At 45.1% G+C, this 115,343-nt stretch carries 95 protein-coding genes and 1 tRNA gene (1 of these 96 running past the window's edge); 52 read left to right on the top strand and 44 right to left on the bottom strand.

Annotation, left to right across the window (positions count from 1 at the left end):
* Positions 1-4,975, top strand: partial view of a gliding motility-associated C-terminal domain-containing protein gene (locus ACHKAR_RS00935; RefSeq protein ID WP_395415788.1) — the 3' portion only. 317 nt of this gene lie to the left of the window's left edge; only the last 4,975 of its 5,292 coding nucleotides appear in the window; its start codon lies off the left edge, out of view; its stop codon occupies positions 4,973-4,975.
* Positions 4,976-4,990: 15 nt separating this feature from the next.
* Positions 4,991-5,917, top strand: a complete 927-nt coding sequence (locus tag ACHKAR_RS00930; RefSeq protein WP_159580367.1) for a PorP/SprF family type IX secretion system membrane protein — start codon at positions 4,991-4,993, stop codon at positions 5,915-5,917.
* Positions 5,918-5,924: 7 nt separating this feature from the next.
* Here the strand turns inward: ACHKAR_RS00930 and ACHKAR_RS00925 are convergent, their stop codons facing one another.
* The 3 genes from ACHKAR_RS00925 to ACHKAR_RS00915 are packed head-to-tail and all read right to left on the bottom strand — an operon-like array spanning position 5,925 to position 7,341.
* Positions 5,925-6,275, bottom strand: coding sequence for a phage holin family protein (locus tag ACHKAR_RS00925; protein WP_395415787.1), 351 nt, complete (start codon positions 6,273-6,275; stop codon positions 5,925-5,927).
* 36 nt (positions 6,276-6,311) lie between these two features.
* On the bottom strand, positions 6,312-6,833 hold the full coding sequence (locus ACHKAR_RS00920; RefSeq protein WP_395415786.1) for a DinB family protein: 522 nt from the start codon (positions 6,831-6,833) through the stop codon (positions 6,312-6,314).
* Positions 6,826-7,341 carry a gamma carbonic anhydrase family protein gene (locus tag ACHKAR_RS00915; RefSeq protein WP_159580373.1) on the bottom strand — a complete coding sequence of 172 codons (516 nt, stop codon included), beginning with the start codon at positions 7,339-7,341 and terminating at the stop codon, positions 6,826-6,828. The genes ACHKAR_RS00920 and ACHKAR_RS00915 overlap by 8 nt, the downstream gene beginning before the upstream one ends.
* Before the next feature lie 92 nt (positions 7,342-7,433).
* Here ACHKAR_RS00915 and ACHKAR_RS00910 point away from each other — a divergent pair, with 92 nt between their 5' ends.
* From ACHKAR_RS00910 to secG, 6 genes are all read left to right on the top strand, one after another.
* Complete coding sequence (locus ACHKAR_RS00910; protein WP_395415785.1) at positions 7,434-8,156, top strand: YceI family protein; 723 nt, start codon at positions 7,434-7,436, stop codon at positions 8,154-8,156.
* 80 nt (positions 8,157-8,236) lie between these two features.
* On the top strand, positions 8,237-9,700 hold the full coding sequence (gene miaB, locus ACHKAR_RS00905; protein WP_395415784.1) for a tRNA (N6-isopentenyl adenosine(37)-C2)-methylthiotransferase MiaB: 1,464 nt from the start codon (positions 8,237-8,239) through the stop codon (positions 9,698-9,700).
* Positions 9,700-10,998: a sigma-54 interaction domain-containing protein gene (locus tag ACHKAR_RS00900; protein ID WP_159580379.1), complete on the top strand. Its 1,299-nt coding sequence runs from the start codon at positions 9,700-9,702 to the stop codon at positions 10,996-10,998. The genes miaB and ACHKAR_RS00900 overlap by 1 nt, the downstream gene beginning before the upstream one ends.
* On the top strand, positions 10,979-11,500 hold the full coding sequence (gene lptE, locus ACHKAR_RS00895) for an LPS assembly lipoprotein LptE (protein ID WP_395415783.1): 522 nt from the start codon (positions 10,979-10,981) through the stop codon (positions 11,498-11,500). Before ACHKAR_RS00900 ends, lptE begins: the two co-directional genes overlap by 20 nt.
* A gap of 39 nt (positions 11,501-11,539) precedes the next feature.
* The gene (locus ACHKAR_RS00890) at positions 11,540-12,901 is read left to right on the top strand and encodes a tetratricopeptide repeat protein (protein ID WP_395415782.1); all 1,362 of its coding nucleotides are present in this window, start codon (positions 11,540-11,542) and stop codon (positions 12,899-12,901) included.
* A gap of 7 nt (positions 12,902-12,908) precedes the next feature.
* The gene (gene secG / locus ACHKAR_RS00885; RefSeq protein ID WP_395415781.1) at positions 12,909-13,262 is read left to right on the top strand and encodes a preprotein translocase subunit SecG; all 354 of its coding nucleotides are present in this window, start codon (positions 12,909-12,911) and stop codon (positions 13,260-13,262) included.
* Here secG and ACHKAR_RS00880 read toward each other — a convergent pair.
* Complete coding sequence (locus ACHKAR_RS00880; RefSeq protein ID WP_395415780.1) at positions 13,255-13,971, bottom strand: hypothetical protein; 717 nt, start codon at positions 13,969-13,971, stop codon at positions 13,255-13,257. The two genes, secG and ACHKAR_RS00880, sit on opposite strands and share 8 nt — an antisense overlap.
* A gap of 219 nt (positions 13,972-14,190) precedes the next feature.
* Between ACHKAR_RS00880 and ACHKAR_RS00875 the strand changes: the two genes are divergently transcribed.
* The 3 genes from ACHKAR_RS00875 to ACHKAR_RS00865 all read left to right on the top strand — a co-directional run bounded on the left by ACHKAR_RS00875 (position 14,191) and on the right by ACHKAR_RS00865 (position 16,941).
* Positions 14,191-14,469: a co-chaperone GroES gene (locus ACHKAR_RS00875; RefSeq protein WP_159580389.1), complete on the top strand. Its 279-nt coding sequence runs from the start codon at positions 14,191-14,193 to the stop codon at positions 14,467-14,469.
* 45 nt (positions 14,470-14,514) lie between these two features.
* On the top strand, positions 14,515-16,161 hold the full coding sequence (groL, locus tag ACHKAR_RS00870) for a chaperonin GroEL (RefSeq protein ID WP_159580391.1): 1,647 nt from the start codon (positions 14,515-14,517) through the stop codon (positions 16,159-16,161).
* Positions 16,162-16,272: 111 nt separating this feature from the next.
* Positions 16,273-16,941: a hypothetical protein gene (locus ACHKAR_RS00865; protein ID WP_395415779.1), complete on the top strand. Its 669-nt coding sequence runs from the start codon at positions 16,273-16,275 to the stop codon at positions 16,939-16,941.
* Positions 16,942-17,000: 59 nt separating this feature from the next.
* On the opposite strand, the gene ACHKAR_RS00860 is transcribed toward ACHKAR_RS00865, so the two are convergent.
* Positions 17,001-18,485, bottom strand: coding sequence for a peptide MFS transporter (locus tag ACHKAR_RS00860; protein WP_395415778.1), 1,485 nt, complete (start codon positions 18,483-18,485; stop codon positions 17,001-17,003).
* Between the two features lie 272 nt (positions 18,486-18,757).
* On the opposite strand from ACHKAR_RS00860, the gene pckA reads away from it, so the two are divergent.
* Both pckA and ACHKAR_RS00850 read left to right on the top strand, forming a co-directional pair.
* The gene (gene pckA, locus ACHKAR_RS00855; protein WP_159580397.1) at positions 18,758-20,392 is read left to right on the top strand and encodes a phosphoenolpyruvate carboxykinase (ATP); all 1,635 of its coding nucleotides are present in this window, start codon (positions 18,758-18,760) and stop codon (positions 20,390-20,392) included.
* A gap of 64 nt (positions 20,393-20,456) precedes the next feature.
* The gene (locus ACHKAR_RS00850; protein WP_159580399.1) at positions 20,457-20,831 is read left to right on the top strand and encodes a methylglyoxal synthase; all 375 of its coding nucleotides are present in this window, start codon (positions 20,457-20,459) and stop codon (positions 20,829-20,831) included.
* On the opposite strand, the gene ACHKAR_RS00845 is transcribed toward ACHKAR_RS00850, so the two are convergent.
* The 4 genes from ACHKAR_RS00845 to ACHKAR_RS00830 are packed head-to-tail and all read right to left on the bottom strand — an operon-like array spanning position 20,828 to position 24,423.
* The gene (locus ACHKAR_RS00845) at positions 20,828-22,114 is read right to left on the bottom strand and encodes a NupC/NupG family nucleoside CNT transporter (protein WP_159580401.1); all 1,287 of its coding nucleotides are present in this window, start codon (positions 22,112-22,114) and stop codon (positions 20,828-20,830) included. The two genes, ACHKAR_RS00850 and ACHKAR_RS00845, sit on opposite strands and share 4 nt — an antisense overlap.
* 17 nt (positions 22,115-22,131) lie before the next feature.
* Positions 22,132-22,728, bottom strand: a complete 597-nt coding sequence (locus tag ACHKAR_RS00840) for a bifunctional nuclease family protein (protein WP_159580403.1) — start codon at positions 22,726-22,728, stop codon at positions 22,132-22,134.
* Positions 22,728-23,684, bottom strand: a complete 957-nt coding sequence (locus ACHKAR_RS00835; protein WP_159580405.1) for an electron transfer flavoprotein subunit alpha/FixB family protein — start codon at positions 23,682-23,684, stop codon at positions 22,728-22,730. Before ACHKAR_RS00835 ends, ACHKAR_RS00840 begins: the two co-directional genes overlap by 1 nt.
* A gap of 1 nt (position 23,685) precedes the next feature.
* Positions 23,686-24,423: an electron transfer flavoprotein subunit beta/FixA family protein gene (locus ACHKAR_RS00830; protein ID WP_159580407.1), complete on the bottom strand. Its 738-nt coding sequence runs from the start codon at positions 24,421-24,423 to the stop codon at positions 23,686-23,688.
* A 67-nt stretch (positions 24,424-24,490) separates the two neighbouring features.
* Here ACHKAR_RS00830 and ACHKAR_RS00825 point away from each other — a divergent pair, with 67 nt between their 5' ends.
* A complete protein-coding gene (locus ACHKAR_RS00825; RefSeq protein ID WP_395415777.1) occupies positions 24,491-24,811 on the top strand; it encodes a tetratricopeptide repeat protein in 321 nt (106 codons plus the stop codon).
* A 249-nt stretch (positions 24,812-25,060) separates the two neighbouring features.
* On the top strand, positions 25,061-27,310 hold the full coding sequence (amt, locus tag ACHKAR_RS00820) for an ammonium transporter (RefSeq protein WP_395415776.1): 2,250 nt from the start codon (positions 25,061-25,063) through the stop codon (positions 27,308-27,310).
* Between the two features lie 53 nt (positions 27,311-27,363).
* On the opposite strand, the gene ACHKAR_RS00815 is transcribed toward amt, so the two are convergent.
* Positions 27,364-28,356 (bottom strand): quinone oxidoreductase family protein, encoded by a 993-nt coding sequence (locus tag ACHKAR_RS00815; protein ID WP_395415775.1) that lies wholly within the window; start codon positions 28,354-28,356, stop codon positions 27,364-27,366.
* On the bottom strand, positions 28,357-29,904 hold the full coding sequence (dnaB, locus tag ACHKAR_RS00810) for a replicative DNA helicase (RefSeq protein WP_159580415.1): 1,548 nt from the start codon (positions 29,902-29,904) through the stop codon (positions 28,357-28,359).
* A 190-nt stretch (positions 29,905-30,094) separates the two neighbouring features.
* On the opposite strand from dnaB, the gene ACHKAR_RS00805 reads away from it, so the two are divergent.
* The 3 genes from ACHKAR_RS00805 to ACHKAR_RS00795 all read left to right on the top strand — a co-directional run bounded on the left by ACHKAR_RS00805 (position 30,095) and on the right by ACHKAR_RS00795 (position 33,759).
* Positions 30,095-30,697 (top strand): hypothetical protein, encoded by a 603-nt coding sequence (locus ACHKAR_RS00805; RefSeq protein ID WP_395415774.1) that lies wholly within the window; start codon positions 30,095-30,097, stop codon positions 30,695-30,697.
* Entirely contained in the window at positions 30,694-31,497 is an 804-nt protein-coding gene (locus tag ACHKAR_RS00800; RefSeq protein WP_395415791.1) for an exonuclease domain-containing protein, read from the top strand. Before ACHKAR_RS00805 ends, ACHKAR_RS00800 begins: the two co-directional genes overlap by 4 nt.
* Positions 31,498-31,587: 90 nt before the next feature.
* The gene (locus ACHKAR_RS00795; RefSeq protein WP_395415773.1) at positions 31,588-33,759 is read left to right on the top strand and encodes a bifunctional alpha,alpha-trehalose-phosphate synthase (UDP-forming)/trehalose-phosphatase; all 2,172 of its coding nucleotides are present in this window, start codon (positions 31,588-31,590) and stop codon (positions 33,757-33,759) included.
* Here ACHKAR_RS00795 and ACHKAR_RS00790 read toward each other — a convergent pair.
* Positions 33,754-35,535 carry a glycoside hydrolase family 15 protein gene (locus ACHKAR_RS00790; RefSeq protein ID WP_395415772.1) on the bottom strand — a complete coding sequence of 594 codons (1,782 nt, stop codon included), beginning with the start codon at positions 35,533-35,535 and terminating at the stop codon, positions 33,754-33,756. The two genes, ACHKAR_RS00795 and ACHKAR_RS00790, sit on opposite strands and share 6 nt — an antisense overlap.
* A gap of 443 nt (positions 35,536-35,978) precedes the next feature.
* Between ACHKAR_RS00790 and ACHKAR_RS00785 the strand changes: the two genes are divergently transcribed.
* Both ACHKAR_RS00785 and ACHKAR_RS00780 read left to right on the top strand, forming a co-directional pair.
* Entirely contained in the window at positions 35,979-37,076 is a 1,098-nt protein-coding gene (locus tag ACHKAR_RS00785) for a potassium channel family protein (RefSeq protein ID WP_395415771.1), read from the top strand.
* Complete coding sequence (locus ACHKAR_RS00780; RefSeq protein WP_159580425.1) at positions 37,073-37,522, top strand: hypothetical protein; 450 nt, start codon at positions 37,073-37,075, stop codon at positions 37,520-37,522. Before ACHKAR_RS00785 ends, ACHKAR_RS00780 begins: the two co-directional genes overlap by 4 nt.
* Positions 37,523-37,541: 19 nt before the next feature.
* Here ACHKAR_RS00780 and ACHKAR_RS00775 read toward each other — a convergent pair whose 3' ends face one another.
* Entirely contained in the window at positions 37,542-38,171 is a 630-nt protein-coding gene (locus ACHKAR_RS00775; protein WP_395415770.1) for a GOLPH3/VPS74 family protein, read from the bottom strand.
* A 20-nt stretch (positions 38,172-38,191) separates the two neighbouring features.
* A complete protein-coding gene (locus ACHKAR_RS00770; protein WP_395415769.1) occupies positions 38,192-39,481 on the bottom strand; it encodes a cation:proton antiporter in 1,290 nt (429 codons plus the stop codon).
* A gap of 207 nt (positions 39,482-39,688) precedes the next feature.
* Here ACHKAR_RS00770 and ACHKAR_RS00765 point away from each other — a divergent pair, with 207 nt between their 5' ends.
* On the top strand, positions 39,689-40,933 hold the full coding sequence (locus tag ACHKAR_RS00765) for a D-alanyl-D-alanine carboxypeptidase/D-alanyl-D-alanine-endopeptidase (RefSeq protein WP_395415790.1): 1,245 nt from the start codon (positions 39,689-39,691) through the stop codon (positions 40,931-40,933).
* Here ACHKAR_RS00765 and ACHKAR_RS00760 read toward each other — a convergent pair.
* From ACHKAR_RS00760 to ACHKAR_RS00750, 3 genes are read right to left on the bottom strand one after another with little or no spacing between them, the layout of a single operon-like run.
* A complete protein-coding gene (locus tag ACHKAR_RS00760; protein ID WP_395415768.1) occupies positions 40,927-42,318 on the bottom strand; it encodes a TolC family protein in 1,392 nt (463 codons plus the stop codon). The genes ACHKAR_RS00765 and ACHKAR_RS00760 overlap by 7 nt on opposite strands.
* 36 nt (positions 42,319-42,354) lie before the next feature.
* On the bottom strand, positions 42,355-45,564 hold the full coding sequence (locus ACHKAR_RS00755) for an efflux RND transporter permease subunit (protein WP_395415767.1): 3,210 nt from the start codon (positions 45,562-45,564) through the stop codon (positions 42,355-42,357).
* A gap of 11 nt (positions 45,565-45,575) precedes the next feature.
* Positions 45,576-46,772: an efflux RND transporter periplasmic adaptor subunit gene (locus tag ACHKAR_RS00750; protein ID WP_159580437.1), complete on the bottom strand. Its 1,197-nt coding sequence runs from the start codon at positions 46,770-46,772 to the stop codon at positions 45,576-45,578.
* 146 nt (positions 46,773-46,918) lie between these two features.
* Here ACHKAR_RS00750 and msrB (ACHKAR_RS00745) point away from each other — a divergent pair, with 146 nt between their 5' ends.
* Positions 46,919-47,323 carry a peptide-methionine (R)-S-oxide reductase MsrB gene (gene msrB, locus ACHKAR_RS00745; protein ID WP_159580439.1) on the top strand — a complete coding sequence of 135 codons (405 nt, stop codon included), beginning with the start codon at positions 46,919-46,921 and terminating at the stop codon, positions 47,321-47,323.
* A gap of 124 nt (positions 47,324-47,447) precedes the next feature.
* Positions 47,448-48,665: an L-2-hydroxyglutarate oxidase gene (gene lhgO, locus ACHKAR_RS00740; RefSeq protein WP_159580441.1), complete on the top strand. Its 1,218-nt coding sequence runs from the start codon at positions 47,448-47,450 to the stop codon at positions 48,663-48,665.
* Between the two features lie 65 nt (positions 48,666-48,730).
* On the opposite strand, the gene ACHKAR_RS00735 is transcribed toward lhgO, so the two are convergent.
* Entirely contained in the window at positions 48,731-50,113 is a 1,383-nt protein-coding gene (locus tag ACHKAR_RS00735) for a M16 family metallopeptidase (RefSeq protein WP_395415766.1), read from the bottom strand.
* A 7-nt stretch (positions 50,114-50,120) separates the two neighbouring features.
* Positions 50,121-51,500 carry a M16 family metallopeptidase gene (locus tag ACHKAR_RS00730; RefSeq protein WP_395415765.1) on the bottom strand — a complete coding sequence of 460 codons (1,380 nt, stop codon included), beginning with the start codon at positions 51,498-51,500 and terminating at the stop codon, positions 50,121-50,123.
* Positions 51,501-51,578: 78 nt separating this feature from the next.
* Here ACHKAR_RS00730 and msrB (ACHKAR_RS00725) point away from each other — a divergent pair, with 78 nt between their 5' ends.
* Complete coding sequence (msrB, locus tag ACHKAR_RS00725; RefSeq protein ID WP_395415764.1) at positions 51,579-52,088, top strand: peptide-methionine (R)-S-oxide reductase MsrB; 510 nt, start codon at positions 51,579-51,581, stop codon at positions 52,086-52,088.
* Here msrB (ACHKAR_RS00725) and ACHKAR_RS00720 read toward each other — a convergent pair.
* From ACHKAR_RS00720 to ACHKAR_RS00705, 4 genes are all read right to left on the bottom strand, one after another.
* Complete coding sequence (locus tag ACHKAR_RS00720) at positions 52,051-53,049, bottom strand: YheT family hydrolase (RefSeq protein ID WP_395415763.1); 999 nt, start codon at positions 53,047-53,049, stop codon at positions 52,051-52,053. The genes msrB (ACHKAR_RS00725) and ACHKAR_RS00720 overlap by 38 nt on opposite strands.
* Positions 53,050-53,078: 29 nt before the next feature.
* Positions 53,079-53,873 (bottom strand): hypothetical protein, encoded by a 795-nt coding sequence (locus ACHKAR_RS00715; protein WP_395415762.1) that lies wholly within the window; start codon positions 53,871-53,873, stop codon positions 53,079-53,081.
* 80 nt (positions 53,874-53,953) lie between these two features.
* On the bottom strand, positions 53,954-54,424 hold the full coding sequence (locus tag ACHKAR_RS00710; RefSeq protein ID WP_395415761.1) for a DUF2452 domain-containing protein: 471 nt from the start codon (positions 54,422-54,424) through the stop codon (positions 53,954-53,956).
* 3 nt (positions 54,425-54,427) lie between these two features.
* Entirely contained in the window at positions 54,428-54,565 is a 138-nt protein-coding gene (locus ACHKAR_RS00705; RefSeq protein ID WP_185155806.1) for a hypothetical protein, read from the bottom strand.
* A gap of 47 nt (positions 54,566-54,612) precedes the next feature.
* Here ACHKAR_RS00705 and ACHKAR_RS00700 point away from each other — a divergent pair, with 47 nt between their 5' ends.
* Positions 54,613-54,978 carry a DUF3127 domain-containing protein gene (locus tag ACHKAR_RS00700; protein WP_395415760.1) on the top strand — a complete coding sequence of 122 codons (366 nt, stop codon included), beginning with the start codon at positions 54,613-54,615 and terminating at the stop codon, positions 54,976-54,978.
* On the opposite strand, the gene ACHKAR_RS00695 is transcribed toward ACHKAR_RS00700, so the two are convergent.
* Complete coding sequence (locus tag ACHKAR_RS00695; protein WP_159580457.1) at positions 54,967-55,236, bottom strand: hypothetical protein; 270 nt, start codon at positions 55,234-55,236, stop codon at positions 54,967-54,969. The genes ACHKAR_RS00700 and ACHKAR_RS00695 overlap by 12 nt on opposite strands.
* Positions 55,237-55,355: 119 nt before the next feature.
* On the opposite strand from ACHKAR_RS00695, the gene ACHKAR_RS00690 reads away from it, so the two are divergent.
* Positions 55,356-55,880, top strand: a complete 525-nt coding sequence (locus tag ACHKAR_RS00690; RefSeq protein ID WP_395415759.1) for a DUF2911 domain-containing protein — start codon at positions 55,356-55,358, stop codon at positions 55,878-55,880.
* A gap of 11 nt (positions 55,881-55,891) precedes the next feature.
* Here ACHKAR_RS00690 and ACHKAR_RS00685 read toward each other — a convergent pair whose 3' ends face one another.
* Entirely contained in the window at positions 55,892-56,344 is a 453-nt protein-coding gene (locus ACHKAR_RS00685) for a DUF302 domain-containing protein (RefSeq protein ID WP_159580461.1), read from the bottom strand.
* Between the two features lie 203 nt (positions 56,345-56,547).
* On the opposite strand from ACHKAR_RS00685, the gene ACHKAR_RS00680 reads away from it, so the two are divergent.
* Positions 56,548-58,479, top strand: a complete 1,932-nt coding sequence (locus ACHKAR_RS00680; protein WP_395415758.1) for a SpoIIE family protein phosphatase — start codon at positions 56,548-56,550, stop codon at positions 58,477-58,479.
* 23 nt (positions 58,480-58,502) lie between these two features.
* On the opposite strand, the gene ACHKAR_RS00675 is transcribed toward ACHKAR_RS00680, so the two are convergent.
* From ACHKAR_RS00675 to ACHKAR_RS00665, 3 genes are read right to left on the bottom strand one after another with little or no spacing between them, the layout of a single operon-like run.
* Positions 58,503-58,742 carry a hypothetical protein gene (locus tag ACHKAR_RS00675; RefSeq protein ID WP_159580465.1) on the bottom strand — a complete coding sequence of 80 codons (240 nt, stop codon included), beginning with the start codon at positions 58,740-58,742 and terminating at the stop codon, positions 58,503-58,505.
* A gap of 11 nt (positions 58,743-58,753) precedes the next feature.
* Positions 58,754-59,998 (bottom strand): response regulator, encoded by a 1,245-nt coding sequence (locus ACHKAR_RS00670; protein WP_159580467.1) that lies wholly within the window; start codon positions 59,996-59,998, stop codon positions 58,754-58,756.
* Between the two features lie 38 nt (positions 59,999-60,036).
* Complete coding sequence (locus tag ACHKAR_RS00665) at positions 60,037-61,938, bottom strand: sensor histidine kinase (RefSeq protein ID WP_159580469.1); 1,902 nt, start codon at positions 61,936-61,938, stop codon at positions 60,037-60,039.
* A gap of 432 nt (positions 61,939-62,370) precedes the next feature.
* Between ACHKAR_RS00665 and ACHKAR_RS00660 the strand changes: the two genes are divergently transcribed.
* From ACHKAR_RS00660 to ACHKAR_RS00640, 5 genes are all read left to right on the top strand, one after another.
* Positions 62,371-62,931, top strand: a complete 561-nt coding sequence (locus tag ACHKAR_RS00660) for a SiaB family protein kinase (protein WP_255465129.1) — start codon at positions 62,371-62,373, stop codon at positions 62,929-62,931.
* Positions 62,932-62,964: 33 nt separating this feature from the next.
* The gene (locus ACHKAR_RS00655) at positions 62,965-63,348 is read left to right on the top strand and encodes a DUF1987 domain-containing protein (RefSeq protein ID WP_159580473.1); all 384 of its coding nucleotides are present in this window, start codon (positions 62,965-62,967) and stop codon (positions 63,346-63,348) included.
* A gap of 12 nt (positions 63,349-63,360) precedes the next feature.
* Positions 63,361-63,870 carry a hypothetical protein gene (locus ACHKAR_RS00650; protein WP_159580475.1) on the top strand — a complete coding sequence of 170 codons (510 nt, stop codon included), beginning with the start codon at positions 63,361-63,363 and terminating at the stop codon, positions 63,868-63,870.
* A 137-nt stretch (positions 63,871-64,007) separates the two neighbouring features.
* Positions 64,008-65,621 (top strand): sodium/sugar symporter, encoded by a 1,614-nt coding sequence (locus ACHKAR_RS00645; protein WP_395415757.1) that lies wholly within the window; start codon positions 64,008-64,010, stop codon positions 65,619-65,621.
* Positions 65,622-65,624: 3 nt separating this feature from the next.
* Positions 65,625-66,119: a thioesterase gene (locus ACHKAR_RS00640; RefSeq protein ID WP_159580479.1), complete on the top strand. Its 495-nt coding sequence runs from the start codon at positions 65,625-65,627 to the stop codon at positions 66,117-66,119.
* On the opposite strand, the gene ACHKAR_RS00635 is transcribed toward ACHKAR_RS00640, so the two are convergent.
* The 6 genes from ACHKAR_RS00635 to ACHKAR_RS00610 form a co-directional block, all read right to left on the bottom strand.
* The gene (locus ACHKAR_RS00635; protein WP_395415756.1) at positions 66,114-67,442 is read right to left on the bottom strand and encodes a YihY/virulence factor BrkB family protein; all 1,329 of its coding nucleotides are present in this window, start codon (positions 67,440-67,442) and stop codon (positions 66,114-66,116) included. The genes ACHKAR_RS00640 and ACHKAR_RS00635 overlap by 6 nt on opposite strands.
* A gap of 207 nt (positions 67,443-67,649) precedes the next feature.
* Positions 67,650-68,885 carry a metallophosphoesterase gene (locus ACHKAR_RS00630; RefSeq protein ID WP_395415755.1) on the bottom strand — a complete coding sequence of 412 codons (1,236 nt, stop codon included), beginning with the start codon at positions 68,883-68,885 and terminating at the stop codon, positions 67,650-67,652.
* A 44-nt stretch (positions 68,886-68,929) separates the two neighbouring features.
* Positions 68,930-72,322: an efflux RND transporter permease subunit gene (locus tag ACHKAR_RS00625; protein ID WP_395415754.1), complete on the bottom strand. Its 3,393-nt coding sequence runs from the start codon at positions 72,320-72,322 to the stop codon at positions 68,930-68,932.
* 35 nt (positions 72,323-72,357) lie between these two features.
* Positions 72,358-73,500 carry an efflux RND transporter periplasmic adaptor subunit gene (locus ACHKAR_RS00620; protein ID WP_395415753.1) on the bottom strand — a complete coding sequence of 381 codons (1,143 nt, stop codon included), beginning with the start codon at positions 73,498-73,500 and terminating at the stop codon, positions 72,358-72,360.
* A 3-nt stretch (positions 73,501-73,503) separates the two neighbouring features.
* Positions 73,504-74,931, bottom strand: coding sequence for a TolC family protein (locus tag ACHKAR_RS00615; protein ID WP_395415752.1), 1,428 nt, complete (start codon positions 74,929-74,931; stop codon positions 73,504-73,506).
* Complete coding sequence (locus ACHKAR_RS00610) at positions 74,928-75,602, bottom strand: TetR/AcrR family transcriptional regulator (RefSeq protein ID WP_395415751.1); 675 nt, start codon at positions 75,600-75,602, stop codon at positions 74,928-74,930. The genes ACHKAR_RS00615 and ACHKAR_RS00610 overlap by 4 nt, the downstream gene beginning before the upstream one ends.
* 57 nt (positions 75,603-75,659) lie before the next feature.
* Between ACHKAR_RS00610 and ACHKAR_RS00605 the strand changes: the two genes are divergently transcribed.
* From ACHKAR_RS00605 to ACHKAR_RS00570, 8 genes are all read left to right on the top strand, one after another.
* Entirely contained in the window at positions 75,660-76,490 is an 831-nt protein-coding gene (locus ACHKAR_RS00605; RefSeq protein ID WP_395415750.1) for an alpha/beta fold hydrolase, read from the top strand.
* Positions 76,491-76,530: 40 nt separating this feature from the next.
* On the top strand, positions 76,531-80,211 hold the full coding sequence (gene purL, locus ACHKAR_RS00600; protein ID WP_395415749.1) for a phosphoribosylformylglycinamidine synthase: 3,681 nt from the start codon (positions 76,531-76,533) through the stop codon (positions 80,209-80,211).
* 57 nt (positions 80,212-80,268) lie between these two features.
* Positions 80,269-80,341, top strand: a tRNA-Gln gene (locus ACHKAR_RS00595).
* A 52-nt stretch (positions 80,342-80,393) separates the two neighbouring features.
* Positions 80,394-81,323, top strand: a complete 930-nt coding sequence (locus ACHKAR_RS00590; RefSeq protein WP_159580497.1) for a ribose-phosphate pyrophosphokinase — start codon at positions 80,394-80,396, stop codon at positions 81,321-81,323.
* A 27-nt stretch (positions 81,324-81,350) separates the two neighbouring features.
* Positions 81,351-81,983 (top strand): 50S ribosomal protein L25/general stress protein Ctc, encoded by a 633-nt coding sequence (locus ACHKAR_RS00585; RefSeq protein WP_159580499.1) that lies wholly within the window; start codon positions 81,351-81,353, stop codon positions 81,981-81,983.
* Between the two features lie 72 nt (positions 81,984-82,055).
* Positions 82,056-82,613, top strand: coding sequence for an aminoacyl-tRNA hydrolase (gene pth / locus ACHKAR_RS00580; protein WP_395415748.1), 558 nt, complete (start codon positions 82,056-82,058; stop codon positions 82,611-82,613).
* 5 nt (positions 82,614-82,618) lie between these two features.
* Complete coding sequence (locus tag ACHKAR_RS00575) at positions 82,619-82,912, top strand: thiamine-binding protein (RefSeq protein WP_159580503.1); 294 nt, start codon at positions 82,619-82,621, stop codon at positions 82,910-82,912.
* A 19-nt stretch (positions 82,913-82,931) separates the two neighbouring features.
* A complete protein-coding gene (locus ACHKAR_RS00570) occupies positions 82,932-84,149 on the top strand; it encodes a BaiN/RdsA family NAD(P)/FAD-dependent oxidoreductase (protein WP_395415747.1) in 1,218 nt (405 codons plus the stop codon).
* Between the two features lie 70 nt (positions 84,150-84,219).
* On the opposite strand, the gene ACHKAR_RS00565 is transcribed toward ACHKAR_RS00570, so the two are convergent.
* Positions 84,220-85,755: an alpha-N-arabinofuranosidase gene (locus ACHKAR_RS00565; RefSeq protein WP_395415789.1), complete on the bottom strand. Its 1,536-nt coding sequence runs from the start codon at positions 85,753-85,755 to the stop codon at positions 84,220-84,222.
* Between the two features lie 141 nt (positions 85,756-85,896).
* On the opposite strand from ACHKAR_RS00565, the gene ACHKAR_RS00560 reads away from it, so the two are divergent.
* From ACHKAR_RS00560 to ACHKAR_RS00520, 9 genes are all read left to right on the top strand, one after another.
* Positions 85,897-86,400: an NADPH-dependent FMN reductase gene (locus ACHKAR_RS00560; protein ID WP_395415746.1), complete on the top strand. Its 504-nt coding sequence runs from the start codon at positions 85,897-85,899 to the stop codon at positions 86,398-86,400.
* A 25-nt stretch (positions 86,401-86,425) separates the two neighbouring features.
* Positions 86,426-86,983: an RNA polymerase sigma factor gene (locus ACHKAR_RS00555; protein ID WP_395415745.1), complete on the top strand. Its 558-nt coding sequence runs from the start codon at positions 86,426-86,428 to the stop codon at positions 86,981-86,983.
* Between the two features lie 5 nt (positions 86,984-86,988).
* Positions 86,989-87,339 carry a hypothetical protein gene (locus ACHKAR_RS00550; protein WP_395415744.1) on the top strand — a complete coding sequence of 117 codons (351 nt, stop codon included), beginning with the start codon at positions 86,989-86,991 and terminating at the stop codon, positions 87,337-87,339.
* 117 nt (positions 87,340-87,456) lie between these two features.
* On the top strand, positions 87,457-90,705 hold the full coding sequence (locus tag ACHKAR_RS00545; RefSeq protein WP_395415743.1) for an amidohydrolase family protein: 3,249 nt from the start codon (positions 87,457-87,459) through the stop codon (positions 90,703-90,705).
* 372 nt (positions 90,706-91,077) lie between these two features.
* A complete protein-coding gene (locus tag ACHKAR_RS00540) occupies positions 91,078-94,437 on the top strand; it encodes a PAS domain S-box protein (protein WP_395415742.1) in 3,360 nt (1,119 codons plus the stop codon).
* Between the two features lie 118 nt (positions 94,438-94,555).
* Positions 94,556-96,067, top strand: a complete 1,512-nt coding sequence (locus ACHKAR_RS00535; protein WP_395415741.1) for an ATP-binding protein — start codon at positions 94,556-94,558, stop codon at positions 96,065-96,067.
* Positions 96,064-96,501, top strand: coding sequence for a response regulator (locus tag ACHKAR_RS00530; RefSeq protein ID WP_395415740.1), 438 nt, complete (start codon positions 96,064-96,066; stop codon positions 96,499-96,501). The genes ACHKAR_RS00535 and ACHKAR_RS00530 overlap by 4 nt, the downstream gene beginning before the upstream one ends.
* The gene (locus ACHKAR_RS00525; protein WP_395415739.1) at positions 96,501-97,910 is read left to right on the top strand and encodes a PAS domain S-box protein; all 1,410 of its coding nucleotides are present in this window, start codon (positions 96,501-96,503) and stop codon (positions 97,908-97,910) included. The genes ACHKAR_RS00530 and ACHKAR_RS00525 overlap by 1 nt, the downstream gene beginning before the upstream one ends.
* 764 nt (positions 97,911-98,674) lie before the next feature.
* A complete protein-coding gene (locus ACHKAR_RS00520; RefSeq protein ID WP_395415738.1) occupies positions 98,675-98,887 on the top strand; it encodes an RNA-binding S4 domain-containing protein in 213 nt (70 codons plus the stop codon).
* Here the strand turns inward: ACHKAR_RS00520 and ACHKAR_RS00515 are convergent.
* Together ACHKAR_RS00515 and ACHKAR_RS00510 are read right to left on the bottom strand one after the other, a co-directional pair.
* On the bottom strand, positions 98,884-102,744 hold the full coding sequence (locus ACHKAR_RS00515) for a two-component regulator propeller domain-containing protein (protein WP_395415737.1): 3,861 nt from the start codon (positions 102,742-102,744) through the stop codon (positions 98,884-98,886). The two genes, ACHKAR_RS00520 and ACHKAR_RS00515, sit on opposite strands and share 4 nt — an antisense overlap.
* Positions 102,745-103,059: 315 nt before the next feature.
* Complete coding sequence (locus ACHKAR_RS00510) at positions 103,060-104,445, bottom strand: TlpA family protein disulfide reductase (RefSeq protein WP_395415736.1); 1,386 nt, start codon at positions 104,443-104,445, stop codon at positions 103,060-103,062.
* A gap of 111 nt (positions 104,446-104,556) precedes the next feature.
* Here ACHKAR_RS00510 and ACHKAR_RS00505 point away from each other — a divergent pair, with 111 nt between their 5' ends.
* Genes ACHKAR_RS00505 through ACHKAR_RS00495 form a run of 3 tightly spaced genes read left to right on the top strand, consistent with a single transcriptional unit; the run spans position 104,557 to position 106,309 of the window.
* The gene (locus ACHKAR_RS00505) at positions 104,557-105,108 is read left to right on the top strand and encodes a YfiT family bacillithiol transferase (protein ID WP_395415735.1); all 552 of its coding nucleotides are present in this window, start codon (positions 104,557-104,559) and stop codon (positions 105,106-105,108) included.
* A gap of 31 nt (positions 105,109-105,139) precedes the next feature.
* Complete coding sequence (locus tag ACHKAR_RS00500) at positions 105,140-105,619, top strand: hypothetical protein (RefSeq protein ID WP_395415734.1); 480 nt, start codon at positions 105,140-105,142, stop codon at positions 105,617-105,619.
* Positions 105,620-106,309: a DNA alkylation repair protein gene (locus ACHKAR_RS00495; protein WP_395415733.1), complete on the top strand. Its 690-nt coding sequence runs from the start codon at positions 105,620-105,622 to the stop codon at positions 106,307-106,309.
* An 18-nt stretch (positions 106,310-106,327) separates the two neighbouring features.
* On the opposite strand, the gene ACHKAR_RS00490 is transcribed toward ACHKAR_RS00495, so the two are convergent.
* The 7 genes from ACHKAR_RS00490 to ACHKAR_RS00460 form a co-directional block, all read right to left on the bottom strand.
* On the bottom strand, positions 106,328-106,816 hold the full coding sequence (locus tag ACHKAR_RS00490; RefSeq protein WP_395415732.1) for a hypothetical protein: 489 nt from the start codon (positions 106,814-106,816) through the stop codon (positions 106,328-106,330).
* A gap of 109 nt (positions 106,817-106,925) precedes the next feature.
* The gene (locus ACHKAR_RS00485; protein WP_395415731.1) at positions 106,926-107,429 is read right to left on the bottom strand and encodes a hypothetical protein; all 504 of its coding nucleotides are present in this window, start codon (positions 107,427-107,429) and stop codon (positions 106,926-106,928) included.
* 148 nt (positions 107,430-107,577) lie between these two features.
* The gene (locus ACHKAR_RS00480) at positions 107,578-108,981 is read right to left on the bottom strand and encodes a hypothetical protein (protein ID WP_395415730.1); all 1,404 of its coding nucleotides are present in this window, start codon (positions 108,979-108,981) and stop codon (positions 107,578-107,580) included.
* Between the two features lie 201 nt (positions 108,982-109,182).
* Positions 109,183-109,707, bottom strand: a complete 525-nt coding sequence (locus ACHKAR_RS00475) for a hypothetical protein (RefSeq protein WP_395415729.1) — start codon at positions 109,705-109,707, stop codon at positions 109,183-109,185.
* On the bottom strand, positions 109,691-110,419 hold the full coding sequence (locus ACHKAR_RS00470; protein ID WP_395415728.1) for an immunoglobulin-like domain-containing protein: 729 nt from the start codon (positions 110,417-110,419) through the stop codon (positions 109,691-109,693). Before ACHKAR_RS00470 ends, ACHKAR_RS00475 begins: the two co-directional genes overlap by 17 nt.
* A gap of 19 nt (positions 110,420-110,438) precedes the next feature.
* Entirely contained in the window at positions 110,439-111,866 is a 1,428-nt protein-coding gene (locus ACHKAR_RS00465) for a SusD/RagB family nutrient-binding outer membrane lipoprotein (protein ID WP_395415727.1), read from the bottom strand.
* Between the two features lie 6 nt (positions 111,867-111,872).
* Positions 111,873-115,073 (bottom strand): SusC/RagA family TonB-linked outer membrane protein, encoded by a 3,201-nt coding sequence (locus ACHKAR_RS00460; protein ID WP_395415726.1) that lies wholly within the window; start codon positions 115,071-115,073, stop codon positions 111,873-111,875.
* Positions 115,074-115,343: the final 270 nt, after the last annotated feature.

Genomic DNA, 115,343 nt, shown 5'->3' with positions numbered 1-115,343 from the left:
CAATGCGAACGGAACCATCAAGATTACCAAAATATTCATGGATGGCATTGCGGTTGACCTGAGTGTAAGTGGAGGAGATTATGCCTTCACCTGGGCCGGGCTGAATGTTGGTGCAATTCAACATCCTGTGAATTCAGTGAATGACAGTGTGTCCAGTGTACTACCTGGCACTTATACGGTATACGTAGAAAACCTGGTGGACAACCTCTGTCGTTCGCAGGTCGTCAATGTAACTGTTGGTCAGGATGGAATAGAGCCTACGTTCGACACTCCTGTGGTTACTGAGGATACGTACTGTACTGGTGGAAATGGGTCTGTCACGCTGGCTATCCTGGCACCTGATACAGACGAAGCAAATTATGACTTTAGCTGGTATGAAGGAACTGGTACTGCTGGTACATTCAGAGGTGATCTGAGTGGAGTGGGCAACTTCTCAGCTACCAACCTAAACGCTGGATTCTATACCATTGTGGTGACTGCTCAGGCTACGGCATCCGAAGGAACCGGATGTACAGATATGATTGTAGTAGAAGTTGAAGATAACCCTGATGTGATCAAAATTGCTGCCAATCAAATTGTAGGAACTCCTATCACTGATTGTAGTCCACACAATGGACAAGTGGTTGTCAACAACGTGACCTTGAATGGAGCATTAGTTGGAACAGCAGGTTACACCTTTACCTTATATGAAAGCGATGGTGTCACTCCAAGTGCTTCCACATTTACCGGAGCTAGCACCTCTGCTGACCTATCTCCTGGCACCTATTTCGTGTCGGCCAATGACGCTGTAACAGGTTGTACTACACCGCTAAGAAGTGTAATCATTGACTATGATACAGAGCAGCCTACTTTGAGTATAGCACTGGATAGGTTGAATTCTTCATGCGATGTGGCCAATGCTGACGGACAGTTGACGCTCTCAATTACCGGAGCTGATATGGATGCCAACTATACCATAGACTGGTATCTGGGTACCGTTTCTAATCCAGGAAGTGCAGAACTATTAGCCGATGGAGTTCCATCAGCAGGTGGATTCACTCCTTCAATTACCATTTCTGGCACCACCCCTCCTACTTCTACTATCAGTGGGTTGGCTACTGCCAGGTATTTTGCGAGAGTGACGGACACTACTAATCCGAATGCCAATTGTAATAATGTAATTGCTAAATCCGTATTACAAGACTCCACATTTGCCATCAACATGACACTGACAGCCAATAGTCAGACCAACTGTACTGCGAACGGAGAGGTAGTGATCAACAGCATTACATTGACTACTCAGGATGGTCCAACATCTGTCTCTGGTGAAGCAGTGGATGGTGGTGTAGCCAACCTGATCGGAACATATGATCTGCAGTTGCTAAACGCAAACCAACAACTGATCACAGCTGTAACTACAGATGCGGATCTGCAAGGTCTAAGTGAGGGTAACTACTTCATCAATGCTACGCATCAGGTGTATGATTGTGAGTCTAATAGCTTCCCATTCCAGATTGTGGAAGACATAGCTTACCCTGAAACATCTGTGACTACTATAGAGCCTAATACAAGCTGTACTACTACAGGCGTTGGTTCTATTGAGATTACGTTACTGACCGACGGGGTGGCCAACGCTTATACTGTGGACTGGAGAAATGGAAGTTTGCCAACTTCCCCTGCTGTAACCCCAGCAGAAGGAACAGCTTCTTCATCAGCCAACACCTTTACCTTAAGCGGCCTTTCTGCAGGGAACTATACGGCGGTAATCTCGGATGTCACTTCCGGATGTTCTGTTAATTTCACTTATGAGGTACTTGAGAATCTAAGCTACCCGACCATCAATATTCCAGATGGACAGGTCACTCACAATACACTATGTGGAGCCGGAAATGGAGCGGTTACGATAGATGATAACGACATCACCTATCAGGGTGCTGCAGGCCTGGTTGCTGATTACGACTGGACGATTACCTCAAGTATTGGACAGGCTGGCTTCCCTCAAGTATTAAATGCTCCCGCGGCTATCAGTCTTTCAAATCTGTTACCAGATACCATCACCTTCCTGGCCACTCATAGGGTGACGGGATGTTCGAATGGGTCTCTTGAGTTGATCATTCTGGATAAGAGCAGACTTCCTGAAATTGATTCACTGGTGATGATCCCTAATGCCAACTGTGATGGTGGAGGAATCGCGCAGGGATTGATTGAGATCAGAGAGATTGATGGAATAGCTCCTTCTGCTGGAAACTATGACTATCAGTGGTATGTGGGTACTTCTGCGAGTGCGGGCAATGAGGTGAGTGTGGTACTTGGAGAGTCCGATAGTACTGAACTTGTGCAGAACCTGCCAGATGATTTCTATACCGTAGAGATCACAAACAACAACACCGGATGTGTGTCTACACAAACGATCGAAGTTCAGAACGATCCCGATTACCCGATTATTATTTCTTACGAAGTGAACAAAAACCTGACTTGTTTCACTGTTGGAAATGGCTCTTTTGTCATTACCCAGATAAGATACCAGGGTACTGACCTGAGTATGGGTAACAGCGCAGATTCATTGACCATAGTAAGTGATTACACCCTGCTGCTATTCGCATCAGATGGAGTCACTCCGATGACCGATGGGGACCCTGCTACCACAATGAAACTTGATAGCTTAAGTGCAGGTACTTACTATGCTGCCATAAGGAAAAATGATTCTAATTGTGATTCTGAAAAAGTACAATTTGTGATAAAGGACAATCCTTTCTACCCTCAGATTCAAATCATCCAGGTAGAAGCGGACTCTACGTGTTCGGAAACAGGTACCACTCCAAACGGAATGCTATTGGCAATCCCGGACAATGCTAACGATCCGATTCATATTGATTCGTCATATACCTTTAACTGGTATGAAGTGGATCCAGGCACCAATGCCAGAATCACAGGAAGCATATCGTCCAACGATACACTCAGCGGACAATATCAGGGTAAGTTTGAAGTGGAAGTTGTGAATGTCAATGTCGGTTGTCTATCCAACGCCTACTTCACGCTGACCAATGAACCTGAAGAACTGAGGATTGTTGCTATTGATTCGGTGAGTATGACTGCTTGTTCGCCTTCCAATGCGTTCTTTGAGGTAACAATGATCAATATTGGCAATCTGACAGACTATACTTACTATTTCTATAATGGTGATCCTACCATTGGAAACCCGAATGACTCATTGATCTACAGTGGCCCTAGCCCGATCCTTTCATTTAATGATACAGGATTTGATGTGGTGCCTGATGAATACTATGTGATTGCTGTGAGTAACATTACCGGATGTAGTACGGATATCTATCAGATTGAGATCACAGATGAGACTACCAGACCAGGAATTACACTTGAAGCTTTCTCTCTTCAAACCAACTGTGACCCTGATAATCCAAATGGCTCACTTACCGTGAGTGCCAATGGCTCTCAGGATAATACATTGTACACTTTTGAGTGGACCAACTCTGCTGGTATCGTTGTAGAAGCTAACAATGCGACAGCTGATAGCCTGGCGGCGGACACTTATACCGTGACCATCACGGAGGTGGCAACCGGCTGTTCGGTTTCGGAAAACTACACGATGATTGATGATTATCCAGATCCGTTGAAACTATCAGTTACTTCTGAGGGTAATTCAAATTGTGTAAATCCTGACGGTAGACTGGCGGCCAAGGTGAATAACATCCCTGATGGCAAGTCAGCATCTGATTATCAGTTCTACTGGTTTATCGGTGATCAAACCGCGGGTACTCCAGATCCTACACAAGCGGATTGGATCGGAACAGTATACTCAGGACTTGAGGCCGGTACCTATACTGTCTATGTAGTAGATGGAACAGACGCCTTCTGTACTTCTGTACCTCGCGCTGTTACGGTCAAAGACCTGCGAGATACTCCTGACTTTAGAGTGGACATCATCAATGATGTGACCATTTGCTATCCTACATTACCAAATGGAAGAGCCACTATTGGTTTCACAGAAGGCGAGCTATTCAGATATACGTTCCTTTGGTATGAAGGTGCCATCTCTGATACAACCGGACTCTCTCCATTTGTTAGCAATAAGCAGAGTGTGGATTCACTGAATATCGGAGTATACACTACGGCGGCTATTGACAAAATCACCGGATGTATAGGATATCAGCAATTCAACATCATGGATGCAACGGAAACCGTTGGGCTCCCTACTTTGGTGAAGGTGTCTGACCGAACCAACTGTATCTACCCTGATGGACGTGCATTAGCCAGAGTAAATGGAAATACCGAAGGCTATACTTTCAACTGGTACGAGCAGGGCAACCTGACAACTCCGGTATTTACGGGCAGCGATGTGTCTACCCTGGATACCACAACCTACCTGGTAGAGGCTATCAAAATCTCAACCGGATGTGTATCTGCGAGAGTTTCGGTGGAAATCCTGAATGGCATTGAAGATCCTGAATTCGAAGTATTCACCACGGGGTCCATTTGTTTGAGAACAGAAGACGGTGCAGCAAATCAGTTCAACGGAACGGCTGATATCTACTTTGAGGTATTCCATGAGATAGATACAATCTCCTGGATTAATCCTGATGGAATTTCAGTCTCTAGTGATGTGAAGTTGATTGGAGCTGAGCCAGGCATCTGGAGCGTTTGGTTTAGATCTGACAATGGATGTGATTATACACGTGAATTTGAGATTACCGCTGCATTGAAAATCTACAATGGTATCTCATCCAATGGTGACGGAAAGAATGACTTTATGATCATTGATTGTATTGACTACTTCCCTAACAACCGGGTGAGTATCTATAACCGCGATGGTTCTCTGGTTTACGAAACCAAAGGTTATAATAACATCGACAGAAGGTTTGACGGTACGAGTAATGTGGGCAGAAACGGATTGAAACTGCCGGTAGGTACTTACTTCTACTTCATTGATAAAGGCGATGGAACTGAAGTAGTGAATGGATATTTAGAGTTAGTTCGTTAATTTACACTGATGAGCATGAAAAAATACATAGCAGGCATTTTGTTCATATTGAGTGGGGTCATAGCATCTGCCCAGATGCGGGCCCTCACCTCTACTTACCCTTTTAATGGTTTATTGATCAACCCTGCTTATGCAGGCAGTCTCAATGTTTTTTCAGTCATAGCTGTACATCGAGAACAGTGGATCAACGTGGAGGGTGCACCGGTCTATCAGGCGCTTACGGCCCACTCTTCTTTCAATTCGAACAGAATTGGTGTGGGATTGCAAGCGACACGTGACCAGGTAGGCATTACGGAAAGTGTATCTGTGTATGGCAGCTATGCTTACAAAATCAAAATGAGTTTCGGGATTTTGGCCATGGGCCTGCAGGGAGGCTTTGACAGCCGGGCCTCTGATTTCAGTAAACTCTCTGTCTTTGATGAAGATGACCAGTTGCTCTCCGGTACTGTAAACCGCTTTACTCCAAATTTCGGGACCGGGCTATACTTCGCTAATCCACATATGTATGTGGGGTTTTCGGTACCCTATATTCTGGAAAACAGAACACTTGTGATTGATGAGAGTGATGCCGTAGCAGCTGATTCCAGAGAAAGCAGATATTATTACGCCACTGGTGGGGTGATTCTCCCCCTGACCGAATCTATCAAGCTATCTCCTTCCATCCTTTTGAGAGGACAGGAACAAAACAGATTTGCCTATGACATAACGGCAATGGTTATTTTTGACAATATCGCCTATGCCGGAATTAGTTACAGAAACTCTAATGACATCACCTTCATCGGTCAGTTAATTCTTAATGAAAACTTCCGTGTAGGGTATGCTTATGACGCTACCACCAGTGAGATCACTACAGAAACCAGCGGGTCACACGAGATTTTGGTCAACTACCGAATCAAACTAAGGAATTATAAGAAAGATCCTCAGTGTCCGGTTTATTTCTAGTGCTCGATTAGTTATTCCTCTTAGCTCCACTGAGATCCGTGAGGAGGGCATTGGTCAAGGAAAGTAACAAGCTAAAAAGCAGTGCCCACCAAAAACCGGCCACCTCAAATCCGGGAATAATAGCATCAGCTATTAAGATAATTAAGGCGTTGATTACCAGGAGAAATAATCCCAAGGTGAAAACCGTCAAAGGAATCGTCAGCAGAATAAGAATTGGCTTAATGGTAAGGTTCAGTAGGGACAGCACCAAGGCCAGTATTACAGCGGCCAAAAATCCCTCCACATAAACACCGGGAAGCAAATACGACACGATAATAACGGCCAATGCTGATAAAAGTAATCGGACAATAAAGTTCATAGCTTTTCTATTTGATTGGTTAATGTACGTTGAGCACTATACCTCGTATCGCTCTTTTAAAATATTCCAATGATGTGCCAGGTGGCCTCCGAGAATATATACCAGAGCTCTTACTGAGAAAATCACTTCGTTGGATTGCCCCGTGTACTTTGTTTGCTCTTCGGTCAGTGATTTGATTAATTCGATGTTTGCTGCCCTGAGTCCCATCAACTCTGCCCTCAGGGAAGTGATACTCCTCGCTTCGAAAAACGAATTTTCCACATATGTATTTTGGTCAAATCCAGGAATGGGGGTCTTATCTTGTCTGGAAAACCGAAGAATCCGATAAGCCATTACCCGCTCCGTATCTATTATATGACCCAATACCTGAGCCACGGTCCACTTCCCTTCATGGTAAGCAAAGCTCATTTTCTCCTTTGGTATCTTTTCGAGATACGTAGAGAATGAGTCTGACTGATCTGACAAATAATCTATTACATCTTGATCTCCCACCAATTCAATATATCCTCGGTAGAAGTTGGCGTACTCTTCAGGTTTGGGTTTACCTATCTTATTCATTTTTGAACCAGTTTGCATATTTGATATAATTACCGGCAATCCTCAGCAGCATTTCCCGATTTTTGCCTTCCACATCCTTTACCTTTCTAGCGGGCACTCCGGCATAAATACTGTTCTCTTCCACAATAGTGCCTTCCAGCACCACCGCTCCGGCTGCCACGATGGCTCCTGTCTTAATCACCGCTCCATCCATTACCATAGCGCCCATCCCAATGAGTACCTGATCCTGAACAGTACACCCATGCACGATGGCATTGTGCCCAATGGACACATCACTCCCAATATTGGTAGGCGCTTTTTCAAAAGTACCATGAATCGTGACATTATCCTGAATATTGGTACGATCTCCTATTTTGATGTAGTTAACATCCCCACGGATGACTGCATTAAACCATACTGTACATTGCGCTCCCATGATCACTTCACCCACGATGGTTGCATTTTCGGCGAGCCAGCATTCCTTCCCTATTTCAGGAGTATAACCACGTACAGATTTTATCAAAGCCATAAATCATCTCTTTTTTAAACTTCCTAACTTGTCGGCTGTTAAGGTAATGTTTTAAAACAAAAAATGAAATCAGGAATATGAATGCCCCCACAATGAAACTTATGATTGGCCTATTCACGCTGACCTTGATCTCCTCATGCTCTACTCCTACCGAAAAAAACCTGGAAGCCGGGGCAGAGCAAGAGGTCGTGTCTGTATCAGAAAAAGCCACATGGATTGATATTGATACAGCTTCGTCTGTGGTTACATGGATCGGAAGTAAGCCTAAAGGTCAACACAATGGAATCATTCCCTTCACTACCGGTCAACTTGCTGTACTCAACAATGAAATTGTTGGTGGAAAATTCGAAATGGCTGTTCGAAGACTACAAGTGATGGATCTTATGAAAGATCCTGCAAGGAGTAAGAAGCTAAAAGACCACTTGATGTCAGAGGATTTCTTTGAGACGGACAGTTTCCCCACTGCTTCCTTTGAGATTGTAGAAGTAACTCCTTTCGATTCAACAGCGCTGCCAAAAGACACCCAGGAATTCGAATCTGAGTACACGCCAGCCACATTGAGTTCATTCATGGTTGCCAACCCTACACATCTGATTACCGGAAACCTGACCCTGAGAGGTGCTACCAGAAGTATTACTTTCCCAGCCGATATAAGCTTCAATCCAGAATCTATCCGTGCAGAAGCCAAATTCAACATCGATCGGACAGATTGGAACCTCTCCTACAGTGATGAGGCCAGTGTGATAGACAAAGCCAAGGATCGGTTCATTTATAACACGGTGAATGTGGGACTAAACCTGGAAGTGACCAGATAAATTTAGCCTCAGAAATACTGACAAGATGTCATTGTCTTAAGTTTGCTACTTATCTTTGCCCATTAAATAATTGACCCACTATGACTCAGTTGATAGAGGACCTGGAAATTTTGGACCAAAGCAATGACGTGCAGGAAGAGCACTGTGAGGTAAAAGTTTCGAAAGAAAGTAATAATCAAACAGCCAAAAAACTTTACATAGAAAGCTACGGCTGTCAGATGAATTTCTCTGATAGCGAGATCGTTACATCTATACTCCAAAAAGAGGGATTCGACACCACCGCTTCATTTGAAGCTGCAGATGTGATTCTCCTGAATACCTGCTCTATTCGTGAAAAAGCGGAGCAAACCATCAGAAAAAGGCTTACCCAGTTTAATAAAATCAAGCTTGAGCGGCCAGAAATCACCATAGGTGTACTGGGCTGTATGGCCGAGCGCCTCAAAAGCAATCTACTGGAAGAGGAGAAAATTGTTGACCTGGTGGTAGGCCCGGATGCCTATAGAGATTTGCCTAACCTTGTAAGACAGGCCGAGGAAGGTCAAAAAGGCGTAAACACCTTCCTTTCTCGTGAAGAGACCTATGCAGATATCTCTCCGGTAAGGCTCAACTCCAATGGAGTGACTGCTTTCATCTCCATTATGCGTGGCTGTGACAACATGTGCTCCTTTTGCGTGGTGCCCTTCACCAGGGGTCGGGAGCGCTCAAGAGACCCTCATTCCATCATCAGCGAAGCCCAGGATCTTTTTAGCAAAGGGTACCGCGAAGTGACCCTCCTGGGGCAAAATGTGGACTCTTATAAGTGGTCACCGGAAGAAAACAACAAAGCCCGACTGGAAAAGCAAGAGGTAAATCAAGTCGTCAATTTTGCTAATTTGCTGGAAATGGTGGCGCAGGTACACCCTGAGCTGAGGGTGAGATTCTCCACATCGCACCCCAAAGACATCACCGACGAGGTGCTTCATACAATGAAGCGCTATGAGAACATCTGCAAGTACATTCACCTACCGGCACAGAGCGGCAACTCACGGGTACTGGAACTAATGAACAGAACCTACGATCGGGAATGGTACATCAACCGAGTGGATGCGATTCGTGAGATCCTTGGAGAAGATTGTGGCATCAGCTCTGACATGATCACCGGATTTTGTACCGAAACAGAGGCCGAGCACCAGGACTCACTTTCTCTCATGGAGTATGTGCAGTACGACTTCTCGTACATGTTTTTCTACTCTGAGCGACCAGGAACACTAGCGGCCAAAAAATACAAAGATGACATTTCATTGGAAGTCAAAAAAAGAAGGCTTCAGGAAGTCATAGACACCCAGCGCGGGCTCTCGCTGGCCAGAAACCAGCGAGATATCGGGAAAACATTCACGGTGTTGGTTGAAGGGTTTAGCAAGAGATCTAATGACGATCTGCAAGGCAGAAACACTGCCAACAAGGTGGTCATTTTCAAAAACAATGGAGCTAAAAAAGGCGAATACGTTCAGGTGAAAGTGTATGACTGCACTGCAGCTACACTATTCGGGGAGGTGATAGCATAATGGATTACAAAACAAGTTCGGAAGTACAGGCTGTCAAGCAGCGTTTTGAGATCATTGGTAACTCACCAAAACTCAATAACGCTATCAGAATAGCCATGCAGGTAGCGCCTACTGACATGAGTGTGCTGATCTCCGGAGAAAGTGGTGCGGGCAAAGAATCCTTTTCCAAGATCATTCACAGTCTTTCTCATCGCAAGCATGGACAGTTTATTGCCATCAACTGCGGAGCCATTCCTGAAGGAACCATCGACTCGGAACTTTTTGGCCATGAAAAAGGAGCTTTTACAGGGGCGCACGAATCCCGAAAAGGGTATTTTGAAGTTACCAATGGTGGTACCATCTTCCTGGATGAAATCGGGGAACTGCCGGTAAGTACCCAAGCCCGATTACTCAGAGTCCTGGAAAACGGTGAGTTTATCAAAGTAGGTTCATCCAAGGTTTTGAAGACAGACGTACGGGTGATCGCGGCTACCAATGTGGACCTGAATGCCGCCATTGAGAAAAATAAGTTCAGAGAAGACCTCTACTACCGCCTCAATACGGTACCTATACAGGTGCCAGCTCTCAGAGAACGTGGTGAGGATGTCCTTTTACTTTTCAGGAAGTTCGCTTCGGATTTTTCCGAGACATACAGGACCAAACCTGCCTACCTCACTGAAGGTGCGCAGGAAATGCTCCTGAAGTTCAGATTTCCCGGCAATATACGTCAGCTTAAAAACCTGGTGGAACAAATGAGCGTGCTAGAGATGGAACGTGAAATTGATGCTGACACACTTCTGAAATACCTTCCTAAAACCACCTCCTACCTCCCTGCCCTTATTGGGAAAACGGAGAATTCAGAGAACTTCTCAGAGCGTGATCTACTCTACAAAGTTCTTTTCGATATGAAAAAAGACATGTCCGAGATGAAATCGCTGATCCATGAGATTTTGTCGGAGGATGGCTCCCGAAGTGAAATTTTGTCCCAACATGAGCGTTTGTTCAATGATGTAGAGGCCTATAACAGGCCCGAACGCAATGAAGACTATGACCATCCACCCATCAAGCCGATCATGCTGGAGTCTACCAGGGAGCAAAATACCCGTGACCGGATTGTTGAGGACGAATACGACATAGAAGACATCACACATGAAACCGACGATGGTGATTCCCTTTCTCTTGAAAAGAAAGAGAAGGAAATGATCATTATGGCATTGAAAAAGAATAATAATAAAAGAAAGTATGCAGCCAAAGATCTGGGGATTTCTGAAAGAACACTTTATAGAAAAATCAAGCAATATGAGATTGATAGTATTTAGTGCCCTGCTTGGCTCGCTCGTCATTCTTTCAGGGTGTGGCGTCTATAGCTTCACAGGGGCTTCCATCTCTCCCACCGTGAAGACCATCTCCATTCAAACCTTTTTTAATAATGCCACTCTTGGTCCATCCAACATGAGTGTGCTTTTCACCGAAAGCATCAAGGATTACTATCAACAGAATACCAGTCTGTCTCTGGTGGATGACAATGGTGATCTGCAAATAGATGGTTATATCGCTGATTATACCATTACACCTGTATCGGCCACTGCTTCTGGAACCGACGATCAGGCTGACTTTGCCAGTATGTCAAGAATCACCATCACTGTCTTTGCCAGCTATATCAATACGCAGGATGACGAGTTTGATTTTGAGCGAAAATTCTCCTTTTTCAAAGATTTTGACAACTCTCAGGACATTTCATCCGAAGAACAGGTCCTTGTAGAGGAGATATTTGACCAAATAATCCTCGATATATTCAATGCCTCTGTGGCAAATTGGTAATTTTTCTTAATTTAGATTTTCACCGAAACATAAATTCCTGTGAACAAACAGAAATTCGTTGAGTATTTGAGGACGCCTTCCGATCTGGACACGGAATCTTTGGGACAGTTGGAAGCACTTGTCAATGATTATCCCTACTTTCAGGGTGCAAGGACCCTCTTAGCAAAAGGTAGTAAAATCCTGAAGTCTAAAAATGCTGGCGCGAACATCTCCTCTGCCGCTGTATATGCTACCGATCGTGCCTTACTCAAGCGATACATCAATGATGAATTAATTTTCCTGAGTCCACTGACGGTGCATGAGTCTCACGAAGCAGACAGAGAGCGCGACCTTACCGACACCATCAAAACCAACAGAATCACCACTGCCCAAAGTAAACAGATCACCAAAGAAGAACCTCCCAAACCAAAGCCTCAACCGAAGCCCATCATCCAGGATGAGGCACCTGCTCCAGAGCCTCCAGTGCCAGAAACGAGCAAATCCTCTGATTTAGATCACATCATTGATGAGCTCTATCGCGATTTGGAGGAATTAAAAATCAACAGAGCCAAATTCAACAAAATAGAAAATGAACTGGCTGAAGAAGAGGCTGTGGACAATGCGGTCAAAAAAGCTACGCAAAAGACCACTGCAGCCCCTGAACCGGAGGAAACAAAAGAAGTAACACCTGAATCTGCTGCTTCTTTCAAAGAGGAGCCCATTGAAGCTGACACTCCTGAGGAACCAGTAGCAGAGGAAGAATCTGAAGTGGCAGAAGCGGTGGAGTCACCACAGAAAGAAGAACCAACTGCCGAAAAAACTGACGAACCCCAACCAGATACGGATCCGGAAGAAGAGAAGCCTCGCGATATCGTAAGGAAACCATCCGAATCTCGATCGGCCAGGGTATCAAGGATTACAGAAGAGAATGAACCTCTGGAACCTAAAAAGACTAAAGCTGAGTCCAAAAAAGTAGCGAAGGAGCCAGCCAAAGCCAAAGCGACCAAAGCCGCTGGCAAAGCCAAACCAACAACCACTAAGCAAAAGCCCGAGAGCAAGAAGAAGTCTGCCGATACACCAAAAAAGAAAACGCAGAAAAAGGACAAGAAGAAGTCAGAAGAGGGCAATAAAAAGGACGACAAGGGTGAGCCCAAAAGGGTAAATCAGGACGATATCATCACCAATTTCATTAAAAGCAACCCGTCCATTTCGCCTGCCAGCAAATCCGCTGCCAATGCTCAGGTAGACCTTTCCGGCACCAGTACAGAGTTGCACCCGGAAATTGCCTCGGAGTATCTTGCCGAAATCTATTTGCAGCAAGGCAAAAAGGATCGTGCCGTTCAAATATATGAGGCCCTCATAGTGCGATTTCCTGAAAAAACAACTTACTTTGCGGACATTATCAAGAAAATAAACCAATAGATTTAGAATGTACGCCCTTATCATTAGCATTATCATCCTTGTAGCATTTTTGTTGATTCTTGTTGTTTTGGCCCAAAACCCTAAAGGGGGTGGACTTTCTAGCCAATTTGGCGGGGCTGGCACACAGCAGATCATGGGTGTGAAAAAAACGGGTGACATCCTGGAAAAACTCACCTGGGGTTTGGCTATAGCTATGCTTGTGCTCACACTTACTACCAATTTCTTTGTGGAAGATGACACCCAGACACTCACTTCTCCTAACATAGAAAGTGCCCAGGAGTCAGTGCTTCCTACTCAGAGCATCCAGTCAACAGAGCAGCCTTCAGGAGACCTTGGTCTTGAAGAAGATTCTGTTAATTAATCTCCTCTATCTTTCTTACGAGCATCCTCTTAGCCACAGGCAGTATGGTCTGTGGCAGCGGAAATTTCATTTTGCTCACGACCAGAAAAGTGGCCGGGTTAGGAAGTTCTCTGAACCTACGAACAAGGTCCATCTTGATCTGCTCATAAGTCCTGGAAATATCCCTGAAATCGTTGGTCAGAAAAGTAGTGCTAATGCCACGGTACTTTTCGTCAGCATTTTCGAAAACTGATATCTGGTATCGAAATACAGACACATCCCTTTTGGCATCCTGATTCACCAGTACATAGCCCTCTTTGGCATAAATCGGGGTAAGCCCCACTGCACTTACCTCCAGATTATCCTCCACCAGATCATACAGCTCCTTCCCCTCATTGATACTCCCCTCCAGCTTGGGTAGTGCAAACCCAATGATATCCTCAATTTCCTGCATCATCTCATCATCTTGTATCATTCGGTGATAAGTAAACTTCAGTTTTTTGAAGTCGGCACGAGAGATGGACTTAGGAAAATGCTCGTAGATAAGTTCCTTGTTTGATTTTACATTCAACAGGTTCTTATAGTGCATAATAAGGTCCGATAAAAACGGAAACAATTCTGCAGAGTCAAAATGCTGCTTGATGTCCTTTAAATAAGCCAACAGAACATACTTTTTATACTCGTAATCGATCATACCTTCTGTCAGCCAATCATGATTCAAATTTCCCATATGTCTATCAATTTTTATCTCCAAGAATTTAAACATGAAAATTCTAAATGGCAAACTGACAGACAGCCTGACATTGAAAAAATTACTCTGATATTTTGTCAGTATTTATCTGCCATTTATTGCCTTATCATCCCTTTTTATACGATTGGCATGTAAAATGCTACTTGGCCTATCAGCAATATTTTTTCATTAATTGACTAAACCATAAAATTCACACACATGTCAAAAGTTAATTTCAAACCACTAGCCGATAGGGTTCTTGTGGAGCCAGCGGCCGCAGAAGAAAAAACTGCATCAGGGATCATCATTCCTGACACGGCAAAAGAGAAGCCTCAAAGAGGTGAAATCGTAGCGATTGGTACTGGTAAGAAAGACGAGCCTATCAATGTAAAAGTAGGTGACCAGGTTTTGTATGGTAAATACTCTGGTACGGAAATCTCCATTGACGGTAAAGAGTATTTGATCATGAAAGAAAGCGATATCTACGGTATCGTATAATAAAATTCATTTATCACAATCTAAAAATTCAAATCATATACAATTATGGCTAAAGATATTTTCTTCAACACAGAAGCGAGAGATAGCATCAAGAGAGGTGTTGACATCCTTGCCGATGCAGTAAAAGTAACCCTTGGACCAAAGGGCCGAAATGTAATTCTTGACAAAAAATTTGGCGCACCTACAGTCACTAAAGATGGTGTATCGGTAGCCAAGGAAATTGAGCTGAAAAACCCAATCGAAAACATGGGTGCTCAATTGGTAAAAGAAGTAGCTTCAAAAACCGCAGATGATGCTGGTGACGGTACTACTACTGCTACGGTATTGACCCAGGCGATATTTGGACATGGTATCAAAAACGTAGCCGCTGGTGCTAACCCAATGGACCTCAAAAGAGGTATTGACAAAGCGGTGGCTAAAGTAATCGAAAACCTGAGAGCTCAGTCTAAGGACATCAGCACTTCAGAGGAGATTTCTCAAGTGGCTTCAGTATCTGCCAATAACGACGCTGAGATCGGTAAAATGATCGCTGACGCCATGGAAAAAGTGGGTAAAGATGGTGTGATCACTGTAGAGGAAGCCAAAGGAACAGAGACTGAAGTAAAAACTGTAGAAGGTATGCAGTTTGACAGAGGTTACCTCTCTCCTTACTTTGTGACCAACACAGAGAAGATGGAAGCTGAGTTGGAAAACCCATACATTCTTATCTATGATAAGAAAGTTTCCAGCATGAAAGAACTCCTTCCTATCCTTGAAGCAACTGCTCAGACAGGAAGACCTTTGTTGATCATTGCTGAAGATGTGGAAGGCGAAGCCCTTGCTACTTTGGTGGTTAACAAAATCCGTGGTTCATTGAAAATTGCTGCTGTAAAAGCTCCAGGTTTCGGTGACAGAAGAAAAGCAATGCTTGAGGATATCGCAGTGCTGACAGGTGGTACTTTGATCTCAGAAGAGAGAGGTTACAAGCTGGAAAATGCTACTTTGGATTACCTGGGTACTGCAGAGAAAATCAGCATCGATAAGGACAATACCATCATCGTAAATGGTGCTGGTAAAACAGAAGATATCGCTGCGAGAGTCAACCAGATCAAATCTCAAATCGAAAATACTACTTCTGATTACGACAAGGAAAAACTACAGGAAAGACTTGCTAAGCTTTCTGGTGGTGTAGCCATCCTCTACATAGGAGCTGCTACTGAAGTAGAGATGAAGGAGAAAAAAGACCGTGTGGACGATGCTCTTCACGCTACCAGAGCCGCCGTACAGGAAGGTATCGTAGCTGGAGGTGGTGTAGCCCTCATCAGAGCGCTTAAGGCCATCGAAGGTCTTGAATTGGAGAATATCGACCAGACTACTGGTGTGAAAATCATATACAATGCCATTCAGGCGCCACTTAGAACCATCGTGAACAACGCTGGCGGAGAAGCTTCTGTGGTAGTGAATGCTGTGAAAGAAGGCAAAGACGATTACGGCTTCAATGCTGCTACAGGTGAATATGTGAACATGTTCAAAGCTGGTATCATTGACCCTACCAAAGTAACTCGTTTGGCTTTGGAGAACGCTGCGTCTATCGCTGCACTCCTATTGACTACAGAGTGTGTGGTAGCTGATCATCCAGAAGAAGAAGCTGCTGGTGGTGGCATGCCAGGCGGAATGCCAGGTGGCATGGGCGGAATGGGTGGCATGATGTAATCCCATTTCCTCATTAAGAACAAAAAAAGCCCGAGCAATCGGGCTTTTTTTTTCTCCTCACTTTTTAGACCAGTCGCAATAAACATATCTTCACCAGATAACTCAACTCTTATGAAGCGACTATTCATTCTGGTACTATGTATTTTTTTCGGCTACATGTCTTTTGGGCAAGGCGTCTCCTTCTCTTACCTCATACCCAAAAACGGCTATCTCTCAGCACCTGTGAGCCCTTTTTCTGTACGAGGCATCGGCCTGGGCAACAAGATTGGGGTGGAGACCGGAGCCACCCTCTATAGCATCCCTGGCCTGGCCATGGAAAAACTCCCATTCGAATACGAAAAACCTCTCACAGGGCCGCATTATGCCCTGCTGGTCCCTATGGAACTCTTCTTTAAAATTCCATTTGGCCCCATGCAAATCAAACTGCTGGTTGGTGGTTTTGGTTGGTGGAATATCAACACCCGAATCAATGAAGGAAATATGGATCGGGCATTTAGAAATTATGAAGGCTGGGAAGTGCTCAACTCAGATTTCAAACTCAAAGACCAGCTGGGTCTTGGCTGGATGGCGGGGGTTGAATTCGAATTCAAAGTGAACGACAACTTCTCTATCACTGCAGAATCTCAATACCTCAAAGGGGCAGCATCTTCTCACCTCACGGGCTCTTACACAGGCGGCACCACTGCTTCAGGCATTCAAACCAAGACTGTCGATCTTGAAGACACGGCCATCCTGCTGGAGGGAATCGAGTTTTCAATTGGTGTCAAGTTTTCAAAATAAAAAAGCCGCTCGTAGCTGTAGCTACGAGCGGCTTTTTATGGCTATCGGACTATTGGCTATTACCTCACATTACCCATCCACCTTCTCATAAATCCGGAGAAGATCAGGAACATGATACCACTACCCACTCCCAGGAGCACTACTGACATGAACAGTCCCGGCACCTGAGAGGCGTCATTAGGGTCAAATCCACCGGCAAAAAGTCCCGCAATAAGGTTACCGAGGGCCGTGGCTACAAACCATATACCCATCATCTGGCTATAATATTTTCGAGGAGCCAGCTTAGTGGTGGCACTCAAGCCCACCGGACTCAAGGTCAACTCTCCTGTGGTATGAAAAAGGTACGTCACGATCAGCCAACCCATGCCCGCTTTGGTACCTTGTACCACAATTACAGCGGCGAAATACATAACCAAAAAGCCCACTGCCATCATGAGTAAACCAAAACCAAACTTGATAGGGGTGCTTGGGTTCATTTGCTTGGCTGCCAGTCGAATCCAGATCGCTCCAAATACAGGAGAAAGTATAATAATGAAAAACGGGTTAAAATTCTGAAGAATACCTGCGGGTAGTTCATACCCAAAAATCATCCGGTCAGTGTAATCTCTGGCAAACAGATTGAGGGTGGATCCGGCCTGCTCAAAGCCCGCCCAAAAAACTGAAGCCCCAATAAACAAGAGAAAGATCACAAAAACCTGCTTGCGCTCTGCCATATCCAGCCCTCCTGAGATAAATATATTGGCAAAATAAGCCAGAGTCACCACCACTATGAGGACTCCCACACTCTCTGCTATCCCACGCGCGGTGGTCACGTCCACAATACCCAAATATTGCATTACGAATATTAACAATATAGCACCTGCTGTCAGCGCATAGGTGAATGTGGCCCCACTTTTCTCTCCCGGTAGCTTCACTTTCTTCTCGGGCTTCATGCCTATGCCCTTGAGGGTACCCAGGGTGAGTTTATACTGGATCAGTCCGAGAAACATCCCAACCGCTGCAGCTCCAAAACCCATATGCCAGTCTACCTTCTCTCCTAAAAAGCTCACGACCGTTTGCCCCAAAAGAGACCCCAGATTGATGCCCATATAGAAAATTGAAAATCCAGCATCACGCTTCGCTCCTTTGTCATCGCCATAGAGATCCCCCACAATGGAGCTTATGTTTGGCTTGAGGAAACCCGTACCCATCGCCACAAAGCCCAGGCCGATAAAGAAAATCTCCTGCGAACCGGGTATGGCCAGAATCAAGTGACCAACCATGATTAGAATACCACCGTACCAAATAGATTTTTGTTGGCCGAAAACATTATCAGCCAGCCATCCACCGGGTAGAGAGAGGAGGTAAACTGCCGCAGTATACAAACCATAAACTGCCGCAGAAGTCTCCACATCCAAACCCAGCCCCTGCTGGGCCGTTTCTGTGGTCATAAAAAGGATAAGAATGGCCCGCATACCATAATAGCTAAACCTTTCCCACATTTCCGTAAAAAACAGGGTGGCTAGTCCCCTGGGGTGGCCAAAAAACGTGCTTTCAGAACTCATTGATCAAAAAAATAAAGTAGGTTAATGTTTATTTAAATACGCACTTTACGCAACCAACAATAATAATGAAATATATCTAGACCAAGGCATTTCAAAACTTCCTAAACCATATCACCCCTAAAGTTTCTCTTTTTGACGCATCCGGCTTAAATTTGTATTGCAAACGATTGCAAACAACAAAAAACACCTCACATACTGACCAATATCAGACTTATAAACAACCTATATATTGACCTTTGATTTGTTATTCAAAGGCTAAACCCCCGAAAACAATGAACGAAAAAGGATTAAAATCTCAGAAAGTAGGACTGGAGGCCGCCGGGATTCTCAAAGTGAAAGAGGCATTCTGGAACCTTAATGCCGCAGAACTGATTGAAGATTCAGTCAGAAATGGTGAGGGACACCTTACGGATACTGGCGCTTTGATGTGCGATACCGGAAAATATACCGGAAGATCACCTCAGGATCGCTTTATTGTGGAAGATGCAAAAACCCAGGACAAAGTATGGTGGGGTGATATCAACAGACCTGTGAGTCCGGAGAACTTCGATAAAATCCACGCCAAGATGCTGAAGTTTCTCGAGGACAAAAAAGTCTATGTACGTGACGCCTATGCCGGGGCGGATAAAACGCACAGGCTGAAGTTGAGAGTAGTGAACACGCTTGCGTGGCACAACCTCTTCTGCTACAACATGTTCATCACCCCTCCTGACTACAAACTGCAGGATTTCGATCCCAATTTTACCGTAATCTGCTGTCCTGAATTTGAAGCGGATCCAAAAACAGATGGCGTCAGACAGGGTAATTTCGCCATTATCAATATGACCAAACGGATCATCCTTATAGGTGGTACCGCTTATTCTGGGGAAATCAAAAAAGGCATTTTCTCAGTGCTCAACTTCCTGCTCCCCACCGAAGATCATGTGTTACCTATGCACTGTTCTGCTAATATGGGAGTTGAAAAACACGATACGGCCATTTATTTCGGACTTTCCGGAACAGGGAAAACCACCCTTTCAGCAGATCCGGAGCGCCTATTGATTGGTGATGATGAGCACGGATGGACCAACAATAACATATTCAATTTCGAAGGTGGATGCTATGCCAAAGTGATCAACCTTAGCGAGGAGAACGAACCGGATATTTTCAACGCCATTCAATATGGTGCCATTTTGGAAAACACTCGATTCATTCCAAATACCCGCACGGTAGACTATAGCAATACAGAGGTAACCGAAAACACCCGTGTCTCCTACCCCATCGAAAGCATCAAAAACATCGCTAAGCCATCCGTTGGAGGGTTACCGAAGAACATATTCTTTCTTACCTGTGACGCCTATGGCGTAATCCCTCCTATTCAGAGGTTATCCAAAGGTCAGGCCATGTATCACTTCATCTCCGGATACACCTCCAAGGTAGCTGGCACCGAAGCGGGCATCACCGAGCCAGTACCTGTGTTCTCAGCATGTTTTGGAGCGCCGTTCATGCCACTGCACCCTACTGCTTATGCAGAAATGCTGGGTAAGAAAATGGAGGAAAACGAAGTGAAAGTTTGGCTCATTAATACCGGATGGACAGGTGGCCCTTACGGTGTGGGATCCAGAATCAAACTCAAGTACACACGCGCTATGATTTCCGCTGCCCTTTCTGGTGTGTTGGAAAATGTGGGATACCGAACGCACTCCATTTTTGGTGCGGAGATGCCCCTGACGTGCCCGAATGTACCAAATGAGATTCTGAGCCCTCGTGAGACCTGGAAAAACGACGAAGCTTTCTACAAAAAGGCGAATGAACTTGCGCTGAAATTCAACAGGAACTTTGATAAGTTCAGAGAATATGCCAGCAAGGAGATCCTGGAAGGAGAACCGCAGCCTAATAAAAAGTACCCCATGAAAGTGGAGGCTTAAAATGAAAATGATTTAATCATGGATGGCAGTCAATTAATTGGCTGCCATTTTTTATTTTGCCCCCATGAAAATCGCAATTATCGCCCACGATGGCAAAAAAGCTGAAATGGTAGCATTTCTGCTCAAATACAAAGACTGGTTAGAAAAGGTAGAACTAGTCTCCACAGGAACCACAGGGTCGCACGTAGAAAAAGCTGGACTGAAAGTACATCGTTATTTATCAGGCCCGCTGGGCGGTGATGCTCAGATCGCAGCTGAGGCGGCTGAGAAGAAGCTCGACATGGTCATTTTCTTTAGAGACCCCATGGGCAAACACCCACACGAACCCGATGTGCAAATGCTCATGAGGATATGCGATGTACATGACATCCCATTGGCTACCAATCCTGCAGCTGCAGGGCTCATGATGAACTCGCTACTTAAGAAGATAGATAGCTAGACCATTAGTGCTCCGGCAATGGAGGCGGTCATCATCGTAGCAAGGGTGGCCGCAAATAATGCCCTAAGTCCCAATTTTGAAATATTACCCTGCTGTGTTGGAGCCATCCCACCAATACCACCAATCTGGATGGCAATGGAGCTGAAATTAGCAAATCCACAAAGGGCGTAAGTCGCTATTACGATGGACTTCTCATTAAGAGCTCCCTCAGCTACAAACTCTGACAGTCCCAGGTAGGCTACAAACTCGTTTACCACTACTTTTTGACCCAAAAGGCTACCCACCTGCAAGGACTCATTCCAGTCCACACCGATGACAAAGGCAAAAATCCTGAAGAACTGACCAAGTATATACTCTAATGAAAAACCATCGAAACTACCATTGGTACTGGAAACGATCACAGCATTCAGACCTGTGACATCACCAAGCGCCATCAGTATATAGTTGATCGCTGCAATTAGTGCAATAAAGGCCAACAGCATAGCACCAATATTTAGGGCCAGCTTCAAGCCCTCGGCTGCACCTCTGGCCAAAGCATCCACCAGATTCACCCCCATAGTATCTGAGGATACTGTCAAATCCGTATTGATCTGATCTCGGTTAAGTTCCGGCAACATGATCTTAGACATCACTATAGCTGCTGGTGCGTTCATAATAGAAGCGCTGAGCAGATAAGCTGCAAATCGTTCCTGGGCCACAGGGTCTCCGCCTCCCAAAAAGGCCACATAACCAGCCAGCACACCACCTGCAATGGTGGCCATACCCCCTGTCATCAGGCACATTAATTCTGAATTGGTCATTTTAGGCACAAACGGTCGCACCAGCAATGGTGCTTCGGTTTGTCCAAGGAAAATATTAGCCGCTGCTGAAAGAGATTCAGCCCCTGAAAGCTTCATTGTTCGTGTCATGATCCAGGCAATGCCCTTCACAATCCACTGAAGCACGCCGAGGTAATACAGACCTGAGGTCACAGTAGAGAAGAAAATAACCGTGGGAAGTACCTGAAGGGCAAAAATAAAGCCCATGTTCTCCGTGTCCATCAGGCTGCCAAACAGAAAGGATGCCCCATCTCCTGAGAAGCTCAGCAACACCACGAACTGACGGCTGATCCAATTGAACGCCTGCCGAACAAAATCTATCTGTGTAATCAGCAGACCAAATATCACTTGTAGCGCGATACCGGTAAGCACGAGCCTCCAGTCAACAGATTTTCGCTTAAGTGAAAAAAGATAGGCTACACCTACCAAAAATATCAGCCCAAATGCAGCCCTGAGTACATCCATCAAAATCCTGTGGTGAGTTAGTTTCGTTTATTGATTTCATCCCGAATCTTGGCTGCTCGCTCATAATCTTCCTGAGCCAATGCCTCATCCAGCATACTGTTGAGTTGATCCGAGGGTAAGTCCTCCAATTTTTTGGAAACAGGTTCAGGCTTACCTGAGCCGGTAGACTTACGTTTCACCTCAGTGATTTCTTCCTCTTCGTCTGTAAGTACAATACCAGCTTCAGTCAGGATGGACTCATGGGTGTATATATCTACTTTAAATCTCAGACCAATCGCGATAGCATCAGATGGTCGGGCGTCTATTTCAAATTGATTTCCCCCTGACTCACAAATGATTTTAGCGAAAAAGACCCCCTCTTTCAGATCGGAGATATAAATCTCCTTGATATCATACCCCAGATTAAATGCGAACGACTTAAATAAGTCATGCGTCATGGGCCTGTTGGGAGTGATCTCCTCTATTTCGATGGCAATCGCCTGGGCTTCAAACATCCCAATGATAATGGGGAGGCGACGGTTTCCGCCTACCTCACCCAGTACCAATGCAAATGATCCAGATTGTGATTGACTCGATGAGAGTCCTAGTATTTCTAATTTGATTTTATCTGCCATTAACCTTGCTGTGCCTTGATCGCTTCTGTTAGTTTTGGTATTACCTCGAATGCATCTCCCACCACACCGTAATCAGCGGCTTTGAAGAAAGGTGCCTCTGCATCTTTATTTATGACCAATATGTACTTGGAGGAATTGACACCTGCCAAATGCTGAATGGCTCCGGAGATTCCTACAGCAATATAAAGAGATGGACTCACCTTTACACCTGTCTGGCCCACATGTTCGTGGTGTGGTCTCCAATCCATGTCTGAAACAGGTTTACTACAGCCAGTAGCCGCTCCTATCGTTTTGGCCAACTCCTCTATCATTCCCCAATTCTCGGGGCCTTTCAATCCACGGCCACCAGACACCACCAAATCTGCTTCTGGTAGTAATATTTCACCTGTTGCCTTTTCCCTGCTGGTCACCTTCACCTTGAAGTCCGCATCGTTCAAAGTAGGTGAAAAGGTTTCTACACTTGCAGATCCTCCATCCTCTTTGATAGCAATAGCGTTCTTTTTAAGACCGAGTATTTTCTTATCACCACTTAGTGTGGTCATTGCAAAAGCCTTTCCTGTGTAGATACTACACTTCACCTTGAACCCGCCCGATGTATCCGGAAGGTCCACCACATTGGTGGCCAATGATGCTCCGGTTTTGATGGCCACTCGGGCCGACACAGGGTCACCAAGAGATGACTTAGCCAACACCAACAAGGAACTACTTTCCTTTTCCATTGCCTCTGCTATGGCCGAAGCATATGCCATGATATTGGGTGTGGCCAATTTCTCATCGCTGGCATGCAATATTTTCGAAGCACCGGCCGCTCCTATTTTTGAGGCTTCATCATCACTTAACGCGCCAAATACGATAGCCACGGCAGATCCATCTACCTGCGCAGCATAACTCACCGCCTCCAGGGAGGATTTCTTTACTGCTCCTTCTTCTATTTCTACAAATACTAATGCTGACATCTTACAATACTTTTGCTTCGTTCTTCAATAGATTAACCAGTTCGTCCAGATGATCCGGATCAATGAGTTTTACCCCGCTTTTCGCTGGTGGTAGCTCAAACACCTCTACTTCTGTGGCTTTATCATCGGTAGATGGCTCCACCACATTCAAAGGCTTGGAACGAGCCGACATAATGCCTCGCATGTTAGGGATTTTCCATTCGGCAATTGGCTCCTGACAACCTGCCACGAAAGGCAGATCCAGCTCCATAAATTCTTTACCTCCTTCTATTTCCCGCTGAATTTTTGCTGTATTACCTTCTATGTCCAGCACCATCACGGGAGATACTGAGGGTAACCCCATCAGTTCACCTACCATACTATGTACCTGACCTCCGTTGAAATCTATCGACTCACGTCCCATCAATATCAGATCATATTCACCTTGCTGAGCAGCCTTGGCAATCTCTTTTGCCACGAAAAAAGCATCTCTTGGAAAAGCATTGATCCTGATGGCATCATCCGCACCAATGGCCAAAGCCTTGCGTAAGGTAGGCTCGGTTTCGGCTTCTCCCACATTTAACACAGTGATGGATCCACCCGAGGACTCCTTCAGTTCCACAGCTCTTGCCAGGGCATAATCATCATAGGGGCCGATGATGTACTGCACGCCGGTCTTGTCGAACTTTGTGTTATTGTCTGTGAAAGAAATCTTAGACGTTGTATCGGGTACGTGTGTAATACAAACGAGTATTTTCATTCTCTTTTTCTTAAAAATTTAGGGTTAATATTAAGGCTTCGAAGTTAGTAAATAATATCAACATAGGATGAACACAGATCGCATCAGGCAGCTTGAGAAATTCATAGAGGATGACCCAAATGACCCTTTTCCAAAATACGCGCTCGCTCTGGAACACCTTCAAGAAAATAAGGAAAAAAGTGCGCAATTGTTTGAAGAATTACTAAAAAATCATTCGAAATATATCGGCACCTATTATCATGCCGCGGCACTCTACTCTGAACTAGGTGATCGAAAAAGAGCTGAGCAAATTTACCTGGCCGGTATAGAGATGGCCACTGAACTCAATGAAGCGCATGCCCTCAAAGAGTTACGATCCGCTTATATGAATTTCCAATTTGAGGAATGAATTATTAGAACTATAAGTCTGAAAAAAAGAATAGTTTAAAATTTTATTCGGTCTTTTATTGAATCTAAAATTGATTATTTCATTATTTATAAAAAACTGATTCTTTGCCCACCTTCAATTATTAAATAATCAACAATTATTCCATTTAGCAATATAAAATGTAAATAAATTAACATTTAATTGCGTAATTCTTAATAAAAGAAAGTATTATCTAAATTTCCGTAGTTTTCAACCAACCAACCAACTTCTATGGATCTATTAGAACTCTCTCAGACAGATAGTTTCAACACCACTGACACGCTCTGGATTCTCATCTCAGCAGCACTCGTTTTTTTCATGCAGGCCGGCTTCAAGGTATTGGAGACAGGCCTGGTCAAATCTGAACACCGCTCCGGAATCGGCATTAAGAACCTGATGGACTGGGTAGCGGGAAGTCTTGCATTCTTCATCATCGGTTTTGGGTTAATGTTTGGCACCTCCGCCGGAGGGTTCATTGGTACAAGTTTCTTCTTTGGCAATGATCTGGAACCCGGCTATCCGTTGGTGTTCTTCATCTTCCAGCTTGCTTTTGCAGGCACAGCTCTTACGATCGTCTCCGGTGCTATGTCTGGAAGGACCGCCCTGGCGCCGTACTTCATAGCATCGTTATTTACCGCGGTTCTGATATACCCTATTTTTGGCCACTGGGCCTGGGGAAACCTACTCAATGAAGACAATCAACCATGGCTTGCTGGTCTTGGGTTTATGGACTTTGCCGGCTCCACTGTAGTACACTCTGTAGGCGCTTGGGTAGGTCTGGTCGGCATTTGGATGGTAGGGCCCCGCCTGGGACGATTCACCTCCAAGGGCACACTCATCCCGGTGAAAGCTTCTGATTACGCATACAGCGTTTTGGGCGTGATGATCCTTTGGCTGGGCTGGTGGGGATTCAATGGCGGCAGTGCCCTGGCCTTTGATACCTCCGTGCCCCTCATCATTCTCAACACCAACCTGGCAGCGGCTGGCGCTTGTTTCAGCGCTTATCTACACGCCAAAATATTTCAAAAAAATCAGGACCTGATAGAAAAGATCATTGGCGGATCTCTCACCGGGTTGGTAGCCATCACGGCTTGCTGCAACGTGGTCTCCCCTATCAGTAGTTTGATCATTGGGCTACTCGCCGGTGTTATTCATAATATTTCATATATCATTATTTCAGAAAAATGGAAGTTGGATGATCCCGTTGGTGCCATTCCAGTGCATGGATTTGGTGGCGTATTCGGTACACTTTGCGTAGCGCTTTTCGGAAAAGAAGAGTTCCTCATGCACGGCAGAGGCACTCAACTCGTCGTACAAATTTTTGGGATCATCGTGTGCTTCGTATTCACTGTAGGGGTCTCCTACCTCATTTTCATGTTGATTAAATCCACAATCGGACTTAGACTCTCCCCTAATGAAGAGGTAGATGGCGCCATATTTGGAGCGCAGGTTCAGTCCATGGAGCTGGATGAACTACCTGAGCAAACGGTGAGTCAAGTATCAGTAAGAGTGGGCGAGCGGGCATACAACCTCTTCAAAGTGGATGAATACCTCAACCTGCCTCGAGAAACCCGCATCAATCTGATCAAAAACGAAGGTGTACAATACCTCGACGACTCTGGCAATGTGGTACCCACTTTAAAGGCTGTAAGGTACCTCTCCGGTATCATCGAGGAGCAAAGGGACAAGAGCACCTCGTCGGTTGATCTGGTGGAGCTTTCTTTTTACAAGGATAAAATGGATGTCATCGGCAACATGCAGGATGTGCTACTCGGAGAAGAACACTCCATCACCAGCGTATTTGAAGATTCTTTCCTTTTACTGAAACCGAAAGGAAAGGTATCGTCGGGATTTTACTGGCATGGCAAGGAAAAAGGATACAACATCGCCATAGCCGCCACCTCCCAGGATCCCGACATTTCGAGTGCATTTATTACGGCACTTACCATCTCTCAGCTCAATGAGATAGTGGGAATCAAAAAAATATTAGCCCCAGAGAAAGTGCTCGAAATTCTGGATCAAAAGCTCACCATGGCACTTGGCCAATCCAAAGCCGACGAGGAAGTGAGAAAAGGTGTAGAAATTGGGATGCTATTGGTAGATACGGTCCGAAGGAGGGTTTATTATTCAGGGTCGGGATCAGGTGTAAAGCTATATGCCAAAAAGCTAGATAGTATCCTTACAGAATTTAAAGGGCTGGATGTTCCGCTGGGTATGTCCGGGAAAGCTCAAAAGAAATTTGAACGAGTCAAAATAGACTACTCAAAAGGTGACGCTTTCTTCCTGTGTACAGAAGGATTTCCGAACCAACTGAATGAAAGCGGCAAGCGATATTCCACCACCAAATTCAGGGTACTCCTGGAGAAGGGTGCCGGAAAATCCATGGCCGACCAGAAAATAAATATTACCACAGAACTGGAAAACTGGAAAGGTAAAGAAGACCAAACCGAGGACATTTTAGTCATGGGCATCAAACCCTGAGCATCGCTGAAATATCTCATCTTGAAAACGTCTGGCTCAGGTCAGACGTTTTTTTATATCATCTCCAGCACCACCTTACCAAATTGACTGGAGCTTCCCATTTGGCGTATAGCCTCAACACCCTCTGCAAATGGATGTACGGAATCAACGATTGGTTTAATCTGATGGCTGGTAATGAAATCAACCATAGACGCAAATTCCTCATCGTTGCCCATGGTAGACCCCACAATGGATGCTTGCGACCAAAACAATCTGAATAAATCAAGTCCTTCCGTTTTTCCCGTGGTGCTGCCATACACCACAATACGGCCTCCCGGCTGAATAAGTCTCAGGTAATCATTAATGGCATTCCCCCCTGCACTGTCAATGATGGCGTCAAACTTATTCACTTTTCCGCCTGTCTCTTTCACCCAGCCCGCGTCAGTATAGTTGAACCCGCCGGAGGCACCCATTCTCATCATTCTTGTCAGCTTATCGTCACTGCTGCTGGTCACGTACACTTCAGCACCAACAGCCAAAGCAAAAGTACAAGCGAACTGAGACACCCCGCCTCCTACACCCGTGACCAGGACTTTTTGATTTCTCTGAACGTTGGCCTTTCTGAATACCGCCCTATATGCGGTGAGGGCAGCCAGTGGGAATGCAGCAGCCTCTGTATCACTCAAATAGTGGGGTTTTTCGATCAACCGATCTGTTGGTACCATTAGATACTCTGCGAAAGTTCCATTTTCAGGGGTACCCAGAATAGAGTATTGAGAAGATTGATGCTCGGGGTTATTCCCCCAGTTGATGTTTGGATTGATCAGCACAGACTTGCCCATCCAGGCCGGCTCACCAGCTTCTACCTCTCCGCACCCGTCCGAGCCCAAAACCACACCATCTTTGATGCCTGGATATTTCCCTACGGAAATCCAGTAGTCACGCCTATTAAGAGCAGCAGCTTTTAGTTTTACCAGACAGTGGCCCGGCTTCAAAACCGGATCAGAAACTTCTGAAAACTCCAGCTGATACTTTTGATCAATCGCTCTGACAACAATCGCTTTCATCTAGAAAGGCATTTCATCATCACCACCATCCTTCTTGTTAGCCTTACTTGGTATGGTAATGGTGAAATCCGAATTAGAAGGACCGGTGGTTGGGAAGGAACTTCCATAAGTGTCATTGGTAGCACTGATGGATGCATCCAGGTCTTCAAACTTGGTGAATTTACCGATGAATTTCAGTTGAACATTTTCCAACTTACCATGTCTGTTCTTAGCAATGATCACTTCCCCAATCCCTTGCAATGGCATACCATTTTCATCCTGAGTCATGCCGTAGTATTCAGGTCGGTAAAGGAACATTACCATATCGGCATCCTGCTCGATAGATCCAGATTCCCTAAGGTCGGAAAGCTGTGGACGTTTGTCACCACCTCGTGTTTCCACTGCTCTACTCAACTGTGACAGAGCAATCACTGGCACATTCAATTCCTTGGCTATTCCTTTCAATGCCCTTGATATCGAAGCAATTTCCTGTTCACGATTACCACCACTACTCTTGGAGGTATCGCCCGTCATCAGCTGCAAGTAGTCAATCACTATGAGGGACACTCCATGCTGCGCTACGAGTCTTCGGCTTTTGGCACGAAGCTCCAGAATGCTCAATGCGGGTGTATCATCAATGAAAATGGGGGCTTCTGAAAGCTTCCCTGTCTTGCTGATCAGCTGCTGCCACTCATAAGCCTGCAGGTTTCCTCGTCTCAGTTTATCACTCTCCAGCTCGGCTTCTGCAGAAACCATCCTGTGTACCAGCTGTACGGAAGACATCTCCAGTGAGAAGATGGCCACAGGTGTTTTGAAGTCAATGGCGGCATTCCTCAATGCAGATACGACAAAAGCGGTCTTACCCATACCCGGCCTGGCCGCAATAATGACCAAATCTGACCGCTGCCAACCTGAGGTAATCCGATCCAGAGAGGTGAATCCACTGGCAATACCTGTGAGGCCGTCTTTTTGGTTTTTTCGGTCTTCGATCTCCTGAATGGCCTGATGCATCAGGGCATTCATTTTATCATAGTTTTTCCTGATATGGGACTCAGACACATCAAAAAGAGCCTGCTGCGCTTTATCTAAAAGATCAAAAACGTCGGTGGTGTCCTCATATGAATCCTGCTGGATCTCAGAGGAAATCTGAATAAGTTCTCTTTTGATGGATTGCTCAGCGATGATCCGCGCGTGATACTCAATATTGGCTGCCGAGTTCACTTTGGTCGTGAGGTCCGACACGTAATAAGCTCCCCCTACTATATCCAGGTGCCCATTCTTCCTTAGGCGGTGAACAACCGTCTTGATGTCCACAGGCTCACTGTTATTAAACAGCTGAACAATCGCTTCGAAGATCATCCTGTGAGCATCCTTGTAAAAACTCTCAGGTTTTAATATTTCGATTACATTGGTGAGGGCATCTCTTTCGAGCATCAGGGCACCCAGCACAGCTTCCTCAATTTCCACCGCCTGTGGTGGCACTTTTCCCAGTTGCCTGGAAAGATCCCCTACAGTGAGTCTCCTGTTTTTAGCTGTGGTCTTTAGTGCGGATGATTTCCCTCCCTCCATTTTTTACGTTTTAAATTCCTTAAGCAAACTTAGACACTAGGCTGCGATTTGACACCTTTCCAACTCGGGTGATTTTGCACCACTTACCAACAAACCACCCTGTGGATAAATCTAGTTCCTGTGTAATGTGTCTAAAAGTTTGCCCCCGATCCTTTTTGGTTTATTTTTGAAATTCAGAGATGACAAACCCATGCAGATAAACACAGACCTATTAAAAAATAAACAGCGCATATACATTGGAGGCAACCATGGTGTAGATGAAATTTTCGAAATAGTAGAGATCGTTCTAAAGCACATCAAGAAACCTGCCGATTTCTACACCATTGGCATTGAATTCACCAGCACAGACGCTCCCATTGTGATCATGAAGGGTGGTGATGCCTTGCATAACGGAAAAGCCATCTTTCATCAATTAGGCATTCATATTCTTTTGATTCACAAAATAGAAGAAGACATCCCTTCTTCTTACAACTCCTTCGATAGTTACCTGGCAGAGTTTGAGACCTTAGCCGACAATCTACCCAAGGCGGGTTGTTTCCTCTATTTTGAGGATGACGATGTGGCTTTACTCATGGGAAAAAAGGAGCGTGAGGATGTAAAAGAGATAGAATATACTTCTCTTGATGCAGAGCCGGTTCCAGGTGGTTTTTCTTTGAAAACGAATGGAGGGGCTGTGATCTACAAGACGGACAACGACCGGTTCCCTCATCATGCTGCCGGAGCCAAGGCATTGCTCAACCGCATTGGCGTCTCTGATGATCAGTTTTACTCAGCTCTAAAATCAAAGGCATAATGCTCAAATTAAAAAACCCATTGGTCGTATTTGATCTGGAGACCACAGGCACCAATATTGCCAATGACAGAATAGTGGAGATGGCGCTACTCAAAGTAATGCCAGATGGCACCGTAGAAGAAAAAAGCCGTCGCATCAACCCCACCATCCCTATTCCCCTGGAAACCAGTTTGATTCATGGTATTTATGACGAAGATGTCAAGGACGAACCCAACTTCAAGCAAGTAGCTAAATCACTGGCTACATGGCTGGAAGGTTGTGATCTTGCCGGGTTCAACATCCTTAAGTTTGATGTGCCCATGTTGGTAGAGGAGTTCTTAAGAGCGAATGTAGATTTTGAGGTGGATAACCGAAAACTGGTGGATGCTCAGAAAATTTTCCATCTGATGGAAAAACGAAACCTCTCAGCAGCTTATCAGTTTTACTGTGGCAAACCCCTGGAAAATGCCCACAGTGCCCTGGCTGATACTCAGGCAACCTACGAGGTACTTATGGCTCAGATAGACAAGTATGAAGGTGAGTCTGTTAAGGATCTTTTGGGAAAAGAATTGGGTACAATCAAAAATGACATGAACATCCTTCATGAACTAACCAATCAGAAAATGGTGGATTTAGCTGGCAGGATGGTCTACAACGATAAAGGAGAGGAAACCTTCAATTTCGGAAAGCATCGCGGCAAGCTCGTGTCAGAAGTTTTACAAAAAGAGCCCAGCTTTTATGACTGGATGATGAAAGGTGATTTCCCTCTGGACACCAAACGAAGACTAACCAAGATAAGATTAAGAAATAACTTTGGGTAAAGCCCCGGCCCATTCTTTGCATTGACCCATCACTCTTTTCTAACAAAAGAGGACTAAGGATTGTATCTTTAAAAGAGAAAGTAAAGTATTATGGCCAAAACGATCATCGTATCAAATAGATTACCTGTAAAAATCTCTCAGGAGAACGGTAAATATAACTACATGCCCAGCGAAGGTGGACTTGCCACCGGACTAGGGTCTATCTACAAAGATGGTGACAACATCTGGATTGGTTGGCCTGGCCTGGCGGTTTCTAAAGCAGATCATCAGAAAGAGATCACCAAAAAGCTGAAAACAGAGAGCATGAAGCCGGTATTTCTCACCAATACCGAAATCGAAGAGTTCTACGAAGGCTTCAGCAACGAAACCCTCTGGCCCAATTTTCACTACTTCAATCAATACATCGTATTTGATGATGACATGTGGCGTGCCTATCAGAAGGTAAATCGCAAATTTGCCCGTGCCATCGCTGAGGTACTGGAGCCAGAAGACACCATTTGGGTACACGATTATCAGCTGCTGCTTTTGCCTGAAATGTTGAGGGAATTTGCCCCAAAGGCAAGCATTGGCTTCTTCCTGCACATCCCATTCCCCTCCTACGAATCCTTCAGACTACTACCCTGGAGAAGGGAGCTGCTGGAGGGCATGTTGGGAGCTGACTTCCTCGGGTTCCACACCTATGATGACATGAGGCACTTCCTTTCGTCGGTCAACAGACTGGCGGGGCTGGGCAATAGCAATGGCATGATCAATGTAGACAACAGAAAAGTGATGGTGGATGCCCTACCCATGGGTATTGACTATGACAAATATGCCGAATCTGCTGCCGCAAAAGAGACCCTGGAAAGAGAGGCCCGATATCGAGAATCCATCGGTGCTCAGAAGCTCATACTCTCAATCGACAGGCTCGACTACTCCAAGGGTATTCCACAAAGGCTCAAAGCCTTCGAATTGTTTCTGGAACAAAACCCGGACTACAGAGAAAAAGTATCTCTGCTCATGGTCGTGGTGCCCTCAAGAGATCAGGTGGGTAAATACAAGGAACTCAAAGAGGAAATAGACCTCCTGGTAGGGCGGATCAACGGAAATTATTCCCGATTGAACTGGACACCCATTCACTACTTCTATCGATCCTTCCCTCTCAACGCACTTTCTGCGTTTTACCGAATGGCGGAAGTGGCCATGGTCACTCCTATGAGAGACGGGATGAACCTGGTATGTAAGGAATTCATCGCGAGTAAGCTGGACAAAAAGGGTGTCCTGATCCTCAGCGAAATGGCCGGAGCTTCCAAAGAACTCTCAGACGCCATCCTCATCAATCCCAACGACATGGGAGAGTTGGTCAATGCCATCAAAACAGCTCTGACGATGCCTGTCAAAAAGCAGATGGCCAATATGATCAGCATGCAGCGATCGCTGCAGAGGTATAACATTCATCATTGGGTCAACCTTTTTATGGAGCGTCTCCACCACATCAAACATGAGCAGAAGGCACTGGAGACCCAACTACTGGATAAAACCATTACTTCCAGACTCACTAAGAGTTATCAGGCCGCCAAGAAGCGAATGATCTTCCTGGACTATGATGGCACCCTTGTAGGGTTTGACAGTGATCCATTGAAAACCAAACCTGATAAAGGACTGAAGACGATCCTTGCCAAACTAACCGCAGACAAGAAAAACCGCGTGGTGGTAATCAGTGGCAGAGGCAGAGACACCCTTGAGGAGTGGCTATCAGACTTTGACCTGGAAATCATAGCCGAGCACGGAGTTTGGATCAAAGAAAGAGGGAAGAAATTCAGGACACTTACCAGCCTAAATGACAATTGGAAAGGTCCAATCATGAAGGTATTGGATGGATATGTGGATCGTACTCCCGGAAGTTTTGTGGAGAAAAAGGATTACTCACTGGTCTGGCACTACAGAAAGGTAGAAACCGGACTTGGAGAGGCCCGAACAAGAGAACTCACCAGCCACCTGAAATACATTACTGTAGACAGAAACCTGAAAGTGCTGGAAGGCAATAAGGTAGTGGAAATCAAAAACTCTGAAATAGATAAAGGGCGTGCCGCCACTGTATGGCTCAATAAGCACCCCTCAGATTTTGTGATGGCCTGCGGTGACGATTGGACAGATGAGGACACTTTCAAGGTCATGCCAGATAGTGCCTACACCATCAAGGTAGGCACCACCTCATCAGCAGCCAAATACCGGGTCACTGACTTCCATGACATTAGAAAACTCCTGAAAAGCCTGCTATAAGAAGTCAGGCTTATCAAGTTTTCTGGCAATTCTGGAGGCTGCATTGAGCAGACCTACATGGCTATACGCCTGGGGGAAGTTACCCCACATACCACCATCCTTTTCGTTGACATCTTCACTGAGTAGCCCCACGTGGTTAGAGTAAGAGAGGATGTTCTCGAAATACTTGATGGATTCATCCAGTCTGCCCACACAGGCCAGAGCCTCTACGTACCAGAATGCACAAATAAGAAAAGTAGTCTCCGGAGCGCCGAAATCATCCTGATGCTTATAGCGGTAGAAGAGTCCATCTTTCGCATGTAGCTCCTTCTCCAATGCTTTCAGATGATCTTTTGCTTCCTGTGTGTTGCCATCCAGATAGTTCATCATAATGAGCTGTAAGGTACTGGCATCCATCCGCTCCACCCCTACAGCCTGAGCATAGCCCTTCTTCGAAGGCACATAGCATTTCTGAATCATCTCCCGAGAGCGCTTTTGCAAACGAGCAGCCTTTTCCCCCATGGCCTTATCCCCTATCACTTCGGCAATCTTCAGCGCGGCACTACTGCCAGTCCAGTGAAAAAGATACGTATAGCAATGATGCTGACGCAAATTTCTGAATTCCCACAAACCAGCATCCGTTTCGTCAAACGTCTTCTCAATCATATCCAGAGTTTTGCTCACCAACTCCGATGAGTCAAATCGCTCGGTGAATATAATTCGCTTATCCGCATAAAGAGGTAACAATGAGATCAATACCTGCCCATAGACATCATTCTGAATGTGTGTGTATGCGTCGTTTCCAATACGCACTGGCTGATTCCCCATGTAGCCAGCCAGATCCAGTTCCTTCTCTATGAGGGCTTTCTGTCCACTAATGCCGTAGAGTGGCTGATAGCGATTGGTCTCCTCTATCGTGGTATTGAGAATGTAGTGAAAATACTTTTCGGACTCCTCAAAGTGGCCAATGTTATTGAAGGCATTGAGGGTATAGTAGGTATCCCGCATCCAGCAATAGCGATAATCCCAATTTCGCGTACTCCCGGGCGACTCAGGCAAACTGGTAGTAGCTGCTGCTATTATCGCTCCGGTATCCTCATACTGGTGAATTTTAAGGATAAGAGCTGACCGGATGGCTGCACGCTGATAAAAGTTGACAATATTGGCTGTCTTCACCCAATCACGCCAATAATTTTTCGTTTTGTATAGAAAATTTTCAATGGTTTCTAGCAGTGGCCCTTCAAGCGGTGCTCCGTAGGTAAAGACCAGGTACTTATTCTCGTTCAAGACAAAACTCTCTTCGCTCATCACATAGTTGAGGGAGATGTTGGTGGTCAAACGCACGTGGGCATCCAGTCCCAAAAATTGGATATGATTACTCCCCATCGTAGCCTGTGGGGTGATTTCACCATAATTTCCTTTAGGTGCACATTTCACCACCAATCTGGGATTACCATCCAGACGCTCTATCTTCCTCACCAGCATGAGGGGGCGATAGTAACGATCATTCTGATAAAACCGTGGTGCAAAATCAGTCACCCGGTACTTTCCGGTTTCTGAAACCACTTCTGTGCAGAGAATATTGGTGTTCTCTACATAATACTGTTTGGTCTGAAAATCAGGCTCCAGTGGCTTCACAGAAAACTCACCTCCCTTTTCCTTATCCAGCAGGCTACCAAAAATAAAACTGCTGTCAAATCTCGGCCAGCACATCCAGGCTATGCTGGTGTCAGTGTGAATGTGAGCGGTATATGCACAATTGCCAATTACACCATAATCATAAGTGTGTCTTTGCATAGGATAATTTTTTTATTGAGAGTACGTGAGATTCAAAGAATAATGGTAATTTTTATTAATTCATAAAATAAAAGGATAATACATTATAATAAAAATAATTTTCAATTAGTTTTCTTGAAATACCGATAATTTGACTTCCCATAGAACATCCCCTCATTCATGCTTTTCTCCCCTTCGGCATCTACCTCTCCAAAACTGATAACATCGGGTGGTCATCGACCCCACACCAAGAAAAGTGAAACATTTCCTCAGAAATATAACATTTCGTGGATTACTTCATAACCAAAACCAAAAATGTTCGCAAGATTTTTTCGACTGAATCTTAATATTTCAGCAAATTGGCCAGAATATCCAAACTATCTCTTCAAAGTTATCAATCGGCAAAGAATTGAACTATAAGAGAAACCTTTTATATATATTTGGTTCGTTTGTAAGATCATCACATGCTCAAAGACCTCATAAATAATAAGACGTTTAGCATAGCCATTAAAATTGTTGCGGGCTTTATTGTATATTTTCTACTACTCGCCGCTCTGGTATATGTGGAAAAAGACAGCAACCAGTCGGCAATAAGAGATATGCAGAATGCCGTGTGGTATTCTATCGTCACGCTTACTACTGTGGGCTACGGAGACCTGTTCCCCGCCACGGTATATGGGCGAGCTATTGGCTACATTTTCATCTTTTTGAGTTTGGGTATTTACGGATTATTAATTGGTCAATTCACTAACCTTATGGCTACTATTCAGGAAAATAAAAAACTAGGCTACAATGGCACGACATTCGAAGGCCACGCGGTGATCATCGGATGGAATGAGTTCGGAAAAATGGTCCTCGAACAATTGATCGGTGTAGGTAAACAGGTAGCTATATTTACCAACAATCGGGAGGACATCGATCACATCAAAGATCTGTATGGAACCAAAAACATTTTTACACTGTACGGTGATTTTGGCAGCCAGGAACTCCTCAAGAAAACCAACATTGAACAATCTTCTATTGTCTTTGTAAATCTGGACAATGACACAGAAAAGCTGGTCTATATCCTGAACCTTAAGAAGATATTCCCAAACCTCGATTATGTAGTCACTCTCGATAACGGTGATCTCAAAAACACCTTTGTGAGTGCCGGAGTTACCAACACCATATCCAAGCACGAAATCTCCTCTAAACTACTAGCCTCCTACATGTTCGAGCCGGACGTAGCCAGCTATAGTGAATCCATTATGTCATTTGCCAGAGGTGACGGTGATTATGATATCAAGCAGCTTCTTGTCATTCCCACCAACCCCTACGTGGGCAAAGCCTATCAGGAAGTGTTTTTCGACCTCAAAAAGCGTTTCAATGCGGTACTGATAGGCATTACCAAAAGGGATAAGTACGGCAACAAAAGACTGATCAAAAATCCACTGGGTGAGCTTAAAATAGCTCCGGGGGACTATGTTATCATCATCATGAATGGCAAAGCCTTTAAGCTTTTGAGAAAAGTATTCGGAGTGGACGAAGGATATATCAGAGAGACATCTAAGAATAAGAAATGAAAACCTACAGACGTTTAGCAATTACCATAGTCACAGTGCTTACGATTTATGGCTGTGAAAATCGTGACATCAACGAGGGTGAGGCATTCAGGCCCAGAGAAATTCACGAGGATATCGTCTTTAACTTTGATAAAATCACTGTGGATGGCATAGAATACCTCATCCTGGAGAAAGACAACAACAATCCGCACGAAGGTTTTGGTTTTATGGCTTTCAGAGCCAATAAGCTGATGGAAAAGCAAGACACCGTGATGGCTTATTTGCGGACGATGAGAGATTTTCAGGTGCTGACCTATGCTGCTATCAGCAAAAGACCAGTTGAGCAAGTGAACGAGGATTTCAACCGGTTATTTAACTACTACTTAAATGAGGAGGAAACAGAGTTATTACAACTAGAAGAAAGCAATCTTAGAAGTAGCAGAGCGACTACTCCGGGTAAGGAGTAGTCTTCTCATAACTCTTCATTTAGTTTCCAAAATACTTCTTCAGTTCTTTTAGCGCCGTAGAAACTTCCGGAGTAAGTACTGGTGAGTCCACCATATCCTTGGCCACTTTCACAGCATCGATCAGTTCATCCTTATCTCTAAAAACCTCGCTCAGAATTTGGCAGTCGTAGATCAAGGACATTAAAATCACAAAAGATATGGTCGGTTTAGCGCTCTTGAATACAATGGTCTTCAGACTGTTTCTGATATCCTGTTCGAAAGAGTAATTAGCATTATCCATTCTCTCTGAAAGTGGTATCCACATGAGTTTTGTAGCCTCTTTCCTCAGAATTCCTCTCTGAACCAATAGCTGATTAAGGTCTTCCTGTATATCCTTAAAATGATGCGATAGATCTTCCACAGCATCCAGAAAGTCCAAGCCGGTCTTGAGTTTTCTCAAAATACCGTCCAGAATACCGTTGCCGGTACCAGACTGCTCCACAGACGAAATCTTATTGTCTTTCAGCCCTACCTTCTTCAGAAGGTGAAGCTCAAGAATAGCAGCACTAATCAGTCCTGGCACAATCGTCTTTTCAGCCGCAGCTAAAAGGCGTCCTTCTTCATCGTCAAGGGCAATCAAATACAAACCCTCAGCTATGCTAATCTTCATAAGTAATCGTTTTTATTATTTTAATCCTTCAATAAAAATCCCATTGTAAGGCCTTGAACCAGAATGGAGAAAACCACACAACAATACGTTGTGAACAAAATGGTCTCCTTAATGACTGGCTCCATCCAGGTGAATTCAGCGAGAGAAAGTGCCAAGGCTACTGATATCCCTCCTCTTAAACCTCCCCAAGTAAGAATAATAATCGTTTTCGGTTCAAAAGTACGGAAAATAGACATGGCTTTTATAGGGAGGGATACTCCAATAAACCTTGCAGTAAGCACAATCAGGATGCCAGCACCTCCTACAAGGAAGCTCGTAGGTGAGAAGGTATTTGCAATCACAATCATCTCCAGGCCTACCAGGATAAACAAAATAGCATTAAGGGCTTCATCCAGCAAGTGCCAAAACTTAAACACATACTCTCCGGTGGCGTTGGCCAACTTCTCATCTCTCCCTTCATTGCCTATAAAGAGTCCCATCACCACCATGGCTAGTGGTCCAGAAACGTGGATTAGCTCAGCAAGTCTTCCTCCAACCATTACGAGGGTAAGGGTAACAAGCACTTCCAATTCCACATGGTCATTGTCAATAAAGTTTAGAAGCCTAAAGCCTAAGAAACCGAATATCGCGCCCATCAAGACACCACCTACAACCTCCTGACCGAACAAGAGGGCTACAGAAGATGCTGTGATTTCACCTGCTCCATGAGCTCCATGAGCAGCCTCGGCTCCACCATAGGTAGACTGAGCTATTCCTAATATGGTCAAAAAGATAACCACCCCTACTCCATCGTTAAAAAGAGATTCGCCCGCAATCTTAATTTCCAGATTCTTGGACATCCCAAATTTCTTAATCAAGGCCAGCACCGCAATCGGATCTGTAGGAGAAATCAATGCTCCGAATAGGAGACAGAAGATATAATCAATCTCGACACCCAGCACAGGGAAAATGTAGTAAACCAAAGTACCCACAATGAAAGTGGAGAGAAGCGTACCTACTGTAGCCAATACTAACACGGCCACTCTTTCTTCCAGAAGTTTCTTCAAATCAACAGACAAGGCCCCGGCAAAAAGGAGGAAGTTCAGCATGACACCAAGCAGAACTTCTTTGAAATCGAACTCTGTGATGATATGCTCCGCACCCCGGGTAACGGACGGAAATATATAACCAGCCAATAGGATTGCCACGGACATCATGAGGGCAATAGCCATCAGCCCAATAGTACTTGGAAGTTTGAGAACCGTGATGTTAATTAAGGTAAATACAGCGGCTAGAAATATTAATAACGTGATTAGGTCGAGTATACTCATTTGGTGAATTGTAATGGCTTAGAAATTAGTCCATATTGGCAATGCCAAAATAAAAACAAAAATATTACAAAAAAAATAATGGTTAACTTTTATTCCTTCCTAAAATAGCCTAAAATCCAGCATAATTCTAAATAAAAGCGGATTTTTATTGACAACATGAGAAATCAACCATTCTGGCATATTGCAATATTTTGTGTTTTAGTGATTATGCTCTTCGGCTGTAACTCCCTGCGAAAACTGGCCACGTCCAGAGATATTGATGCATATCTGAAACACTCGGAAATTTTCAGAAACGAATTCTCGGGATTTGTACTTTATGATCCGCTATCAGGGAAGTATCTGAAAACAAAAAATGCAGATCTGCACTTTACTCCTGCTTCCAACACAAAAATCCTAACCACTTACGCATGCCTTACCTCTCTTCCCGATTCCATTCCTTCATTTCTGGTTCAACAAATGGCTGATACTATCCGGCTGGAGCCAATGGGAGACCCTACCTTTCTACACACAGACTTTCCCAATCAGTCGGTAATTAACCGACTCAAAAACAAGCCAATAGAGATTCATTTGCCCGATAACGAACTCACCCCATTTGGGCCTGGGTGGGCCTGGGACGATTATCAATACAGCTACCAAACGGAGCGATCCTGGATGCCCATTTATGGTAATGAAGTCAGAATTTTTAACAGGGACACACTGAGTGTGGTGCCCGCTTTTTTCGAAGACTACATCAGCTTATTTGTAGGAGAAAAACCCGGGAGTCTTGTTTACAGGGAACGCAAATTCAATCTTTTCAATATCTGGATGGAGTACGACACCTCCTCATTTGAAAGGAAAATTCCATTTGACTACAGCAATGAGCTTCTGGCAAGGCTCCTGTCAGATACTACCAATGCTCCGGTATCCTTCAGCAAAGCTCCTCTTAGCAACTACACCACGCTGTACAATGAGGCACTGGTCCCTGCACTTACCCTCATGATGCAACGCAGCGATAATTTTCTGGCCGAGCAGCTCCTCATCACAGCGGCCAGATATAGCGGATATAACAATCCGGACGCCTTCAGAAATCACCTCCTTTCAGAATGGCACCTTTCTTCGCCCATACAGTGGGTGGATGGATCGGGGCTTTCGAGATATAATCTATTTACCCCCAGAGCCCTTGTGGAAATACTTGCCCTCATCTATGGTCAGCTATCGTGGAATGAAATCACAATGATTTTTCCCACAGGAGGTGTCTCCGGCACTCTGAAAAACTGGTATCCTGGAAACCCTCCTTATGTTTTTGCCAAAACCGGAACACTTAGCAACAATCATTGTCTAAGCGGTTACATCAAGACCAACTCGGGCAGGATCCTCATCTTTTCCTTCATGAATAACAACTACCTTTCCCCTGTCAGTGACGTGAAGAGAGAAATGCAGCGGGTGCTTGAAGCGGTAAGGGATGCTTACTGATCGCTCACCGAGCCATTCTCAGAAATCAGCCCTCCGGTAAGGCGCATCAGCTCCACCTTAGAATCGATCAAATTGTACAGGGCCTGTAGCTTCTGGTTAGTGGCCGCCAGGTGGTTATTCTGAACCACCCGATAATCAAATGAGTTGATGGTGCCTCCTTTGAACTTTTCCTGTGAGATGCTCAAATTAGTGGCCGCAGATCGTTCATTCAGTGCATTGATTCCATACAGTTGTTTTCTGATCTGATACCGCTCATACGCTTCACTCAGGCTTCGCTTCAGACTAGTCTCCAGTTGATCTATCCTGAGGTTTCCAATATCCTCCTGCACGATGCTATTGCGAATGGCACGGTTGACTTTGCCGCCATTGAATAGATTGAAACTCAAAGTGAAATTGGCAAAATAGGTACCTGATTTGGAAACCAATGGCTCTGGTGGGTTTTCATAATCGGGATTGGGCCCTATGTACGTCGCACTGGTAAGGTCAGACACACTTCTGTTCCAATTGTATCCACCATTGAGTCTTACCGTGGGGAAGAGATCTGCCCGGCTCTGTCTCACCTGTGTTTCCAAAATAGACTGGGAAATATAGATTTTCTTTAGATCCACATTTTCTGAAAGCATCACCGCTTCCAGGTCCTCGTATTGGTAGTCATACTCCTCCAGTTTGAGATCATCAGTCAGGGTGTAGTCCTTATTAATATCATCACTCACCAGCAGCACATTCAGTGCTCTGATGGCATTGTGATACGTCAACATCTGGTTGATGTAATTGGCAGAGTCCGTGAGGTAGTTGTTCTCCTCAAGCAGTAGATCCGTGGTAACAGCACTTCCCATTTCGTACTTGGTGTTGGTATAGTCGTACCTATCTCTACTGAGTGCCAGTTGCTTTTCAAAAGCATCCAGGCGCTCCTTCTCAAGAGCGGCCATGTAATAGGCAAGTATGATGGCCTGCAGGGTATTCGATACTACTACATCGGCATTTTGCATGGATTCGGCTTGCAGCTGATCCAGTCTTCGCTTACTGATAATAGCCTTATTGCCCTGAAAAATCAACCAACTCACCTGCAAAGAAGGAGTAAGCGCATAAGCCCGCTGGTCGTTCAGCTCAAATCCTGGAAATAATTGCCCCCCAAAAAATTGATTGTCCGACTGCTGATTTCTAATGCTATTCTGACTTTGAAGATCGAGGGAAATGGAAGGTAAAATCCCAGCCTCACCCCAGGAATTATTATTGGTGGCCACATCCACGTTTCTCTTTTCAATGCGGATGTCGTAGTTCTTATCCAACCCAATGGCAATGGCATCACTAAGCGAAAGTGGCTCTTGGGCCCGTGCCAACCAACCACCGGCTATAAAAAGAATGAGTAAAGTATAATACTTCATTTACTTCAAAATTGTCTTGTTAAAAAAAGTAATGATTTAAGCTGATTCCTTGTATTCCTCCAGGCGCTTCTCATCCAACAGTACACGCTCCACATCTTCTCTGGAAGGTTTCTCACCAGTCCACAACCATCGCAATGCCCTTCTGAAATCGTTGAATACCAGAATCAGAACGGGGAAGAACAAAAGAATGATGAAAGTACCTATCAGCACCCCATAAGCCACAGATATGGCCATCGGAATCAGAAACTGAGCCTGAAAGCTGGTTTCTTTGATCAGTGGGTATAAACCAAGCACTGTGGTCAGAGATGTCAGCATGATCGCTCTGAATCTGGCGATTCCGGCTTCATATGCTGCCTGATACACCGTTAGCCCGTCGTCTTTCACCAACGAATTGAACTTGGACAAGAACACAACGGCATCATTAATAATTACCCCAGAGAGTGCCACCATACCCCATACACTCAGTAAGGAAACGGGCAACTCACGACCGCTGATCCATGACTCTACACCATGCCCAAACATGGCGCCAAACCAACCCAGGGGTATCATGATTACAATGAGGAGGGCTTGATAAAAGGACCTGAAGGTGATCATCAGAATAAAGAAAATCAACAAAAACGCCCCTCCGAAAAACAAGCCTATCTCTGCACCCGCACGGGCGCTTTCCTTAGATTGTCCTCCGTAATCGATAGATACTGAAGGGAATTTTGCTTTAAGCTGAGGTACAATCGTGTCCTCAATTCTTTTGATGATGGGTGGCACTTCTGCAAAAGGATCTTGCAAATCAGCCTCTACCGTCACCGCCCTTGATGAATTGAAGTGTTTGATCCCGGACACCCCACGCTCAATACGATAATCAGCCACCTGAGTCAGTGGGAATTCCTGCCCTGAAGCAGTTTTAATTTTAAGATCTTCAAGCTGACTTATACTTTCACGGCCACTATTCGGATAACGCACCCACACACGGAGCTCGTCATTGCCTTTCATGAAGCGCTGCACTTCCTCACCAAAGAAACCCTGACGCATTTGACGTGTGATGTCATCGTGCGTCAAGCCCAGAAAATAGGCCTCAGGACGCAAATCAAATAACATCTCCCTTCGCCCTACAGGCACATTATCCTGAATCTCCTTCAGGTCAGAGATATTCTCCAATTCTGCTTTCAAAAAGTCCTTAGCTTCCTTGAGTTCTGTATAATTTTTACCAAGCAGCATAATAGAAACAGGCTTGCCCCATCGGTTGCCTCCGCCAATACTAAACTTTTCAGCTTCGGGTACAGGCCCAATTTCCTTCCTGATTTTATTGATCAGGTCAAACTGGTTGATCCCATACTCGTCCAACTCTTCATACATTACATTTACATTACCCGCATGTGACCCGCTCTCACCATCACCAGAAAAGCCCACATTGGTGAAAGTATAAGTGATAATTTCCTTCTCTGTTTCAAACTCCTTCTTTAGGTCATCATTCACTTTCCAAATGGCATCATTGAACCTTGTCAGGTAAGACTCCACCTTCTGCTCACGCTCCCCGGGTTTGAAGGAAATGTTCACATTGAAGCTATTGAATGGGATCTGAGGGAAAAAGGTTGCTTTGATCTGCCCCCCTGCAAGAAGCCCGCTCACTACTATCAGAAAACCAAGCAGCACCGCCATGGATACCATTCTGTACTTCATCGAGTAGCTCAGCATCCTGCCATACACTTTATATCGCATGAAGTCAATGCCATTGTTCAGTACTTTTCTGATCTTATAACTTCGGGTGTCTTCTTTCTTCACACTCAGCACCTTCTTGCTGGCAAGATGAGCCGGCAGGATAAAAAATGCCTCCAGCAGTGAGAAACTCAAACTAAAGATCACCACATAGGCCATATCCTTCAGAAACTCGAATCCTCCTGTGAGGAACAACAAAGGAAGGAATGCTACAATCGTGGTAACCACCGACGTGAATACCGCTGGGAGTACTTCCAGGGTGCCCCTTACAGCAGCTTGTATGGGGTTTTTCGACTTCTCAAAGTGTGCATAGATATTTTCAGCGATCACAATACCATCATCCACCAAAATACCAATCACCAGAATCATTCCGAACAGCGAAATCATATTCACTGTGAGTCCCACAAATGTCCCCAAGATGAACATCCCCAGGAAAGATGAGGGGATACCCCATGCCACCCAAAATGACAGTCTGATGCTCAAAAACAATCCAAGCGAAAGCAAAACCAACAGAAGCCCTACCAAACCATTAGAAGTCAACAAATCCAGACGCTGTGTCAGCATGTTATTGAAATCCCAGGTGGTAGTCAGCTGTACAGCGTCATTTTTGGCATTAAAATCCTTCACATAGGCATCTACTGCCTCAGAGATTTCTGTCAGGTCTTCAGCTTCCAGTTTTCTTACCTCCAAAAAAACAGCCTGCTTACCGTTAAGCAAAGCCTTGCTAGGCTCATCTGCAAACTGTTCTTTGATCGTTGCTATGTCTCTCAGAAGCAGCTTGCTTCCATCAGTATTACTTCGCACCACAATCTCTGATATCTGATCAGCCTCTGTTTCCTTGGCCTTGGATCGGATAAGAATCTCTTCATTGGCAGATTTAATAGATCCTGCAGAAATATCCCTGTTGTTCAATCTGACCGCACTGGCTACCTGATCAAATGTAAGGTTATACCTCCTCAGGGTCTCTTCGCTTACCTCTATAGATATCTCCAGAGGCGGAAAGCCAGACACGTTGATCTGGCTGATTACTCCTGTAGCCAAAAGATCATCCTCTATCCCCTCAGCATATTCTTTGAGTGTTTTAAGACTTACATCTCCCGTCAGACCCAGCCACTGCGCGGTGGAGCGCTGACGCTGTTTGTAAACGATGGGTTTTTCAGCTCCTACCGGAAATGAAGAAATACCATCTACTGCATTTTTAACCTCCGTATATACCTCGTCTATGTCGTAGTTGTCAAAAGTAAGAATGGAGATGCTTGCGCTATTTTCTGAAGAGGTGGAAGTGATCTCATCGATCCCAGCTGTTGATTTGAGTGCCTCTTCTATTTTGGTGGTCACCCCTTCTTCCATCTCCTCAGGAGAGGCTCCCGGATAAGTCACAGCGATATTGATTACCCTGTCCTTAGCCGTTGGAAAAAAGGATTTCTTCGTATTCAGGAAACTCACCACACCACCAAACAGGGTCAGTGCAATCAGAATGTTGGCTAGAATGGGATACTTAACAAAATAGGCTACTAGACCTTTTATAGTACTCATAGTCTGAATTTTTAGTTAGATCCAAGGTTTCCACCTACTGGAGGGTTAGTAGAATCTGGCGCTCCGGTTTCACGATCTATGTCTTTCTGCTCAAGCTTAAACACGATCATATTATTGTGAGCACTCACCAGTGGCTCTACCACCAGGTCCTCACCTACCTCGAGCCCGCTGATGATTACATTTTCATCCATGGTACGATGCACAAAAACCTGCTTGACCTTCAGCAGCGTGTCTTCCACCACAAAAACCTCATTGGAGTTGTAAAGTGCACTTCTGGGAATAATCATCCCGTTTTCCACCTTCCTGGCAGGAATGGCGGACTGTATAAACTGACCATCATAAATCTTCTGCTTTCCTGGCTCTATAGAAATAAAGACATCTACAGATTGGGTATTTTGATTTACAAAATCACTCATTCGTATCACCTCTCCAGCCCAGCTCTGCTGGGTTTCTTCCGAATAAATTTCAACCGGAGTGCCCAGCTGCACCCATGGGATGTCCTTGGTCTCTACAGATACCTTCAGCTCATGCGAGCCTGTCTTGATGATGGTCCCAATCTTGGTGCCAGGGTTAATGAACGCTCCTGATTCCATATTCACTTCAGAGATACTCCCATCGAAAGGCGCGTAATAACGATACTTCTTCAATCGCTCCTCTGCACTTTTGATGGTGTAAAAAGTGGAATAGATCCCTTTGGTAGCCATGAAGGTTTTCTCCTTTTCAGATTTCGCCTCTGGCAACTCAGGTAAGTCCTTGTTAATATCTATAGAAGCGAAATAGGCCTCCCAGGCTTCAAAATTGCCAGAGTGATCTATCTTCATATCAGGCAGTATGGCCGCAATGTCCCTGAGAAAATTGCTCTTTTGAGACTTCAGAGTGAGCGTAGCTTCTTTATCGTCTATGTAGAAGAGCAAAGTGCCCTTTCGGAAATTCTGCCCTTCCTTGAGTCTCACCTGACCTTCAAACATTCGCCCTGAAACTTCTGACAACAAGTCCAGAGACTGAGCCGTTTGTACCCTTCCAAAGGCCATTACATGGGTTTGGATGTCCTCATAAGAAACAGGAACTGTCTTGACATACTTCTTTACTACGGGTGGTTTTTTCATCTCCGGGGCTTCCTTTTGTCCTGCAAAGAAAAAGCTCATGCCGAAAGCCAATACCAAGACCCCCAATGTGATCCCAAGGATCATCCATTGTCTTTTTTTCATGTTAGTTTTAATAGATTGTGATAAGTCAAATGTGTTAAAAGGATTTCTTCATCTTTTGTTGCAAAAAAATAGGCTTACTTGATGAACGGAAGAAAAAACACTTTGAACTGTTATTGAGTATAATAAGAGGCAAAACTAATCGAATTATGAGCAAACCAGAGAAAATAGATTTAACCGATGCTGACTGGAGTGAGAAGCTCACCCCTGAGCAATATCACGTACTCAGAGAGAAGGGTACAGAGCGGGCATTTACCGGGCAGTTACTCAATAATAAAGCTGATGGCATATATGAATGCGCTGCCTGCGGCAATCCATTATTCAAATCAGACACCAAGTTCGATTCCGGATCGGGCTGGCCAAGTTTTTTCGAACCCTACTCCAAAGACTCTGTAGTACTCAAAATGGACAAATCATTTGGAATGGTGCGCACTGAGGTGGAATGTGCCCGATGCGGTGGACACCTGGGGCATGTCTTTCACGATGGCCCACAGCCCACAGGAGAGCGCTACTGTATGAATAGCATCTCCCTCAACTTCAAAGCGGAGGAATAATAGCTTATCTGCATCGTAAGAAGGGCTTGCCCCCTTCTTGCGGCAGAGAATAAAAATCACCCCACCCAAGTTCCAGAATAAATCAAAATCGACATATTTGCCTGTTCAAACTGTATGAAAAGGCATGTATAATGTAGTCGTAATTGGGGGAGGCATCGTTGGCCTGGCATCTGCCCTCAAAATCAAAGAAAGCAATCCCAAACTGCGTGTAGCCGTAGTGGAAAAAGAAAAAGGGCTGGCTACCCACCAAACGGGACATAATAGTGGTGTGATCCACTCAGGACTATATTATAAGCCTGGTAGTCTGAAGGCCAAAAACTGTGTGGATGGATACCATAAACTCATCAAGTTTTGCGACGAAGAAGAAATCCCCTACGAGCTCTGTGGCAAGATAGTAGTGGCCACCAACGAAGAGCAAATCACCACACTAAACATGCTCTATGAGCGAGGCATCCAAAACGGCCTCACCGGGATGAAAAAACTCAATAAAGAGGAATTAAACGATTACGAGCCCCATGTGAATGGCATTGAGGGTATTCATGTTCCTCAGACTGGAATCATAGACTACAAAGCCGTCGCAGCTAAGTATGCAGAAAAAATCCGGCATTTTGGTGGCGACATCTTTCCTGACAATAAGGTTCTGGACATACAGGAAAACAAAGGCTTCATTCAGGTGATCACCCAGCATCAAACCCTGACAGCCCGTCTGGTCATCAACTGCTCTGGCCTGTTTTCGGACAAAGTAGCTAAGCTCACCGGCGTACCTGTGAACTATCGGATCATTCCATTCCGCGGTGAGTACTTCAAGCTCAAAAAGGAGAAAGAACACCTGGTAAAAAACCTCATCTACCCTGTACCGGACCCCAATTTCCCTTTTCTTGGGGTGCACTTTACCCGAATGATCGGTGGCGGCATTGAGGCTGGTCCAAATGCAGTGCTGGCCTACAGAAGAGAAGGTTACACCAAATCTGACATTAACCTGGGTGAATTGGCGGGCACACTGGGGTGGAAAGGATTCAGAAAAGTAGCCGGGAAGTACTGGAAAACCGGATTGGGTGAATTTTACAGGTCCTATTCCAAGTCAGCATTCACCAAAGCCCTCCAGGAACTACTACCAGAAATACAAAAAAATGACCTAGAACCGGGTGGGTCTGGTGTGAGGGCACAAGCCTGTGACCGTGAAGGTGGCCTGATCGATGATTTTTTGATCTTGGAAAGCGATAAAGTGATCAATGTAGGCAATGCACCCTCTCCGGCAGCCACCTCGTCGCTGGCCATCGGCGAACATGTAGCAGGGCTGGCCTTGAAACGATTTGAGAAAGTGACAGTAGAGAAGAGTTAAAAGAAAGGCCCTCCATTGTTGATGGAGGGCCTTTCCTTTCTTAGCAACACTTATGAAGCCTCTTTTCAGAAATTGTCCAAAGCGTTTTGATAGTCTTCTATCTGCTTTTCAATCACCTTTTTATCTCCTACCACCACGATGGTCATTTTCTCATAATCCAGGTACTTACGAGTCATCTCAGTCACCTGCTCAGGTGTGACGGCATAAACGTTCTTTACATATTCGGTGAGGTATGAGTCATCCAGGCCATACAGGTCTAGAAACGAGAGCTGACCGATAATTCCGCCAGGAGATGAGTTTTGTAAAACAAATATCCCTGCTCTATAATTCTTAATACCGTCCAATTCTTCAACTCCCGGAACCTCACTCCTGAGCTTATTGATCTCATATGAAATCTCCTTGAGAGAAGGCCCTGTAACATCAGTAGTCACATCGGCCATTTCATACCAGGTGGCAGCTCCATACCTGGTATCTACTGTACTTCTGGGTGAGTATGTATAGCCTTTGTCTTCCCTAATGTTCGAGGTGATCCTGGAGGCAAAAGAACCCCCCAACAAATAATTGGTCACAGAAAGTGGAATGAAATCCGGATGCGAAGGATCTACCACAGGCAGACCCATGATGATAGTAGACTGGGGAGCATCTGCCCTATCCAGAATTTCCACACCGGGCTTAGCCACAGCCTCAGGTACATCAAAGCTCACAGCAGGGCCTGTGACCCACTCCGAGAAGGCTTTGGTTACTGCCTCCTTCATCTCAGCCTCATTGAAAACGCCAGCTACATAAACCACCGTACGCTGAGCTCCAAAATTGTCGCTGTAAAATTTTCGTACATCATCAATGGTGTAGCTATCCAGCATTTCTTCTGTTGGATAGATATCTCCATAAGGATGATTTCCATATATAATCTTATTGAACTTCTCACTAGCCTGAGGCTGCGGCCTGGACATCTGAACACTCAGGTCTCGTTTCCTGTCATTGATCAATCTGCTGAGTTCTCCCCCTGGAAAAGCCGGCTGCTGCAACACCTCGGCGATCAGGCCTACAAGGTCAGCACCAAATTCGGAAAGCACCTCTCCTGACGCTGTGGTCTGATTGGGGCCTACTCCTATATTGATCTGACCACCCATATTAGCGACAGCCAGTGATACCTCCTGAGCTGTGCGGGTGGTAGTGCCCTCCTGCATCAGATCAGCAGTAATATCTGCCAGCCATATTTGCCCTTCCCCTTCATGAATATTGCCGGTTTTCACCACAGCACTCACAGTCACCTTCGGAAGTTTTCCGTAAGGGATCATCACCACAGTCAAACCATTGTCCAATTGGAAAGTGGTTTTCTCTGGAAGGGTAAAATCCTTTGGAGTTCCTCCGGCAGGTGGTGTTTGTTTTTGAGCAAACACTGCCAGGCAAATAACGATGTTGAATAAATATAATGTAATGCGCTTCATGACCTTATCAATTTTCTTCAGTAGTAGGTTCCAAAATCAAAATCGTTCGATTTTCAGGCACGAGGTATTCCTCTGCCGTACGTTTCAATATTTCAGGAGTTATTTTCCTGAACTCGCCTTCCAGAAGGTTAATTCTTCCCGGGTCATCATCGAAAAGAGCAAAAGAAGCCAAAAGGTCAGCGCGCCCAAATCCGAAAAAACCTCCCAAATTGGAGTAAAGATCCGACCTCATTTTGATCAATGCCCGATCTAAATCTGCCTGAGTCACTTCCTTAGAGGTGAACTCATCAATCGCCTGATTTAACACTGCAGTAATGCTATCGGAGGGTACTTCCGCATCATGAATGAGTGACCCCATCCACAACATCGGACCATTATAGTTAAACATGTTTCCGAGCAAGTTGATCCCTCCATCCACAGATCCTGTATATCCTTTTTCCTTTACAAAGCGCTGATTTAGCAACGCATCGTCTCCCTGCAGCAAGAGTTGATCAATTAATCCCATGGCATAATACTCTGGCGTATTGCGCTCTGGCATGTGATAGGCAAAGGCCAATGCAGGGCGAGTGGCCAGCTTATCTGGTTTGGTAAACACCTTCTCGGCTGTTTGCTTAGGCTCTGAAATATCCGCTACCGGAGGCAACTCAGCTGAAGGCAAGTCACCAAAATACTCCTGAATCCATTGTCTGGTCTCGTCCTTCTCAAAATCCCCTACTACCACCAGTACTGCGTTATTAGGAGCATAGAAGGTATCAAAAAAGCTTTTCACATCTTCAAGAGTGGCTGCATCCAGATCTTCCAGGTCTCCATAAAAGTTGTGTGCATTATACCAGTTTTCATTGGCGTACTGTGGCATATCCAACCAGGGAAATCCTCCATAGGGTTGGTTCAGTACATTAACTTTTACCTCATTCTTCACTACTCCCTGTTGGTTGATCAGGTTATCCTCAGTGATGGCCAAACCGCTCATTCTGTCTGCCTCTGCCCACAAGGCAGTCTGTAGTTTGTGCGCCGGCAAAATCTCAAAATAATTGGTGAAATCGAATCTGGTAGATCCATTGAGGACTCCCCCATTTTGTTGTACCAGTTTCACAAACTCCATTTTGCCTAAGTTCTCTGATCCCTGAAACATCATGTGTTCAAAAAGATGAGCAAAACCTGTTCGATCCTGGGGTTCGATCCTGAACCCAATGTTATAATACACCGCCACAACCACAGTCGGAGCAGTTTTATCCTGAGAAAAAACCACTTTCAACCCGTTGTTGAGCTTATAATAATCTACTGGCACTTGGTATGAATAGTCCTGAGGGGATTCTGCCTTTTGGGGATTGCACCCAAACATCAGAGACACCAGCACCACACCTGTCCATTTGCATATTTTGTTCATATTGAAAAAATTTAAACTTTTAGTAGCGTGTTTCTTGTTAAAGGTAACAAATCACAAATCTCACTTGTCAGACTTTTTATGAACGGATTAAAATTATTAAGTACGGTAATTATCCTTGGAATCCTCAGCCAGGCATGCGCCCAGGAAAAAACAGCTAATGAGAGCGGCCAGGAGAAAACTACAGAAAGTGATATCATCCCAATTAAACTAGCAAATTCGGAATGGAAGCAAAGACTTTCACCGGAAGCCTATTATGTAATGAGAGAGCAAGGCACAGAGCGTGCTTTTACAGGAGCCTATTGGGATCATAAAAAAGAAGGAACTTATGTGTGTAAAGCCTGTGACCTACCTCTATTCAGCTCTGAGACCAAATTCAAATCCGGTACAGGGTGGCCGAGTTTCTATGAGCCTCTGGCAAAGTCAAATGTAGGGGAAGAAAAAGACTCTTCATACGGGATGGCTCGCACCGAAGTGCATTGTGCCAGATGTGGTGGTCACCTAGGACATATTTTCCCTGATGGCCCCAAACCCACAGGTTTGAGGTACTGCATCAACTCTGTATCTCTGAATTTTCAACCGAAGGACTGATTCCGAGCTGCTCGTGGATGAACGCCTCTGCCCGCTTCTCCATATAACTGTAGGCATTTCCCGGCAAGGTAAATCCAACGTGCCCTCCCTTTTTGGGTGTTTCCAGGTAAACAAATTCGCTTTGATGAGCTATGTCATAAGGCGAACAGGCAGGGCCCAACATGGGATCGTTTTGAGCATTCACTATCAACACCGGTACGCTTATGCCTGGTAAGTATTGATCGCACGTAGCAGATGCAAAAAAATCGTCCTTACTCTGAAAGCCATGAAGGGGAGCCGTGTATCTGTCATGAAAAGTGTCAAAATCTTGCAGTGAATCTAGCCCCTCTGAAGAAACCACCCCTGGGTGAGCCTCAGCCTTGATCCTGATTTTCTCCACCAGCTTCTTCAAAAAACGCTGCTCATAGAGTCTATTCTCCCTTTTTAGAAGTTGGATCGCACTGTCCCGTAGGTCACAGGGTACGGAGAAGAAAACACCACCCTTGATCTCGGAAGCTCGTGACTGCTCACCGAGGTATTTCAGGCTCATGCTTCCACCCATGGAATATCCCACCAGCACCACCGATTCGTAACCTTCCTCCATCACCCGATCAATGACCACTGACAGGTCTTCTGTGTCGCCATGATGATAGAATCGGGGCAAACGATTCATCTCTCCACTACAGCTCCGGCAGTTCCATGCCATAACGTCCCATCCCCGATCTCTAAAAAATTTGGCAGTGCGCTTGACATAGTACCTTTCCGATCCACCTTCAAGTCCGTGAGTAATCACAATACACCTGTTTTTGTTGTTTTTGATCCAGTCTAAATCCAAAAAATCTCCATCCCCAAGCTCAAGTCGTTCGCGCTCATAGAGGTCGCCGGGCTCCTTAAAGAACATGGAGGGCACAATGGTCTCAAGGTGAGCATTGAAAAGGTAAAATGGCGGTTTCTTGTATTCCGATTTCTTAATAACAGGCATTCACATTATTTATCCGAGTTCGGGCCGTACTAGTTATCCAGGGCACCATCTTCTACCCAGCAAGCAATCAGGTCTATTTGCTGCTGAGTGAGATCTGGCCTTCCGGCTGGCGGCATCTGTCCGGCATTGGTTCTAACCTTGATGCGAGCTGCCTGCCCGATAACCAAAGCCTTACTCGTAAGCAGCGGTGACTGAACATCTCCATGACACCCTTGCACAGCGCAGTTGGCACTGATGATAGGCATAATATCAGCATCAAGACTGACACCCGTGTCTATGGTGGCAGAAACAGAAGCTACGCATCCGCTTTCATCCTTAACAGAAAAAGTGTAATCCCCGGCTGCAAGTCCGTCAAATTCGGAAGACGATTGAAAAGTACTGCCATCCTTGCTATAAGTATAATCCCCATTACCGGATGCGGCTCCCAGGGAAACCGAGCCGTTAAATGAACCACAACCAGCTGAAGACTGGCTTGCAACAGCAAGCGTCACCCCTCCACTCTCAGAATCAATATTCGTACTGACAGTTGCGGTACAGCCATTCTGATCCATCGCAGTAACGGTATAATTGCCAGCAGACAAGGCATCAAAGGTGCCCTCTTGCTGAAAGTCCGCACCATTTATACTAAAGGTCACAGCTCCCTCGCCACCAGTAGTACTAGCTATCAGACCTCCCTTGTCTGAGCATGTGGTAGGCTCCACGGAAACAATGCTCACCACGAGATCCGACCCTGAACAATCTTTCTTTAAATCGCTCTCCTTTTCGGACGAGCATGACACAACAATCAATAGGAGGATAAAGGAAATGGAATGAGATCTTTTCATCTGACTGACAGGTAGGTGAACAACTAAACAGTAATTAAACAATATGAATGTACAAAAACCTGAAGACAGATACGGAAATTTTAACTTTCATCTTCCAAATGATCCTCCAATACTTCCCAGGTATGATCCGAAAGGAGCCGAACAGAAGCTTCATGTTTTTCAAAAGGCAGCTTACGTCCCCACTCAGCAGGCGCTATCATGGAAAGAAAATCGCTTCCGTCTTTTCTCCTGTACAGGTGGTAAACCTGATGTATAACCGGAGTGAAATTCAGAGTAGACTGATAAATTCGTTCGGAGACCTTTACTCGCATTTTGAGTTCATGGGCCTGCTCCATAAGCACCCGCATCTGGTCCATGACCTGCCTAAACTGCCGGTCTGTTTGATCATGCATGGCTGCCAGGGCCTGGCCTTTTATTTTTCCTTTGTCCTCAGGCTTGATAAGTGCACTGCCCACTGTGTGAGCAAATGCGATTAACCCTGGAAAATCAGTGATTTTTTCACGCTCCTTCTCCATATCTATTTTGGAGACATCAATTTTGTTTGCTTGCATCTTTTATTCCGCTATACGCTCGGGTAAGCTCTTTTTTGCTCCCGGCCAGGTGGTTCTTCTGCTCATATCATAGCCGATAGCCATCATGATCATGAGAAATATAAGTGCCACAATAAAAAAAACCTTCTTAGATCTTTTCATATCCATCAAGTGAACTGCAAATTTGAGGAATAGTTTTAAGATAAGATATGACGATAGACGGTAAATTAATCGAGAAATCACCTACCCAGGATGTAACGGACTCTTTCAAGAAAAGAGAATTTGTAGTGGAGTATGCGGAAAATCCGCAATACCCGGAGTTTTTAAAATTTGAACTCATCCAGACCAACTGTCAGCAATTAGACGGTTTTGAAGTAGGAGATGAAATGACCATTTCATTCAACCTGAAGGGAAGAAAGTGGAATGACCCAAAAGGAGGTACCAAATACTTCAACAGCCTCCAGGCATGGAGACTCGATAAAAAATCAGGCTCAGCAGATACGCCTCCTCCGCCACAAACCGATGAAGGGTGGATGAAGGAAGACTTCTCTTCTGATGAAGACCTACCCTTTTAAATTGCGCTTTTTCCTGAACGTTATGGGAATATAGTCGTCGGTAGGCAATCCAAGGTGTGCAAGGTCCCAGTCACGGTCATAACTGTTGACAAGTTGGCGAATACACTCCACCCGATCTTCTGTGGGAAAAGGACATTGATCCCAATAGAAAATCTCAACGCGATAGTTATATTGCTTTTTGATACCATTTACCCGTACCTCAACTTCTATGTCCTGTTCTTCGTTAAGTTGAGGAATGTCGATGCCTATGATTCCCATGAGTGTTTCTGTTTGTTTCTATTGGAATAACAAAAAATATACCCAATTGCTTAACGTACTTATTATCAATCATTTAAACCAACAACCTATTGAGCAAGTGCCCGTTTAAGAACATGAAAATGTCCAAAATCAGATCACAAATAAGATTAGCCGTACTTGCTTTCAGCCTGGGCTTACTTACCACCTCCTGTAACAGTAAAGCAGAACACAGACCTTCCCCTCCCGCCAGCGACTCTGTACAGGTAAATGGGGTTTCGATCAATGTTGAATATAGCAGTCCGGGGGTGAAGAAACGAAAAATCTGGGGTGAGCTGGTTCCATATAATGAAATCTGGCGCACAGGAGCTAATAAGGCAACCTTTCTAAACACCTCTGGGGATATCCGGATTAATGGAGAGACGCTACCCAAAGGCACATATGCCATTTTCACAATCCCAACGGATAGTACCTGGACCATCATATTTAATGAAGAATGGGATCAATGGGGCTCCTACAACTACAATCAAAACAAGGATATTTTCAGACTGATTGTTACTCCAAGTAAATCGGATTTCGACGAACGAATGAAGTTTACCCTAACGAAAAATGCACTCACCTTTGATTGGGAAGAGCTATCCTACGAATTAACAATTGATACGCCGTAGCGTCCTGCTCTTTATTTTAACTCACGAATGGCATCCATGGTCACTCTGATCATCAGATCTCCCAGCGCCTGAATGGTCTCATCGCATTCGTTAATCATGAAACGTCTCTTCATAAACTTGGGATCCATAAATCCCAAATAGACATCTCCAAACTCCTCCCATACGATTATTTCAAGGGGCAGGTCAAGCGCAGCAGTCTGCTGACAGTTGATTAAAGTGGTAGTTAGAGTGGGATCTTCAAACAGGATACTTCTGGTCGGTGGTAGTTTCAAACCTCTTTCTTTGGCAATGCCATCGTGAGACACTACTTCAAAAAAGATCAATTCTTCCTTAGAATCAATAATCTCCAAAATCTTAGCAACCGTTTCGTCAACACTTTTCTCGGTTCTGAAAACCGATAAATTTTGACTGTAAGAAAGCTGAAAGCCAAAGATCAAAAACGCACAACAAATGAACTTTAACATGTAAAAGGTGCCCAAAAGAGCATTAACCATTTGCTAAAAAAGGAAATCTTAGGGTCTGGGAAAAGTAATTGGCCAAATAATTGTCAAAATGTGACTTTTTTTATCGGGTTTGAAAATCTTTGAATGATTTAATAAAAAGATTCATTCCAGTGGATTTTTTTAAAGTACATTTATTTTTGCTAAAATGGATCAAAGCAATTTCTATGAACATATATGCCAAGCTCACCCTTCTCTGTGTCTCTCTAGTCTTTTTCACCTCTTCGGTGCTTTACTTCTTTGTAAACCGGGAACTGGAGCGCACTTTTTCTGAGGAGCTTTTATCCAATGTCACCAAACAATCCGAGCAAACCATTTCCAACATAGAGCGGTTCGTCTACTCCAGACTGAATGAACTGAAAATAGCTGCGACCGACCCTTACTTCAGACAAGACAACATCTCACAAGCTGACCTCACCCGCAAGTTGCAGGAACTGGAAAGCCTCAATGACCTGTACGCTAGCTTTTCCTTTTTCAACAATGACCGCTTGAGAATCGCGGATAGTAAGTCACTTTCTGTGGGAAAAACACACTCATTGAGCACTTACTGGACCAAGATATCACCTACTATAGATGCGGTGGTGGATGTAGACAGATCAGAATCCACAGAGCTGAATGTAATGAATTTCGCCACTGTGGTGAAGGATCCTGAAACCAGAGAGCCAAAGGGTGTGCTGGTTGGGAGTATTCTGGTTGACGAGCTCTATAAGTTTATGGGTGACATCTCTCTTGGAGAAAACGAGAGACAGCTGAGTGTAACCCTCCTGGATGAGGGTGGCATCATTCTATACACTCAGGACGAGAGTAAGACTGTCTTGGAGGATAAATTTGCTGATTTTGACCTGATCCAAAAGGTAAAAAATGCCTCTGCCCGTGTGGAGCGCATCGAGACAGAAGACCAGTTTCTCTTTGTCGCAAAAGAGCAAGGCTATCTAAACAATGTCGGTAACGACTGGACGCTCGTGGTGAGCATAGGGAAAGAAGAGGCCCTGCTACCTCTCGCCGAAATTCAGAAAAAACTCTTGTGGGTGATCTTACTGGCCTTGGGTGCCTCCATCATACTCGCACTGATCGTGGCTAATATTTTCGTGAGACCCATCGTAAAACTGAGTAAAATCGCAGAGGATCTGGGTAAGGGAAATCTCTCGGCCGAAATCAAAATCACCTCCAATGATGAGGTAGGCAAGCTCGCTTCACAACTCTCAAACGCTTCACAGGTGCTGATCAGGCGTCTGGATGAGCAAAAGAAGCTAAATGATAAGCTGGAACACCAGAAAAATGAGATGGTCGCTCAGAAACAATTGCTGGAGCAAGCCAACAGGCAGGTGTCAGACAGTATCATCTATGCCCAAAGAATTCAGCGATCTATTCTACCAGAGATCACTGTCCTCTCCAAGTTAGTGAAAGATGCCTTTGTTTTCTACGAACCAAAAGATGTAGTAAGTGGAGACTTTTACTGGTTTGAGCGGGTCAGACAAGGTAGAAATGAGTACCTCATCATCGCCTGTGCGGACTGTACTGGCCATGGTGTACCGGGAGCCATCATGTCTATTATGGGGAGTAACCAGCTGACCAACATCGTGTATTATCAAAATTACATCGATCCAAATAAGATCCTGGCCCGATTGGACAAGGTTATCAAATTTGAACTGAAGCGTGATGAAAACCAGAACCAGGATGGCCTGGAGATAGGCATCTGCATCATCAATCTGGACGATCTGAAAATGGAATTTGCCGGAGCGGGGATACCACTTTATCTCATTAAGAAAGGAACCAATGAGCTCATCACATACAAGAGCCCTAAGTTTATGATTGGTGGTATAGAAGGTGACGAAAAAGAGGTGGCAGGCAAGCTGAATAAAGAAGAAGTACAGCTGGAAGAAGGTGATAAAATTTACCTTTCATCAGATGGCTTTCAAGATCAGTTCGGCGGAGAGCATGATAAGAAGTTCCTAAGTAAAAACTTCAAAAAGCTCATTGAAGACATCTCTGAAAAACCTATGAGTGATCAAATCAAGGACCTGGAAAATGCCTTTAGATCATGGAAAAAAAATACACCTCAAACAGACGATGTAGTGGTCATCGGTGTTGAGGTGTAGTGTAAGTTTAAATCCTATTTCTTTCAATACCTGATCAGCAGACTTTCATCAACTGACATCTCATAGAGTGTTTCCAGTGCAGTACTCAGGCTTGTCAGGAGCTCGGCATCCAGATCCACATCAGGGTCCAGATCCTCCATTTGTTTCAGGTTGTACCCCTTCGCTCGAATTTCATCCACACACTTCAAACATATTCGGGTCCAGGACTGAGGACTTATGTTTTCAGTACACCAATTTTTAAAATTGCTTGCCTTTACTTTCATACCGTCCATCTTTAAAGCTTAAATCCCATAATCGAAACATCATCTGTCAGGCCACCCTCTCCTATCCAGTCGTCTATGGTCTGATTCAGGAATTTATACTGCTCACTGAGTGTCTTCTTTTGGATGGATTTGATCATCTCTTCAAATTTCTCCTGAGAAAATTTCACACCGTCCTGATTTTCCTGATTGAAGTACCCATTGGAGAACATATAGTAGGTAGCATCCTCCTGAATCTCAATCTTATCAGCCATCAGGTCATCCACATTCTCCTCAGATTCGCCTTCCAACACGACCATTTCCTTTCCATTGAAAATAATCATGTCCTGATTGATTCCGCTAAACTGAAGGGTCTTTGCGTTGTTATCAAACAGTGCTACGGAAACCTTAAGGTCGCATTCCAGTTCTTTAGAGCCCGCGGCATCCAGTTCCTGAGTCAATTCCTTAATAATATCTCCTGAGTGGAAAATCTTCCGATCCTGGATCAAATCATTGAGAATAGAATCCGCGATGAGGGTCTTCAGTGATCCCACGATTCCTTTCCCATCAAACTCAATAAGCGCAATTACGGTGTAATCTTCTGATCTGAAATTCAAACTTGTCGTCCAGATAAACTCCTCACTAAAGAGGTACTTGGTACGATACATTACAAAATGCTCAGAAAATATGCGGCTAAGGTAGCGTTCATTTGGAAGCATCGACTGCTGAAGTAGTCCTGCATATCGGATACTATCTATCAGCCGCTTGTTGATGCTGTTCAGCTCTTCTGTTCTTTCCTTCACTCTGCGCTCCAACTCCACGTTGGACACCTCTAGCTCCTTGATATGCTCTTCGCTATCTACAGACTGCTGGTAGGTTTCCATAGCCCGGTCCAGCAGGCCCTTCATTTCATCAAAATTCCAGGGCTTGGTGATGTACTTATATATACCACATCTGTTGATACCATCTTTGATGGCCTCAATATCGGTAAACCCGGTAAGAATGATCTTAATCACATCAGGATGGTCGGGAAGTATCTTCTCGAGGAACTCCGTCCCAGTCATCTCAGGCATACGCTGGTCAGTGACCACCACCTGGATTTCATTCTCACTTAGTATATCAATCGCCTCAAAAGGGTTTGTGGTGGTAAACACCTTGAAAAACTTCCTGAAATTCGACTTAAATACCCTCAGGTTAGTCGCTTCATCGTCTACATAAAGCAGGGAGTATTTTTTCTCACTTCTGGTTGTTATATCTGGTGAATCTTGCAGTTCTTCCATCTCCTAGGGTAGGTAATTAGGTTGATTGTAATTAAAGATTATTTGCTCTCTGCCACTTTCGTGCTCTGATCTTTTGTCACTTTCTGGATCTTCTTAGGCAAGGTGATCACAAACTCAGTGCCCTTACCTTCTTCACTGGTAAGCTCTATCTTACCGTTGTGCTTTTCGATGATCCCGTAGGTAATGGACATTCCCAGCCCTGTTCCTACACCCACTGCTTTGGTGGTAAAGAAAGGTTCCCAAATTCTGTTCTTAATCTTTTCAGGAATACCCACACCATTATCCTTAATTCTCACCACCACTTCATTATCCAACTCCTCGGTGTAAATGGTGATCTCTCCGTCTTTGCGCTCCTTCGGTATGGCCTGAATACCATTGTTCAGGATATTCATAAATACCTGATTAAGCTGACCAGGATAACATTCTATATCCTTCATCTTCTCATCGTAGTACTTAGATACCTTAATGGTATTCTTGGTTTTATTTCTAAGCAGCGTAAGCGTGGCATCAATGTTCTCATTCACATTGGCTGTTTTAGACTCCTCTTCATCGAGTCTGGAGAATACCCTCAGACCTTTTACGATTTCTATGGTTCGGGTTACCCCGTAATTTACGTCTTTGATCAGCTCGTCCAACTCTTCGAGGATCTCTTCGTACTCATGCTCTTCTTTGAGTTCCTTCACGTTCTCAATGACTTCCTCCAGATCCGCACCTTCATCCAGCCTTGAGTATTCTTCGGCAATCTCCCGCATAGATTCGATCGACATCTTGATAGATACCATACCACTGGAGATAAAGTTGATAGGGTTGTTGATCTCGTGAGCAATACCCGCTGTAAGCTGCCCCAAAGATGCCATTTTCTCAGAGTGAACAAGCTGCGACTGTGCATCCTTTAGAGACTGAATAGCCATATTCAGCTCCTCCTTGGACTTCTGTTCCTTTTTCAGAGTCTCCTTAAGTTTCTTCTCCGCAAGGAAGAGTTTCTCGTTATCCTGCAATTGCTTATCAGCCAACTCCCTGATTTCTACTTCAGAATCCTGCAATCTCTTATAGGCCTGATTCAATTCATCCTGGGCTTTGATCAACTTCTCATTGATCCTGATCTGCTCCTCAGATGACTTCAGCAACTTGCTCTCAGACTCTTTCAATTTCTGGTTATTCAGCTCTATTTCCTTTCTTGATTCATAGAGTTTCTTGTTAATCAGTTTCTGCTTCTTAAAGTTGATTTTAAGCTCTTCTTCTGATTTTTTCACCTTCACGTAGGCCTTGTTGGCAGACAGGTAATTATCACCAGCCAACTTCACCAAAGGTCTGAATACAAACAGCCCCTGAAGGAGAAGTATACCAAGGAAAGCAGCGAATACGATTTTCTCCACCAGACTGAAACCCGTCTTGTAGGACTGAGCCTCCTGAACAAAATAGTCCGCAATTTTATCCGTTGCTATCTGATATTTTCTAACTGTATTAATAAGAGTCTCTATGGAACTCCTAAGGGCCAGGTAGTTGATATCCTTCTCGTCCGTGGTATAGACAATGTCCATAAGGTTGCTGGCATTGATATCCATCTGTTCATAGAAGAACTTCAAGTCCTCCTGAAGCGCCAGATAATCGGAAGACGTAGAAGGAACAGCAAATCCCAGCTCAGGATCTCCGGAGACAAGTGCCTTATGTCCCTTGCGCCACTCAGGAAGTATTCTTCCTAATTCACTTTGGAAAATAGAGAAGTTTCGTTCAGTACTGGAGTAACCCATACCTACAGCAGTTTTTACGATCTGCTGTCCCATAGCTGATTGCTTGGAAGCAACCCGTACTATTGTAGGATCCTCATTAAAGTTAGTGATAACATCCTTTTGCACCACAAATATGTAATACGCCACAGTACCTGCAACTACCAGGGCTGTAATGGCGTATAGCACAGCATATAGGTCCTTCTTTAGCATAATGTATTATCGGTTGGTTGATTTTCAGATTAGTTTCGCTTACGTCTAAATTTAGTTAAACTTTTAGAATTGTAAATAACAAAATCAAGGTTCACATCCCAAAGCTATCTAATTAGAGATTGCGAATAACCAATCCATTCCATTAGAAGTATCACTAAATGAGTCATCTCTACTGGATCATTTGTGATATTTCTACATGCATTTTATCCATAAATTATCATCTACGCAATCTTAAAATATCTATTTCACTCTTACTTGGTATAAAAATCGACTCAATCAGCATTATATTGCAGTCAATAAGAAATACCCCTCCTTGGCAATTAGCAGCACTTTGGGGAAATACCTTTTATAAATATTTTAAGTAATTAAACATTTGGTTTAATCCGCAAATAGTAATTACTTTTCAAAAGTAAAATAATCACAATATCAAGTATGGATTATCTTAGAAGTTATAAGAATATATATGATCAAAATATAATTTTGATGTACAAAGGGGAATTGACCTTTGACTTAGTAACTTCGATGATTGCGACACTTGAAGAAAGACTAGAAGAACTTGAGGAGAATCGGAAAGTGAAAAAGAAATTTTACAACGTGGCTACCGAGTGCATTCAAAATCTGTATTATCACCTCGATGAGGTCAATGCGGATGAGATCAGAATAAGTAGCTATGACTCCAGATCTGCCCTGATTCTGATAGCCGCGCGAAAGAGGTTTTACAGTTTACAGACAGGTAACTATATCCCTACTGAAAGGACAGCAGAGATACAGCAAAGACTGGATGATATTAACGCTGTGGAACCGGAGGAGTTGAGAACTCTCTACAAGAAGGCGTTAAATGAGCAGGAGTTTTCCGACAAAGGAACAGGAGGACTCGGGTTCATTGATATCGCCAGAAAAACAGGAGGACAAAAATTAAGATATAAATTTCAACCAGTTACTGACAATGTATCTTATTTTACATTGCAGGTAAGATTGCCTAGAGATGTATAGGCAGAACAAGCAGATAAAGCTCTGAATAACCTTATGGAAAAGATTTTTATTGAGCCAACACGGGTTACTCCATTAGTGAATTTCGATCCCGATGAAGGATTACTTGAGATCAAAGGACGATCAAGCCCGGAGAATTCTATACTTTTCTATCAAAAGATCATTGATAACCTGGATGAGTATATCCAAAGTGATTTGACTGATTTTAAAGCAAATTTTTCTTTTGAATACTTTAATACTAGCTCATCCAAGTGTTTGTTTGATGTATTTAAGCGATTGAGCCGAATAGAAGAATCCGGCAAAGGCTTAACAATTAACTGGTACTATGAAGAAGATGACGAGGACATGATGGAAGCAGGAGAAGATTATGCAGACCTATTAGATCTTGAATTCAATTTTCTGGAAATCGAAGAATTCTAAGGATCTAGTCTTATGGAAGGACCCAAAGAGCTTTATCATGAAGAAATAAAGAAACTCAAAGATTTCAGGGTAAGGCTGGATACTCATGCCATTTATAAAAAAGACCTTGAGGACTTCTCTGATGATTATGAAGACCTGGTGGCTCAAGCCAAAGTAATCACCCGGGTATCCGACAGACTCCAGAAAAAACTCGATAATGCCAACATCCAGATCCGTGAGCAAAATGACGAGATCAAGGATAAGAATCTGGAGCTGGAAAAAACAATTAAAGACCTGGCTGAAGCGAAAGTAGGTAGAAAAGCCTCTACCATCATGTTTACTTTGGCTATCATCCTCTTCCTTTCAGAAGAATTTTTCTTAGAAGACATTATTGAATCGAATGTGTCCATCCCCTACGTGGACCTCATGGCCAAGGGCCTTATCGCCATTATTCTTAAGTTTTTCGAATCTGGCCTCGAGTCTTTCTTCCTCAACCAGGAGAAAAGAAAAATTATCAAGCAGGAAAAATCTTCCAACAGCTAAGTGTCTGGCGCAAGCTCTCTATAAGGTTTATGCTTTTTTTAAATAAGGTGCTTAAGCATGCTTCTGAACACTTCAATATTGCATATGTTTGGAAAACTCTTTAACATGCGTAGTTTTATTTCAAATCATTCAATTTTATGGAATTTTCTTTTGTAGATATTATAGTTTTCATAAGCTACTGTCTCCTCATTGTGGGCATAGGTCTTTGGGTATCCCGCGACAAAAAAGGCCATGAAAAAAATGCCGAGGATTACTTTTTGGCAAGCAAATCACTCCCCTGGTGGGCTATCGGAGCCTCGCTCATTGCAGCTAACATCTCCGCCGAACAATTCATCGGTATGTCCGGCTCTGGTTTTGCCAGTGGGTTAGCCATTGCCTCATATGAGTGGATGGCGGCTATCACCCTGATCATAGTAGGAAAGTACTTTTTACCCATTTTTATAGAAAAAGGACTGTACACCATTCCGGAGTTTGTAGAAAAGAGATACAGCACCCAGCTGAAAACAATTCTTGCAGTCTTCTGGATTGCTCTTTATGTATTTGTCAACCTGAGCTCAGTACTCTACCTCGGTGCGCTGGCACTCGAAACCATCATGGGTGTGCCTATGATGTACGGTGTAATGGGGCTGGCATTGTTTGCCGCTGCCTATTCATTGTACGGCGGACTGTCTGCTGTGGCTTGGACCGACGTGGTGCAGGTGGTCTTTTTGGTACTGGGTGGTTTGCTTACTACCTATCTGGCACTGGATACCCTTTCGGATGGAGCAGGCATGATGGCTGGATTCAAGCAGGTATGGGAAGCCGTACCTGAAAGATTTCACATGATTTTGGATGAGTCCAATCCTGAATTTTCCAACCTGCCCGGCATTTGGGTATTGGTAGGTGGTATGTGGGTTGCTAACCTTTATTATTGGGGATTCAACCAGTACATCATTCAGCGTACACTGGCAGCCAAATCACTGAAGGAAGCCCAGAAAGGTATCGTAATGGCAGCCTTTTTGAAATTGCTCATCCCATTCATCGTGGTAGTGCCCGGTATTGCTGCGTATGTGATGGTAAATGACCCGGAAATCATGGCTCGCCTGGGTGAACTAGGGCAGGTCAACATCCCAGGCCCGGGAGAATCAGACAAGGCATACCCATGGCTACTTCAACTACTCCCTGTTGGGTTGAAAGGGGTTGCATTCGCAGCTTTGGCTGCAGCCATCGTTTCGTCATTGGCTTCTATGCTCAATTCTACATCCACCATATTCACGATGGATATCTATAAGCAGTATATTAAGAAAGATGCTACAGATCGCCAGACGGTGAGAATGGGTAGAATCTCTGCTTCTATAGCACTGGTTATAGCTTGCATCATGGCACCTCTTCTTGGAGGTATCGACCAGGCTTTTCAGTTCATTCAGGAGTATACGGGTATCGTAAGTCCTGGTATTCTTGCGGTATTCCTACTGGGACTTTTCTGGAAAAAGACAACCAATGCAGCTGCCATTTGGGGTGCCATTCTTTCTGTGCCTATTGCTATGCTTTTCAAACTCCTACCGGGCATACCATTTATGAACCAGATGGGACTTACTTGTCTCCTTACTATGCTGGTGATCATCATAGTGAGCTACCTGGGAGGTAAAGGAAAAGACAATGAAAAAGGCATTGAACTGACTAAAGACATCTTTAAAACCACACCAGCTTTCAATATTGGTGCTTTTACTATCAGTTTGATTCTAGTGGTACTTTATGCACTTTTCTGGTAACAGATGATTCAACTTACTAAAAAGCAGGAAAAGCTCCAACGACAAGTCACTAGCAAGTGGCAGTTTGGGCTTTTCCTGCTCACTAAGCTTCCCATGGGGCTGATAGCAGGCATGAGGCTTCGAGAATTAGACACCACACGCTGTGTGACTTCAGTACCCTTCAAATACCTTACTAAGAACCCTTTCAAGAGCACCTATTTCGCGGTGCAAAGCATGGCTGCAGAGCTTTCTACGGCTTCACCCTGTCTACTGGCAGTGGCCGGTCACAAACCATCGATCGCGTTTATCATTGTGGACTTGAAAGCACGCTTCATGAAAAAAGCCGTGGATCGGGTCTATTTCACTTGTGATGATTGTCAAAAGGCTTTTGATGCTGTAGAACAAGCGATTGCAACTGGTGAGGCTCAAAGTGCTACATTCAAAACCGTTGGGAAGATGGCCGATGGCACTGTGGTTTCAGAGTTTGAGTTTACCTGGTCTTTTAAGCAACGTTCATAAATCAACCACTTTCTTGTTGGATTGTGCCTCTTTGATGGCTTGATCTACCTCAGAAAGTAAAATTTCTATGTTTTCAAAGCCCTCATTGTCAGACGCCTGAGGCAGGTTATCCATCCCCAATTTTTCCAAACGATCATAGACCATAAACACATCTATTTTGTGGATATCCATACCAGGCTGAAACTGCTCAACTTCAGGATCGGCAATCTTCACAATCAACCGGGCCGTTTCCAGATCATCCAATATCTCACGTATAAACCTTCTGGGGATATTCAGGCTGCCACATAAGTGCTCAAAGGAAACAGGTTCATCGTTGCTTTGAAAATCCTTCACTATCCTCCTCAATACGAGAAGCGTCATCTTCCTTTTGGATTTCAAATTCATCTTCAGCTCTTCATTGTCGTACGCCCAGCCTCCTACATTTTGTACCGCAAAGGCAAACTCTGCACCAAACAATAAAATCATCCAGCTCAGCTGAAGCCAGATAAGAAAAAGTGGAAGCGCTGCAAAACTCCCGTAGATCACACTATACCGAGAAAGGTAAACCTGCCCCTCTATCCAGGCAAACTGAGTGATCTGATAGGCTGTACCTGCCAAAACCCCGGCAATCAAAGCTGGTTTGATCTTCACGGAGGTATTTGGAAAAACCATGTAGAGGAGAAAGAGTAGAAACCAAATGAGCGTGTAGGGTATCAGCTTGATAAAAAACAGAATAATCGGTCTGAAAAGCCCCAAAATGCCCATACTCTCTGTGAGACTCTCGATACTCGTGGTAATAAAAACCGTCGCTGAGCTGGCCATAATCAGAATCAGTGGCCCCAACAAAATCACCGACATATAATCAGTAAGCTTCCGCTTGAGGGTACGTCCCTTTCGGGTATTCCAAATGTCATTGAAGGCCACCTCTATGTTGTTGAGCAATCTGGCCACGGCGTAGATCAAAAAGACCGCACTTATACCCGATATAATCCCTCCACTTGAGGTGGATAGCATTTTATTGGCAAACTTCAGGGTGTAATCCAGAACTTCCTGCTGACCGCTAAAATATTTGATCAGTTCATTCTTCAGATAATCCTCCAGCCCAAAGATGGTGGCAATACCAAAAGCCATGGCCACCACAGGTACTACAGACAATACCGAAAAGTAGGTCAGCGCAGAGGCCTTTTCCCCACACTTGTCTTTTTCAAACTCAGACAGTGTGATCACCCAAATTCTAATCTGACGATAGAGAAACCTGCGTCTTTTGGGAAGTGTGTCCAGTTTTATTTTCCAGAGATCCTCATGCAGGAAATTTTTGATGCTATTGACTTGCCGGGCAACCATATTTTTTATCGGAAATACGCGCCAAGATAATTAATAAGGGCGCAATAAATGAGAAAAAGAGGCATAAGCCTCTTTTTCAAAGTAATTGCAATGAGCAATATTCACCATAACAACCTAATGAGGTTTGTTCTAAAAAAATTGATTCACCTAAAATCAACTAATGAGGAATTTTAACCGGATATATAACCACTAAAGTTAGGCATACCCCTATCCATGCTTCAATTCGAGTACTGTGATCTCAGGCAAGATCCCTACACGACCCGGATAACCCAAAAATCCGAACCCTCTATTGACGTATAAGTATTGGTTTCCACTCTTATATAAATCCGCCCATTGCTTATAAATATACTGGGATGGGCTCCAGCGAAAATCGCCTATTTCAATCCCAAACTGCATACCATGCGTATGCCCTGCCAGCATCAGGTCAATATCCGGGTACTCCGGTCTTACCTGTGCATCCCAGTGGCTGGGGTCATGAGAAAGTAAAATCTTGAAAGGGGCCTCCTCTGCGCCTGCGTAGGTTTTGGCCAGGTCTCCATATTTTGAAAAACGCCCTGCACCCCAGTTTTCCAATCCCAAAATGGCTATTTGATCTGATCCTTCTTTAATCAACCTGTTTTCATTGAGCAGGATGTCCCACCCCATGTATCGGTGCATCTCCTGTAGCTGGTAAACATCTGCTTGTTTCGCCTGTGGACTGGCCCAACTCCTATAATCCCCATAGTCATGATTACCCATGGTGGAATAAACACCCATCGGAGCATCAATTTTCCTAAAAATATCCAGATACGGCTTGGCCTCTTCACTCTGATTGTTAACTAAATCCCCAGTGAAAAAGACCATGTCACCTTTCTGTTGATTAATCAGATCCACTCCACCCGCTACAGCTGTCTTATTGAAAAAACTGCCCGTATGAATATCTGAAACCTGAACAATTCTGAGACCATCAAATGCTTTAGGCACATTGGATGAAACAATTTCTCTCCTTCTGATTCTATAGTCGTGAGCCCCAGAAACAATACCGAAACTAAAGACAGCAATCGGAACCGTGCCCGCAATAATGGCCGACTTTGAAATAAACTCAGAACGCGAGAGGTCCTTTGGAGCCTCTGCTCTTGAAGGCATCAGATTCATCACAAAAGTGACCAGTCTCCTGAAATCATCAGTCAATAAAAAGATAGCTGAAATCAACTTGCCTATAAGGGTGATGAAAAATGCGGTGGTGATAAAAAGCCTCAGGTTTTGAAACTGCTTCGGATCCAATTGCTCATAAAACATAATACCAGCAAACAGCACAGCCGATATGCCAAAATAAGCTACTGAAATCAGCCTTCTGGTGACCACTTCATAATCTGAGATTACCAGGCGGATGGCTTGATGAATATATAGATCGAAAGCCATGTAGAGTACGGCCGCTATCCCAAAGAAATAAATTCTACTCATAAGCAAAATGCCCCGATCAAATGATCGGGGCAGGTTTTATAATATTAACTAATCCCCAGATACCGATTGACCCGGGCAAAGAAAAGGTACATCACAGGCACAATGATCAGCGTAAGGAATGTGGCAAATGACAATCCAAAAATAATGGTCCATGACATAGGTCCCCAAAAAGCCACATTGTCTCCACCAAGGTAGAAATCCGCATCATAGGTGCTCAGGAATTTGATGAAATCCACATTGAATCCTACTGCCAGCGGAACAAGCCCCAAAACCGTGGTGATGGCTGTGAGCAATACCGGTCGCAACCTGGTCTTTCCGGCCACAGCTATGGCTTCCACAATTTCATTAAAAGGTAACTTATCCACCCCTAGTTCCTGCCGCTTGCGTTCGCGACTCAGCTCGATAAAGTCTATCAGCACGATGGCATTATTCACCACGATTCCTGCCAGCGAAATAATCCCCACCATAGACATGATCACCACAAAGTTCATTTGGAAAACTACAAGCCCCAGAAAAACTCCAATGGTACTCAAGACTACCGACATCATGATAATGAAAGGAGTGGTCACTTTATTGAACTGTGCCACGATGATCAGGAAGATGAGGCAAACCGCAATACCAAGGGCCTTTGATAAGAATGCCATCTCCTTGGCTTGTTTTTCCTGTTCACCACTGAACTTAAACTCATACCCGGCAGGCATCTGGAAATTGCTCAGCAACTCCTGAATCTCCCCATTGATCTCAGTGGCATTATAGCCGGTGATCACATTGGAACTGATGGTAATGACCCTATCCATATCTTTCCTTTTGATGGAGCCGTAGGTAGAACTGAGCTCTGAAGTGGCTACCGATGATATGGGCACGCTTACCATTTTACCAGATGTCTGGTCTCTGAAGACCACACTCTTGTTCATCAGGGCATCCACATCATATCGATACTTTTCCATGAGTCTTAGCTGCACCTCATAGTCATCTTCCCCTTCCTTGTATTTGGAAACTTCCTTACCAAACAGTGCAGTTCGCACTTCCATGGCTATGGAGTTGGTAGACAGCCCAAACCTTCGGGCTTTTTCCCTGTCAATGTTTACCACCAGTTCAGGTTTACCTGTCTCCAGATCGGTTTTTAGCTTCTCAATACCCTGGATACCCGACTCATTAATGGTCTTCTTCATCCTTTCGGTCACTTCTATGAGTGTGGCAAAGTCCTCACCGGATACCTCTATACTAATCGGTTTACCCGCTGGCGGGCCATCCGCATTCTGATCCACTGTCACAGCCACACCAGGATAGCCACCAATGGCCTCCCTGATCTCCGCCAGTATCACTTTGGTATCTATGTCATTTCGATATTTGAACTCTTTGAAATTGACTGTAATCCTTGCCTTATTAGGGGTATCCTGCTGCCCAAATGCTGAAGGATCATTGGGATCTGATGTTCCCTGGCCCACGTTTGCAATGATGGACTCCACGATGCTTTCATACGGTTTCACCACATCAAAAACAATGTGTTCAATTTTCTGGGTAAACTCATTGGTATGTTCAATATCGGTACCTACCGGGTACTCAATGAAGACGTTGATGTACTTCGGGTCTGTTTTAGGAAAGTACTCGACATCAGGCGGAAATACGCTCATCAGTCCAAAAGACCCGAAAAACATCAAAACTGTGCCCCAAAAGAATAAGGCAGGTTTCCATCCTGAAAGCGCAAAATCGAGCGTAGACTTATATAGTCCCTCTAACCATGGTAAGAATGTTCTTTGAAACCTTCTGGACGATGGCACCAATACATATACATTCAAAATGGTAATTAACCCGGCTATAATCAGCAGGTTGCCCAACACTGTGGCCTTAGCGAGTAACAACAATGCTCCAAGCACAATGGCTACAGCTACAAAAATCATGATGCGCTTCTTATTGGTCTCGCCGGTTTCCAGCTTCATAAATGCCGCGATAAGCACCGGATTGATGACCAGGGCCACAAACAATGAAGAACCCAATGTAACCATCAACGTAATCGGGAGAAACTTCATAAACTCTCCCATGATCCCGGGCCAAAAAGCCAACGGAAGGAATGCCGCCAAAGTGGTGGCTGTAGAAGCAATAATCGGCCATGCCACTTCTCCTACTCCTTGCTTGGTGGCTTCAAAGGAGGACAACCCTTCTTCCCTGAGTCGATAGACATTTTCCACAACCACAATACCATTATCCACGAGCATACCCAGTGCCATGATCAAAGAGAACAGCACCATCATGTTGATGGTAATGCCAAACATACCAAGGATCATAAAAGCCATGAACATAGAAAGCGGTATGGCGATCCCCACGAAAAGGGCGTTTCTGGAACCCAGAAAGAACAATAGTACAAGTACCACAAGAATCACCCCGGAAATAATGTTGTTCTCGAGGCTATCCACAAGCTCTCTGGTCTGCTCAGACTGATCATTTGTTTTGGTCACGATGAGGTCTTTTGGAAACACCTCTTGCTTGGCTTTTTCCAGGATCACATTGATCTTGTCAGTGGCAATCAGTAAGTTTTCCCCACTCCTTTTTACCACATCCACCATCACCACGGGGTTACCTCGCAACCTCGCATAATCCTGAGTTTCCTTATAGTCAAAATCTACCTCTCCGATATCACGGAGGTAAACGATATTGCCCTTCTCACTTTTCACCACCACGTCCAGCACCTCTTCCGGGTAGGAAAACTCGCCCACCACACGGATGGACCGTCGGATATCGCCTTCCTTCACACTACCACCAGATAGGGTAATATTCTCACTCCTAATGGCGTTTTCAATGTCTGAAAAGTTAACCTCGCGGGCCTCCATCTGATAAGGATCCACATTCACCTTCAGCTCCTTCTCATTGATGCCCCGTATTTCCACTTTAGAAATCTCAGAAATCTTCTCGATCTCCTCCTCGAGGTACTCAGCATATTCATTGAGTTCCTCCATGCTATAGTTTCCGGACAGGTTAATATTCAAAATAGGAAACTCCGAGAAGTTCATTTCAAATACGTTCGGATCTGTTTGAAGCTCAGGAAGATCTGGCTTGGCCCTATCCACTGCGTCCTTCACTTTGATCAATGCATCTTCTATATCAGTGTCCGAGGTAAACTCCACGATGATGGTGGAGTAATCCTGTACCGAGGTAGACTTGATATTGTCCACTTCGGCAATTGAATTCACCTCTTTCTCAATAGGCCTGGTCACCAGATTTTCCATATCCACAGGAGAGTTACCCGGGTGTGGAGTGCCTATGTACACGATCGGTTGCTTCACTTCCGGAAAGCTCTCTTTCGGTAAGGTGACATAGGTCATCAGACCTATGATGACCACAAGCATCGTCAATACATAGACTGTGGTCCTATTATTTAGCGAAAGCGTCGTTAAACCAAACTGCTTTTCGGTATTCTTGTTAGTAGATTCGTCAGCCATTTATTTGCTTTCTAAAGAGTTATACCACTTATTGATTAGTTTTTGATCGTAACGGCCGCACCAGGCGCCAGTTCTCTATACCCCTCATAAGCGATCAGCTGACCGGCAGACAACCCCTCTACGATCTCTGTTTCGAGGTTGTACGAAACACCCGGCTTCACATACACCTTGCTTGCCACAAGCTTGCCTTCCTTATCCACCAACTCATATACATAGCTCCCTTTGCTGTCGCGCTGCACCAGCTTGGTGGGTACCACAAGCGCTTTATCTGTCTGGTAGTCGATCATGTGAAGAACCACCACCTGATTCGGTTTGATTGGGAAGTTGACCGCTGGCAGCCCCACTTCCACTTCGAATGTTCTGTTTTCGCTCTTAATTACCTGACCCAAAGAGGCTATTTTGGAAACCACTTCCTTGTCAAGAGAGGGGAAATATATTTTCACCTGCTGACCTACTTGAAATTTGCCCAGAAATGACTCTGAAACATCCGCAGAAATGTAGGTGTCGTTTTGATTCACAATTCGCACCAGCGGCATACCAGGTGAGGTCATCTCACCTTCCCTCACCGGAATATTGTCAATTATCCCGTTGAAAGGAGCCACTACATTGGATTGACTCAGTTGAGAATTGAGGGTTTTTAACTTGCTTTCCAGGGCTTCCTTATTGTTCTTCGCTTGCAGGTACTGCACCTCCGTACCGATATTTTGCTCCCACAGTTTAGCCTGTCGCTCGTAAATAGTAGCCGCCAGCTCTAGTTGTGTTTTCACCTCCGAAATGCTGTTTCTTAGAATATCCGCATCCAGCTGGACCAAGAGCTGACCTTTGGACACTTTTTGTCCTTCAGTGACTCTAATGGACTCTATTCTACCCATAGTTTCGGCAGAGAGCATCACATTTTTTCTGGAAGCCACTGTGCCCCGTACTTCTACCCAATGTTCAAAACTATCTGGAGTCATCTTCAATGTGGTGATCAGTACTTTATTCCCTTCTTTTTTCTCCAGCTGACCGGACTGGATCAGCTCAGCCTCAAGATCAGAAATTTTGGTTTCCAGTTCTTTTTGTTGAGCTTTCAATTCATTTAGCTCCGTCACTTTATCCTTGGCCGCTTCTGTGCCACCGCACGCATAAACCAGCGCCGAAATAATTACTATGTAGGTGATTTGATTGATCTTTCTCATGATCTATTGTTGGTTATAAAGTATTCCTAATGCTTTTTTCAATTCTAATTGCGCAATGATTGCGTCGTACAACGCGCTGAAGTAATTCGTTTGAGCCTCCTTCAGCGAGGTATCAGCCTCGATTACTTCCAGGTTGGATCCCACGCCCTCCTGATATTTGATTTGCGAAATATTGAAGATATACTCTGCAAGCTCCGCATTCTCCTTCTGCACTTCCAGTCTGCTCAGAGCATTGTCCAGGTTGTCCTGAGCCCTCTTAATATCCAGCTCAATAGACCGTTCCAATACCTCAAAACCATTTTCGATCTTGGACAGACTCAATTTTTCCTGCTGAATCTGATAGTTTCTCTGCAAACCGGTGAACATATTCCACTTGAGGCTCAGACCAAGTGTAGAATACCCATACCACTTATCGGGTCCCACTCCATTTTGATCTTCAAAATCAGTCTTTGTGGCAAAGAGTCCGCCGAAATTTGGCGACTGTGTAGAATATCCCAAATTGGCAAAAGCCGAAATCATAGGGATCGCTTCAGCATACTTATTCTTAATGTTCAACTTCTGAAGCTCATAATTGGCCTGCAACACCTGATAGTCCGGGCGGCTAGAGTAGTCCCAGTTCTCAGCTTCAGGTAGCTCTACCTTTTGCATAGCCTCATCCTCTAAAGATCCGGCGATGGTCAGCTCCTCATCAAAAGGAAAGTTCATCTGAAACTTGAGTAGCCTCATGGAGAGGTCATTGAGGTTTTCAATGTTTTCTCTGTTCACTTTCAGATTATTCAAAGTCACCTTCAGCCGATCAGCATCGATCTTCTCTGCAAAACCATTTTCATACATGGCCAGGGTGTTGCGGTAGAGGGTATCAAGCCTGTTTAAGTTGGCATTTACCAAAGAGAGCTGCTCGCGAGCGATCAGCAGGTTGTAATACGCCTTTGATACGCTCATCACAATGTCCTCACTGGTCTGATTGGAGTTTTTTACGGACAATTCCTTGTAAGCCTTTGAAGCCTGGAGGCCCACAAAATACGATCCATTAAAAATCATTTGATTGATACTCAGATTGGCATCCCCCGCTCCTTTGAGCTGGAAAATATTTCGGAGTGCAACGACATCTCCATCTGATAAACCCATCTGACTAGCCTGCTCATCGGTGATGAAAAAGGAGCCACCTCCAGCGGTATATTGAGTGAAGAATCTTGGCTGAGTAGGGCTCTGCTGTACAGACACTGAACCCGACACCTGGGGCAGGCCAATACCAACAGTCTCCTTCACACGAGCAGTAGCAATCTGCTCATCTAAGAGTGCGTTCTTGGCATCCACGCTGTTTTTCAGTGCGTACTCCACGCAATCGTCCAAAGTAAATGATCCGGAGGTCTCCTGAGCCACCAGCCATGTACTGAGCATTAAAAAAAGTAAGGTTAGTTTTCCTTTCATTTTGAGTGATTATTAACTTCCTGAGATTGATATTCCTGATATAATTGTTTGCCTTTTTCTGACAGAAGCCCATGCACGAAATGATCAAACACCTGCATCTGCACTTCTATGAAATCAAATTCTGAACGTGGGAAAACCTGATCGCTAAAAACCATTTGCACGATTTCCATCCTAAGTATGGCCAGCACCCGCGCATTAAGTTCCAGCCGGTAGTATCCCTCCCGCTTGCCACGCTCTATGTTATCGATGATTTGCCCCACCAGATACTCGGATTTGAACTCCTGAAAAATTGCCCATGCATCGGCATGATACTTATGAAGGTCATAAAGCAGTGATGGGTTTACCCTGAAAGCATGCTCGCGCATGCATTTGGCTAGCTTAAATATCTCATCCACTGCATTGGACGCCGATTCAATGACCCTTCCAAACTCCGCCATCTCACCATCCATATGAAATCTGACAACCTCCGTAACTAACTCATCCTTGTTGCTAAAATGTAAATACAGGGTCTTTTTAGACATGGCCAACTCTCTGGCTACATCGTCCATCGATACCGACCTGACTCCATATTGTATAAACAGTGAATGTGCTCCTTCTAAAATTCTTTCCTTCGCCACAGAGATTTGGATATTTTCCGCAAATTTAAATATGGAAACTTTAATTATACTCAAAGTTTCCTCAGTTTCTACGGGCAACGATCTGGAAGGTTCAACGAAATTGATTTTTTTTTGAAAATATTTCTGTTTCTTGCGGCAGACCTGATGAAAACAACCAAATCCAATCTCTTTTATCGAAAATCTGGCAAAGGCCCCCATCCCATAATCCTTCTTCATGGATTTGGACAAGAGCATTCTGCGTTTGATACCTGGCTGAAAGCATTGGAAACCAATCACACGGTGTACGCCTTTGACCACTACTATCATGGACAGAGCACTCGGGAAGATTCCCCACTCACCATCGCACAATGGAAACAGCAGTTTGAGGATTTCCTCCTCAGGGAGGACATCACGAAATTCTCAATAGTTGGTTTCAGTCTTGGAGGAAGATTTTCCCTGGTCACCACCACACTTTTTCCGGAAAGAATCAGGCACCTTATACTGATCGCTCCGGATGGTATCTTTCGAAGCATTTGGTTTCGCCTGGCCACAAGTAGCCTAGGCAATCCGCTTTTTAAGTACCTGATGCTTCATCCAGATCACTTCAATACGCTACTAGATACATTCAAGACATTGAAAATCACCTCATCATCTATGGTTCGGTTTGCTCAAAAAGAGCTACAAGGCAAAGACAATCGCAAACGTGTCTATCGTACCTGGACTTACTTCAAGCCTATCCAAGTGCCTATATCAACGGTTACCCGGGTGATCAACCAACATGGCATTCAGGCGCACCTGATTCTTGGCACACTAGATACGATCATCCCTCTGGGCAAAATCCTCTCAAAAACCACCAAAATCCGTACATTAGAAACACACAAACTCCCTTATAAACACCATCACATGATCGAGGCTTCAAAAACCTTGGTTCCTTCTTTGCTTTCAGGGGAATTCTTTGATTAATTCTTCTATTTTTGCGGTGACAAATACAAGGTCCTCTCGCATGATTTACATCTTTCAAAAATCCACGGAACTCATTTACGTGGTAGGCAGCAAAGTCGAAATCACCCCTGATACAGAAAAAAAACTGGAATGGCTCTTATCCGGCGCCAAACTCCTCCCCGATCAAAGCATTCAGGGTTCATTTGTGGGACCACGAAAAGAGATGATCACTCCCTGGAGCACCAATGCGGTGGAAATTACCCAAAATGCGGGTATTCAGGGCCTTGAGCGCATAGAAGTATTCAGAGCAGACAAGGGGCAACTCTTTGACCCCATGCTCCAGCAGAAATACAAGCTGATAGATCAGGAAATCTTCACACTGAAAATCACTCCGGCGCCCATTCAGCACATAGAAGACCTGGAAGCTTATAACAAAAGTGAAGGACTTGCCCTGAGTCAGGAAGAAATTGATTTTCTCAAAGAAGTTTCTGAGGAAATCGGCAGAAACCTGACAGATTCGGAAGTATTTGGTTTCTCACAAGTCAACTCCGAACATTGCCGTCACAAGATTTTCAATGGCACCTTCATCATCGATGGTGATGAGCAGCCCATGACACTTTTTCAGTGGATCAAAAAAACCTCCAAGGATCACCCCGGACAGATCGTATCCGCCTACAAGGACAACGTGGCTTTTGTGAAAGGGCCCGTAGTAGAGCAATTTGCTCCCCGAACGCAAGACAAACCGGACTTTTTTGAAGTCAAAGACTTTGACTCCATCATTTCCCTAAAAGCCGAAACACACAATTTCCCTACCACAGTAGAGCCCTTCAACGGCGCAGCCACAGGCTCTGGTGGTGAAATCAGGGATCGTATGGCTGGTGGCATTGGTAGCTTTCCGCTGGCCGGATCTGCCGTATACATGACCTCATATTCCAGACTGGAAGAGGGAAGAAAATGGGAAGAAAAGGTCAATCCAAGGAAATGGCTTTACCAATCCCCAAAAGATATTTTGATCAAGGCCTCCAACGGGGCCAGTGATTATGGTAATAAGTTCGGTCAGCCACTCATCTGCGGGAGTGTACTCACTTTTGAGCATGAAGAAAACAACGAAACCATCGCATTCGACAAGGTCATCATGTTGGCTGGTGGTATTGGGTTCGCTAAGCTTAAAGATGGCATCAAGAAGAAAGTACAGAAAGATCAGACCGTGGTAATCCTCGGTGGAGACAACTACCGAATCGGGATGGGCGGAAGTGCGGTATCTTCTGTAGATACCGGGGCCTTTGATACATCGCTGGAACTCAACGCTGTACAGCGTTCGAATCCGGAAATGCAAAAAAGAGTAGCCAATGCTGTACGGGCTATGGCCGAGCTGGATGATAATCCTATTGTCTCTATCCACGATCACGGTGCCGGGGGACACCTCAACTGTTTGTCTGAACTGGTGGAAGATACCGGTGGGGATTTTAAACTCGAAAACTTCCCGGTGGGTGACCCTACTCTTTCTGAAAAAGAACTGATCGGCAATGAATCCCAGGAACGAATGGGATTGGTCATTGACCCTGATAAAGCGGAATACCTACGCAATGTGTCCCTGCGCGAAAGAGCACCATACTACGAAGTAGGCACTACTTCCGATAAAATGGAATTAAAATTCAGTCGTACCGGAGCCACTCAGGCCCCATTCGATCTGAAAATGAGTCACCTGTTTGGAGCATCTCCCAAGACCATCCTTACAGATAAGACCCAGGCAAAATCCTTTCCTGAAAAGGACTATGATGCTTCCAAGATTGAGGATTATATAGAAAAGGTATTGCAACTGGAAGCAGTGGCCTGCAAAGACTGGCTTACGAATAAAGTAGACCGCTCCGTGACTGGAAAAGTAGCCGTACAGCAAACAGTGGGTGCCGTGCAGGTACCCCTCAACAATGTGGCGGTCATGGCGCTGGATTACCTCAGCAACAAAGGCATTGCTACCTCTATTGGGCACGCTCCAGTACCCGCGCTGATCAATGCGGGTGCCGGATCACGGCTATCAATCACAGAATCGCTTACCAACCTCGTGTGGGCTCCGCTGACGCTGGGACTACCAGGAGTCTCTCTGAGTGCCAACTGGATGTGGCCAGCCAAAAACGATGGTGAGAATGCACGACTCTACCAGGCAGTCAAGGAAATGAGTGAATTTGCTACGGCACTTGGGGTAAACATCCCTACGGGTAAGGATTCCCTCTCCATGGCACAGAAGTATCCTGATGGTAAAAAGGTACTGGCTCCCGGCACCGTAATTGTGAGCTCGGTGGCTGAGGTAAGTAACCTCCGAAAGGTTGTAACTCCCAATCTCAAAGATGTTTCCGACAGCTCCCTGATCTATGTCCGTTTCAGCAACAAACCCATGGCCATTGGTGGTAGCAGCTTTGCACAAGCCAATGCCTTCATTGGAAATGAAGCACCCGATACGGATCCAGATACCGTAGTGAAAGCATTCAATGGCATTCAGGAGCTGATACAACAAAACCTCATTCTCGCTGGGCATGATGTCTCTGCCGGAGGACTGATCACAACCCTTCTGGAGATGAACTTCCCGAACACCTCGGGGGGTATGGCCATCAATCTGGACGAACTCACTGAAACTGACATTACCAAGCTGCTTTTCTCAGAAAACCCTGCGGTAGTCATTCAAACACAAAGACCGGATAATGTCCTGAACCTCCTGAAACTGCACGGGGTGGAGGCTACTGTCATCGGTATCACCACCAATAAGCGAACAATCAGTCTCAGGAAAGACGACTGGAATCTGGACTTGTCCATTGACCACCTCAGAGACATCTGGTTTAAAACTTCCCACCTCCTGGATCGTGAGCAGTCCGAACCTGGTCATGCAAACCTTAGGTTCAACAATTTCAAAGAGCAACCACTTGCTTACGAGTTTCCGGAAAACTACACAGGCACTTTTGCTAAATACGGCATAGATCCCAAGCGACGAACCTCCACCGGAGTTAAAGCAGCCATCATCAGAGAAAAGGGAGTCAACGGAGACCGTGAAATGGCCTATGCGCTTTACCTCGCGGGCTTTGATGTGAAGGATGTGCATATGACTGACCTCATCAGCGGCCGTGAAGACCTCAGTGAAGTAAATATGATTGTTTTTGTGGGTGGGTTCTCCAATTCTGATGTATTAGGCTCCGCCAAAGGATGGGCGGGATCATTCCTTTTTAATGAAAAGGCCAAGGCGGCTCTGGATGCATTCTATGCGCGCGAAGACACCCTCTCTCTTGGAGTTTGTAATGGTTGCCAGCTCATGATGGAGCTGGGCCTCATTTACCCCGAGATGGGTGAGCAGCATCCGAGAATGCATCACAACAGTTCCGGAAAATTTGAATCCGCATTCATCAATGTGGACGTACTGGATAACAACACCGTGATGTTTGGGTCCCTGAGCAACAGTAAGCTGGGCATCTGGCTCGCACACGGCGAAGGAAGGTTTATGCTCCCTGGTCAACCGGAGGATTACAACATCCCGGTGAAGTATACTTATGAGTCCTTCCCTGGCAATCCTAATGGAAGTGATTTTGCTACCGCGGCGGTGGCCTCAAATGACGGCAAACATGTCGCCATCATGCCCCACCTGGAGCGCTCCATTTTCCCCTGGAATTGGGCTCACAATGAAGAAATCAAAGACAATGAGGTGTCTATTTGGATAGAACCGTTTGTAAATGCACGGGACTGGATAAAAAACCTTTAATAATTGCATGGTGGCCTTTTGATTTTTAAAAAAGACTACTACTTTTGCAATCCGTTTTGGCCTATGGTGTAACTGGCAACACGTCTGATTTTGGTTCAGAAGAGTCTAGGTTCGAGCCCTAGTAGGCCAACAGATCCCGGTCCAACTTATATGGATCGGGATTATTTATTTAAACGACTGTCATGTCCTCAGTAAAAATTTTTGCAGGAAAAGGTACTACAGAACTAGCGAGCAGCATTGCCGAGCAGTATGGAAAACCTTTGGGTAACTCTACTTCGCAAAAATTCAGTGATGGCGAGCTGAACTTCAGCTTCAACGAATCCATCAGAGGAAGTGACCTGTTCCTGATCCAATCTACCACTCCCCCTTCTGACAACATCATTGAACTTTTGCTCATGATAGATGCTGCCAGACGTGCCAGTGCCAAATATGTAACTGTAGTGGTTCCTTATTTCGGATATGCACGACAGGACAGAAAGGATCGTCCACGTGTATCCATTGCAGCCAAAATGATGGCCAACCTACTGACAGCAGCAGGTGCCAACAGGCTGATGACCATGGATCTTCACGCCGGACAAATTCAGGGATTTTTTGACATTCCGGTGGATCACCTTGACGGATCTGCTATTTTCATTCCTTATATCAAAAGCCTGAATCTGGATAACCTGATTTTTGCTTCTCCTGATGTGGGCGGAACTGCCAGATCCAGAACGTTTGCCAAGTATTTTGAGGCCGACATGGTGGTATGTGATAAGCACAGAAAACGCGCCAACGAAATCGCCTCGATGCAGGTGATTGGTGATGTAGAAGGCAAAGATGTGGTTTTGGTAGACGACCTGGCTGATACCGCAGGCACCATTTGCAAGGCTGCAAATCTGCTGAAAGAGAAAGGTGCCACCACCGTGAGAGCGGTATGTACGCATCCAATCCTATCCGGAAAGGCTTATGAGAACATCGAGTCTTCTGAGCTGGAAGAACTGATCACTACAGACACCATTCCGCTCAAGCAGAAAAGTGACAAAATAAAAGTATTGACCGTCGCTGACCTATTTGCGAAAGCCATCAAGAAGGTTCACGACAATGAGTCAATAAGTGCATTATTCATTAAGTAACAAACAAACAATTTAAATACATATTTTATGAAAAGCGTTGAGATTATAGGGTATAAAAGAGCAAATCTTGGCAAGACCGAAGCTAAAAGATTAAGAGCTGAAGGAATGGTCCCTGGTGTACTTTACGGTGGTGAAGAGCAGATCCATTTTTACGCTCCGATGATTTTATTCAGAGAGCTTGTCTATACCGACGAAGCACATTTTATCAACTTGAATGTGGAAGGACAGATTTTTGAAGCTATTCTTCAAGACATCCAGTTCCACCCAGTAAGTGAAATGATTGTGCATGTGGACTTCCTGCAGTTGTTCAGAGGTACGAAAATCAAAATGAACATCCCTGTACACCCAGTTGGAACACCTCCTGGTATTCAGCAAGGTGGTAAGTTGATCAAGAAATTGAGATTCTTAACTGTAAAAGCATTGCCTAAGGACATGCCGGAGCACATCAACATTGATGTATCCAAATTGGGTCTTGGTAAGTCTGTAAAAGTTGGTGATGTTCCTACTGAAAACTTCGAAGTATTGAACAATCCGCTTGTGACCATCATGGGTATTGAAATCCCTAGAGCACTTAGAGGAAAGTCTCTTGAAGGTGAAGAAGAAGGTGAAGAAGGAGCAGAAGGTAGCGAAGAAGCTGCTGAAGCACCTGCTGAAGGATAATCCGAATTTTCATTGTAATAAACGAATCCTACCCCGAGCAATCAGGGTAGGATTTTTTATTTTAGCACACTTATGAAATACTTAATTGCCGGGCTGGGAAATATAGGCGCTGAATATGAGCTGACGCGTCATAACATCGGTTTTTTGATCCTGGACAGACTAGCCGATCGTGAAGGTCTGAAATTTGAGCATGACAGACATTCCTTCATCACCGAGCTTAAATACAAGGGCCGTAGCATCCACCTGATGAAGCCAACCACTTACATGAACCTGAGTGGGAAAGCAGTGAACTACTGGCTCACCCAACTCAAAATTCCCAAGGAGAATCTACTGGTGATTACAGACGATATTGCCCTCCCCTACGGGAAATTAAGACTTAAGGCCAAAGGGTCTGCCGGAGGTCATAACGGGCTCAAAAACATAGAGCAGATGATCGGCGGACAGGATTATCCCCGACTGAGATTTGGTGTAGGCGACGGGTTCGGCAAAGGCCAGCAGGTTGATTATGTACTCAGCCCTTTCAATAAGCAGGAAATGGACGAAATTGTCCTCAATATAGATTTGGCCATCGATGCCCTACTCTCCTTTTGTACCATAGGGCTGGAACGAACCATGAATCAATTTAACTAAACACAATGACTGACCACCTAACCTCTATTGGCATTCAAATCATACCCAAAAGCAAGGCACTGCACACTTATGACCTGGTAGATGAAGCCATAGCTGTGATTCAGGCAAGTGGCCTCAAGCATCAGATCACACCCTTCGAAACGGTAATGGAGGGAAAATACGAGGAAATAATGAAAGTATGCGACCAGGCTCAGAAGGCAGTACTGGCTGCCGGAGCAGAGGAATGCCTGGTATACTTCCGCATCCACTACAGAAAAGATGCTGATGTAACGTTTGAAGAAAAAAGGCTCGATCGATGAACTGTAACAGCACGCTCCATTGAGCCATTCCCATAAGAAAAAAGTCATTATCGTTGGAGGGGGAGCCGCTGGCTTTTTCACCGCCATCAACATTGCCGAAAAACACCCACACTATGAAGTGTTGGTCCTGGAAAAAACCAACAAACTCCTGAGCAAAGTCAAAGTATCAGGAGGGGGTCGGTGCAACGTAACCAATGCCCGGCAACAACCCTCCGAACTCACACCTTTTTACCCACGTGGGGGCAAAAAACTGTACACCGTCTTTAAGGAGTTTTCTACCGCCGACATGGTCAGGTGGCTTGGTGATCGGGGCGTAAAAACCCATACTGAAGCTGACCTGAGAATGTTTCCCACTTCCAATTCATCGCAAACGATCATAGACTGCTTCACAGGTGAAGCTGCCCGATTGGGCGTGAAGGTTATTCAAAACTGTGGGGTAAAGCACATAGAAGCGACCGAGCATCAATGGAGCCTTGTCACCTCTCAGGGACCAATGATTGCTGATAAGTTAATCATAGCAACCGGCAGTGCTCCTTCTGTCTGGGGATTTTTGAGCCAACTGGGGTTGGACCTGGTACCCCCCGTACCTTCGCTTTTTACCTTCAACATTAAAGATCTACGCATTTCCGGACTGATGGGCACTTCCTTTTCCGAAGTAAACATTCGGATCACGGGCACTAAGCTGGAAGAAGCTGGCCCTATGCTCATCACACACTGGGGACTGAGCGGACCTGCTGTGCTGAAACTCTCAGCATGGGGTGCCCGTGAACTGGCTGAGAAGAATTATCACTTCCATATTCTTGTTAACTACCTGGGCAAAGAATCCAACGCCGAAGTGCGACAGTGGTTCGATCAACAAAAACAAGATCATCCCAAGCGAAAGGTGCTCAACTACCCTCCCGGCGAGCTGACCAGACGATTCTGGGAACAACTCTGTAAGTACTGCGAAATCGCTGAGGAAGATAACTTTGGAGAAATCACCAAGAAGCAGGTCAATAAACTCACGGAAGAACTTACCCAAGGTCTCTATGAGGTCAAAGGAAAAAGCACTTTCAAGGAAGAGTTTGTCACCAGTGGCGGGGTGGCATTATCAGAGGTAGACCTCAAAACCTTCGAAGCTCGAAACTTTCCAAACCTCTACCTTGCTGGTGAAGTATTGGACATAGATGCCCTCACAGGCGGCTTCAATTTCCAGGCCTGCTGGAGTGCCGGGTGGGTAATCTCTGAGCATATATAGCTTCCAAGACTATCTTTTGAGAAACTACCAACCAACCGAAGGCACACACCCCCGATTGGTTGTGAATCAATTATTTTACCTCCAGCACCACTACTGAAAATGGTGGCAGACTGACCGTAAGGATTCCGTCCTTCACTTTAAAGTCCTTGAAGTCCTTCGGGGTAATTTTATCCGGGTTATCAAAAGTATTGTGGTCCTGCAGTGAAGCTGACGACAGGATTGACCCTCGGACGGTCTTCGCTTCATCTCCATGAATTTTCACCTCGGTGCTGTGGGCCTTTTTAGCATCAATATTCACGAGTGAAATATGCATAACCCCCTGATCATCCCTGGAAGCTGACACAGACAAGGCGGGAAGCTTCTTCCCGTCCAATTCGTAATCCGGGGTATCTATACTCAAGGGCAGTAATGTGGCATCCTGATGCACATTGTAAAGTTTCATCACATGGTAAGTAGGTGTCAGAATCATCTTCTCTTCATCCGTGAGGATTACTGCCTGTAGCACGTTCACCGCCTGTGCAATGTTGGCCATTTTCACCCGCTCCGCATGATTGTTGAAAATATTGAGGACAGCCCCTGCGATCATGGCATCCCGCATGGTATTTTGCTGGTAAAGTACTCCTTTATCCGCATCGCCATCATACCATCCTCCCCACTCATCTACAAAAAGGGCTACTTTCTTTTCAGGATCATACTTATCCATGATCGTTGAATGGCGAGTCACAAACTCCTCCATTTTCAATGATTCTTCCATGGTTTTAAAGTACTGAGCCTCAGAGAAACCCACATCAGGCCCTTTCTCACTCCAGTCCAATACAGAGTAATGGTGAAGTGCCACGGCTTCCATCAACTGATGAGGTACATTCTTCATGAGTGTTTCCGTCCAGTGATAATCATTGCCGGAGGCACCAGAGGCTATTCGCTCTATCTTGGCAGACCCGGACCAGCCTGGCATGAAGGTGGCGTATTGCCGGTAGATATTGGCATAATACTCTGCGGTCATATTACCCCCACAGCCCCACGTCTCGTTGCCTACCCCCCAATATTTAACCGCCCAGGGTTTCTCCCGTCCGTTGGCTCTGCGCCAATCCGCCATCGGACTCACTCCGTCATGATTGGTATACTGTACCCAATCGATCACCTCCTGCACCGTACCGCTACCCACATTGGCTGATAAATAAGGCTCGGCACCAAGCACCTCACACAAATTCAAAAAGTTATGGGTACCAAAACTATTGTCTTCTGTTGCACCGCCCCACCACCTGTTCACGATGGTAGGCCGCTCGCTCTGTGGTCCTACCCCATCCTTCCAGTGGTAGGTATCGGCAAAGCAACCACCTGGCCAGCGCAGGTTAGGTACTTTCAAATCCTTAAGCGCCTGGATGATATCATTTCTCACACCATCTGTATGAGGAATCGCCTGATTGTCGGCCCCTACGTAAAATCCCCCGTATATACATCTGCCGAGGTGCTCTGCAAAATGTCCGTAAATATGTCTGCTGATCTGATGCTCACCCTGATCGGCATTGATGATGACAGACGCGTTCTGAGCCATCACCAGATGTGATAAACCTAGCGCCAGAAGTAGTGTGGCAATTCTCTGCATTTTCATAAAAGTATATTAAGTGTTGATTATACACTTTAAAGTTAATCAAAATTATCTCCCTTCCAATTTCGCTTTTCTTCAAACCATTTAAAATATAATGATCTCTTATCCGTCTATAAGCCCAGGTCAAAACCAACTAACATGAAAGTAGCCATCATCATTACCGATACTCAGGTTGTCAGATTCTCCCATTTGGTCGCTTTGGAGCTGGATGAACGCCTTGCGGGGCTGGGCCTGAACACATCCATTCTGGATTTAGCTGATCCTTCGTATGAGCTCAACGAACTGGCCAGCTATGACTATTATCTTTTGGTTGGAAACCACGCTGGCCCTCTCTATAATCACGAAACCCACAGGCTGCTCACCAACCACCGGGCGCTCTGGAGAAACAAGAAAATGGCTACCGTGATGGTCTCCAGCGAACGAATTTTGGCCGAATCAGCCGATGAGCAGCTTCGAACTGTACTCAAAAGTCTTAGTGCCAATTTGCTTCCTGAGGGCCTTATGGTGATGGAGCCGGAAAAGAAATTTGATGAGTCATTCAATTTGATTGATAGCGTCCTAAATTTAGCCATGTATCGGTTTCTTTTTCTTCTCGTCTACGGCACAGAAGCTAAAAATGGTGATAACCGAATGAGTGCCTGATACGATGAAGCCCGCCGCCATTTCCATGAGTCAAAAAAATGAACATATCGAAAGAACGGTAAACACTTACCGTGGAAAGCTCCTGAATTTCATCAGGAAGTTTGTCTCTGGAAGTGATGATGCAGAGGACGTGCTGCAGGATGTGTTCTACCAGTTGGTGGTGGGGTATGACCGCATAGAATCACTCGATCAGATCTCTGGATGGCTTTTTAGGGTGGCACGAAACAAGGCCACAGACAATCACCGAAAAATGAGGCCTATGGCCTTTTCTCAAATGAATCTCGCACAAGATAGTGATGAAACCCCATTGATGCTGGAGGATATATTACCCGATACCAGCAATCTACCTGACCGGGAACTACTGGGGGAAATGATCTGGGCCAAAATAGAAGAGTTACTGGCGCAAATGCCCTCAAAGCAACGTGAGGTCTTTATATGGCACGAGTTTGAGCAGAAAAGTTTTAAGGAAATGGCGGAAGAAACCGGAGAGACCATCAATACTATGATCTCCAGAAAACGGTACGCCATTCTCGCCCTCAGGGAAGGCCTGGCGGATTTATATAATGATTTGATAAACGACTAATGGATATGAGACGATTTTGGTTTTTAAAAATAGCAGGAATGATTCTGGTGTTTTTCACGGCGGCAAGCGCCCTGGTAATGGTGCTCTGGAACTGGCTAATGCCGGCAATCTTTGGGTTGGTAGCCATCACTTTCTGGCAGGCAGCAGGCATACTACTACTCTCCAAAATAATATTTGGGTTTGGGAAAGGTGGTAAACACGGCCATCAGCATAGCACGCCATGGAAGCATTGGCAGCACAAATGGCACAACATGCCCGAAGATCAGCGCGAAAAATGGAAACAAAAGTTTGCAGATAAGTGGTGCACCGGAAGACATGAAACAGAAACACCCGAATTTAAGAAAGAGGCCGAATAGGCCTTTTTTTTGTACTACAATAGCATACCACCCAGTCCTCCATATCTCCACTCACAAAAAGGTAAGCTTGCCCGGTCAAAACTTTCACTAATTTAGGAGTCATAAACAAATCCGAATATGACCAGAATCCTAATTCCCCTCCTCATTTTCTCATTTTTCATTTGCCAGGCACAGGACGACTGGGATGTCACCAGTCCCGTGGCACCCTTCCAGGAAACAACCATCACCGTGGAAGAAGGCACATGGATGAACCTGGATGTGAGCCCGGACGGAAAAACCATCGTGTTCGACCTCCTGGGAGATATCTATTCCATGCCCATTTCCGGTGGCAATGCCACCCCGCTTCGGACAGGCCATGCCTATGAGGTACAACCCAGGTACAGCCCCGATGGTAAGAAAATCTCCTTCACCAGTGATGCTGGCGGGGGCGACAACATCTGGGTGATGGATGCAGACGGCCAGAACGCCACGCAAATCACCAGGGAAGATTTCAGGCTCCTCAATAATGCCGTATGGACACCCGACGGGCAATACCTGATCGCCAGGAAACACTTCACCTCACAGCGATCTTTGGGAGCGGGAGAAATGTGGCTGTATCACATCACCGGTGGGTCGGGTATTCAGCTCACTACCCGCAAAAACGATCAACAGGATGCTGGCGAACCATGGGTATCCGGCAATTACCTCTACTACAGTGAAGATGTTTATCCTGGTGGGTATTTTCAATACAACAAAGACCCCAACAGTCAAATCTATGTGATCAAGCGATATGACCGGACTACCGGCAAAACAGAAACAGTGATTGGCGGACCAGGTGGAGCTGTACGCCCACAGATCTCTCCTGATGGCTCCAAACTGGCCTTTGTGCGCAGGGTGCGCACGAAATCCGTCCTGTACATTCATGATCTGGCCACAGGCATTCAAAAGCCCGTGTACGATGAGCTGACTAAGGATCAGCAGGAAGCCTGGGCCATTTTCGGGGTGTACCCCAACTTTAACTGGCTGCCGGACAACCGAACCATTGTTCTTTATGCAAAAGGGAAAATCAGAAAGGTGAACACACTGACAGGTGAATCCACGATCATCCCATTTAAAGCTTCCGCCACACATCGCATTACCGATGCGCCTATTTTCAAGCAAAACCCGGCACCTGAGTCATTCCGCTCCCACGTGATCCGAAATGCCACCACTTCTCCTGATGGCAAACTTCTGGCTTTCAATGCCGCCGGACACCTCTATACCATGAAACTCCCGAATGGAAAGCCTAAACGCTTGACCACAAGTACAGATTTTGAGTATGAGCCTGCTTTTTCTCCGGACTCCAAGAGCATTGTGTACGTCAGTTGGGCGGATGAGCGCAAAGGTGCCATCCATAAAATACCTGCGACCGGAGGTACCCCTACCCGCCTGACATCAGAAAAAGGCATCTATCGTACCCCTTCATTTTCCAAGGATGGAAAGACCCTGGTATTTCGAAAAGATGAAGGCGATGGTACACTTGGGCATGCCTATACCGTAAAACCTGGTATCTACACCATGCCAGTGGCGGGTGGCACGCCTACATTTATCTGCGAAGATGGTGAAAACCCCGTCTTCAACAGTAAAGGAGACCGGGTGTATCTGCAAACCGGAGGTTATCTCTTTGGGAGTCTGGATAAGTCTTACAAAAGTGTGAACCTCAAAGGAGAAGATGAAAAAGTTCATTTTCATTCCAAGTATGCCAACCAATACACCATCAGTCCTGATGGAAAATGGTTAGCCTTTGGGGAACTCTATGATGTATTTGTGATGCCATTTTCAGACCATGGTCAAACCTTTGAGTTGACGGGCAGTACCAAGGCCTTACCCGTAACAAAGGTGGCCGAGGATGCAGGAATCAACCTTCATTGGTCAGCAGATGGTGAGTCCCTACAGTGGACGCTTGGGAATAAATATCATGCTGTAAACGTCAGAGATTGCTTCACATTTCTGGAAGGCTCCCCTGATAGTATTGGGGACATTCCCAAAACCACAGTCGAGATAGAACTCGCGCTGAAAACGGATATTCCATCGGGCAGCATTGCACTCTCCGGAGGTAAAGTTATCACTATGAATGGTGAAGAAATCATCGAGAATGGAGTCGTGCTGGTACAGGGCAACAGGATTGTGGCAGTGGGGAATCAAGGAGAATTAGAAATCCCGGCAGACGCCAAAATCATAGATGTTTCTGGTAAGGTGATTATGCCAGGTCTCATAGACACACACGCTCACCTGCGCGCATTCAGGTATGGAATCAGCCCACAAAAGGAATGGTCTTATTATGCCAATCTCGCTTTTGGGATCACCGCCACGCATGACCCCTCCTCCAACTCCGAGACCTCCATGTCTCAGTCCGAGATGGTTCGGGCCGGATTAATGGTTGGCCCAAGAATCTTCTCCACGGGCACCATTCTTTATGGAGCTGATGGTGACTTCAAGGCCGTGATCAATAAATATGAAGACGCTCAAAGTGCTATTGCACGAACCAAAGCCTACGGTACTTTCAGTGTCAAGAGCTATAATCAGCCCCGCAGAGAGCAGCGCCAAATGATCATCAAAGCCGCACATGAAAATGAGATCATGGTTTACCCCGAGGGTGGTTCTACCTTCTTTCATAATATGACCATGATCCTGGATGGCCACACCAGTGTAGAGCACAATATTCCAGTTGCTCCGCTTTATCAGGACGTTATTGAGCTTTGGTCGGCAAGTAAAACCAGCAACACTCCGACGCTCATAGTGAACTATGGCGGCCTGAACGGGGAGTATTACTGGTATCAGAAAACCAATGTGTGGGAGAATGATAAACTAATGAAATATACTCCAAGAGCGATCATTGACAGCAGATCCAGACACAGGACCATGGCACCGGATGAGGAGTATGAAAATGGCCACATACTGGTCTCACAATCCTGCAAAGCACTGGTGGATGCCGGGGTGAAGGTATGTGTAGGTGGACATGGTCAGCTGCAGGGACTGGGAGTACACTGGGAAATGTGGAACCTGGCTCAGGGTGGCATGACCAACCACGAAGTACTCAGGGCCGCTACCCTCCATGGGGCAGAATACATTGAGATGGGTGAAGACTTAGGGTCCATTGAAGTGGGGAAACTTGCGGATATCATCATATTGGATGAAGATCCTCTCACCCACATTCGCAACTCAGAATCGGTCAGATATACTATGATCAATGGCAGGTTGTATGACACCAATACCATGGACGAGATAGGCCATCAACCAAAGAAAAGAAGCCAATTCTACTGGGAAATGGACAGCTACAACGACAACTTCCCGTGGCATGAGGAAAGTCATAGCTTCCAGGGCTTGCACTGCAGCTGCCAGCACTAGACATGTAGTAACCGAAGCTAGTTGCCAGAGATAGTTCAACTCAGAGCAGGCCCTTTCAAAATACTTTTGAAAGGGCCTGCCGTTTTATAGCCAACTACCTGTGATTGAACCTCTTCTATGTCCCGGTTCCACCATCAGGCGAACCCATTTCAAATAATTTCCTTAGGACTGTAATAATTAGAGAATAACGTCCTGATTTCACAAATCGGATATATTTTTGCAATCCCGACCAATATTTACACATCCAACAACTCGACGAAATTGTTATGCCCTTCAACGGGTTTATAGTGCCTTGTACCTGAAATACAAGGTGACAAAAGGAATTAATTGCTAGTATTAATGCATTGACCTCCTTATGTGGATGAATACTGAATGAAAGATAGCACAAACCATATCACACTCGATATCCTCAATAACCTTCCCGGGTTAGTTGTGCGCTATCAGCTCCACTCAGATCATACTGATGAAATTGTATTCGCCAATGAGGCGGCATCCCTCCTATTTGACGCTAAAGTGGGACTGGTAGATGCCACTACCTTTTGGGAAAAGGTTCATCCCGAGGATTCGGAACCCATGCACCAATCCTTTTTTTGTTCCGCTGAAAAACTCACTCAATGGGAGTTCGAATGGCGGGTAAAGACCAACACTGGCTCAATTATTTGGTTATGGGGCACTGGCAACCCATCACGGCAAAAAGATGGAAGTACGGTTTGGGACTGCATGATCTCTGATATTACGTCAAGAAAGGTTCTTTCGGAAACCAGTAAGTCCTTGACGGCCGATCATGCCCTGCGTGAAGACTCGGAGCGCCTATTATCGTTATTGAACAATAACACCGAAGAAAGCTTTGTGCTGCTCAACAAGGACCTGCGCGTAATAAACTACAATGAGCAATTCTTAAAAAAATTTGGTGCCTACCTGGGGAAAGTCATCAGAAAAGGCGACTTGATTCTCGATCATGTAACATCAGAGCAAAGAAAACCTCTGGAAGAATTGTACTCAAGAGTACTTCAAGGCCAGGAGGAATCCAAAGAATTCTCCATTTCCGTTGATGAAGAGTTATTGCATTTTCAAATCAAGTATAAACCTGTCAATGATGAAAAAGGGAGGATTACGGGCGTGTTTGTCACTACCGCAGACATTACCGATCGAAAGCGCGCTGAAGAACAATTAGCCCTGAACAACAGCCTCTTCCGATCTCTTGTGGAAAATGGCGCTGATGCTGTGATCATCATAGGCCCTGATGGCATACCTACCTACGCCTCGCCTTCTATCACCAAAGTACTGGGATATACGGAAGCCGAAGCATTATCCCTGAATCTGTTTGAAATGGTTCATCCCGATGACGTGGGAGGAGTGGCGGAAAAAATGGCTGAAGTAATGGCCAACCCAGGAGTGACCATACCAGGTCATACCTCCCGCACCCGACATAAGGACGGATCCTGGCGCTGGATGGAAGCGACCATTACCAATATGTTGCATGATCCGATCATTAATGGGATTGTAGACAACTTCCGGGATGTCACCGAACAAAAGGAACTTCAGGATTTGCTCAAAAACGCCAGTGAACTCGCCAAAATTGGAAGCTGGGAGGTTGATTTGGTTAAAAACTCTGTGTACTGGTCTGATATTACCAAGAAAATCAGGGAAGTGGAGCCCGATTTCGAGCCGGATCTTGATACCGGGATCAGCTATTTTAAGGAAGGCGATAGAGAGATCATAGCAAGCCGTGTAAAAGAGTGCATCGAAAATGGGACTCCGTGGGACGAAGAATTACAGATCACCACATTCAAAGGAAATTCCAAATGGGTCAGAACCATAGGGAGAGCAGAGTTTTCTCAGGGAAAATGTATCAGAATATATGGCAGTTTTCAGGACATCCATGATACGAAGATTGCCCAACTAGACCTACTGAAGTTTAAGCAGGTAATCGAAAATTCACGAGATGGGATTGCTCTGGCCAACCCACAGGGGAAGAGTATTTATTTAAACCCCGCTATGGAGGAAACTTTGGGCTATACAATTGAAAGCCTGCAAAAAGCCAAAGGTTCTGTTGCGGTCTATTCCGACCCCCAAAAACTCGAAGAGGTTTTTTCCACACTACTCTCGGGAGGGTATTGGAAAGGAGATGTTGAACTCCTCAATAAACACAAGGAGCCCGTCAGTTTTTACTTAAGCGGCGGGCCTATATTTGATCACACCGGTCAGCTTATAGCCATTTATGGCATCCATACTGATATCACCGATCGGATTAGAGCTGAGCAAAACCTCAAAAAGGCGTTTGATGAAAAAAACCAGATCCTCGAGAGTATCGGTGATGCTTTTTTCACCACGGACAGAAATTTCACTGTGACCTACTGGAACGGCATAGCAGAAGCCCTCTCACAAACCCCACGTGAAAAAATTGTGGGAAAGAATCTCTGGGAAGTCTTTCCCGAGGGCTTGTCCATGCAATCTTTTGAAAAATACCATTACGCCCTGAGTGAAATGGTCACTGTGAATTTTGAAGATTACTATGAATCCTTGGGTAAATGGATTGAGGCCAGTGCCTACCCCTCTGAGCAGGGACTTACTGTTTATTTCAAAGACGTAACGGAAAGAAACAAAGCACGGGAAGCCATCCATCAATCGAATGACCGCTTCAAAAAAGTGTCTGAAGCCACTAATGATGCCATTTGGGATTGGGACGTGATCAATGACACGCTTTTCTGGGGGGAGGGTTTCAAAACACTTTTCGGTCACGAAATGAGAGAAAATCAGTCCAGCACGTTTCTCTGGAGCAAGTACATTCACCCCGACGACCTGGATGATGTACTGGCCAGCCTCTTCGATGTGTTGGAAAACAACACCACCAAAAAATGGGAAAAAGAATATCGATACCTGCGATCAGACGGAAGCTATGCTTTTGTAGTAGACAGAGGCATAGTGATAAGAGATGGTGAAGGAAAAGCCATCAGGATGGTGGGTGCAATGAGCGACATCACGCATCGTAAGGAATACGAGCAGTCCCTCAAAATTCTCAACGAAAACCTGGAAAAGCAGGCCAAAGATCTGGCCACTTCCAATGCGGAGCTGGAGCAATTTGCCTATGTGGCCTCACATGACCTACAGGAACCCTTACGAATGGTCACCAGCTTCCTTACCAGGCTAGAAAGCAAGTATGCTACAGAATTAGATGAAAAAGCCCATCAGTATATTCATTTCGCCGTGGATGGCGCCAAAAGAATGCGCCAGATTATTTTGGACTTGCTCCAGTTTTCCAGGGTGGGGCGCCACGAAGACGATCTGGAACTGATTGAAGTACAAGAAATTGTCGCAGAAGTGGTCACGCTGCAAAAGAAGATTATCGAAGAGAAGCAAGCCAATATTTCCATAGGCGATCTCCCAACACTACGTACTTTTCGATCTCCACTTCTTCAGATATTTCACAACCTGATCAGCAATGCACTCAAGTACACCCAGGAAGGACGGCCCGCTTTTATTAGTATCACCTGCTACTCCACCAAGGCCTATTGGCAGTTTTCAGTTGAAGACAATGGCATTGGTATAGAGCCGGAATATTATGACAAAATATTTATTATTTTTCAGCGGCTCCATCAAAAGGAAGAGTATGGAGGCACAGGTATTGGTCTGGCAGTAGTCAAAAAACTCATCGATAATATGGGTGGAAAAATATGGGTTGAATCTATCCCCGGAGAAGGAAGTAGTTTTCATTTTAACCTGCCTAAATGATATGTTGAGCTATGAGAAAATCCTCGGTCGGCTAGTCACAGTTCCCAAACAAATGGGGTGGGCATTCTTTATTCTACTTCTTTGCCTTACTCAGATTATAGCTTTCAGGATCTATAACATGGAGAAAGCTGCCGAACTACACATTACAGAGCGGGAAGCTATTTTTCTCAAGGGCCAGCTCGAAGGATCACTCAACCACAGTATCACCGCTACCAAGGTATTGGCCTATCTGGTGGAAAAAGATCTGCTGAGCGATAATTTTGATTCGATTTGTAAAAATCTGCTCAGTCAAAACCCCTTCATTGATGCCCTACAGCTGGTGAAAGGTGACACCATCATCAATACCTATCCCCTGGCTGGCAATGAAGCCACTATAGGCTATAATGTTGGCAACAATTCTGCCCATAGGGAAGAGGTCGAACAGGCAAAGCTGAGGGGTGAATTATATTTTGAAGGACCCATCAATCTCATCCAGGGAGGTAAGGGAATCGTAGGCAGGGTACCTATCTCCAGAGACGGAGTGTTCTGGGGGTTTTCTGCCGTGATTATCCGACATGAGACACTCATAAGAGCCCTCAATATAGACCCCACAGGAATGAATGATCAATTCGTCTATCAACTGATAAAAATCAATACAGATGGTAAGGAATCCAATCCATATTTTCAGCATGATCAAACCATTGATAGTGGTATCTACAGTGAAGTAACAGTCCCCATTGGAAACTGGATCATATTGGTGAAAATGAAACAGCCGCAATACTGGGTAAATGCTGTGACTTTTTCCTTGTTGGGGATACTCCTTTCTGCTCTACTGGGGGTATTCAGTTGGTTTTTGGCCGTTCAGCCCATGCGACTAAGAGCACTTGTGGCCATGAAAACCAAAGATCTCAATACCGCCAACAGAACTCTCCAGAAAAAAGCCAAGGAGCTGGAATTCTCCAACAGCGAGCTAGAGCAGTTTGCATATGTAGCGTCACATGACCTGCAGGAGCCCTTGAGAATGATTACTGGTTTTCTCAATCAACTTGAGAAAAAGTACCTTAATCAGCTGGATGAAAAGGCCCTGAAATACATTCACTTCGCCAAAGATGGAGCCATACGCATGAAACATATCATTCTGGATCTGCTGGAATTCTCTCGTGTGGGAATACTTGAGGACGCGCTTGAGCAGGTAGATACCCGCCAAATGGTCAATGAGGTGTGCATGCTGGAAAAACGAAATATTGAAGGCAAGAATGCCAAAATAAACATCCAGAATTTACCTGTCATTGAATTCTATCAGGTTCCCTTTTTACGAATCCTCAGGAATCTTGTAGGAAATGCGCTTAGATACAACAAGCCCGACACATCCCCGATCATCACCATCTCCTCTACCACTCATGATGATTACTGGGAGTTTTCGGTTTCTGATAACGGTTTAGGTATTTCAGAAGAACACTTTGATAAAATATTTGTACTTTTCCACCAGGTAGACCCGGGTCTTGGGGGTTCGGGTATGGGATTAGCCATTACCAAAAAATTAGTTGAAAACCTGGGTGGTGAAATTTGGGTAGAAGCGGAATTGGGTGTAGGCAGCACCTTTTATTTCACCATTCCGAAGATGAGAACTCCAACCAATAAAAACCTATGAGGAAACCAGTGCACATATTGTTAGTAGAAGACAACGAAGGGGATATATTACTAACCACTGAGGCACTGGAAGAAAGCGAAATTGCAAATAAAATAAGTGTAGTACGAAACGGAAAGGAGGCGCTCGACTGGGTATTTAAGCGCCATCAACACGAAAATTCAGAAGCACCAGACCTTATTCTTTTGGATGTCAATCTTCCGCTGAAAAACGGTCATGAGGTACTCCAAGCCATTAAAAGTGATGATACTGTCAAACATATTCCTGTGATCATGCTGACCACATCATCGTCTGAAAAAGACGTACACTTGTCCTATCAATATGCGGCCAACTGCTACATCACCAAACCAGTAGAAGTAAGCGACTTCCTCAACGCTATTTCCACCCTTTGTCGCTTTTGGATCAAGGTTGTTACACTCCCAAAAAGTAAGATCTAATGGCTAAGGATAAGAAGAAACTCATAGTTCTTGTGGTAGAGGATAATGACGGTGACTACTTTTTAGTAGAGGATTTCCTGCAGGACATGATTCTCGCTCCTGAGATTCATAGGGCGGTCAACTTCAAAGAAGCCAAATCATTTTTGTCTGAAGATCATCACGAGGTTCACGCCATTCTCCTCGACCTTTCGCTACCTGATAAGACAGGAGAACAGCTCTTACGGGAGATACTTGTCATCTCAAAAGGAATTCCGCTCATCATTCTTACCGGGTTCTCAGGTGAAGGATTTGCCATCAAATCACTTGCTCTTGGTGCATCTGACTACCTCCTCAAAGATGATCTCAACGCTACCATTCTCTACAAAAGCATTGTCTATTCCATTGAACGGGCTAAAAACCAGATCTCTTTAAAAGAGTCTGAGCTTCGATATGCGGAGTTGTTTCATCTAAGCCCTCAGCCCATGTGGGTCTATGACATTCACACACTTAAATTCATCCAGGTAAACAAGGCCGCCTGTGATCACTATGGATACACCACTGATGAGTTCCTTGCCATGACCATCAAGGACATCCGACCTCCTGAAGAAGTTCCTATGTTGGAGAGAACTGTACTCAGACGAGATGTACTCCTTCCCTACAAAGGGGTATTCAGGCATACTAAGAAAAACGGTGAAGTGATAACAGTGGAAATAAAAAGTGACATCCTGACGCACAATGGAAATAACGTACGCCTGGTACTGGTCAATGATATTTCTGATAAAAAGAAAGCTCAGGAGGAACTGCTTACCATCGCTCATCAGGTGGAAGATCGGGAGCGTACCCGCATTTCCATAGATCTGCACGACGGGCTCCAGCAAACCCTGGTCACTTCCTACATGCATTTTGAGTCCATAAAAACTGCCCTTGATCAACTTGACACGGAGGCTTCAGAAAGGTTCGTCAAAGGTATGGAAGTGCTCAATGAGGGGATAGAGCAAGTGAGAACTATTGCTCACGAGTTGATGCCCGCCAAGATAGAAAAAGAAGGCTATGTAGCAGCCATTACTCAGCTGCTGGACCAGATTGAGGGCTCTATCCAGTTCAAATTTGTGCAGAATCTGGGTGGAAAGCGGCTACCGTCTAATATCTCCCTGATCTTGTTTAGAATCAGTCAGGAAGCCATCAACAACATTATCAAGCACTCCAGGGCCACCATGGCCACCATGGCGTTGGAACTAGAAGGAAGCATTGTCAGACTCTCTGTAGTAGACAATGGCGTGGGATTCAGCATCGATAACCTGGCAAAAGACCATTCCATCTTTGGACTGAAGGCTATCGGGTCACGTATTCACTCACTGGGTGGGCTATTTGAACTAGACTCCGAAATTGGACGGGGAACCAGTCTGACTATCGAAATTCCTATTCACTAGCTCACACCCTCGATTTCAGTATAGTTTGAGATTAGGAGAATCCTGAATCAAGCGCAATTCCTATGGGGGGATTGCATTAAAGATGGATGGTGAAGTTGTGATCTGATACCTTATATACCTCAATCTAGTTGATTGGCCACTTACCCTTCATTTTCTTTGCTTGCCCCGGGCCGCGTAGGCAAAGAAAAACAATCGGTGGTCCTACAGAAGGGCACCAACCTGGCCGGTCGCACGCAAAAAATCATTTTGGCTCATCGTATTTGTGTCTTTTTTAGGAATTTTATTGGAGTCAAAATGATTCACTCTTGCCTTGGATGCCCCGCCCGCCTGAGCGTTTCTAAATTCACAGTCCATTAATCGGTTTTACAAAATATAACTACATAGAGTTATCCGACGCTAATGTTGCTTGATCCATTATTTGAACCTCAATCCAAATTGACTGTTACTTACCCTTCATTTTCTTTGCTTGCCCCGGGCTGCGTAGGCAAAGAAAAACAATCGGTGGTCCTACAGAAGGGCACCAACCTGGCCGGTCGCACGCAAAAAATCATTTTGATTCATCTGGTTGTTACTTTATTTAGGAATTGTTTGAGTCAAAATGATTCACACTTGTCCCGGACGGGCAAGGCTTGGATCTCCCGCCCTCCTTTACATCCCTACATTTCTGAATTCAAAGTGGATTAATTCGGTTTTGCAAAATATAACTACATAGTGATACCCCACATAAATATTGCTTGGTCCAGAATCCCTAACTTGCACAGACTATGGAAACGTTCAAACTTCAAGAGGGTGAAGAGTATATTGAACTCAATAACCTAATGAAAATTCTCAACTGGGTAGCCTCGGGCGGTGAAGCCAAAAGTCAAATAGATGAAGGCCTGGTCACTGTCAATGGTGAGGTAGAAACCAGAAGAAGAAAAAAGCTCAGATCAGGTGACAAAGTAGAGTATGGAAGCGAGGCAGCAGTAATCGCCTAATCTCCCGACTCCTCCATTGGCTCCTGCTGGCTCAGGTGAAACCTCTTTACCTTACTCTTAAGCACTTCCACGATCTCAGACACTTCCTGTGTGCGCTGAGTATACTCAGACATGCCCGCTGAAAGCTGGGATGAAGAGCTCGCCACCTCCTCAGTGCCTGCAGCCGTCTCCTCTGCGATCACCACCACACTTTCCATCAGTCCTACCACCTTTTTGAGGTGATCGCTCTGCTGACTGGTAGCTTTCACTATTTCCTCAGACATAGAGAGCGTCTGCGCGTATGAAGTAGCCAACTCATCAAATGAGGCAGACGCATCTCTGGAAGCTTCCTCGCCCCCTTTGATACTGGCGCTCATTTCCCCAATCAGTTTGGCAGTACCACCAATGGCACCTTGTATTTCTACCACCATCACTTCTATCTCTTTGGCAGACTTGCCTGAGTCTTCTGCCAGTTTTCTTATTTCCTCAGCCACCACAGCAAACCCCTTACCGGCATCTCCTGCTTTTGCAGCCTCAATGGCCGCATTCAGTGCCAGCAGGTTGGTCTGATGTGCCACGTCTTTGATGATGTTCAATACTCTGGAGATTTCACCCGATCTGTTAGATAAGATATTGATGGACTCATTGGTGTCTTTGGAGGTGGCAATGATGTCCTTCATGCTATGATCCACTTTCTCAATGAGCTTCTTTCCCGTGTCACTCTTCTCCACTCCCCTCAAGGCACCCTGATTAATGGTATCAGCCTGCTGACTTACATTATTTGAAAACGCTAAAATTCCCTCAATGAGCTTGGAAGCCTCGTCGATCCTGCTCACCTGATTCTGAGCACCGCTACTCATCTCTCCAATGGATGAAGCAATTTCACCAGTACTCAGATTCATTTGCTCGCTCGCCACAAACATCTCCTGTGAGGATGTGCCGATGGTCTCTACCTGCTCAATGATCTCATGGAGTAGGTCAGAGAGATTATCGAGGGCATTGTTGAAACTGTCTTTCAGTTGCAATACATCTCCCTTGGCATCATCTGTATAGCGCATACTCAGGTCGCTGTTGGCCAGTGCATTCACTATTCGGTTGATGGTATTGAAAGGAACCAGTATAGACTCAAACAAATGGTTGATAGAAGCGCCCAGGGCCTTCCATTCACCTGATTTGGACTCCACGTCTATCCGCACGGAGAAGTCACCAGACTCCACCGCCTCGCCTATTACAAAATTGGTATCTTCAATGGCTCCCTGCAAACTGTCTTGCTGCTCACGAAGCGCTTCATTTTGCTCCTTCACCTGAGCTGTGGCTTCATCTATTCTCCTCTGGAGTTCGCGCTGACCCGCTTTGATCTGCCCCACTCTCCACTTGTAGGCATATACACCCCCAGAAATGACTACTACCACCGCCAACAACCTGAACCACCAGGTAGCCCACCAAGGCGGTAAAATGGTGATTTTCAGCGTTCGGGGGCTGCTGGACCACACCCCATCACTGTTGGTGCCATTCACATGGAAAACATAATCTCCCTGATCCAGATTGGTGTAAGTGGCTGAGCGCTTGGTGGCACCCACCTCCACCCAGGACTCATCAAAGCCTTCCAGCATGTAGCGGTACTTATTCTGCAAGGGCGAAGTGTAATCCAATGCCGCAAACTCTATGGTGATTACGTTTTCTCTATGGGTAAATGAAACCTCTGAAATCTCAGCCAGGGATTTGTCAATGATCTGGCGACCATTCAGGGTATCTTTCTGAGAAATGGACTGATCAAATACTTTCAAATCGGTAATCACTATTTTCGGATCAAAAGGACTCAGCTTGATCTCCTGAGGATCGAAGGCATTGAGCCCCTGAAGTCCTCCAAAATACATTTTACCTGTTTTCCTGGATCGTACGGAGGAGCTGTAGTTGAATTCGTTGCCCTGAAGGCCATCGGATTTTGAGAAATTCTGAATGGTGTTCTCTTTAGGATCATAAACCGAAAGGCCTTTGTTGGTGCTGATCCATAGGTTTCCCTGATCATCCTCCAAAATTCCATTCACCACCGGGTTAGGCAACAATGCATTCACCGGGGCAACAGTTAAGACTTTTGTCCGAATATCCATCAGGTTCATGCCACTGGCTGTCCCTATCCATAGCTGTCCCAGTCTGTCCTCATGCAAAGCACGGACATTACTATTGAGCAGCCCATCCGTACTTTCCGGGTCATGCCCAAAATTCCTGAAGGTGCCATTTTCTTTATCAAAGAGGCTCAGGCCTCCCTCTTCTGTACCGATCCAAAATTGACGATTCTTATCCTCATGAAAGACCACAATCAGGTTTCCACCTATGCTCTGAGGGTCATTGGGGTCATGGCGAAAATGCTCAAAGTCGTCACGCTCCCGGTTGTAACGCGAGAGCCCGGCACCTAGCATACCGATCCAGAGGTTGTTTTCATAATCTTCTGTGATGGCCCAGACGTTCCTGTCACCTAGACTTCTGGGATTATCTGCATCGGGCATATATCGCACCACGCGTCCTGTCCTTGGGTTATACTTATTGAGACCGGCAGCATAGGTGCCCGCCCATAGGTAACCCAGTCGGTCTTCATAGATGGACTTGATGACATTGCTGCTAATGGTGTTTCTGTTTGTAGGTGAATGTTTGAAATGTCTGATTTGCCCAGTCTCCTGGTCGAGGCGATCCAAACCACCCCCATCCGTACCAATCCAGATAGCACCATCCCGTCCCTCGTGGAGGGCTATGACCGAATTAAAGCTCAGACTATTGGACTCTCCCGGCACCTCTACATACAACTTAAACTTGGAATGATACTTACTGTACACATTCACCCCGCCTCTGAAGGTACTCACCCACAGGATACCCATATCATCCTTATAAAAATCATAGATGGCATCACTGCTAATGCTTTCTTCATCAAAAAGGCTCCGTTGAGCGTAACTGAATGTATTCTTCAACGGATCATAGATATTGATCCCTCCTCCATCTGTTCCAATGAATATTCTACCCAAATCATCTTCATGAAAACAGGTGACAATGTTTGATTTTAACTCGTTTTTATTGGCGCTGTATTCAAAATGAGTAAAAGCATCCTTGCCGGGATTATATCGGTAAGCCCCTTCCCCATCTGTTCCTATCCAAATATTGCCGGACGAGTCCTTCATGAGTGGCTTCCGATTGGTTAACCCCATGTCATAGTTTTCTACATAATTGTAGTGCTTAAAACTTCTGGTCTTCAAATCAAAATAGTCCACACCTCCTGAATGTGTACCCACCCAATACGATCCAGGCGCATCCTGAACGATGGAAAATACTGCATCATGGCTGACAGTAGATTTATCGGCCGGATCATGAAGCAGGCGATCAAATGTGTCATCTTCCCAGTTATAGATGTTCAGTCCGCTGGTGGTGGCCACCAGCACATTTTTCTGATCGTCGATGAGTATTTTCCGCACGTAGTTGTTCGAAAGAGAGTGAGGATCTGCGGTATTTCTGTAGTGGGAGAAAGTTTCCGTCTCCCAATCGAAAATGCTGATACCCCCTGTTCGTGTACCCACCCATATTCTGCCAAGATGATCTTCGGCGATTGTTGAAACAATGTTTCCACCAATAGAAGTGGGATCATCAGGATCGGTTTTAAAGATTTTGATGGAATAGGCATTGTACCTATTCAGCCCGTCTACCGTACCAATCCAGATAAACCCCTTACTGTCTTTGAATACACAATTAACCGTGCCTGTCGAAAGGCCTTCGTCTGTATTCAGATGGGTGAATTTCAGATCTATATCCTGCGTGTGCCCTTCAAAAGCACTCGCGAAAAGTGCTATTGATAGTATATAAACCAATTGTTTGCACCATTGGAATCTCATCATGGGGTAGTGGGTTAAAGTGTGTTACTTCTGAAAGAAATATATCCAAATTTCCTATAGCCTACAAAGCAAAGTAGACAGTCCTAAGCAAAACATCGATGAAAGATGTATTTATCAATATTAAAAAATTCCTAAAATTTCTTTTAATCTTCCTGTACCGTTAGCCTTTAATCAGGGGATATCTGCAAGCTATCAAAAGGCTCTAAAACCTACGACACACAATGGCTGAACGATGGGATTCGTCCACCGAACGGGCACAAAAAAGGTGCTACCCCTTTCCAGAAATAGCACCTGATAGTCCCGTTTTGATTCTTTTACCTAAGCTGACTTCAATAGAGCCTCCAGCTGATCACCAATATCGCCAGATGGTCTGGCGGCATTGGCATCTATGATATTTCCTTCTCTATCAATGAGAATAAACCTTGGGATCCCCTGAATAAGGTAATCGGTAATAATGGTAGACTGCCATGCCCCTGGTGCATAGAGGTGGATACCTCCGAGTTTTCGTTCATTGACCATTTTTCTCCAGGGATCCGGCGAGCTATCTGTACTCACCGCCACAAACGCCACATCCTGCCCTTCAAATCGCTGCTGCAGCTTTTCCATATGTGGATGCTCTGCAATACAAGGGCCACACCATGTAGCCCATACGTCTATATACACAAGCTTCCCCTTGAAATCTGCCATGGTGAGGGTGTCCCCGTCTATGCTCACGTACCGGAAGTCCGGTGCCGGATTGCCGGGTTCCAACTTCTGAAACTCAGCGATCATCTGATCAATCTCGTCGACCCGCTCCGGATCCGGATTGAGCCCTTTCCAGGCAGCTACTATTTCGTCCCTTACCTCAACAGGAAAATAGGAATAGGAGTCCGAAACAAATTCATACATCAGTTGCTCCTTCAAAGAAGGCACCTGAATGAGGGCATTGATGGCCTCCACATAAAAACCAGAGTAATCTTCGGATTCATCTGCCCGGGCATAATAGCCCCTGGAAGCTTCTTTTTCAATACTTTCATCCACATAAGATCTAAATGCAGGGTATTTCAGCAGGGAGGTGTCATTGACATCCAGCGCCAGCTGAAAATCATAATAAGTGTCAGAAACACTAAAAGAATCCAGGTCGAGCAAAGAACGGTGAGCACCCTCATACCTCATTTTGGTCACTATGTCTGACCACTTGCTATTTTCACGGGTATAGGCGATGAACGCTGCATCATCAATGTTGAAATCAGCCATATAACCGAGCTCAATGGCCGAAATGGAATCCAACGCTACCAGAAACTGGTCTTCCTGCATCTTGTACAAATCTCTTGTGCTCAAAAGTGAATCTCCGAGCAACACCATGGCTGCTTTATAGTTGTTGATTTCGGCGCCTTTGCCACTATAGGTCAAAGACTCATCAAACTCTGCCGGGTCCAGCGTGAGGTAGAGCTGGTCTCCGGGACGCAGGTAGAGGTAGGTGATCTCTCCCCCATGGCCAAATACAATGTCAACAGGAGCAGTGATGTCAAATGCCGTGGAAAACTTATTATCTGCATCCAGCGTGTCGGTAATCCGATCACCTCCCAAGCGGAAAGTGATCACGTCTCCTATCGGATTGATGATCTCGCCAGAGATGGTAGTTGTCACTTTTTCGGGCTGGGGTGCACAAGCCCAGAGCAGTAACACCACTGATAGTTGGGCCCAGTTGTTTAGTTTGATCATAGTCAGGAACTTTGGTTGGTTGAAATTATCATTTCCCCCTCAGAAAATCCACAAACCAATCGCTATTTATTGCTAATAATTAAATATCCTTGATTTCAAATACGGACCTCTATGACTACCGAAGCAATTGAGCAATTGAAGTACCCCGTGGGTAAGTTCACAAAACCCGCACCCATCACCCCCAGCCACCTTCAGCACTGGACAGATACGATTGGCGCTTTTCCTGAAGCAGTGGCCACCCTGACCCGTTCGCTTTCCCAGCAGGAACTCAACTGGACCTATCGCCCGGGAGGCTGGACCATCAAACAGGTGGTACATCACTGTGCAGACAGTCATATGAACTCCATGATGCGCTTCAAACTGGCCCTCACTGAAGAATCTCCGACCATACGGCCCTATCACGAAGATCGCTGGGCTGAGCTGCCCGACTCACTGGATGATGACATCAGCAATGCACAGGATTTGCTCAAAGGACTTCATGGCAAGTGGGTAAAGCTGATTTCTGCACTTTCTAATGCGGACCTTCAGAAGACATACGTACACCCGGAACACGGCAAGTCATTTACCCTGGCAGAGACCATCGGCACCTATGACTGGCACTGCCGTCACCACCTCGCCCACATACAGCTGGCCCTTGATCATCAAGGCAGATTTAATTTCTAAATACATTAACTTCAGCCAAACTCAAAAACACATGGAAAACTATTCAGCATCCAACGCCCTCAAAACGACCAAAATCATCCACACTGCCCTGATGGGTGGCTGCCTGCTCTTCGGTGTGGTGGTATTGGTACTCAATGCCCAGGCCCCCACCGGCTCTACCCAGGATCAGGAATTTCTCCTTTACCTCCCACCGGTTGTACTCCTTTTTGCGGCCATAGTGGCGTCAGTTTTATTTAAGAAAACCCTCAAACAAGGTCTGGCACAAAGCACTGATCTGAGAACCAAAGTGGCAGCCTTTCAAACGGCCAATATTGTGCGCATGGGGCTCTATGAAGCCACCGGGCTCGTGGCGGTAGTGGTATGTTTCATCACCGGCAACCTCTACAACATGGCGGTGCTGCTGGTGGTGCTGGTCATCTTCCTGATGAAAATGCCTACTGCCTACCGCATCTCAGAAGAAGCGGGGCTTTCTCCCAAAGAACGCGCGGAACTCTCAGGCCTGAAGGATTAAATGAACGCTGCCATTCAGGAATATCTCCTCACACTGGAAAGTGAATTTGTGCGGCATGCCAACCCTCAAATTGCCGCTCAGCAGGAGGCTTATCTCAAAAATCAATTTCGTTTTTATGGGCTGACCTCCCCGGTACGCAAAGCGGTACAAAAACCCTTTCTTGACAAAAAATACCTACCGCCTAAGCAGGACCTCCCTGGGCTGGTAAAAGCCCTGTGGGCAAAACCGGAGCGGGAATACCATCACTTTGCTCAGGAGCTTGCCTGCAAGTACCTCCGCCAGCCAGAACTCACCGATATGGCACTCTATGAGTACATGGTGGCGCATCACTCCTGGTGGGATACCGTGGATCATATTGCCAATAAACTCATGGGGTCATACCTGCTCCGCTACCCGCAGACGCGCGGGGAATATGTGGAAAAATGGCTTTCCTCTGGTCACCTCTGGCTACAGCGCTCCGCCATCCTCTTTCAGTTGAAGTACAAGGAGGATACAGATAGCGCCTTGCTCAGATCTGTCATTCACCGACTCCTTGGCTCGAAGGAATTCTTCATCAATAAGGCCATTGGCTGGGTGCTGCGCGAATACGCCAAGACCCACCCCGAATGGGTAATCCGCTTTGTAGAGGAAACTCCACTGGCGCCACTCAGCCGCCGGGAGGCCCTTAGAATATTGGAGAGAAAGGGGTAATTCCGGGGGGAAACCTCATCAAAGTACGATTTCCAGATACCTTGAACTTTTATCACGGTCGTTGTCCCAAACCAAATCGTTCTTATAATACACCTTAACTGCTTGCATACTTCCGTTTGAATATTTCTTGACTTCACAATCCAGTCTTATGGAATCCATTCCCTCCATTTTCACTATTGTCGTCGCAATGGATTCATTGTTGGTGTGGTCGCTAGTAAATAGATCTAATATGTAGATCCCAGTGGATTGATCAAATTCAATGGCAAATCCTCCAGGATAGTCTAGCTGTGGTTCATTGAAAAGCACCTCATCCCCATCAATTAAATAGTAGACAGAAATGTCATCTGCCGAGATACTATTTTCGGAGGTGGGATTTAAAAGATCAGCCCCTGAATCATTTTTTAATGATAGAAAAACATTCATACTCACAAAAATCCCATCGGTATTTTCCTCCTTACATCCAGTGAGGCAGGAAAGAATAATTAGTACAATTATTAATTGTCTCATAGTTTCAAATTTTAAGGGCCGCGCGGGCGTGGTGGACTTTCCTATCCGCATGAAAATTTCTTGACCGATGAAACCCCATTCATTCAAAGCGTATGTTGTGGTGTCGTTTTCAGGCTTCAATCATCTTCATTTGCACGTTATTCTTGGAGCAGAAGTTGGCAAGAAGAATTAATAAGTTCACTTCGTCCAATTTTCCCATCATTGGAGGTTTCTCCGTGTTCCATTTAAACCTCTCTAAATACCTTTTTAAGTCCAAAAGGAACAATCCAAATTTCTGAGGTTCCAGTATTTCAAAGTCTTCATCAGTTGAATCGATTAGAGTTAGTTCGTTTGATTCAAACCACGGCCTAGCATCTTGAAGAGTTCCAAGTTTTTCTAAGGTTTCTTTGGATAAAATTTCTGAGTATTCAATTTTCCCATATTGTGACCTGAATTTGTTATTGAACTGATTTTCTGAATGAAATAAGTATCCAAGTTCAGTTGAAATATGGAGAAAACACTCGTCAGAATCCTGCAGCGTTAAAATATTTCTAAAGATCTCGAAATCTCCCATTTCTTCTAGGGGTTCATTCGATTTGAGTGTTAGACTTACAGAATAATTACTTAATCCCATTTGATGAATTTTGGTTTGGCATCATGCACCACAACGACCAGATATGGCACGTGCCTCTGGTCTGTCAAATATCGTTAAAGTTTCGATTTCAGGTTCAGTATCAAGTAGTTCAGTAGAGGCATGTGCTATATCATATATTGGGCATAGTTTAGTCTTCACCATCATCTTCAATTTCATCTTCCAAATCTCTTATTCCATGTGGGTCTCCAAACATGCGATCTAAGAACTCACTAAAAAATGAGTGACTAATTAATGTTTCAGCTGCCCAATTGAATATATCTCCTTGAATTGGATGTTCTTTGTTGGCTCTCCAATAATTATAATCTATTCGGGTTGTCTCCCAGAAAAGTTCTCTAATCAATCCTGTTGGTCGGATGTCATAATTAAAGCAAGCTATATTTTCGATAAAATTACTTTCATAATCTTCCCAAGTCATGATACCTCTGTCTGTCATTACTTCAGATTCATGTACGTTCAAGTTAACCAGTCTCACAACTTCCATTCCTATACGATAAAGGTGTGATTCCCAAACCATATTTAACCATTCAACATAATTTTCATTTTCATGGATTTCATTGTTGTCTTTTGAATTGAGGCCCGATATATATGCTCTTAAGTCAGGGGTGTTGAAGGAACCAATTGTTGGAATATCTTTCAATTTTATGTCTTTAAAATTCTCCAAGTAATAGAGATCATTGGCTACTTTATAGGGATTAAGGCCGACTAATACCAAAGAGTTAGGTAGGGGCATTTTTATTTCTGGCCAGCTTTGAGAAGTGTAAACAAAACCATGTATTTGCTTTTCTTCCATGAGTTGAGCTGCATGGGCACTAACTGAATTCATAAGAGCAATTTGCCAATCGGTTGGGTCTTCAGCTTTGCCTGTTTCGCCTTCTTCATTATTCCAAAATTCTGGAGTGTCATACCATACAATTACTCTAACATCAAAATTTCTCTTGGCAAAAGCTGCTTCGGATAAATTTACGACTTCATCAAAGCTTGGAATATATGGTTTAAGTCTCAACGAATCAACCTTATCATTTTCAAATTCGGGAATTAGTACAAATACTCTTTTCTTCTCAAATAATAAAGTCTGCAAAAATGCCTCTCTGACAGTTCGTACCTTAAATGGAGCAATTAGAACCAGAAGTGTGTCATCTTTGGTATGTGTTGGAAAAAGAGAATTGATATGGTTGGAATAAGCCAATAGTTCTGTAAAGGCTTCTCTTTCAGTTTGTTTGCTTTTTTTTAATTCAATAATTGAGATACCAGGAGCACCTGGACGCATACCCAAAAAATCGGCTCGAATTGTCGAATCTTGTTTCTTAGATAATGAAACTTCGATTCCAAATAATTCAAGGTCAATTACTTCTTCATAGAGTTGCTCTAAACGTGAAATAACGTTAGAGTAAATCAAGTTTTGAGCATCAAGGGTTAAAATGGATGATTCATCCGAATGAGATGGTTTCTCAGAAAAGTCTGCTTCGCAAATAAGGTCTCTCCAGTTTGCTCGATTCTTCCATATATAGTTCTGAATCTCTTTCTCCGTCATACAATTATGCCCAACAACCGGCTAACAACACCTTGATGTTTGTTAGTCGCTTGTAACGTTACCAAATGTAGGTTTTTTTCTATCCTGATCAAACCATTGTTAGCTATGGAGCCGCACAATTATCTTGCCCCCTCCCCCAACAAAAAAAGCCTCCCAATGGGAGGCTCTTCCTGATCAATGGATAGTGAGTAATTTGACCTGCTATTCTTCCTCATCCACGAGGCGAATCACCAGTGATCGATAGCCGTAATTATCGAGGGAGTTTTTGACACGGTACTGAATGGTAATGATGTTTCCGGCTTCAAAATGAAATCCTTCATCATCCTCCTCAGGCACCGTATATTCGTAAGAAAACGAGCTCTCCAAACCAGATAAGTCATAGAAGCCATCTGTGAGCGAATCCACCGGATGCGGGGCCTCCTGCGGGTAGATCACTCCATAGTACTGTCTGAAAAACTCCAACTCGGTCAGCTGGGCATCTTTTCCACTACTGAAAACGGCATCCAGCTTCAATACATCACCGATCTTAGCATCCACCTGTCGTTGGGACTGGGTGTTTTTCTCCACAACCACACCATTGACCGATATGGATTCCACTTTTGGTGCCTTCTTCAGGGCATTTTCCAACTCATCCAACTGAGGATTTTCATCAAACCCTCCTGATACACAGGCTGTACCTAGTACAGCCAGCACCATCATAGACAGGTAATTAGTTAACGTTTTCATTTTTTGTCCAGGGTTTTGTCGTTTGAAAAGAAGCTGCAGGAAGGTCCAGATTGAAAGAAATGTTGTAATCATCCGGATTGGTATTACCGATCTGAATGTCCACAGTACCAAACATTTCCAGACCAAAAATAGTCTCACTGGCACTTTGCGGCAGAAGGATCCCCTCAGTGGCACTGGTCACAAAAAAACGACCAGCGTTCTCCGCTGCGGGATGAGCATATACATCTGTGCAGGCAAAATATCCCGTGCCGAGCTTGCGCACTGACATGAGCTGTCCATAAGATGCACCACTGAAAGACCGGCTGATGGAGAAGTAATCTCCCGTCAGGTCTATGCCCGATATATCTTCAGAAGCTATCAGTACGTAGCGTGTTTCGGTCACAGTAGTTTCATCTCCCAGATCATTCACGGTACTCACCGAATAGTTGATCGGATAGATTCCCGGAGTGTCAAAATCCACGCCATCCACGCCTGTCACTTCCACCTGACTGGTGATGTCATCCGTACCCAACAGGGCGGTCACACCAGGGTCGGTAATAGCACTCGCTTCTCCCGCCACATAGGCGATTGGATTGTCCCCATTCAGAATGATAGAGGGAAAGCGAATCACTCCGGCTGTCACATCCTCAGAGTCCAGGTCCGGTTCACAAGCCAGGAACCCCACTGACAGCAGCAGGAGTACCCATATTCTTGATTGAAATATATAATTCATTTGATCGTCCTTTTAGTGATTAAAATGTTTTGTCCCACCATACCGGTGCATCGAGAGCTTCCAGCTCCGGAGCATTCGGGTTAGTAGCCGTCTCATTAGCTGGCCAGATTAACCGGAGCGGGAAAGTATTGGGCAGGGGTTGTCCCTGAATGGATGGACTCAAAGCGGGAACACCCGTTCTTCGCCACTCATTCCAGCCTTCAAATCCCTGTTTTCCATTAAACGCCAGCCACTTCTGATAGTAGATGGTACTCAACTCGCCATCATACTCGTAATTGCCTCCCGGGCTCACCAGCGCACTGCCATCCAGGCCATGGAAGCTAAAGGAAGCCATCACTGCCTGATCGTAGAGTGACTTTGGATCACCAGTACCCCAACCACGCTCAGCAGCCTCTGCCTGAAGGAAAAGACTCTCATACCCGGAGATCAGAATCACATCAGCATCGGCATTGATCACCGTGTTGCCATCAGGAGCGGAGAAGTCCGCAAACTGATCACCACTGGTAGTGCCCGTGCCTTGTGGCAACCCTACATAGGTATTGGTGTTGGGCGACACATCATAGTATGCACTGATCCGGTCATCGGCATTGTTGATAAACTCCTGTATGGAAGTAGCACTGGCCACGATATTCTGAAACGTGGTTTGATTCAATATCTGCCAGAGCGGATTCTGATTGTTAGTGTTTGGAGTGAAGCTCACCAGGGCGTCATTGCCCGGAGTGAGGAATGTGGCTCCAGCATCATACATCGCCTGTATACCCGCTTGTGCTACCGATGGTCTGGCCTCAGACTGGCGGATGTAGATTTTGAGTTTCAGCGTATTGCCAAAGGAAATCCACTTTCTCATATTCCCGCCATAGATGAGGTCGTCCCCTACCGGAGTGACCGCCGTACTGGAGATATCGATCATATCCAGCGCCGCATCGATTTTCACAATGAGATCATCATACACCGCTTCACCATCGTCAAATTTTGGCTCCAGCAAGCCATCCTTACCCTGAAGGGCTTCAGTATATGGAATCTGATCATACAGATCGACCAAAATCTGAAAGGAATAAGCCTGCAGCAACATCGCGATAGCAGCATAATTAGGGGTGCCATCTTCTATGGCAGCCTTTCTCACAAACTCCAGGTCTTCCAGTGCTGAAGCATACATGCGAGACCATGCACCATTGTAGCTATTGGTCGTGATGTTATACTGCTCCAGAAAAGAAAACTGAGAAGCCGTGGGGCCCTGAGTCCAATACTGAGCCAGGTGAGCGCCCATCAGGTTGTAATCTGCCTCCAGGGTCACGGCCAGGGCCACCTGCCCTGAAGGCAGGGTCAGCTGCGGCGTAGAGGTGCCCGGATTATTGGGGTCTTTGTTGATATCCAGAATGTCATCTCCACAAGAGAAGAAGCCAAACATCATGACCCATGCAATGATTGATTTATAGATGCTTTTCATAATCGATTATATTTTGATTTTTAAGTCAAAGCCGTAAGTAGCCTGTGGAGGGATTCCAAGGAATTCATAACCCTGGGCATTTCCGTTACCAAATGCACTTGCCTCCGGGTCTATGAAGTGGTTGTTGCCCTGAGTACGTAGCCACAGGTTTCTACCCACCGCTCCTACAGTGATTCCTTTGAAAGGGGTCTTGCTGATAAGAGTTGTGGGTATGGTATACCTCAGCGCTACTTCTCTCAGTTTAAGGTAAGAGGCGTCCAGAAGAACCGCCTCATTTCGGGACCCACCCTGAATCTGCGACCAGTAGTTTCGCACATTGCCTGTGCCATACATGGTAAGTGGCGTACTATTGGGTGAGTAGATGGGATTTCCATCATCGTCAGTACCAGTCTGTACTACTGAGTTGGGCACTATCCATTCCTCCCGGTCATTGAAGGCCGTCTCTTCGGCCAACCCAGCAAAGTAGAGCTGTGCAGCAGTAGAGCTCACCACTTTTCCACCTTGTCTGGTGTCCATCGTAATGCCCAATGACAGGCCTTTGTAGGAGAATGTAGAAGTAGCACCTCCGTACCAATCAGGCTGAATGGACCCAATTTCTACCGGATCAGGATCATCCAACGGGATTCCATCCGGTCCCACTACCACTTTTCCATCTGCTGTTTTCAATGCCTGAGTAGCCTCAAAAACTCCGTATGGCTTGCCTATGACCAGTTTCAGACCCGGGGTAAGGCCCTGAGCCACCAGTACCAGTTCCGTGTTACCCGGATCCAGTTCTTCAACCCTGTTCACATTTTTGGTGTAGTTCACAGACAAATCCCAACGGAAAGCACCAATCTTCAAAGGGGTAGTGTTGAGCTGTAGCTCCACTCCTTTGTTAGAGATCTTACCAATATTCACCACCTGGGTGGTAAAGCCTGAAGATGGCGCCACCGAAGTATTCAGGATCTGTGACTCAGAAGTACTGTTGTAGTACGTCGCATCTATGCCCACTCGTCCATTGAACAAGCGAATGTCAATACCAGCCTCATACGCCTTGGTAATCTCTGGCTGTAGATTGGGGTTACCGATGGTATTGCCTTCGCTAAATCCTGGCACGATCACCGTTCCATTGTTGAATGGAAACTGGATGGTGGCAAAGCTGGCTCCTATGTTGGTCTGCTGAAACACCGAGTTGGTCAGGTAGGTCCCTGCGTCGTTTCCTACTTCCGCATAGCTCAACCTTACTTTTCCGAAAGAGAGAATATTGTTGGTAATCTCGAATGCATCGGTGAAGACAAATCCCAAATTCACACTGGGGTACGAAAAGGAGTTGTTATCCAGTGGCAAAGTAGAAGACCAGTCGGTACGGTAAGTTGCGCCCAGAAACAAATAGCCTTTGTAAGACAGGTCTGCTGAGCCGTAAACCCCATAAAGTCGTCGCTTGGTGGCTATGCCTCCTGAGGTATACGAACCACTCACATTTGACAAACTTGGAAAACGTGGGAGCGTGAGTGCATCGATCGTCGTGAAAAGATTGTCTGTTTCGCGCTGATTGAAGTTGTAACCCACCAACACGTTCAGCTGTAAATCCGGCATCAGGTCACGGTTCACATTGACCATCGCATCCACATTGATCTCACGGGTATTTAGTCGCTGCTCAGTATACTCCCCGTCTGAGTTAAACGCTGCGCCGGCATTTGGGCTACCTGGCTGATACTGTACCAGATCATGATAGGTATTTCGCTGGTCAGCTATCACATCCGAACCTACCCTCAGGGTACCGCTAATCCAGTCCACAGGGGCATAGGCCAACTGTACATTTCCAAAGATTCTGTTCATATCCTGCGAACTAAAATCCCGCTTCAGTGAATAATAAGGATTGACAATGAAGGATGTGAAGAAGCCATCAGGAGTATTGAAAGGATCATCCAAATCCTTCATATCTACCACACTCATGTCTCGTGGCATATTGTATACCTGAGCCAGGGCCTGGTTTCGCTGACCGATCATGGGCAAATTGGCCTTGGTGCGTACGTAGTTGATAGAGGCTGAAGTAGTCACCTTATCGCCTAGGTTGGCGCTACCATTGAAGGTCAGATTGTTCCTTCTCATGTCAGTATTGATCATCACGCCATTCTGCTGCATGTCATTAAAAGAAAGGAAATACGTAGCATCTGCATTTCCTCCTGACAATGAGAGTGAGTTCTGAAAGGTATTACCGGTCTCCCAGAAATCCTGCACGTTGGATGGCAGGGCTTCGTAGGGCTTGTAGCGCTGAATGTTATTCACCACCGCTCCATAGGGGCGCAAGCTGCCATCAAAGGCATCACCCCAACTCTCCTGATCAAAGAGATAGTTTTGATTGTCTCCAAACTGCCCTTGTCCAAACTTATTCTGCATCTTGGGGATGATGTATACTTTGGACCAGGTATAGGATGAATTGAAGTTAATATTGGTCTTTCCAGCCGTATTCGTGCCTTTCTTGGTCGTGATCAGCACCACACCATTGGCTGCTCTGGAGCCATACAGCGCCGCAGCAGCAGGGCCTTTCAGTACGGACACAGACTCGATGTTTTCAGGATTGATGTCATTGGCCCGGTTCCCGGCATCCACTATGTTATCATAGAAGTTGCCAGAGGCCTGTACGTTGTTGGAGGTACCATTATTGATAGGTACACCATCCACCACAATCAGGGCCTGATTATTACCCAGCAATGACGTAGGTCCTCGCAGTACAATACGCGTGGAGCTACCAATGGCCCCACCAGCATTAGATATCTGGGCGCCAGCCACTTTTCCCTGCAAGGAATTAAGCACTGAGGTCTGATCAGTCTTGGTAAGCTCATCACTCTTTACATCCTGCACAGAGTAACCCAGCGCCTTCTTTTCGCGCTCCACACCAAATGCCGTGACCACCACCTCAGTAAGCTGAGTCACATCCTGAGAAAGGGTCACGTCCAGTACCGAACGCCCCCCAACGGGAAGTTCTTTGGTCTGCATCCCGATAAATGAAAACACGAGAATCGCATCATCATCACCATTTAAGGGTACCTTATAGTTACCATCCAGATCTGTGATGGTTCCCTGGGTGGACCCCTTCAGCACTACATTCACTCCGGGGAGGGACTCACCATTGTCGTCCACCACCTGTCCGGAGATCGTTCTTTCCTGGGCATATAGCAAGCCCTGGAGCATGATCAAACATGCGATAAGTAGAAGTTTTCTCATAAACTACCGTGTTTAGGTTTACATTATTTAACAGCGTAATCTTAGTGGAGTCTTTTTGCTATTAATTGTAAAAAAGAACCTCAAACCGCATAGGGGTAAGATGATTTTGGCTGGTTCAGCCGCTCTGGTGGATCAAGCGGAATTCCTGTGGGGAGATTGCATTAAAGATGGATGGTGAAGTTGTGATCTGATACCTTATATACCTCAATCTAGTTGATTGGCCACTTACCCTTCATTTTCTTTGCTTGCCCAAAGAAAACGAAGCAAAAG

It is taken from the genome of Marinoscillum luteum, assembly GCF_044005705.1.
GTDB classification, from domain to species: Bacteria; Bacteroidota; Bacteroidia; order Cytophagales; family Cyclobacteriaceae; genus Marinoscillum; species Marinoscillum luteum.
This window is presented reverse-complemented; position numbering and strand designations above follow the sequence as displayed.

What these genes read in the sequence shown, in the direction of transcription:
- ACHKAR_RS00930 (WP_159580367.1), top strand. Translation starts at nt 4,991, where the DNA reads ATGAAAAAATACATAGCAGGCATTTTGTTCATATTGAGTGGGGTCATA.
- ACHKAR_RS00925 (WP_395415787.1), bottom strand. Translation starts at nt 6,275, where the DNA reads ATGAACTTTATTGTCCGATTACTTTTATCAGCATTGGCCGTTATTATC.
- ACHKAR_RS00920 (WP_395415786.1), bottom strand. Translation starts at nt 6,833, where the DNA reads ATGAATAAGATAGGTAAACCCAAACCTGAAGAGTACGCCAACTTCTAC.
- ACHKAR_RS00915 (WP_159580373.1), bottom strand. Translation starts at nt 7,341, where the DNA reads ATGGCTTTGATAAAATCTGTACGTGGTTATACTCCTGAAATAGGGAAG.
- ACHKAR_RS00910 (WP_395415785.1), top strand. Translation starts at nt 7,434, where the DNA reads ATGAAACTTATGATTGGCCTATTCACGCTGACCTTGATCTCCTCATGC.
- miaB (WP_395415784.1), top strand. Translation starts at nt 8,237, where the DNA reads ATGACTCAGTTGATAGAGGACCTGGAAATTTTGGACCAAAGCAATGAC.
- ACHKAR_RS00900 (WP_159580379.1), top strand. Translation starts at nt 9,700, where the DNA reads ATGGATTACAAAACAAGTTCGGAAGTACAGGCTGTCAAGCAGCGTTTT.
- lptE (WP_395415783.1), top strand. Translation starts at nt 10,979, where the DNA reads ATGAGATTGATAGTATTTAGTGCCCTGCTTGGCTCGCTCGTCATTCTT.
- secG (WP_395415781.1), top strand. Translation starts at nt 12,909, where the DNA reads ATGTACGCCCTTATCATTAGCATTATCATCCTTGTAGCATTTTTGTTG.
- ACHKAR_RS00880 (WP_395415780.1), bottom strand. Translation starts at nt 13,971, where the DNA reads ATGGGAAATTTGAATCATGATTGGCTGACAGAAGGTATGATCGATTAC.
- ACHKAR_RS00875 (WP_159580389.1), top strand. Translation starts at nt 14,191, where the DNA reads ATGTCAAAAGTTAATTTCAAACCACTAGCCGATAGGGTTCTTGTGGAG.
- groL (WP_159580391.1), top strand. Translation starts at nt 14,515, where the DNA reads ATGGCTAAAGATATTTTCTTCAACACAGAAGCGAGAGATAGCATCAAG.
- ACHKAR_RS00865 (WP_395415779.1), top strand. Translation starts at nt 16,273, where the DNA reads ATGAAGCGACTATTCATTCTGGTACTATGTATTTTTTTCGGCTACATG.
- ACHKAR_RS00860 (WP_395415778.1), bottom strand. Translation starts at nt 18,485, where the DNA reads ATGAGTTCTGAAAGCACGTTTTTTGGCCACCCCAGGGGACTAGCCACC.
- pckA (WP_159580397.1), top strand. Translation starts at nt 18,758, where the DNA reads ATGAACGAAAAAGGATTAAAATCTCAGAAAGTAGGACTGGAGGCCGCC.
- ACHKAR_RS00850 (WP_159580399.1), top strand. Translation starts at nt 20,457, where the DNA reads ATGAAAATCGCAATTATCGCCCACGATGGCAAAAAAGCTGAAATGGTA.
- ACHKAR_RS00845 (WP_159580401.1), bottom strand. Translation starts at nt 22,114, where the DNA reads ATGGATGTACTCAGGGCTGCATTTGGGCTGATATTTTTGGTAGGTGTA.
- ACHKAR_RS00840 (WP_159580403.1), bottom strand. Translation starts at nt 22,728, where the DNA reads ATGGCAGATAAAATCAAATTAGAAATACTAGGACTCTCATCGAGTCAA.
- ACHKAR_RS00835 (WP_159580405.1), bottom strand. Translation starts at nt 23,684, where the DNA reads ATGTCAGCATTAGTATTTGTAGAAATAGAAGAAGGAGCAGTAAAGAAA.
- ACHKAR_RS00830 (WP_159580407.1), bottom strand. Translation starts at nt 24,423, where the DNA reads ATGAAAATACTCGTTTGTATTACACACGTACCCGATACAACGTCTAAG.
- ACHKAR_RS00825 (WP_395415777.1), top strand. Translation starts at nt 24,491, where the DNA reads ATGAACACAGATCGCATCAGGCAGCTTGAGAAATTCATAGAGGATGAC.
- amt (WP_395415776.1), top strand. Translation starts at nt 25,061, where the DNA reads ATGGATCTATTAGAACTCTCTCAGACAGATAGTTTCAACACCACTGAC.
- ACHKAR_RS00815 (WP_395415775.1), bottom strand. Translation starts at nt 28,356, where the DNA reads ATGAAAGCGATTGTTGTCAGAGCGATTGATCAAAAGTATCAGCTGGAG.
- dnaB (WP_159580415.1), bottom strand. Translation starts at nt 29,904, where the DNA reads ATGGAGGGAGGGAAATCATCCGCACTAAAGACCACAGCTAAAAACAGG.
- ACHKAR_RS00805 (WP_395415774.1), top strand. Translation starts at nt 30,095, where the DNA reads ATGCAGATAAACACAGACCTATTAAAAAATAAACAGCGCATATACATT.
- ACHKAR_RS00795 (WP_395415773.1), top strand. Translation starts at nt 31,588, where the DNA reads ATGGCCAAAACGATCATCGTATCAAATAGATTACCTGTAAAAATCTCT.
- ACHKAR_RS00790 (WP_395415772.1), bottom strand. Translation starts at nt 35,535, where the DNA reads ATGCAAAGACACACTTATGATTATGGTGTAATTGGCAATTGTGCATAT.
- ACHKAR_RS00785 (WP_395415771.1), top strand. Translation starts at nt 35,979, where the DNA reads ATGCTCAAAGACCTCATAAATAATAAGACGTTTAGCATAGCCATTAAA.
- ACHKAR_RS00780 (WP_159580425.1), top strand. Translation starts at nt 37,073, where the DNA reads ATGAAAACCTACAGACGTTTAGCAATTACCATAGTCACAGTGCTTACG.
- ACHKAR_RS00775 (WP_395415770.1), bottom strand. Translation starts at nt 38,171, where the DNA reads ATGAAGATTAGCATAGCTGAGGGTTTGTATTTGATTGCCCTTGACGAT.
- ACHKAR_RS00770 (WP_395415769.1), bottom strand. Translation starts at nt 39,481, where the DNA reads ATGAGTATACTCGACCTAATCACGTTATTAATATTTCTAGCCGCTGTA.
- ACHKAR_RS00765 (WP_395415790.1), top strand. Translation starts at nt 39,689, where the DNA reads ATGCTCTTCGGCTGTAACTCCCTGCGAAAACTGGCCACGTCCAGAGAT.
- ACHKAR_RS00760 (WP_395415768.1), bottom strand. Translation starts at nt 42,318, where the DNA reads ATGAAGTATTATACTTTACTCATTCTTTTTATAGCCGGTGGTTGGTTG.
- ACHKAR_RS00755 (WP_395415767.1), bottom strand. Translation starts at nt 45,564, where the DNA reads ATGAGTACTATAAAAGGTCTAGTAGCCTATTTTGTTAAGTATCCCATT.
- ACHKAR_RS00750 (WP_159580437.1), bottom strand. Translation starts at nt 46,772, where the DNA reads ATGAAAAAAAGACAATGGATGATCCTTGGGATCACATTGGGGGTCTTG.
- msrB (WP_159580439.1), top strand. Translation starts at nt 46,919, where the DNA reads ATGAGCAAACCAGAGAAAATAGATTTAACCGATGCTGACTGGAGTGAG.
- lhgO (WP_159580441.1), top strand. Translation starts at nt 47,448, where the DNA reads ATGTATAATGTAGTCGTAATTGGGGGAGGCATCGTTGGCCTGGCATCT.
- ACHKAR_RS00735 (WP_395415766.1), bottom strand. Translation starts at nt 50,113, where the DNA reads ATGAAGCGCATTACATTATATTTATTCAACATCGTTATTTGCCTGGCA.
- ACHKAR_RS00730 (WP_395415765.1), bottom strand. Translation starts at nt 51,500, where the DNA reads ATGAACAAAATATGCAAATGGACAGGTGTGGTGCTGGTGTCTCTGATG.
- msrB (WP_395415764.1), top strand. Translation starts at nt 51,579, where the DNA reads ATGAACGGATTAAAATTATTAAGTACGGTAATTATCCTTGGAATCCTC.
- ACHKAR_RS00720 (WP_395415763.1), bottom strand. Translation starts at nt 53,049, where the DNA reads ATGCCTGTTATTAAGAAATCGGAATACAAGAAACCGCCATTTTACCTT.
- ACHKAR_RS00715 (WP_395415762.1), bottom strand. Translation starts at nt 53,873, where the DNA reads ATGAAAAGATCTCATTCCATTTCCTTTATCCTCCTATTGATTGTTGTG.
- ACHKAR_RS00710 (WP_395415761.1), bottom strand. Translation starts at nt 54,424, where the DNA reads ATGCAAGCAAACAAAATTGATGTCTCCAAAATAGATATGGAGAAGGAG.
- ACHKAR_RS00705 (WP_185155806.1), bottom strand. Translation starts at nt 54,565, where the DNA reads ATGAAAAGATCTAAGAAGGTTTTTTTTATTGTGGCACTTATATTTCTC.
- ACHKAR_RS00700 (WP_395415760.1), top strand. Translation starts at nt 54,613, where the DNA reads ATGACGATAGACGGTAAATTAATCGAGAAATCACCTACCCAGGATGTA.
- ACHKAR_RS00695 (WP_159580457.1), bottom strand. Translation starts at nt 55,236, where the DNA reads ATGGGAATCATAGGCATCGACATTCCTCAACTTAACGAAGAACAGGAC.
- ACHKAR_RS00690 (WP_395415759.1), top strand. Translation starts at nt 55,356, where the DNA reads ATGTCCAAAATCAGATCACAAATAAGATTAGCCGTACTTGCTTTCAGC.
- ACHKAR_RS00685 (WP_159580461.1), bottom strand. Translation starts at nt 56,344, where the DNA reads ATGTTAAAGTTCATTTGTTGTGCGTTTTTGATCTTTGGCTTTCAGCTT.
- ACHKAR_RS00680 (WP_395415758.1), top strand. Translation starts at nt 56,548, where the DNA reads ATGAACATATATGCCAAGCTCACCCTTCTCTGTGTCTCTCTAGTCTTT.
- ACHKAR_RS00675 (WP_159580465.1), bottom strand. Translation starts at nt 58,742, where the DNA reads ATGAAAGTAAAGGCAAGCAATTTTAAAAATTGGTGTACTGAAAACATA.
- ACHKAR_RS00670 (WP_159580467.1), bottom strand. Translation starts at nt 59,998, where the DNA reads ATGGAAGAACTGCAAGATTCACCAGATATAACAACCAGAAGTGAGAAA.
- ACHKAR_RS00665 (WP_159580469.1), bottom strand. Translation starts at nt 61,938, where the DNA reads ATGCTAAAGAAGGACCTATATGCTGTGCTATACGCCATTACAGCCCTG.
- ACHKAR_RS00660 (WP_255465129.1), top strand. Translation starts at nt 62,371, where the DNA reads ATGGATTATCTTAGAAGTTATAAGAATATATATGATCAAAATATAATT.
- ACHKAR_RS00655 (WP_159580473.1), top strand. Translation starts at nt 62,965, where the DNA reads ATGGAAAAGATTTTTATTGAGCCAACACGGGTTACTCCATTAGTGAAT.
- ACHKAR_RS00650 (WP_159580475.1), top strand. Translation starts at nt 63,361, where the DNA reads ATGGAAGGACCCAAAGAGCTTTATCATGAAGAAATAAAGAAACTCAAA.
- ACHKAR_RS00645 (WP_395415757.1), top strand. Translation starts at nt 64,008, where the DNA reads ATGGAATTTTCTTTTGTAGATATTATAGTTTTCATAAGCTACTGTCTC.
- ACHKAR_RS00640 (WP_159580479.1), top strand. Translation starts at nt 65,625, where the DNA reads ATGATTCAACTTACTAAAAAGCAGGAAAAGCTCCAACGACAAGTCACT.
- ACHKAR_RS00635 (WP_395415756.1), bottom strand. Translation starts at nt 67,442, where the DNA reads ATGGTTGCCCGGCAAGTCAATAGCATCAAAAATTTCCTGCATGAGGAT.
- ACHKAR_RS00630 (WP_395415755.1), bottom strand. Translation starts at nt 68,885, where the DNA reads ATGAGTAGAATTTATTTCTTTGGGATAGCGGCCGTACTCTACATGGCT.
- ACHKAR_RS00625 (WP_395415754.1), bottom strand. Translation starts at nt 72,322, where the DNA reads ATGGCTGACGAATCTACTAACAAGAATACCGAAAAGCAGTTTGGTTTA.
- ACHKAR_RS00620 (WP_395415753.1), bottom strand. Translation starts at nt 73,500, where the DNA reads ATGAGAAAGATCAATCAAATCACCTACATAGTAATTATTTCGGCGCTG.
- ACHKAR_RS00615 (WP_395415752.1), bottom strand. Translation starts at nt 74,931, where the DNA reads ATGAAAGGAAAACTAACCTTACTTTTTTTAATGCTCAGTACATGGCTG.
- purL (WP_395415749.1), top strand. Translation starts at nt 76,531, where the DNA reads ATGATTTACATCTTTCAAAAATCCACGGAACTCATTTACGTGGTAGGC.
- ACHKAR_RS00590 (WP_159580497.1), top strand. Translation starts at nt 80,394, where the DNA reads ATGTCCTCAGTAAAAATTTTTGCAGGAAAAGGTACTACAGAACTAGCG.
- ACHKAR_RS00585 (WP_159580499.1), top strand. Translation starts at nt 81,351, where the DNA reads ATGAAAAGCGTTGAGATTATAGGGTATAAAAGAGCAAATCTTGGCAAG.
- pth (WP_395415748.1), top strand. Translation starts at nt 82,056, where the DNA reads ATGAAATACTTAATTGCCGGGCTGGGAAATATAGGCGCTGAATATGAG.
- ACHKAR_RS00575 (WP_159580503.1), top strand. Translation starts at nt 82,619, where the DNA reads ATGACTGACCACCTAACCTCTATTGGCATTCAAATCATACCCAAAAGC.
- ACHKAR_RS00565 (WP_395415789.1), bottom strand. Translation starts at nt 85,755, where the DNA reads ATGCAGAGAATTGCCACACTACTTCTGGCGCTAGGTTTATCACATCTG.
- ACHKAR_RS00560 (WP_395415746.1), top strand. Translation starts at nt 85,897, where the DNA reads ATGAAAGTAGCCATCATCATTACCGATACTCAGGTTGTCAGATTCTCC.
- ACHKAR_RS00555 (WP_395415745.1), top strand. Translation starts at nt 86,426, where the DNA reads ATGAGTCAAAAAAATGAACATATCGAAAGAACGGTAAACACTTACCGT.
- ACHKAR_RS00550 (WP_395415744.1), top strand. Translation starts at nt 86,989, where the DNA reads ATGAGACGATTTTGGTTTTTAAAAATAGCAGGAATGATTCTGGTGTTT.
- ACHKAR_RS00545 (WP_395415743.1), top strand. Translation starts at nt 87,457, where the DNA reads ATGACCAGAATCCTAATTCCCCTCCTCATTTTCTCATTTTTCATTTGC.
- ACHKAR_RS00540 (WP_395415742.1), top strand. Translation starts at nt 91,078, where the DNA reads ATGAAAGATAGCACAAACCATATCACACTCGATATCCTCAATAACCTT.
- ACHKAR_RS00535 (WP_395415741.1), top strand. Translation starts at nt 94,556, where the DNA reads ATGGAGAAAGCTGCCGAACTACACATTACAGAGCGGGAAGCTATTTTT.
- ACHKAR_RS00530 (WP_395415740.1), top strand. Translation starts at nt 96,064, where the DNA reads ATGAGGAAACCAGTGCACATATTGTTAGTAGAAGACAACGAAGGGGAT.
- ACHKAR_RS00525 (WP_395415739.1), top strand. Translation starts at nt 96,501, where the DNA reads ATGGCTAAGGATAAGAAGAAACTCATAGTTCTTGTGGTAGAGGATAAT.
- ACHKAR_RS00520 (WP_395415738.1), top strand. Translation starts at nt 98,675, where the DNA reads ATGGAAACGTTCAAACTTCAAGAGGGTGAAGAGTATATTGAACTCAAT.
- ACHKAR_RS00515 (WP_395415737.1), bottom strand. Translation starts at nt 102,744, where the DNA reads ATGATGAGATTCCAATGGTGCAAACAATTGGTTTATATACTATCAATA.
- ACHKAR_RS00510 (WP_395415736.1), bottom strand. Translation starts at nt 104,445, where the DNA reads ATGATCAAACTAAACAACTGGGCCCAACTATCAGTGGTGTTACTGCTC.
- ACHKAR_RS00505 (WP_395415735.1), top strand. Translation starts at nt 104,557, where the DNA reads ATGACTACCGAAGCAATTGAGCAATTGAAGTACCCCGTGGGTAAGTTC.
- ACHKAR_RS00500 (WP_395415734.1), top strand. Translation starts at nt 105,140, where the DNA reads ATGGAAAACTATTCAGCATCCAACGCCCTCAAAACGACCAAAATCATC.
- ACHKAR_RS00495 (WP_395415733.1), top strand. Translation starts at nt 105,620, where the DNA reads ATGAACGCTGCCATTCAGGAATATCTCCTCACACTGGAAAGTGAATTT.
- ACHKAR_RS00490 (WP_395415732.1), bottom strand. Translation starts at nt 106,816, where the DNA reads ATGAGACAATTAATAATTGTACTAATTATTCTTTCCTGCCTCACTGGA.
- ACHKAR_RS00485 (WP_395415731.1), bottom strand. Translation starts at nt 107,429, where the DNA reads ATGGGATTAAGTAATTATTCTGTAAGTCTAACACTCAAATCGAATGAA.
- ACHKAR_RS00480 (WP_395415730.1), bottom strand. Translation starts at nt 108,981, where the DNA reads ATGACGGAGAAAGAGATTCAGAACTATATATGGAAGAATCGAGCAAAC.
- ACHKAR_RS00475 (WP_395415729.1), bottom strand. Translation starts at nt 109,707, where the DNA reads ATGAAAACGTTAACTAATTACCTGTCTATGATGGTGCTGGCTGTACTA.
- ACHKAR_RS00470 (WP_395415728.1), bottom strand. Translation starts at nt 110,419, where the DNA reads ATGAATTATATATTTCAATCAAGAATATGGGTACTCCTGCTGCTGTCA.
- ACHKAR_RS00465 (WP_395415727.1), bottom strand. Translation starts at nt 111,866, where the DNA reads ATGAAAAGCATCTATAAATCAATCATTGCATGGGTCATGATGTTTGGC.
- ACHKAR_RS00460 (WP_395415726.1), bottom strand. Translation starts at nt 115,073, where the DNA reads ATGAGAAAACTTCTACTTATCGCATGTTTGATCATGCTCCAGGGCTTG.